This is a genomic window from Acetobacter sp. DmW_136, from assembly GCF_008690365.1.
Taxonomy (GTDB): domain Bacteria; phylum Pseudomonadota; class Alphaproteobacteria; order Acetobacterales; family Acetobacteraceae; genus Acetobacter; species Acetobacter oryzifermentans.
This window is the reverse complement of sequence record NZ_VHON01000005.1, coordinates 1-115,343: the sequence shown is the minus strand read 5'-3', so window position 1 is coordinate 115,343 and position 115,343 is coordinate 1. Positions and strand designations below refer to the sequence as shown.

Sequence of the window (115,343 nt, the reverse complement as noted above, 5' to 3'; positions counted from 1 at the left end):
TCAGCCTGAAAGTGTTGCCGGATGAAGAAGCACTGGCAGAACTGAACGCTGCCCTCAAGCGGGAAGAACTGGTGCTGATGCCACTGTTTCAGCCTTGCTTTCTGTTCCACATTGGCGGTTTCCGTATTCTGAACGATCCCAAAAATGCACTGGGGGGCGAACAGGACGCGCGCATTCTGATCCGTGCAGAAATCAAGGATGAAATGGAGCAAGATCTTCTGGACGAATTGGATGAGCTGATGCTCAGCGCCAAAATTATCAGCGCCATGGATTACGCCATGCGTGTTGAAGGCATGACAGCCGATGAAGCAGCAGAAGCCTGGCAGCGCGGCAAACTGCTGCCCCGCTAAGGAAAGGCCGCGCCAGCATGACAGATCAATCCCCCGCCGATACGCACGATTCCAGCCTAGCCGCCCAATATGAGGCGTATCCATACCCAGAAAGAAACCCGCAGGATGAGGCCAAGCGCCTTTTAATAGGCAGCCCCAGCCATTTGCGGGAAATTGACTACTGGGTTTTTGGTGCCAAACGGCCGCAAAGCCAGCCTTTGCGGGCATTGGTGGCAGGGTGCGGCACCGGGGATGGTGCCATTATGCTGGCAACACACCTGCAACGTGCCGGACGCCCCGGTGAGGTTGTATGTGTAGATCGCTCCCAAAAGGCGCTTTCCATTGCGCAAGCGCGGGCGCAAACGCGGGAGCTGGCAAATATCCGCTTCATTCAGGGCTCTCTGACAGAACTGGATGCGCTGGATCTGGGCCTTTTTGATTATATTGATTGCTGTGGCGTACTGCATCATCTCCCAGATCCTGATGCCGCATTAGCCATGTTAGAAAAACACCTCGCACCCGGTGGTGGCATGGGGCTGATGGTCTATGCACCTTATGGGCGCACAGGTGTTTACATGGTGCAGGATGCGCTGGAAAAAATTGCGCCTCATTCCGAATCTCCTCAAACACGGCTCGATATGGCACGCCGCGTGATGCGCACGCTGCCTGCCACTGCGTGGTTGCGGCAGAACGGCAACTTTGGAGATCACCTTTCTGGCGGTGATGCAGGCTTATACGATCTGCTGCTGAACCCAAGAGACCGCGCTTATACCGTTACAGAGTTTTTAGATTTTCTGGGCAAAGCAGGGCTGGAACCTTCCTGCTTAATGGAACCGGCACGGTATGATCCAACCCTGTTTTTGCCAGATCCACGCCTGCGCGCGCGCATAAGCAGCCTGCCGTGGCAACAGCAGGCTGCCATAGCGGAAGACCTTGCAGGTAATATGCCCACTCATGTTGCTTATGTTGTCCGCAAGGGCGCACGCATTACGCCGCCAGACCCCATGAATTTTTCTGCCGTGCCAATCATGCGTGAAATACCGGGGGTAGAATTGGCCAAGCAGATGCAGCCAGACCACACGCTGCCTTTTGCTTTTGGCACATTGGTTGTACCCATTCCCTTGCCACCACAAATGCGCGGCATCCTGCCCCTGATTGATGGTGAACGTACTGTTGGTGCTTTGGCAGAAGCCGTGGCACCTCGCGGTATTTCAGAAAACAAATTTCGCAAAGTGTGGGCAGAAGGTTTTACTACTTTGGAACGGCTGAACCGCGTGCTCTTACGTCCACCGGCTTAAAAACATTCTCTGCGGGAAAGAGATTTGAAATGTCAGCACTGCCCGTCATTATTTTTGGTGCAGCCCTCAACCCGGATGGCAGCCCGTCTGTTGCGCTGTTAAACAGAGTGCATTCTGCGCTTATGTTTGGCGCTGCGCATGAGCCTGTTATGTATATTCCTACAGGTGGCGTGCCACAAAATGGCCAGACGGAAGCAGACGTTATGGCCGCCTGCCTGTTAAAGGCTGGTATTGCTCCAAAATATATTCTGCCCGAGCCCACGGCAGGTACGTTTGATTCCGCTGTTGCTTGCACGCATCTGCTACGCCGGGCAGGGTATCTTACGGCTCAGCCCATAGCGGTTGTTTCCAGCCCTTTGCACCTGCCTCGCTGTGTTTTGCTCATGCGTCTTGCGGGGTGGAAAGTGCAGTCCGTGCCATTTTTACGTGCTCAGCCGCATGTTCCCAACATGCGCAAAAAACTCCTACGTATCGCGCATGAATGCCTTGCCCTGCCTTGGGATGCACTGCTTGTTCTGGGCTGGCGTATTGTGCGGCGTTAAACTGCGCCGTATTCTGCTCCCGATTTCCTGCCGGTCTGCGTTTTGCGTGGCTTCCTTTTTATGGGCCGCCATATTGCGCAAAGCATAGAAAGCAGCCCGTGCAGTTCATGATCTTGCCAAAGCAGGTGGCTTCCATCCGTTTGGCAAGGAAAAATTTGGAACAGTGAGTATCATGGCCGTTTACGCATTTGTTTTTCCCGGACAGGGCAGCCAGTCTGTTGGCATGGGGCAGGAGCTTGCAGAGGCTTTTCCTGCGGCGCGTTCTGTTTTTGAAGAAGTTGATGACGCCCTGGGCGAAAAACTCTCCAAAATCATTTTTGAAGGCCCGATAGAAAGCCTTACCAGCACAGAAAACGCTCAGCCTGCACTTATGGCTGTGTCCATGGCTGTTCTGCGGGTTCTGGAACAGGATGGCGGTTTGGATCTTGCTGGCAAAGTTACGTTGCTTGCTGGGCATTCTCTGGGGGAATATTCTGCTCTGGCCGCGGGGCGTGCCTTTGGTGTGGCAGAAGCCGCACGCCTGCTACGGCTGCGCGGGCAGGCCATGCAGAAAGCCGTTCCCGCTGGGGAAGGCGGCATGGCGGCCCTGATTGGCGTAACATTGGCACAGGCAGAAGATATCTGCACCAAAGCCTCTGCCAAAGGCGATGTAGAAATTGCCAATGATAACGGCAGCGGCCAGATTGTTATTTCCGGCAAGATTGCAGGTATTGATGAAGCCATTGCTATCGCCAAAGAATTGAAGATCAAGCGCGCACTCAAGCTGCCGGTTTCTGCACCATTCCATTCTTCGCTCATGAAGCCAGCAGAAGATGTGATGGCCGAAGCATTAGCCAAAGCTGACATTACCGCCCCGATTGTGCCCGTAATTGCCAACGTAACAGCCGAGCGCGAAACGGATACCGATACGATTCGGCAAAATCTGGTGCGTCAGGTTACTGGCCGTGTGCGCTGGCGGGAAAGTGTGGCCGCTATGGTCGGCATGGGTGTGGATACATTTGTAGAAATTGGTGCAGGCAAGGTGCTTTCTGGCTTGGTGCGGCGCATTGATTCCGAAGTATCTGGCCTTTCTGTGGGCACGCCAGCCGATATCGAATCTTTCCTGAAAACTTTGTAAAAACAGCGGGTAAACAAAAATTATGTTCAAACTGGACGGAAAAACCGCACTGGTTACAGGCGCAACAGGCGGTATTGGCAGCGCCATTGCGCGTTTGCTGCACGCACAGGGTGCAAAGGTTGTGCTGTCTGGCACGCGTGAAGCCGTGTTGCAGAAGCAGGCGGAAGAACTGGGGGAAGGGCGTGCATTTTACGTGGCTGCCAACCTTTCTGATCCAGCAGAAGCCGATGGCCTTATTGCCAAAGCGGAAGAAGCTGCTGGGGCGCCTGTTGATATTCTCGTCAACAACGCGGGCCTTACGCGCGATATGCTGGCCCTACGCATGAAAGATGAAGACTGGGATCAGGTTCTAAACGTTGATCTGTCCTCTCCTTTCCGGCTGTGCCGTGCCGCACTTAAGGGCATGCTGCGCCGCCGGGCAGGGCGTATTATCAATATTTCCTCTGTTATCGGTTCCACCGGCAATGCTGGGCAGGCCAACTATGCGGCTGCAAAAGCAGGCATTGTGGGCATGAGCAAATCCTTGGCGCAGGAAGCCGGTTCGCGTGGCGTTACGGTAAATGTTGTGGCCCCAGGCTTTATTGTTACCCCCATGACAGACGTTCTGCCCGATGCGCAAAAAGAAAAACTGCTGGGTGCGATTCCACTGGGCCGCCTGGGCCAGCCAGAAGATGTGGCTTCTGCCGTGCTCTATCTGGCATCAAACGAAGCCGCATGGATTACAGGCACCACGCTGCACGTAAACGGCGGCATGGCAATGGTTTAAGGGAGTTCTCCCTTAAATTTGGCCTCTAGAATGTCTGCGCAGAAGAGAGGGTGCAAAATACTTTCAGATGTGGCAGACAGACTATGCAAACACGCGCATAATCAAGGGGGCGGAAGAAAGACTTTTCCGGTTTGCCTTGGCTTGTGATGAAAAAACGTGCTAAGCGCCCGCAACCCCTGTTGCTGGGGAAGAATAACGGAAGCAGTGCTGTTTTCTATTCTTCCACCAATAGGGATTGTGGTAGAGCAGGCACCAGAACAACCTGCCCGCATGTAAAACCGGGCCTATGGGATACAAAGACAGATGAGCGAAATCGCTGATAAGGTTAAGAAAATCGTGGTCGAGCATCTCGGCGTCGAGGAAAGCAAGGTCACACCGGATGCATCGTTCATTGATGATCTGGGCGCTGACAGCCTTGATACCGTTGAGCTGGTGATGGCGTTTGAAGAAGCCTTCAATGTCGAAATCCCGGAAGATGCAGCGGAAAAAATCACCACCGTTAAAGATGCTATCGATTACATCGAAAAGCAAAAAGCTGCCTGATTTTCAGGTAATTTTGCGTTTAACGGAACTGTGGGTCCCTCTACTATTTGAGGGACCATATACGTGCAGAACAGGGAGCGGGCTGGTTTGTTGCAGTCGGCCGGAGTAAATTCTGGACGGAGACGGGTAGTCGTCACCGGAATGGGCATCGTCGGACCTCTGGGTCTGGGTGTTGAAAACGTATGGTCACGTCTGATTGCAGGCGAAAGCGGGATTGGTAGAATCACGCAGTTCGACCCAAGCGATCTGCCGGCCCATGTGGCTGGGGAAGTGCCGGAAGGGCCGACCGCAGAAGGAAAGCTCACACTTTCCGAGTGGATTTCCCCCAAAGACCAGCGCAAAATGGACCGCTTCATTCACATGGGGTTGGTGGCAGCAACGGAAGCGGTGGAGGATTCTGGTTGGAAACCCGAAACCGAAGAAGATAAATGCCGCACCGGTGTAATGATTGGCTCTGGCATTGGTGGTCTTCAAACCATCTATGATGCCTCCATTACCGTGCATGAAGGTCGGGCGCGGCGTCTTTCGCCGTTCTTTATCCCGTCCGCTCTCATCAACCTGGTTTCTGGCCATGTTTCCATCAAATATGGTTTTCAGGGGCCAAACCATTCAGTTGTTACGGCTTGCGCTACCGGCGTGCATGCCATTGGTGATGCCGCGCGCATTATCATGTTTGGTGATGCCGACGTAATGGTAGCTGGTGGTGCAGAAGCAACCGTTTGCCCGTTGGGCATTGCTGGCTTTTGCTCAGCCCGTGCGCTATCTACCGGCTTTAATGACACCCCCGGAAAAGCCTCCCGCCCATGGGATAAAGACCGTGATGGTTTTGTAATGGGTGAAGGTTCCGGCGTTGTGGTGCTGGAAGAATATGAACACGCCAAAGCCCGTGGCGCCAAAATTTATGGCGAAATTATCGGCTATGGCATGTCTGGTGATGCATACCACATTACCGCACCGGCAGAAGGCCATTACGGGGCATACCGTGCCATGCGCGCTGCACTGAAAAGTGCAGATCTTACCCCGGCAGACATCAACTATGTTAACGCCCACGGCACCTCCACCATGGCGGATGACCTTGAGCTGGAAGCTGTTGAACGCCTGTTTGGTGATGATGCCCGTAAGCTGGCCATGTCTTCCACCAAATCGGCCACAGGCCATTTGCTTGGCGCGGCTGGTGCAGTAGAAGCCATTTTCTCCATTCTGGCTATTCGGGACAACGTAGCGCCGCCTACGCTGAACTTGGATAACCCATCGCGTGAAAGCGTGATTGACCGCATTGCCCATACAGCGCAGCAGCGGGAAATCAACGTGGCTCTTTCTAACAGCTTTGGATTTGGCGGCACAAATGCCAGCCTGATCGTGCGTGGCGTCTAAACCAAAAAGAAAGCCTGCAAAACAGCCTGCCAAAAAAGGTCGTGCTGCCCTGAAATGGCTAGGGGGCCTGTTTCTTCTTTCTGCATTAGCAGGGGGAGGAACAGGTTTTTTTGCATGGTATAGCTATATAAAACCGGGGCTTTTGCCAGAAGCTACGGATGTTGTTGTGCCACACGGTGGTTACGCCAGCACCTTAAATGCACTGCAACACGCGCAGGTGCTGCCATCTGGCTGGTTCACAGATAAGCTGTTTGTCACGGCCATTTCTCTTACACGTAAAAGCGGCCAGCTACACGCAGCAGAACTGCATTTTCCGCAGCATGTTTCCATGCAGGATGTGCTGTTTATTCTGCGGCATGGTAAACCTGTTTTACATAAGCTGACCATTCCTGAAGGACTTTCTGCTCGTCAGATCCAAGCTGTTATTGCCTCTGCTCCTTTTTTAGAGGGCGAAACACCCTTGCCCACAGAAGGCAGCACATTACCGCAAACCTATAATTACCTGCGGAATAGCGAACGTGCGGATATTGTAAAACGTGCGCAAAACGCCATGCAAACGGCGCTAGATACTGTCTGGCAAAAGCATGATCCAGCCCTTGATGGCATGATACCATCCCCACAGCTTCTGCTTGTTCTGGCATCCCTGATAGAAAAAGAAACAGCCTTACCTGCAGAAAGGCCCATGGTTGCACGTGTTTTTCTAAACCGCTTGCAAAAAGGCATGAAATTGCAAACAGATCCAACCGTGATTTATGCCATAACACATGGTAACCCGCCGTTGGGCCGCGCACTTACGCGCACTGATCTTGCTACGCCAGACGCATATAATACATATGTTGTTACAGGGTTGCCTCCCGGGCCTATCTGCTCGCCCGGCATGTCCGCATTAGAAGCGGCAGCACATCCTGCCAGTGGAGATGCGCTTTTCTTTGTGGCCAATGGCAATGGTGGGCATAATTTTTCCACTACTCTGGCTGAACATAATCGGAATGTTTCTGCTTTTCGGCAGCATAATACGCATTAAGCGCCTTCCACCCCATAAGGGCAGAAAGCGCTTAATTTTTTAACCTAGAAAAAACTTATCTAGACGGGCTCAGGCTTTCCTGCTTGATGCCACCGCCACCAGATGCCCCAACGGTATCTGCGGCAAGAGCATCTGCATCGCTCTGAGAAACCGTGTTGCTGTTAGAGACACGTGAGGAAGAGGAAGACGCACCCGTGCTTTTTGCCATGGCGGCATAACGCATCAGCACACTCCTCAGGGGGTCTGCATCCGGGTTATTCACACGCATGCTTACAACAATATCTTCCGGGCCAATGCTTTGCTTGTAGTATTCCCGATTGGCATCACTGTTCACGGTCAGTTTGCTTCCCCCTAAGGAAGCACCAGCAAACACGCCCTGAGATTTCTGGGCAATCAGAATATCCGTGTTGCGTGCACCCGCATTCCCTTTAGCAACTGCCGTGCTCATGCTGGCAAAAGAGGCGCCTGCATTGGAAGAAAACTGGAACTGGCTATCCAGCAGAGCCTGCAAGCCGCGATCCGTCATGACAAAGAAAACTATCTCGGAACTCTGCACCCCAAATTGCAAACCGAACGATGCGGTGCTGAGGGTATAAAATGCCGGATCAGACCACGAGCCGCGCGCATCACGCGCCAGCAGCAGGCAGCCACCATGTGCGCCGCCAAATGCAATAGACATGCGGAACATATCTGGGCACACCATGACAGCACGCGCTTTAGCCAGATTGGTTACCATCGGACTTCGGCTGGTTGCGCCTACAAAAACATCCTGCACGCTCAGGGCTGCCTTATCAACCAGTGCCTGCGGCTTATCAGCCGCCTGAGCCGGCGCTGCAACACACAGAGAAAATGCTGCGGCCAAAGCCAAAGAAGCAGAAGAAAGATGAGTAACCAGACGCATGCCGGAATTCTCCACAATAAGCCGGTAAATATGATCTGCTAGAAAGCACGCTTTTGTGGCCGCAGAAAGGCCCTGCGTGCATGTTTTTCATTTATGCCAGCGGAATGGACACGGCCTCGGAAAGAGCCTGCGCAATATGCGGGTTTGCTGCCATAATTGTAGCTGGCCCTGTCAGCCCGCCTTCCTGCAGAAAAGGTGAAACTCGTGCGCCAGCTTCTGCCAGCAAGGGCAGGGCGGCAGCCACATCCCACAGGTTAATAACGATTTCAATATAGCCATCCAGCCGCCCGCTTGCCACGTCAGCCAGCGCTAGCGCACCACATCCGCCAGAACGCGGCATGGTGCCCATTGCCATAATGGCATCCATTTTTTCCATAAACACAGGTTTGGGCACTCTGTTGCTCCAGCCCATTTCAATCATGGAACTGGCAGGGTCCTTCACCGGAGAAGCCTGAATGCGCTTGCCATTCAAAAACGCGCCATATCCACGCAGGGCAGTATAGACCTCGCCCAAAGCGGGGGCATCAATCACACCCGCAACGGGTTCATCTCCATCCAGCAAGCCAAGAGAAATACACCACCGACAGCGACCGCGTGCATAGTTGGATGTACCATCAATAGGGTCCACCACCCAGCGCAGGCTGCCTGTGCGTGCCACGCCGCCTTCTTCCCCCTGGAAGCCATCATCGGGGAAAAGCGCTTTCATGCGGTTGGCAATAAAGGCTTCTACTGCACCGTCTGTTTCTGTCAGCCAGTCCTGCGCAGATTTTTGCGATGCCTGCGGCCCACCCGGTGGCGGACGCATAGCCATGGCCATCTGTGCGGCATCATGCACCACAGCCCGCGCGGCTTCCAAACGCGTGGCAAGGGCAGGGCTGGGTGAAGACATATTGCTGTAACTCCTGATAAAATAAGGCATTAAAGGCTGAGTACATCATACGCCTTTACAGGCAGCAAGACGAGCGCGCAGGCCTGCATTCGGCCTATGCCTTGCATGCACATGCCCAAAAAACTAGGCTTTGCGCTTATAAAGATCCTTGGGCCAACGCCGGTGTAACCACAGCCAGCTTTCTGGCTTGCGCCTTATCCATGTTTCAAGGCGATCATTAATCATCTGCGCTAATATGTGCAGATCCTGCTTGCGGTCTCCCGTATCTGGCAGGTCCAACGGTGGCTCAACCACAATACGCAACCGGGCTGGGCCAAGGCGCTCTACATAGCCGGGAATAACAGGGCAGCGATAACGTAGCGCCATAGCGGCAAGGGCAGGGGCTGTCATTGCGGGGTGGCCGAAGAATGAGACCTCAATGCCATCATTCATTTTCTGGTCAACCAGCATACCCAGCCTGCCACCCTTGGAAACGTAGGAAAGCGCCTCCCGCGCGCCTTTGGCACCTTTGGCAAATAGCGGCACAGGCGTGTTGCCCATGGCTTTATCACGCAACCGGCGGATCATGCCATCTATTAGCGGGTTGCCTGCTGCGCGGTAAAAAGAGGCAAAAGGCGTGCCATGCCGTGCAACACCGGGGGGCAGCATTTCCCAATTTCCGATATGGCCAGACACAAACAGAACAGATCCACCTTTGCGGGCCTGTTCTTCCAGATATTCTGCACCCTTAACCTCAAAACCGGGGCCAGAGCGCGTGTTTTCCTTCAAGGCCGCTATATGAGGCAGCTCTCCAACCGTGCGGCCGAGATTTTCCCACACACCATGCACAATCTGGCGCCGCTGTTGTGGGTTTAGCTCTGGCATAGCCAGTTCCAGATTGCGATATGCCACCCCAGAAACCGGCAGTTTAGGGCCAATAAAACGGCAGACACGCCCGGCAACATTGGAAGCGGCAGAAGGGCCTAGCCATGTAAGAAACTTTAGCAGACCACTTGCCAGAAGAGCTTCTGCCTGCATCAAAGTGGCTGTAAGGGCTTTGCTGCTCATCCTGCTGATCCATTCAGAAACTGGTTCAACAAGGCCTCAGGCGCGGCTGGGTTCTGCCACACCAGATCCACCCCTACGATAAGTACTTTCTGACGGAAATATTCAGGCAAACGCACGGCATCCTTGGGGTTTGTCACCAAACACGCCTGCAGAGAGACAGCCATATCTGCCAGACGCTTTAAATCTTTTTGTTTATAAAAATAATGATCAGGAAAGGCTACGGTCTGCGCTAATGTGATGTTGCTGTTTTTAAGCCCTTCAAAAAATTTTTCTGGCCGCCCCAGCCCCGCAAAAGCTACGCAACGTTGCCCTTGTAACGCGCTGACATTATCGGACTGTTGAAGTTCTGCCTGCATAACATGTGGCGCCACGTGCCCGAACCGCGCCAGAAATCCTGTTTTATCTGGCCCGATCAAAACTGTGGCCTGTGCACGCGCAAAAGCCTGCGCTGGCTGCTCTCTTAACGGGCCGGCGGGCAATACGTAACCATTGCCCAAGCCTACGCCACCATCCACCACCAGCAAGGACAGATTTTTGTAGAGGGATGGATTTTGAAACCCATCATCCATCAACAAGCAATCTGCGCCATGAGCCACAGCCATACGGGCGGAAGCCGCACGATCTGCGCCAACCCATACAGGGCAAAGCTGTGCCAGCAGCAAGGGTTCATCCCCCACATCCTGCGCGGTGTGCTGTGCCGGGTTTACTTGTGTTGTTGTGCGTAGGCGTCCGCCATATCCTCGCGTGAGAATGTGGGGCTTTTTACCACGACGGAGCAGGCGGGCAGCTAAATCCAATACAACTGTGGTTTTGCCTGCGCCACCTACAGAAATATTCCCGCAGCACAGCACGGGTACCGGAGCTGTCCAGCCCTGCTGGTGCTGCTTGCGTGCCGTTATTGCCGCTACAATGCCCGCAAATGGAGATAACAGGAGCGGCCTTATTGTTGCAGAAGGCTGGCTCCAAAACGCGGGAGCGCGCAGCTTTACCATATTTGCGCTAGAATATGCTTGGCCAGACGTTCCGGCAGATCTGCGTTGGCTGTCGCAATGTGCTGCACATTCTCACCCAGTTGTTGGCGCTTGGAAGGGTTTGCGAACATGTCCCGCGCCCATACCGCCAGCTCCTGCGCGTTGCTTACAATCGTAATGCCTGCCGCCATGTGCTGGAAGGCATCTGTAAAGTTCTGTACCAATGGGCCAGATGCAATGGCACACCCCAGCCGAGCGGGCTCGAACGGATTATGCCCGCCGCCGCCGCCCAGCACACCGGGCAGGCTGTTGCCAATAAACACACAGGGCGCCAAACGGAAAAACAGCCCTAACTCACCCAACGTATCGCACACCCAAAGCAGATCATCTTCTGTCGGAATCTGGCCAGCCCCACGGCGTGGCACATACCCCAGCATTACGCTTAAATCTGCCCCACGCTCTGGGTGGCGTGGAATAACCAGCACCAACACATCCGGGTAATCACGCCGGATAAGCTTGGCTGCCTGCGCAATCTGCTGCTCTTCACCCGGATGCGTGGAAACCGCAGCCAAAATTCTGCGCCCTGCCAAACGTTCTTTCAGGCCTGCCAGTTCGGCTTTATCTACTGGCAAGGGCGGGGCAGCTGTTTTTAGGTCTCCCGTTTCAAGCAGCTTGGAGGCACCAAGTTGTTGCAACCGCTGTGCATCTTCATCAGAACGGGCAGAAACCCACGCAAAACGCTCCAACATGCGCCGTGCCACTCCCCCCATACGCTGCCATCCTTTAAAGGAAGATGCAGATATGCGGCCATTAACCAGCATGACAGGAACATTACGCGTATGGCATAGCCCCAGCATGTTGGGCCACAATTCGCTTTCTGTAAAGACAGCGGCTTTTGGCCGCCAGTAATCTAAAAAGCGTCTGCCCCAACGCGGCACATCCAAGGGCATAAACTGGTGTACAACGCGCGGATTTACAACGCGCTGTGCCAATAAACGTGCAGCCGTTACCGTGCCTGTTGTGACCAATACCTGAAGATCAGTTTTTTGCGCCAAGCACGCGGCAACAAGCGGCAGGATGGAAACGGTTTCTCCCACACTGGCGGCATGGAACCAAACCAGATTTTCGCTGCACCGAGGCAGTGAAGGAAAACCCATTTTTTCCCGTACACGGGCTGGAATTTCTTTTCCTTTGGTTTGCCGCCATCTCAGGAAAAAGGGCAAAGCGGGAGAAAGGACAGAGGCTGCCACCTGCCACACGCGCGAAGGCATAAGAGAAATTGGGCTAAGGGCTACTTTTTCTTGCGAATAGCCCGCGGGAGAAGACATGCTGGAAGGCTGTTGCGCTAGGTGCATCATATTATCCAGCGCGTGTTCCAACTGTTGGGTAAAAGTTTCGCTGCTGCTGCTTTCTTCCTGATTATGCCGCCGCATATCTATGGGTGGAGCACATGCCATAGTGCCATGACCAAAAGGCAGCGGAAAAATCATCCGATCCCATGTTTTCAGCCGTATGCCGGTGCATGTTGCGCCCACCAGCACAATGGGTTTACCCGCCAGCTTGGCAAGAGCCAGTGTACCTTGCTGTGCCTGCCTGCGTGGGCCACGCGGCCCATCCGGCGTGATGGCAACAAGGGTGGCATTGCGCAAGCTTGCACGCATCCGCCTAAGCGCCGCAGCACCACCTTTGTTTTTTCCTTTGGAATCTGATGATCCGGGAATGGACCAGATACGCCACGGAGCCACCACATCTGCAATCATGCGGCCATCACGGTTGCGGCTTATCAGCACACGCAGGCGGATATGAGGGTTCTGAGGTTCGGCCCACCACCATAAAGCTGGCGTAAGGGGCAATATTTCGTGCCAGAAAGCCACGACTGCTGTTTGCCCATTCTGGCTGGTTAACAGCGGCCACGCCTGTTCGTTTACCCGAAACGTCCAGCGCGTGGTTTTGAGTGCAAATCCCAAGTACTGGCGTAAACTCCATACGCCAGCCTTGCGGGCCAATATTTTACAGTCTGTTTTCAGGGTGCGCAGCATAATCACGCAGCCTGATTAGGAGAGAAATCTCCTGAACGCAAAACCTTCCGGCTTTTCGGTCAACACAGAAGGCTGATAGGCGATGGTAAAGCGATGATGTGCTTTTTCCCACACATCAAGTTTGCTGCCTTCAGGAATAACCACCTGATCAACCCCACAACGCAGCAAAAACTCGTATTGATCGGGCAGGAAATGCCCAGTTACACGGATTTTGCCAGCATAGTGCAGGTGTTCACGCAGGGTACGTGCCTGCGTAAATGCCCGACCATCCCGGAAAATGGGGAATGTGAGGCACACAACATCAAGCCGGGGCAGGGCAGTTTTAAGGTTTTCCACCTGCTCATCCTGTTTGAGCAAAACGCCCAAACGTCCATTGCCATTACGGCCCAGCCCTTCAGCCAAACGCGCCAACGGCACTAGCACATCACCTTCCGGCAAAGGCTGACCATCCTGTGCAATCAGCCATGTGTCTTCAATAATCTGGCCGTTTTCAAACAGGGGCATAAGCTGCATCCTTGAAGGGGGCTGTGCCAAGGCGGCGGCACGTATCAATAAACCGTTCTCCGGCATCACGCTGGGCCAGATATGTATCTATGATGCGCGCCACGGCATCAACCGTTTCATCTTCAGAAAGTGCAGACCCCAGAATCTGCCCAACAGAGGCATCTTCCATCGCGCTGCCGCCCAGAGTAATCTGGAACGCTTCTTCACCCCGTTTATCAACACCCAGAATACCAATATGGCCTGCATGATGATGCCCACAGGCATTGATGCAGCCAGAGATATTCAGCCGTAGGCTACCAATTTCCTGCTGGAGTGTGGCATCGCCAAAGCGTTCGCTCAGCTTTTGCGCAATGGGAATGGAACGGGCATTAGCCAGCGCGCAATAATCCAGACCGGGGCAGGCAATAATGTCTGTCACCATCTCGATATTGGCCGTGCCTAGCCCATTTGCTTTAAGAATCTGCCACAGCTCATGCAGCGCATCCTGCCGCACATGCCCCAACACCACGTTTTGCAAATGCGTAATGCGCAGTTCGCCAAAGCTGTATTTATCCGCCAGATCAGCAAGCAGATCCATCTGGGCGGATGTAACATCCCCCGGAATACCGCCAACCGGCTTGCAGGATATAGTAACGCATGCATAGCCCGGTTGTTTGTGGGCATGCGTGTTGGTGCGTACCCATGTATCAAATGCCGCATCTGCTTTTTGTTGAGCAACCAGCGCATCAGCCGCGCCATTTTCTGACTGAAACTCCGGCGTGCCAAAGCGAGCCTGAATGGCTGCAACAATTTCTGGTGGCAGGCGATAGCGCGCCCGATCCATAGCTGCAAATTCTGCGTTCACCTTAGCCAGAAAAGCTTCTGCGCCCAAAGCCTGCACCAGTATTTTAATACGGGCTTTGTACATGTTATCGCGCCGCCCGTATTCATTATAAACACGCAGCACGGCTTCCAGATAGGCAATCAGATCTTCTTCTGGCAGGTCATCTCGTAGCTTTACACCCACAATAGGGGTACGGCCCAAGCCACCACCAACATACACCTCAAACACGGCACGGCCATTTTCACCCTTGCGGGCCAGCAGGCCGATATCATGAAAGCGCGCGGCAACACGATCTTGCTTGCTGCCGGAAATGGCAATCTTGAACTTACGTGGCAAAAACGTAAATTCCGGGTGCAGGGTGGACCACTGGCGCAGGATTTCAGCATGCACGCGCGGGTCCAGAACCTCATCCGCCGCAGCACCAGCAAACTGGTCTGATGTAACGTTACGAATGCAGTTACCACTTGTTTGAATGGCGTGCATTTCTGCATCGGCCAGCACGTTCAGAATATCTGGCGTATCTTCCAGCTTGATCCAGTTGAACTGGATATTCTGCCGCGTTGTAAAGTGCCCGTAATCCCGGTCATACGTTCTGGCGATATATGCCAAAGCGCGCATCTGGGAAGAACTGAGCGTGCCATACGGAATGGCCACACGCAGCATATAAGCATGCAACTGAAGGTACAGGCCGTTCATCAACCGCAGGGGTTTGAACTCTTCTTCGGTCAGCTCACCAGCGATACGGCGTTGAACCTGATCCCGAAACTGCTCAACACGCTGCTTAAGAAACGTACGATCAACATCATCATACGCGTAACGGCCAACCGAAAGGGCAGGCTGGGTGGAATAAGACATGGCTTTAACTGTGTCCGTCTTGCTCTGCTGGTATCAGGCGCTGGCGTGTTGCGCAGCCTGCCATGCAGGTGTGAACTCGGCATGAACGCTTGGCCCAAGGGCACGAATACGCTCCCGCGTGGTTATGGGCAGCAGGCCAGACGATGTTTGCGCAACCTGCACACCATACACCCCAACCACTTCATCCGCAGCCGCTTTTGCGTTCTGGCGGGCCAGAATCTGTTCCATTTCCGCATTGGGGAAAGGGTGCGCATGCTGGATAAAAAGCTGCCATTCTCCTTGCGCATCCAACCACACAATGCGCCCATCAAGCAGACGGTTGGCTGTTACAACGCTCAGCCCTTGTTCATCCCGCCGATTATTTCTCCGATCCAACGCTTAATCCCTTTCTGCCCCCGTGTGCAGGTTGAGAATTACACAACAGATGCGAGAATATCAATATACCACGAATTAATAACGTATCTTGAAGCATCCCCGGCACCTCAAAATACACATATGCTTTTAACAACCACCTGCAAGGGGAAATAAGGCGGGTATTTTACACCCGCCTTATCAAGCCAGAGCGCAATCAGGACTGCGCACGCGCACCCGCTTTGTTACGCACGGCGTCTTCCACAAAAGTCACCAGTGTTTTTGTGGCAGCCTCTACACTATCCTTACCTGTTATCAGGTGCAGGGCAGGCTTGGCAGGGGCTTCATACGGGGCATCAATGCCCGTAAAGCCACTGATTTTTCCTGCACGTGCTGCGGCATACAGCCCCTTGGGGTCACGCTGTTCACAGGTGCCCAGATCAGCATCTACAAACACTTCCTCAAACCCATCGCCAATAATCTGGCGGGCCAGATCACGATCGGAACGCAGAGGAGAGATCAAGGCCACGATAACAACCTGACCGGCATCACGCAGCAGGCGAGCCACTTCCGCAGCACGGCGTACGTTTTCGGTTCGGTCTGCTTCAGAGAAGCCCAAATCCTTGCACAGACCAGCGCGCAGTGTATCACCATCCAGCACTGTTACATCCACACCATCTGCAAACAGACGGGTTTCTGCCGCACGGGCCAGCGTGCTTTTGCCAGAGCCAGACAGACCAGTCAGCCAGAACACAGAGCCTTTATGGCCTTTAGCGCGTTCACGATCCTGCACGGTAACGGTGCTGGCGCTTGGATGAATAACCTTTTCACCATCTGCAATATTGGCTGGGCCAATAATGGGTGCCCCCCCCACAATACGCTGCTGGCGGTCAACCAACACACCACGGCCATCCGTTGTGCCGGGTGTGAACGGGTCAAACTGAATGTTTTCTGCCGCAGACAACACAATTTCCGCAAAGCCTTCGGGCGGAACTTCCGTGCCGGGGTGTTCTGTCAGATCATCCAGATCCACCACTTTATCAATGGCGGTAACGGTAACGGCGTGTTCTGCCGTAGCCAGACGCAGGCGGAAATGCTCACCCACACGTAGCGGCTCCTGACGCAACCAGAACAGACGCACCCGCACGCGGGAAGCTTCCATTGGACGTGCATCCGCATGATGCAGCAGATCCCCACGATCAGGAATCACGTCTGGTTCCAGCGTGACTGCGATGGACTGCCCAGCAGAAGCAGAAACATGCGGCGCTGTATGCCAGCTTTCAATCGATGCAATGCGGGCAGGGGTTTTCTGTGTGCCGATAATAACGGTATCGCCCACGCGCACCCGCCCACGCTCAACACGGCCTGCCACATAACGGGTGTTATCAAAACGGTACACGTCCTGCACGGGCAGACGAAGCGCCAGCTCGGAGCGGGAAGCGGGAGAGGGCACGCTGGCCAGAGCTTCTATTAGCGTGGGGCCTTTATACCACGGAGAGCGCTCTGAGCGGCTGGCAATGTTATCACCATCACGCGCAGAAGCCGGAACGAACAGGGCCGCTTCCAGCCCCAACTTGTTCAGCAGTTCCGTTACGGATTTTTCGACTGCCTCAACCTTAGCCTGATCGAAATCAAGCAGATCCACTTTGTTCAGCAGCACAATAACGTGGCGAATACCGATAAGGTGCAGCAGCATGGCGTGGCGGCGTGTCTGTTCACGCGCACCTTCCTGTGCATCCACCACCAGTACTGCGGCTTCTGCATCGGCGGCACCTGTAATCATGTTGCGTAGGAACTGGCGGTGTCCTGGCGCATCCACAATCACAAATTCGCGCTGCCCCAAGCGGAACGGAATACGTGTGGAATCAACAGTTACGCCCTGATCGCGTTCAATCTGAAGGGAGTCCAGCAGAAAGCTCCACTCAATCTTCAGGCCGCGCTTTTTGGACGATTCAATAATCTGGGCAACCTTGCCATCCTGAAGGCTGTCCGTATCGTGCAGCAAACGCCCGATAAGGGTGGATTTGCCGTGGTCAACATGCCCCACAATCACGATTGGCGTGGCGGCATCCTGAGATGAATAAATTTTTTCGCTCATGATATTTTATTTCCAGTCCACGCCGTAATCAGAGGTAACCCGCCACACGCAGGCGTTCAAAAGCATCTTCGGATTCATGATCCATTGCGCGGCCTGCGCGTTCAGATGTTTTGGTTGTTTCCAGCTCTTCAATCACTTCCGCCAAGGTGGAGGCATTGCTTTCTACCGGGAAGGTGATGTCTGAATCACCCAAGGAACGATAGCGCTTGCCATTTTTGGAGAAATACAGATCAACCAGCGGAATGCCTTCACGCTCAATATAACGCCAGATATCAATTTCACGCCAAGCCAGCAGCGGATGCACACGAATATGCATGCCTTCTTCGTGTGGGGTTGCGTACTGGTCCCAAAATTCGGGCGGCTGATTGCGGATATCCCACTTATGGCTGGCACCACGGGGGCTGAAAACACGTTCCTTGGCGCGCGTTCCCTGCTCATCACGGCGGATACCGGCAATAACACCCTGTAGCTTATGTTTTTCAATCATAGCGGCAAGGCCTGCTGTTTTACGCGCAGCAGAACGGGCGGCAGGCGGAAGGGAGGGGTCCATATCCTCTACCGGCGGGCACTCACCCAACAGCAGATTGAGATCCCACTTTTTAGCGTATTCATCCCGAAATTTGTACATTTCCGGGAACTTCTTGCCGGTATCAACATGCATGACAGGGAAGGGAACCCGGCCCAGAAACGCCTTTTTGGCCAGCCAGACCATAACATTGGAATCTTTACCCAAAGACCACAGCATGGCCAGAGGTTTGAGCTTTCTGTAGGCTTCTCTCAGAATAAAAACGCTCTGAGCTTCGAGTTGATCAAGATGATCCATGTTTCCGTTTCCGTAACCCTGTGTATGACACAATGTGGCTGAGGGTAAAATCAGCCAGAACCCGTTAGTGTTTAATGTGGATACCGCATTCGGTTTTGTTCAACCCGGCCCAACGCCCGGCCCGCGCATCCTGATCACCATTGACTGGTTGCGTGCATGGGGCGCAGCCGATGGAAAGATAGCCTTCCGCCACCAACGGATGAGGAGGCAGCCCCCGGCGCTGCATTTCCTGCGTGATGTCTTCCGCACTCCAAAATGCAAGAGGGTTCAGCCGCAGTTGCCCATCTTCTCGTAATTCCACAATTTCCAGCGTAGATCTTGTAGCAGCCTGCCCACGTTTACGCCCGGTAACCAGTGCCTCATAGGGTAGAGAAGCCACTTTTAGGGGCTCTACCTTACGCAAGGCGCAGCAGGCATCGGGATCAAACGCCCACAATTCTCCCGTAGGGTCTCGATTTTCCACCTGCTGGGGCTGTGGCGCAATGTCCTGAACGTTGGAAAGATGCAGAAAATCCGCCAAATTCCGCCGATATTCAAGGGTTTGTGGAAAGTGTTTCCCGGTATTCAGAAACAGCACTTTCATGGCCGGATCAGCCTCTGCCACCATTACCAGAAGCAATGCAGATTCCGCCCCAAAAGAGGAGAGGACAGCCAACCGATCACCCAAAAGCTCACTTGCCTTGCGCAGCAGAAGAACGGGGTTCTCCTGCATGGGCACAAGCTGCTTTGCTATGGTTACTGTATCATCAGAAAGAGCGGTCACTACACACAAACCCGTATGACAGAAAATGTAATTAACGACGTGATACAGATATAATAAGGAACTCACAACCCAAAGTTCAACGCTGCAAGGGTCGCATTCCTCAATTAACCATCATAATGAATAGTTATATACACGATCCCTCATGCATTCATGTTTTATAGTCAATTTTGTTGGCATAATATATCTTATACAATTTATGGCCGTTTGAAAAATATCCCGATCCATCAATCACATCAGCGCCACGTCCTTTCGCATGCTCATTCTGGCGCCCTAAAATTCTAAAATCGATCCACCCTACCGCCTAAAGCGCTCAAAATGCCCGATGCAAAGCCCCCTCACGGGTTAAAACGCCCTGCATCAGGCCAAAATTCATGTTCGATCGATCACATTACTTTTTGGGCATCGGATTATCCCTACGGAACAGTTCCCATTCTTCCATCACGCTGCCGTCTGGCAGATGGCAGTAGCTGATCTGCCCCTTGTCTGTGCTTTCGGTGCTCAGCGTGCCACCTTTTTTAATACAATAGACTGCGGCCGGATTAGGCATCCGCAACGGCCGCACAGCACGGTTGGCATTTTCTTCATGTTGATCATGGCAGCCCCCCAGAATACCGGTGATTGCTACAGCAAGGATCGCGCCGGAAACGCCTTTTTTTGCAGACATTTTGTTCTCCTTCATTCCAGCTGCATCGTGACAAGCTGAATTATAAACATTTAGTATGGCGTATAGCCCTGAATATGTCTTTAACAAGCAACGTGAAAACTGGCCTTGCGTCGATAAAAAGGCTATAAATCACTTTCCTTCTCTATAAATCTGGTTCGGTTTGCACTCCATGCCTGATGGTTCTTCCCCGCTTGCTCACTCTTCTGTCTCATCCTCTTCGGAAGTCCGCCATGATTGGACGGTCGCAGAAGTTCAGGCCTTGCTTGACCTGCCATTTCCTGAACTGATGTTCAGGGCGCAAACGCTGCATCGTGCTACGTTTGACCCCACGGAAATCCAGATTTCCACGCTGCTTTCCATTAAAACTGGCGGCTGCCCGGAAGATTGCGCCTACTGCCCCCAAAGCGCCAAGCATGAACAAGGCGTAAAGGCAGATAAGTTGATGGCCGTGGAAGCTGTATTAACCGAGGCAAAAAAAGCCAAGGCCGCTGGTGCCAGCCGTTTTTGCATGGGGGCTGCGTGGCGCTCTCCCAAGGAGCGCGATCTGGATACCGTGTGCGCCATGATTGAAGGCGTAAAGCAGCTTGGCATGGAAACCTGCGTAACACTAGGTATGCTGGATAACACACAAGCCCACAAACTGCATGATGCCGGGCTGGATTATTACAACCATAATCTGGATACTTCGCCAGAATATTATGGAGAAATCATCAGCACCCGCACCTATCAGGAACGGCTGGATACACTTTCTAACGTGCGAGACGCAGGCATTAATGTGTGCTGTGGCGGCATTGTGGGCTTGGGTGAAAATGAAACAGACCGTGCGGGCCTGATTACAGCACTTGCCACCCTGCCCGCACACCCTGAAAGCGTGCCGATCAATCTGTTGGTCAAAGTGGAAGGCACGCCGCTGGCCAAAGCGGATGAAGTAGAACCGCTTGATTTTGTGCGCATGATTGCCGCCGCCCGCATTACCATGCCCAAAAGCCGTGTACGCTTGGCCGCTGGCCGCGAAAACATGAGTGATGAAACACAAGCTCTCTGCTTTTTGGCCGGTGCCAACTCTATTTTCTATGGTGAACGTTTGTTGACCACCCCTAACCCACAAGCCACGCGTGACAGAGCTTTGCTGGATAAGCTTGGCATGCACACAACAGGCATTGGCCTGCCTTCTGCATAATTCATGACGTATTCGGTTAAAGAAATTTTCCTTACCCTTCAGGGTGAAGGCGGACAAGCGGGCCGCGCGGCGGTTTTCTGCCGCTTTACGGGCTGCAACCTATGGTCTGGGCGAGAGGAAGATCGGGCTACAGCCACCTGTCAGTTTTGCGATACCGATTTTATCGGCACGAATGGCATAAACGGCGGCAAGTTTGAAAACGCAGCAGATCTGGCGGCAACCATTGCCAGTTTTTGGCCACAGCCCACGCAGGATGTAAAAGCAACTGGCCAAAAACTAGTTGTTTTTACGGGGGGTGAACCCCTGCTCCAGCTTGATACCGCCCTGATAAATGCTATGCACGCTCAGGGCTTTACCATTGCGGTGGAAAGCAATGGCACAATAGCTGCCCCTAAAGGCATAGACTGGTTGTGCATTAGCCCAAAAGCCGGGGCTGAACTGGTGCAAAAAGCAGGAACCGAGCTAAAACTCGTATTCCCTCAGCCGGGCATTGACCCAGCCTCTGTGGAAAATCTTGATTTCCAACATTTCTGGCTTCAGCCTATGGATGGCCCGCAGCAGGCAGCCAACACGCAGGCTGCTATTGAATACTGTCTGGAACACCCTTTATGGGGGCTTTCGCTCCAGACCCACAAGTTTATCGGAATACCTTAATCATGCCCCTTCCCACCCGTGATAAACAGGAATCTGCCCTCGTTCTTTTCTCTGGTGGCCAAGATTCCGCAACCTGTCTGGCATGGGCGCTGGAACGCTATGGGCGCGTAGAAACGCTGGGTTTTGATTACGGCCAACGCCATGCGGTTGAACTGGAATGCCGTGCCAGTATTCGCCAAGGGCTTGCCAATCAGAATCCCACATGGGCAAGCCGCTTGGGGGATGACCACACCCTGCCCTTGCACGCACTGGGCGAGGTTTCCGAAACGTCCTTAACGCGAGATGCTGAAATCAGCATGGCGGAAAATGGTCTGCCTAATACGTTTGTACCAGGCCGAAACCTTATTTTTCTAACTTTTGCGGCTGCTTTAGCTGCACGGCGCGGCATTAAGCACATTGTTACAGGTGTGTGCGAAACAGATTACTCGGGATACCCGGATTGCCGGGATGATACCATCAAGGCTCTACAGGTTGCGCTCAACCTTGGTATGGAATCCCGCTACGTTCTGCACACACCTTTGATGTGGCTAGATAAGGCCGAAACATGGGAACTGGCAGAAGAACTTGGCGGACATCCGCTTGTTGAACTTATTAATAAAGAAAGCCACACCTGTTATTTAGGAGTGCGCGGCACATTGCATGCGTGGGGGCATGGATGCGGCACCTGCCCTGCTTGTCAGTTGCGTAAATCTGGGTGGGATGACTACGTAGCCCATAAAAAAGGCACACAGACTCATGCCTGATCTTGTTTTTACCCGCCGTTTTTCTATGGGGCATCGGCTCATTCATGGTGCGAGCGAAAGCTGCGCCCTGCCCCACGGCCATAATGAGTTTGTGACTGTACGCTTAAAACCCACATCTTTTGCGCCGCTGGATGGCAAAAGCAATATGCCGGTATCCTTCCAGAAAGCCAAAAGCACGTGGCATCGCTTTGTGGATGAAAAGCTGGATCATGCCTTGCAGCTTGCAGAAGATGATCCGCTGCTGGCGTGGTTTCAAACCAACGAGCCCGCCCGTGCGGCGCGCATTGTCATTACGCCGGGAGACCCCACCACAGAATTAATGGTTTGCCTACTTATGGCCAAGATCAACGCCTTTCTGGCGGCAGAAGGCGGCGTTTTGTGGTGTTCTGAACTGAGTATTCAGGAAACACCCACAAATACGGTCTCTTTTTCTGGCAATCCGGCGGAGTTTATCCCTACCCCACGCCCGCCAGAAAATTGTTGGTGGAACCGGGCGGATATGAGCATATCCGACACCGATAGCCCTGTTACCTTTATCTGATAAAACGCAACAAGAGCCTGCCTTATAACAAGCAGGCTCTCTGCGATATCAGGCTTCCTTCAGCCCCAGAACGCTGGTGGTTTTATCAAATAGCTGTGCACACAGTGCCGGATTATCCGCCAGTTTCTGGCCGTAAGATGGGATAATCTGCTTCAGCTTGTCTTCCCACTCTGGCAGCTTGCTGGCAAAGCACTTCTTCAGCACTGTCAGCATAATTGGGGCTGCGGTAGATGCTCCCGGAGAAGCCCCCAGAAGAGCGGCCACAGATCCATCTGCGCTGGAAATAACTTCCGTACCAAATTGCAGAACACCACCTTTTTTGGCGTCTTTCTTGATAATCTGCACACGCTGGCCGGCTACAACCAGTTCCCAGTCCTTGGCTTGGGCATCGGGAATAAAGTCACGCAGCGCCTTGATCCGATCATTGTGAGACTGCATGACCTGTTCGATCAGATACTTGGTGAGCGGCCAGTTATCACGAGCGACCGCCAGCATGGCGCTGATATTGCCCGTCCGGATGGAACGCGGCAGATCCATCAGAGAACCATTTTTCAGGAACCGGGTGGAAAAGCCCGCATATGGGCCAAACAGCAGTGCTGGTGTGCCGTCTATCATGCGTGTATCCAAATGCGGAACAGACATGGGCGGCGCGCCAACAGAAGCCTTGCCGTAAATTTTGGCATGGTGCTGGGCAATAATATCCGGGTTGGTACAACGCAGGAACTGGCCACTCACCGGAAAACCGCCAACACCGCGAGATTCTGGAATACCCGTTTTCTGCAACAGTGGCAGGGCTCCGCCACCCCCGCCAATAAAGACAAACCGCGCCTTAACCTCACGCTCGGTATTCAGGCGCGTGTCTTGCACCTTGATAACCCAGCGACCATCTGAACCCCGGCGAATATCATGCACATCATGCTTTGTATGCAGTGTGCAAGCCGGGGTGCTCACCAGATAGGTAAACAGTAAGCGCGTTAATGCACCAAAGTTTACATCCGTACCACGCAGGCTGCGGGTAACGGCCAAATTCTGCCCTGCGGGCCGATTACGCATAATGAGTGGTGCCCACTGCGCAATCTGCGCCTGATCCTGCGTAAACTCCATGCCGGAAAACAGCGGATGCGCACTCAGCGCCTTGTAACGCGCTTGCAGGAAGGACACGTTTTTATCCCCCCATACAAAGCTCATATGTGGCACGGGGGTTAGGAAATCTCGCGCAGAAGCCAGAATGTTCTGCTCAACCAGATATGTCCAGAACTGGCGAGAAACCTGAAACTGCTCGTTTACGTTAATGGCTTTGCTAATATCAACGCTGCCATCGGCCTGCTGTGGTGTGTAGTTTAGCTCACACAAGGCGGAATGGCCTGTGCCAGCATTATTCCAGGCGTTGGAGCTTTCTTCCGCCACGCTATCCAGGCGTTCAAAAATACTGATGCTCCAGTCCGGCTGAAGCTGCCGCAGCAGGGTTCCTAGCGTGGCGCTCATGACGCCCCCACCGATCAGGACGACATCAACAGAAGAAGCGGTATCGGTCGTGGTGGAACTCATCGTGGTCTCCGCATTGTCAGCCGTATTTGCCTTTTGCACCTTACATGCTGGCAGGGCTGGATCCATACCTGCACATGCCCCCAACTTCTTTTGCATGCAAGAAAGAAGTATGCGCGCGCGGCAGGCCTTTTAACTGGAAAGCATTATAGGCACATCGTTGCGCTCTCGCCTGCTCATCTCTGCGAGAGCATGGCAGCTTTTCCTGAACCATTCCCCCAGAAAGGCGTTTGGGCTGCTAACCGTTAGAATGGTTTTCTAGCATGCACACATAAATGGAAGGGTTTTTACATGAGCATAATCAAATACGGCACAGCCCATTGGGAAGGCGCTATTAAGGAAGGCAAAGGCACAATTTCTACCGAAAGCGGCGCCTTAAAAGATCAACCTTACGGCTTTAATACCCGGTTTGAAGGCAAACCCGGCTCCAACCCAGAAGAGCTTTTGGGCGCGGCCCATGCGGCCTGCTTTTCCATGGCTTTTTCGCTTATTTTGGGTGAAGCAGGGCTTACCGCCTCTGCCATTGATACACGGGCAGATGTCAGCCTGAACAAAAAGGATGGCGGGTTTGAAATAGATAAAGTTAACCTCACCCTTAAGGCGCGTATTCCGGGCGCCACGGCTGATCAGTTTGAAAAACTGGCCACAAAAGCTAAGGAAGGTTGCCCGGTTTCCAAACTGTTCAAAGGGGCCTCCATTACCTTGGAAGCCACTTTGCTGGACTAAAGGTGAGGTAGGCGTTTTAGCCCATCTGTGCCCGATGGCGCATAAGGTGGTCTGCCAACACGCAGGCCATCATGGCTTCCCCCACAGGCACGGCACGAATACCCACGCATGGATCATGCCGCCCTTTGGTGATCACTTCCGTTTCCTTGCCATCGGTGGTGATGGAAGGAACAGGCGTAAGCATAGAACTGGTGGGCTTAACAGCAAAACGCGCCACAATAGGCTGACCGCTGGAAATACCCCCCAAAATGCCGCCTGCATGGTTAGCACCAAAAGTCAGCTTGCCATCTCGGATATATAATGGGTCCGCATTTTCCTGCCCGGTGAGGGATGCCGAAGCAAATCCATCGCCAATTTCTACACCTTTTACGGCGTTGATGCTCATAAGAGCAGCAGCCAGATCTGAATCCAGCTTGCCATAAACAGGGGCCCCCAAACCGGCAGGCACGCCTTCGGCTACAACTTCAATTACGGCACCAATAGAAGAACCCGCCTTACGAATGCCCGCAAGATATTCTTCCCATTCCGCCACCACACCGGCATCGGGGCAGAAAAAAGGGTTACGGTTTACCTCTTCCCAATCCCACCGCGTGCGGTCGATATCATGTGGGCCAAGCTGCACCAAAGCCGCACGAATACGCACGCCTTCGCCAAGGATCTTACGCGCCACAGCACCAGCCGCCACACGGCAAGCCGTTTCACGCGCAGAGGAACGCCCGCCCCCTCGATAATCACGAATGCCGTATTTAAGATCATACGTCAGATCAGCATGGCCGGGGCGATATGTGCGGGCAATATCACCATAATCGCGCGAGCGCTGATCTGTATTTTCGATCATCAAAGAGATAGGCGTGCCTGTTGTCTGCCCTTCGAACACGCCAGACAGAATACGCACCTGATCCGGCTCTTTACGCTGTGTGGTAAAGGCGGATTGCCCCGGCTTGCGCTTATCCAAAAACGGCTGAATATCCGCTTCTGTTAACGCCAGACGTGGCGGGCACCCATCTACAACACAGCCAATGGCTGGGCCGTGGCTTTCACCCCATGTGGTCACACGAAAAAGCTGTCCGAAGGTATTGTAAGACACGGTGCGCCCTCAGTCCCCAGCTACAGAAATATCAGGGGCAGTTGGGTTTTTCATGCCCACAACATGGTAACCACAATCCACATGGTGCACTTCACCCGTTACGCCGGATGAAAGATCAGACACCATATACAGGCCAGCGCCCCCCACTTCTTCCAACGCCACATTGCGTTCCAGCGGAGAGTTGTACTGGTTCCACTTCAGAATGTAGCGGAAATCCCCAATGCCATTGGCAGCAAGGGTTTTGATCGGGCCAGCAGAAATGGCGTTCACACGGATACCATCACGCCCCAGATCTGTTGCCATATAACGCACCGAGGCTTCCAGCGCAGCTTTTGCAACACCCATAACATTATAATGCGGCATGACACGTTCTGCACCCAGATAGCTCAGGGTAAGCAAAGAACCGCCATTTTTCATCAGCTTGGAGGCGCGCTGCGCAACCGCCGTAAAGGAATAGCAGGAAATATCCAGCGCCTTCAAAAACGCTTCACGCGGGGTATCAACATACCGCCCACGCAGGAACTGCTTGTCTGCCCAGCCAATGGCGTGCACCACAAAGTCCAGTTCACCCCATTCTTTTTCAATGGTGGCAAAAGTAGCATCAATGGCGGCGTCATCTGTCACATCGCAGGGCAGAACCAGGCTGGAGCCTACGCTTTCTGCCAGAGGCTGCACGCGCTTGCCCAGAGCTTCGCCCTGATACGTAAATGCAAGCTCCCCACCCTGTGCCGCAACGGCGGAGGCAATGCCCCATGCAATGGAACGATCATTAGCGACACCCATTACCAGACCCTTCTTGCCCTTCATGAGCGTTCCCTGAGCAGGCAATGTGGCGTTGGGAGAAGACATGCGTGACCTCAACCTATTTCTGTTGTTCAAATATCCGAATGTTAGCTGGTTGGTCGCATACACACGCTATTGAAACAAGAGCAAAGCGACACGCATGCTTCAAACCCGGTGAACGTAGGAGTATGATAACAGGCACAAAGCTGCAATGCCGTAGCTTTACGTAAACGAACACGAATTGAGTCCGAGCATGACGGAAACCTCACCTTCTCCCGCGGCCCTCCCATTAGACAGTCAGCCTTTGATTGATCTGACAGCCAACCCGTTTACGCTGTTTGAGACATGGATGAAGGAGGCGGAAAAGACAGAGGTGAACGACCCCAACGCCATGGTGCTGGCCACCGCCACGCGAGATGGCAGACCATCGGCCCGCATTGTGCTGTTAAAAGGGGCAGACCATCGGGGGTTTGTTTTTTATACCAACATGCACAGCCGCAAAGGGCGTGAGCTGGAAGAAAACCCGCACGTCGCCCTGCTGTTCCATTGGAAAAGCCAGCGCCGCCAGATTCGGATTGAAGGGGCTGTTACCCCTGTAACACCGGAAGAAGCCGATGCATATTTTGCGAGTCGGAGCCGCGTTTCCCGCCTTGGCGCCGTGGCCTCGGATCAATCCCGCCCGCTGGCAAACCGTGCCATCTTTGAAGAACGCCTCAAGCAGGTGGAAGAAACATACCCGCAAGACCCAATCCCTCGTCCGGCTAACTGGTCTGGCTATCGGGTAAACCCAGAATATTTTGAATTCTGGCAGGAACGGCGCTTCCGCTTGCATGATCGCGCTGTATGGGCACGCAATGGAAACGATTGGGATGTCACGCGTTTATATCCGTAAGCGCACAGCCACTTGAAACACATTATTTTAAAAGACAGCGGAGAAAAATAAGAATGAAAGACGTTCGTAAAATTCTGCTGCCGCTTCCCAGCACATCTAATGCTGAAGCCGCACTTATCCGAGGCTACAACTTTGCCCGCCGCTTTGGCGCGCATCTGGCTGTACTGCACATTCGCCCAGATGGGCGGGAAATGGCGCCATTGGCTGGTGAAGGCCTTTCCGGCGCTATGGTGGAAGATCTGATGCGCTCTGCCGAGCATGAAGGCGCACGCCATGCGCATGAAGTGCATGCTCTGTTTGAACGCTTTGTGGCCGCGCATCCAGATATTCAGGTTGTGCCCCCACGCGGCCCCTTCCCTATGGATGCACCAACAATCAGCTTCAACATCATGCGTGGTGCGGAAAGTGAAATTGTGCCTGCGCAGGCTCGCTTGTCTGACTTTACACTCGTGCCGCACCCGGATTCCGGTGATGCTGTCTCATCTTCCGAAACCCTGCATGCCGTTCTGTTTGATAGCGGACGCCCAGTGGTAATTGCCCCACGCACACCGCCCAAAGGGCTTATTAAACGCGTTTGCATTGCCTGGAATGGCACGGCAGAAGCCTCATCCGCGCTACGCGGTGCTTTGGCATGGGCGCTTACGGCAGAGGCTGTGCGTGTGCTGCATTGTGGAGATTATCAGCGCCGTGGCCCCACTGCGCGGGACGTAGTGGATTATCTAGCCATCCACGGCATTACGGCTGATTGTGTGGAATTCCCGCCCGTGGACCGCGATGTAGGTAAAGGGCTGGAAGCCGCGTGTAAGGACTTTGATGCAGACATGCTGGCAATGGGCGCTTACTCCCACTCCCGTCTGCGCCAGCTTATTCTGGGCGGTGTAACCCGTTATACGCTGGAACATGCAGACATTACGGTACTGATGAGCCGCTAAGACCCAAACACAAAACAGAGGGGTTGCTTACACAGGCAAGCCCTCTGGTGCCTTTATTTCAGGGATCAGCCACTTCAAACACAGCGCCATCCCATGCGGGCTCTACGCCTGCGGGAAGATGATCCTGCATCCACTGCCAATCCATATCCGGGCCCATATGGGTGAGTATCATGCGGCGTGGGTTGAGAGCTTGCTGCCATTCCAACACCCGCTCCAACCAAGCATGTGCACTATGAGGCTGCCGTTGGAAGCAATCCACCATCCACGTATCCACCCCACGCAGAATGTCTAGAGACGCTTCGGGAAACTCCACAACATCCGTGCTGTAAACAAAACCGCCACAACGCACGCCTGTTGACCCAACACGCCCGTGTACCTGATTGAAAAAGGTAAACTCCGTGCCGCTTATGGTAATAGGTTGCCCCATTTCTACCGGGTGCGCCTGCACCACAGCACGGAAGAAGTTTGGAGGTGTCCACGGTTTGAACACATAATCAAACCGCCGCTGAATATCTTCTAGCGTTTCCGCTGCACCGTAAGCATGTAGCGGCTTTTGAATTACGCGATTAATGGCGCGCACTTCATCCAGCCCAGAAATATGGTCTGCATGGGCATGGGTAAAGATAATGGACTGAAAATCCTTAATGCCATTTACCAGAAGCTGGGCGCGCAAATCTGGCCCTGTATCCACCAATACGCCAGCACCGTTTTTTAACCGCAGTAAAATAGAAGAACGGGTGCGGGTATTCCGAGGCTCCTTCGGGTTACACGCGCCCCAGATTCCATGGCCATCGGCCCCGCCCACCATAGGCACACCGGCAGACCCACCACACCCCAGAACTGTAACTTTCATACCCGCTTACTCCGCTTTTTCTCGGCAACCATCACACGGCTTTGCGAAATAATCGGTAAAAATTTTCTGTAGTCATGCGGGTGAAATCAGGCAGTTCCATGCCGCGTTCCTGCGCAATCCGGGCTGCCGTGTGCGCCACAAAAGCAGGCTGATTACGCTTACCCCGCTTTGGCACGGGCGCGAGATAGGGAGAATCCGTTTCCACCACAATGCGGTCTGCCGGAATATCCCGCGCAACGGCCCGTATCTCATCACATTTCGGAAATGTGGCGATACCGGAAAAACTAACATATCCGCCCAGATTGACCACGCGCTGCGCCAGTTCTGGGCCTGAGGCAAAACAATGCAACAAAATGGGGAAAGCCCCTTTTGCATGTTCTTCCTCTAAGATACTGGCCACATCCTCATCTGCCTGACGGGCATGGATGATAACCGGCACATTCAGTTCCCGCGCAGCGCGAATATGCTGGCGAAAATACTCATGCTGGAGCGGGCGCACATCTTCCTTGCCGTGGAAGTAATCCAGCCCGGTTTCACCAATACCTATCACTTCGGGCACATCTGCAATGGCCACAATATCCGCAACAGTAGGAAGATGTTCTTCCTCCACATGATCCGGATGCGTGCCAACGGTGCACCATACGCGCATGTCTGGCGTATCCAGCTTGGCCAGCGCCTTTTGTTCTGGCGCACGGGCCAAGCGGGTACCAATAGTGACCATACCACCCAAGCCCGCATCCTTAGCGGCCTCAAGCAGTTCTGGCATTTCCTCGACTGAGAAATGATCAAGATGACAGTGAGAATCTATCAACCCTGCCAGCTTTGTACTGTCCTCTGTCATCATTATGCCTGTTCTGGCTCAACATAACGGGGGAAAATGCCCTGTGGTGCCGGAAGCTGACGCCCACCGGGCAACGGTGTTTCCAGCGCGGCAAAGCTGCGTTCTTCTGCCGTAACAGCAAGCTGATCCAACATGCGTTCCATGCTCTGCGGCATGAACGGCTGGAGCATGGTGGCAATACCGCGCAGGGCATCTACCAACACACGCAACACGTCCTTCATGCGTTCTGGGTCTGTCTTGCGCAACGCCCACGGGGCCTGATGGTCGATATACGCGTTGCAGGCGCGGATCACCTTCCACACATCTTCCAGCGCATCTGTAAGTGCACACCGCTCGATCTGAGATTTCAGCAGATCGGGCAGCACCATCACCTGCCCTAGCAGATGGGTATCTTCTTCCGTTAGCGTACGACGTTCTGGCAGAACACCACCGCAGTTACGCGCTACAAGGGAAAGCGTACGCTGGGCCAGATTGCCCAGATCATTCACCAATTCCACATTATTGCGCATAATCAGCGCCTTGCGGGAAAGATCACTATCTCCGCCAAAAGGCACTTCGCGCAGCAGGAAGAAGCGCACAGCATCTAGTCCGAATTCTTTAACCAGATCACGCGGGTCCACCACATTGCCCAGAGATTTGCTCATCTTCTGGCCTTCAATGGTCCACCAGCCGTTGGCAAACACCTTGCGTGGCAGCTCAATACCAGCAGCCATAAGGAAGGCAGGCCAGTAAACGGCATGGAAGCGTGCAATATCCTTGCCAACCAGATGCAGGTTGGCAGGCCAGAACGCCATGCGCGGGGCAGAGGTATCCGGATAGCCCAGAGCGCTCAGATAATTGGCGAGTGCATCAAACCACACATACATAACGTGCTTATCATCACCCGGAACAGGAATGCCCCACTTAAAACTGGTACGGCTGATGGAAAGATCGCGCAGGCCCTGCTTAACAAAGCTTACAATCTCATTCCGCGCACCATGAGGGCCCAGAAAATCCGGATTATTTTCATACAGCTCCAGCAACCGATCCTGATATTCAGACAGCTTGAAGAAGTAAGAGGGTTCCTTCACCCATTCTACCGGCGCGCCTGTGGGAGCAACTTTTTTGCCATCCGGGCCGGGCACCAGTTCATCTTCACCGTAGAAGCATTCATCACGCAGAGCATACCAGCCCTCATACGCGCCCAGGTAAATAGCCCCGTTATCCGCCACTTTTTGCCACAATGCCTGCGTGCTGGTAATATGGCGCGGCTCTGTCGTGCGGATGAAATCATCATACGAGATGTTCATGGCATCGGCCATATTGCGGAAATCGGCCGAAACCTTATCCGCAAAGCTTTTGGCATCTATGCCATTGGCCTGTGCAGCCTGCTCTACCTTCTGGCCGTGCTCATCCGTGCCTGTCAGAAAGAAGACCTCATCCCCTGCCAGACGATGAAAGCGGGCCATCACATCCGCAGCAATAGACGTGTAAGCGTGGCCAATATGGGGCGCTCCGTTCACGTAATAGATGGGCGTAGTTACATAGAAACGACGGGTCATTCTCGGCTCGCAATCGTCATAGCTTCAAGCAGGGCTTCCTGTTTATCCAGATTAAAGCGTTCCGTCTCGGTGTGCTTGCGCATGGTGGCTTCCCACGCATTGGCCAAGGCCACACATTGCGGGTTTCCCTGCCGCGCCGCCTGACGAGCTTGCATCTGGAGTGTGTCTGATAACAGGCTGAAAAACAGACTGAAACCATAATCCCTGCGTAAAATGGTTTCTGCAACCTCATAGCTGCGTAATGGCGTAATGCCCTGCACCACTTCGTGCACAAGGCTGGCAATTTCACCACCCTTATCTGCCAGCAACGCCAGAGCACGCCCCGGCGCACCATGGGCTTCTGCCATAACGCGCTGTATTTCTGTATCCGAAGCTTCTGGAGCCTGCGCATGCAGCACGGCAGACATATCTGCCGCACCCAGCGGTGCGAGTTCCAGTTTACGGCACCGGCTACGAATAGTGGGCAAAAGCCGCCCTGGAGCGGAACAGGTTAACAACAATACCGTAGCTGGCGGCGGTTCTTCCAGAATTTTCAGCACAGCATTGGCTGCACTACGGTTCATCCATTCCGCGCCATCTACAATGACAACACGCCACCCACCTTCTGCCGCCGTACGCCGCAAAAAGGAGTTAATAGGCCGCACATCATCCGCTACAATCTCGCTGCGGTATTTCTGGCGTTTTTCATCAAACCCGCGGGCAACAACCAGCAAATCTGCATGCGTGGCGGCAGAAACACGGCGCCCAGCGGGGCTTAGTTCATCCTCCCCGTCCAGCAATATACGCGCCAGCCGGAACGCAAATGTGGCCTTACCAATACCCGGTGGGCCTGTAATCAACCACGCATGGGGCAAGCGCCCACCCTGCATGGCCTGCCGAAATGACTGCAAAGCGGCCTGATGCCCACGCAACTGCAAAGATGCCAGACGTGGCTCCTGCACGTTCTCAGCCCTCGGCATGGGCCAGACGGGGCTGGATATCTTTCAGAATCTGAGCGTTTACCTGCTCTGCTGAATAAACGGAGGTATCCACCACTACCACCCGTTGCGGTTCTGCCTGAGCAATATGCGCAAACCCATCTGCCAAACGCGCATGAAAAGCCTCATCCGCCTGCTCATACCTGTCTGTTGGCGCACCACGCGCTGCCAAACGTTGGCGGGAAACGGCGCGCGGCGCTTGCAACAGAAAGGTTATATCTGGCTGCAAACCAAGCTGCTTTTGCAGTATTGCAATCAGGCTTAAAATAGCCGGGTCACCATTGGCGCTCCCGTATCCCTGATACGCCAAAGTGGAATCGGTAAAGCGATCACACAGCACAATCTGCCCAGCCTTAAGAGCGGGCAGAATAACCTGATCAACGTGATCATACCGTGCGGCAAAATGTGTCAGAATTTCCGCCCGGGCAGAAAGCGGATTTTTACCAAACAACAAAAGCTGGCGCAGATCTTCCGCACCGGCAGAACCGCCCGGTTCACGCGTGGCCAAAACCTTCTGGCCTTGCGCTTCCAGCTTTTCCTTCAAAAGCCGCAGCTGGGTGGATTTTCCCACCCCTTCTGCGCCTTCCAGCGTTATAAACATGCCACAAGCCATGAATCAGAGGTGCAGCCGACGTGCAGCCCGCCCCAAAAAGCTGAGTGCAGGCACGCTCTGCCCGGCTTGCACCGGAATACTGGCCTGCCGCCCACCGGGCAAAGACACTGTAAGTTGGCCTACAACCTGCCCGGCCTGCACTGGCGCAATAATCGGGCCATTGTAGTCCAGCGCCAGATGTGTGCCATTGCGCCAGCCATGTGGCAGCAAAATCTTGAAATCCTGCGCAGCCACCAGCGGCACTGTCTGGGTTACACCCATCCATACAGGAGCCTGTTCCAGCACATCGCCTTTGCTGACAATTTGCGCAGTTTCAAAATTGGCGAAAGCCCAGCCCATCAGACGTTCAGCTTCCCGCCCACGCGCTGCGGATGAAGGCAGCCCGTTCACAGCCAGCACAACACGCCGCCCTTCGCGCTCAGAAGAAGCGCATAGGCCAAACCCACCTGCATCTGTGTGGCCGGTTTTTAAGCCATCGGCCAAACCTTTAACCACCAGAGAGTTCCGGTTTTCCTGCCTGATTTTGTTAAACAGGAACTCTTTTTCCGAGAAGAAATGATAATATTCCGGAAAATCATGAATCAAACGCAGCGCCAGATAGGCCACATCCCGCGCAGACATGTAATGATTTTCTGCGGGCCACCCAGTTGCGTTCATGAAGTGCGAATTGGTGAGCCCCAGTTTGGTGGCTGTGTCGTTCATCAACGCAACAAACTGTTCTTCCGAGCCGGAAATGCCTTCTGCAATCACAATACAGGCATCGTTACCGGACTGGATAACCATGCCCTGAATAAGATCCTGCACGCTTACGCTTTGCCCCAAGGGCACAAACATGCGTGAACCCTGCATGCGCCATGCGCGTTCACTTACGGGCAGCATCTGATCCAGCTTCAGGCGGCCAGATTTGAGCATGCCAAATGTAACATACGCCGTCATCATCTTGGTCAGGGATGATGGGGGCATGCGCTCATCTGCATTTTTCTCAAGCAGTGTGGCACCGCTATTGTAATCCAGAATGCAGGCCCAGCGTGCCTGTGTATCCACCGGCCCCACGGGCGTAGTGGCGGGTGTATCCGCCCCCGGCACAGCAGGCTGGGCCGCCGCAGGTGTTGCACCTTTGGCCGCCGCGCCGTGGTGGCGAGGCCGTGCCATGGCATCAAGCGCATAGGCACCAGAGAAAAGGGCAGCGCCCCCTGCGAGTAAGAACCGTCGAGTCTGCAACATTTTTCCCTATTCGACGACGATATGAGATCCGGTTAAACCAGTAGCAAGTGCTCGCTTAAGGGCGGCATCTGCTTCGCTTATAGTCGTAAAAGGCCCATAGCGCACAGCCCACATTGTGCCATGCCCCAAAAACACAGGCCGAACGCTGGCACCTTGTGCCGCCGCCTGCCGCATGGCGGCCAAGCGAGATGTAAAATCCATGGTTTCCACCCACAGCATGCTGGACACAGGCGCGCCCTGCATAACAGTGGCTGGCAGATCTGCCAGCACTACCTTGCCCGGCGCAGGCATTTCCTGCGTGGTGTTATCTGCCAGAACTGTAAGGCCCTGCCTATCCACTGCCGCGTTACCTAATGCCGTTTGCTGCACTTTTTCCAGCGGGGCTGCACTAATCTGCAACATGGGGCCACCGGGCAGTACTTCGGCAAACTGCCTGCTGGCCATTTCATCTTCCACCACCTGCACACGCGCAGGCTCTTTGCCCACACCCAGCAAATCTGCGGCACGCGGGGAAAGACCGATCATACGCCCCGGATCATTCGGGCCACGATCATTCAAGCGGATCACAATTTGCCGCCCGTTATCCAGATTGGTCACCCGCACCACGGCGGGTAGTTGCAAGGTCTGATGGCTACCTGTCATGCTGGCGGCGCGCCAGACCTCACCATCTGCTGTCAGGTGGCCTTCTGCCTGTGGGGGCTCCCTTACAGCCAAGCCCGTGCCTTGCCACGCAAAGTCTTCCCGCGGGTAAAACCACTTGTTGCCTGCCTGCCATGCCGGCCCAACTGTATAATGCAGATCCTGCTGTGCCACAGGCTGCTGGCGCGAACAGGCCAGCACCGCCAGGCACCCTACAAGGGCGAGTTTTTTCACGTTATTGCATCACCAAGAAGCCCTACACCCAGCGCGTAGAAATCGGAGGGGTTGTAGCGGCGGATCACGTTGAAATTATGATAGACGATAAAGGCTTCGCCCCCCACCCCATCTGGGCGGATAATAGCGCCTTCCTGCACAGCACTTGAAAACTGCCCTGCACGTGGCCGCACGCCCTGCTGCGCCCACCATGAAATAGGGTGCACAACCGTACGGCCAATTTGTGCCTGCGTTATGGTGTCAGGCAGTAAGACTTCCTCTCCCCACGGCTGTCCGGGCAACCAATGGCACTTGGCCAAATAATTGGCGATAGAGGCAAAAACATCGGCTTCATTATGCCAGATATCGCGCCGCCCACCTTCCGGGTAGCTGGCTGCGTAACGCAGATAGGCGCTTGGCATAAACTGTGGCTGCCCCATAGCGCCTGCATAGCTGCCCAGCATACCTGCGGGCGTGATGTCCCCTTGGCCCAGAATGCTTAGCGCCTTCATCAATTCGGAGCGGAAAAAAGCCGAACGCCTGCCATCGTAAGCCAGAGTCGCTAAAGCATCGATCACATGGAATGTGCCCATGCGTGTGCCGTAAGCAGATTCCAGCCCCCAAATACCCGCAATAGCGCCTTTATTAACGCCATATGTGGAACTGATACGGTTGAGCAGCGCTGTACGTTGGCCAACAGCAGCAAGCCCATCGGAAATTTTCTTTTCCGTCAGAACCCGATCTTTATATTGCGCCCATGTCAGGGTGAATTCTGGCTGATGCCGGTCTGCCTTAAGCACTTTGGCATTTGGTTGGGTGGTAAGAGCCAGCGCCTGATCCACCACAGAAGCAGAAATACCCTGCCCTATGGCCTCTCGCCGCACGCCAGCCAGAAAGGTGGCATAACTGGAAGATGCAGCAGGGTGCGGAGTAGTAGCCGCAGTTGTGCGGGCCAATACAGGTGTGGCGAACAGAGCAGAAGCCCCACCAACAAGAAGTTTTCTTCGTAGCATTAAGGCTTCACGCTTCTGATCTGTGTAACATTCAATATCATAGAATATAGTGGAATAAGGCCTTTGTCAGGCCATCTTCTTTATTCCTTCTTTTTGGTTCCGAACACGCAGCTCCATACCTGTCTCCGCCCCTTGACAATACTGTCACAAAAGAGCCTGTTGGAGCCCTGCTCACACTCTTAAAACCTTCAAGACCGTGCTGTTCTGGCCGGAGAGAGATTACCTTCTTTGCTGGATCAGTTTCTGGAACTTACCGCCGCTTACCCTCTTGCGCAGGTTATTATTGTTATTCTGGCCACGTTTGTGCTGGAAGATGCCGCCACGGTTATTACGGCCATTCAGGTTAACCTTCACACTCTTTCCCCCATTACAGCACTTGTTGCGTTGTATATTGGCATTGTAACGGGCGATATCGGGCTTTACGGGTTGGGCTACCTGGCAGCACGCTGGAAACCTGCCCAAAGGTGGGTGAACACATCACAGATGGAAAACCAAAAAGTCTGGCTTTCCAAAAACCTGTTCTGGGTTGTATTTGTCAGCCGCTTTATTCCGGGCACCCGGTTGCCGCTTTACACGGCAAGCGGTTTTTTTAACGCGGGCTTGCCTATATTTACTGCCGCCACATTTCTGGCCACGCTTATCTGGACAACTGCGCTTTTTGCGCTTTCGCTCCATGTTGGTGGGTTTATTCTGGATCATCTTGGCGCTTGGCGCTGGGCTGGCTTGGCTGGATTTGTGCTGGTTATTTTCTTTATGGGCCGTTTGATTGCCCGAGCACAGAAACAGAAGACATGACGACACAGGCCGAAAAACAGCCTTCTCCTCTCTCCCTTTTTGAATTCTGGCCTGGTTGGGTTTTTTACACGCCCGTTGTGGCTTACTGGATTCTGCTTGGCATACGCTATGGGGATGTGACCCTACCCACAGCCGCCAACCCGCGTATTGAAACAGGTGGCCTGTGCGGTGAAAGCAAAAGCAGCATTCTGGATATGGCGGGCAATTATGCCAAACGCTGGATTGCACCTTACGTAACGCTACCAACCGGCACGCATGATCTTGCCCGTGCCCACGCTGCCATGCAGGCCAAAGGGCTCACGCTGCCCGTAGTGGTTAAGCCCGATATTGGATGTAATGGCACCGGTGTAAAACTGGTGCGCACGGAAGATGAGCTGAAAGCAGCCCTCGCCTCCTTCCCGCGCAAGATCCGGCTGGTGATACAAAAACTCATTACATGGAAGCACGAAGCCGGGCTGTTTTATATTCGTCATCCTGACAGCCCTATGGGGGAAATTTCATCCCTCACTTACAAGGATATTCCGGCCCTGCGCGGAAATGGGCGCGATACCGTGCTGCAACTGCTGCAAAAAGATAGCCGCACCAGCAAAGTGCTACACATCTACACGCCACGCCTAACACACTGCCTGCACGAAGTTTTGCCAGATGGGGATGAACTGGAACTGGTATTTGCAGGCAACCATTGCAAAGGGGCCATTTTCCGCAACGGCAAGGCAGACATTACGCCAGAACTCACCCGACAGATTGACGCCATCATGCAGGATATTCCCGATTTTCACTTCGGGCGTATTGATGTGAAATTCCGCTCTGCCGAAGCACTGCGTGAAGGCAAGGATTTTGAAATTATCGAAATCAATGGCGTAGGCTCAGAAGCTATACACATCTGGGATTCCCGCACAACGCTGCGCGAAGCCTATGCAGCCCAGTTCCACCATTACCGGGAAAGTTTCCGTATTGGCGCCAAAAAGAAGAAGGCTGGCTGGTCCCCCACCAATTTGTGGGAAGGTGTGCGCCTCTGGCAGCGCCAGAAGCGGCTTTTGGCATCCTATCCGTTGAACGACTGAATTATTTGGCTTTTTCGCGCTGTTCCCGCCCCAGGCGGGAATGGACGTGACCATAAAACCGATAGCTGGCCCACCCTATACCGGCATAAGTGAGCAGAAGCAGCAGAGGTATGGGGTCCCCTTTATACAGGGCCAACATCATATCTACACAAAGCGGCGCCACCATAACCGCGCAAAAGAAAATCCCTAAAAGCGGCACATAGCCCAGCCAGATACCGCGTACGGTAAAGCCGCCCCACGGCACACTGAAACGACGCGGAATTTCGGGGGCCTTATTGCGCACCCAGATAACGGTAAAACACACAATGCCAAACGCTACAGCCGTGCCAAGACTAACCAGATCACCAATAATATCAATCGGCAACGTGGCAGTTGCCAGCGCTACGCCAAGCCCCAGCACAATGCTGCCGATCCACGGTGTTTGAAAGCGCGGATGCAGCTTACTGAACATCGGCATTAGCAAGCCATCTTCCGCCATGGCAAAAAAGATGCGGCTTTGGGCATATAACAGCCCCATCAGCACGGAACACAGGCCGATAACGGCCCCTAGCTTTACAAACAAAGCCAGCCACGGCTGATGCATGGCGTTAACGGCTATTGCCAGCGGGTCTGCTACATCCAGCGTCTGCCACGGCACCACACCAATCAACACGGCAGCCACAATCATGTAAACAACCGTGCAGATAATGAGCGAAAGCACGATACCAACAGGCACATCCCGCCGAGGGTTTTGGGCCTCTCCCGCTGCGGTAGAAACAGCCTCAAACCCTACATATGCAAAAAAGATAACCGATGCTGCGCGGAAAATACCGGGGAAGCCAAAGCGGAAGCCTCCTTCATACTTCGGAATAAAGGGAGACCAGTAAGACGGATGCACCTCCCACACGCCCAGCGCCACAAAGAGCGCCAGAACGCCCACTTTGAGAAAAACAATGAGCGCATTGATTTTGAAGGATTCCCGCACGCCCAAAACCAGCAACAAAGAAACGGCCAGAATAGAGAAAGCGCCCACCGCATCTATCCGCCACCCCGCAGCAACATGGCGGGATGCCCCTTCAAACGCGACTTGCAGCGTAGTGGTGGACAGAGCCGATGGCACATGCACGCCAAAATCTTGCAAAAGACTGACCGCATAACCTGAAAAACCAGCAGCCACACCTGCGCAGGAAATGCCATATTCCAGCAAAAGCAGCCATCCAACAGCCCATGCCCAACGCTCCCCCATAGAAACATAGGCATACGTATAGGCAGAGCCTGAAACCGGCATGGAAGATGCCAGCTCACCATAAGAAAGAGCTGTAAAAAGGCAGGCAACCCCCGCCACAATAAAGGACAAAAGGATGGACGGCCCCGCATAGTTGGCGGCTGCCGTGCCTGTCATAACATAAATACCCGCGCCAATAGTGGAGCCCACGCCCAGCATGGTAAGCTGCAAAGGCCCCAGTGTTCTGCTTAGGCGTTGGGTGCTGTTTTCCTTTTCAATGCGCTGTAAAGACTTGCGCCGCGGCGAACCAGAAATATCTCCCATCAGACTATTTCTGGATCAGTACATAAAATGGAACAGAATGGTCGCAATACCGCCTACGCCCATGCAGTACCAAGCAAAGGGAGAAAGCGCCCATCTGTCGTGATCACGGAAATACCGCATCAGAAAAGCGGTGCTGAACAATGCCGTCAGGCCAGATACAAGAGCTGCCACCACGGCAATGCGCATCTGCCCCGGCTGTAGCTCCAGATGCCGCATTTTGAAGGCTTCACGCACCGTAGCGGCCAGAATAACGGGTTGCGCCATCAAAAAGGAAAAGCGTGCTGCCGTATCATGGTGCAGCCCCCGCAACAAACCACCACAAATGGTTGCACCAGAGCGAGAAAGCCCAGGAAAGAATGCAAGGCACTGGAACAGGCCAATAATGACCGCATCGCGCGATGTCATGCTGGCAACAGAATTAACGTTTTTCCGCACCACACTGCTGCGCAGCCGTTCTACCACCAGCAAAAGCAAACCATTTAAAAACAAGAAAATGGCAGCGGATGAGGCTGAGCCAAACAAATTGCGCAAGAAGTGCTCAAACAGGCCACCCACCACAACAGCGGGAATGGTGGCTACAATGAGCAGCCACAGAATATGCAGGCTTTCCATTTGCATGCGCTGGCCGCAACTGCCACTGGCCCCTTTGAATATGGCCAGCCAGTCTTTCCAGAAGAAAACTAGCAGCGCCACAGAAGTACCCAGATGCAGCATAACCAGAAACGGCAGAAATGCCGGGTCATGCAGATCGTACGACCAATGGAACAACGCCGGAAGGATAACAGCATGTCCAAGGCTACTTACGGGAAAGAGTTCTGTTGCTCCCTGAAGAAGAGCGATAATGATAGCCTGAAGAAACGACATATGCAGTTACAACCCACGCTGGCACAACTTTGCTGCCTGTCCTTGCACCATGCGCCACCATGCTGCAAGGATTCATGCTAATCTTATGCCACAACATTATTATTCGGGATGAAAACACACCTATGAGCAGGCAAAACCGTGCAGGCGCATGTCTTTTTAGCGGAGCAGTTCTGGCAGCCACGCTGGGTTTTGCTTTTTATGCACATGGCACTCAGAAATCTCCGGGCACAAATAACTACGCTCTCTCTGCCCGCTTTGTCTCGGCCAACGGGCTGGAACGTGGCGCAGATGTAGATATTGCCGGGGTAAAAGTGGGCCGCGTTTCATCCATCGTACTAGACCCAGCCACTCAGATGGCTTTTGTGCACTTTACACTGGATGGCGCACTGCACTTGCCACAGGACAGCACGCTCACAATCAGCAGTGCCACGCTTTCATCTGAAAACGCTTTGATGATTGAACCCGGCACATCCTCCACCATAGCACCACCCAATGGAATGCTGACACATACGCTGGAGCCCACAAGCCTTGAGCAACAGGTCAGCAATTACATTTTTGGCGCCGGAAATCTGGGGCAGTAAGCTCTTATATTCTCTTATCTGATTATTTTTATAACAAAATACGCCAAACCGGGTTGACGGCATCCCGGAGAATCAGGTAGATGAGCGCCATCACATGATGGCGGCGTAGCTCAGTGGTAGAGCAGGGGAATCATAATCCCTTGGTCGGAGGTTCAAATCCTTCCGCCGCTACCAATTCCCTGAAAAATCAACACACTAAACCCACCACATCAAGCCAAGAACTTGCTGTGTTATTTTTGTGTTGCGCGCGTTTTATGGCTGCCTAAAATACCTTACACGCAAACATAATTTATACCCTGCCCACCCCGCTCCAGATATCAGAAGCAGGGCAGCAAGGTGTCAGAAGTTTTTTAGCCTTCGGAAAGTTCAGGCTGAGGTTCAGATTCTTCCTGAATATCAGGCTGAGGGGCATTTTCCTGCCGGTCTTCGCCATCTTCATTGGTCTGCGCAACGGCACGCTGCTGGCGGGCGGCAAGGCGTTCGGCGCGCTCTTGCTGGCTTTGCTGCGCAGCCTGCGCCATGGCGTTCATGATACGGAAGTAATGTTCGGCATGCTGGAAGTAACCTTCTGCTGCCACGCGGTCTCCGCTGCCTGTGGAATCACGACCAAGCTGGAGATATTTTTCAAAAAGCTGCTGGGCTGTGCCACGTACGCGCACATCCGGGCCATGACTATCAAAAACATGATTCCTGTTCATCGGAATCTGTCCATTCAGTTGTCGGGAACTCCCATTGCTCCCGTTGGAACGATGGTGTCTTGTCCGCATCCGTTTTACGTTCATGGGTTTATCACAGCGCTTTCCTGTTCAGGGCACTTTGGCATAAAGAAACAGTCCTGTATTAAAAAGGTATGCTTCCTGAGTGAAGGCCGAATTGTTTTTTCGGAATGGGCTTTATGTAAGGCAACACATAACTTGTTGCCAAATGAAAGGCCCCCTTGCTGCTTTAATTTCTGATGCAGTGATTTTAGGTTTTTACATCTGCTACAGAAGCAAGCTTGAGTAGTGTAGCAACCCAAGCCTATAAAGCCAAGTTATTTTTCACGCCTGTTTTTCTAGCACCACAGCGCGGGCAATACCTGCCAGATCTGCTTTTACATCTACCACGCGCAAGGCATTGGTGGCTGCCAAGGCACGCAAAGCCTCTTCCTGCCCTATGCCAATTTCCAGCACAGCCAACCCGCCATCTGCCAATAAAAATGGCAGACGACCGCAAAGATAGCGGTACGCACTCAACCCATCATTCCCACCATCCAGTGCGCGCACAGGCTCATGCTCACGTACTTCCCGCATAAGGTCTGCCAGATCTGAAGTCGGAATATAGGGAGGGTTGCTCAGCACCACATCAAACCGCGCATTTGGAGCCAACGCGGCATCCCACTCCGCCGCTATACACAATGCGTGATCCTGCATGCCACAACGCTGGGCATTCGCATGCGCCAACATGGCGGCTTGTGGGTTGATATCCACCCCTACCCCACGCGCTTTAGGGTATTCCGCCAAAGCAGCCAGCAGCAAACAGCCCGTACCAGTACCTAAATCCAGAATATTCTGCACGGATGCCTGATCCGGTCGATATTCCAGAAGGCTTGTAATAAGTGTTTCTGTATCTCCGCGCGGCACCAAACTTGCTGGAGATACTGCCAAATCCAAGCTCCAAAACCCTTTACTGCCTGTAATATAGGCAAAAGGTTCATGTGCAGCGCGGCGTTTTACGTAAGAAAAAAAGGGCTCACTGGGCACATTCTCTGTTGGAGAGCGGGCTAGCAGTTGCTCTGGTGTAAGGGAAAGCGCATGAATAAGTAGTAATCGCGCTTCCCGCCGCGGGCCTTCAATACCGGCCTGTGCCAAAAGTTGTGTACCCTCACGCAACAGTTGCGCTATTGGCTGGCAGGGAATTGTTTTTTCTGCTGTACTCACACGCGCAACCTTGATGGATTGATCTGGTTAGACATCAATGCCCCAATTTTTCCGCCGTATCCAGAACACAACTTTTTGCCTGCTTGGCCTTATGGCCGCATTGCCCCTTTCTTGCGCCTATGCGGGCGAATTTACGGTAACAGACGGCAAGGCAGATACGGAAATTTCTGAAGTTTCACGCATCTATCTGGATGGCAAACTTGTAAGCGTGATCCGACTGGATGATAAAAATCAGGAAAAAACGGTTAAAGTCACCACCCCTATGGGCCGGTTAGACCACACCTATACCTTATGCGGTGAAATCACCATCCGCTCTCCCGAAGGACGGGTAGAAACTCATGAGGTAGATAGTGATGGCACGCTCCACAACCCCGATGGGCACCATTTTTACGCCTTGGGGTCTGATAACTTCACTGAATTCTTTCTAACTGATCCAAACGCGCCAGAAGCAGCGGAGCATCACCCCGGCCATTCTGGCGTGTGTGCAGCACCTATCAGTTAAAAACCTTCAGCCGCCAGCAGAGCCGCCTGTTCTTCCTGCGTAAGGGCATCTACAAACTCATCCAATTCCCCCAACATGACACGGTCAATTTTATAGAGTGTCAGGTTGATACGATGATCCGTGACACGCCCCTGCGGGAAGTTATAGGTGCGAATACGCTCTGATCTATCCCCCGTACCCACCTGAGAGCGCCTATCTGCCGCACGGTTGGCATGGGCCTGCGCTCTTTCACGCTCATACAAACGTGCACGCAGGATTTTCATGGCCTTGGCACGGTTTTTATGCTGGCTTTTTTCTTCCTGCATAGAAACCACAATGCCGCTGGGCATATGTGTAAGACGCACGGCACTTTCCGTCTTATTCACATGCTGCCCACCAGCGCCAGAGGCTCGAAACACATCTACCCTCAGGTCTGTTTCGTTAACCTCTACATCAACATCTTCGGCTTCTGGCAGCACAGCCACCGTAACTGTGGAGGTATGGATACGGCCCTGACTTTCCGTAGCGGGCACGCGTTGCACCCGATGCACACCGGATTCATACTTCAACCGCGCAAACACGCCTTTGCCGTTAATTTCGGCAATACCTTCGCGCAGGCCGCCTAGCTCGCTTTCGTCATAATCCATAACGGTAAAGCGCCAGCCGTTTAGGTCTGCATAACGGCGGTACATGTCAAACAGTTCGGCCGCGAACAGAGCGGCTTCATCGCCCCCAGCCGCAGGCCGCACTTCCAGAATAGCACTGCGGGCGTCTGCCACATCTTTTGGTAACAAAGACAGACGCACATCTTTTTGCAGATGTGGAAGTTGCTCACGCAGTTCAGCCAGCTCTGCTTCTGCCAGTTCCTTCATTTCTGGATCTGCTAAAAGCTGCTCAGCTTGCCGGATACCGTCTTCCACCCCGCGCAGGGCGTTGATACGCGCCACAACGGGTTCGATTTCAGCATATTCTCGTGATGCCTGCGTAAAGGCTTCACCATTTAGCCCGCTTGCTAGCTGCGCTTCCAACTCCAGAGCGCGGCTGACAATCTGGTCTAGCCGTTCGTCAAACTTCATGCTGCAAATACGTCTTGCGCTTTGGAAAGCAACGTATCACGAGAGACTTCCTGTTCGGCCCCTGTTTCCATATTTTTTACACGGAACAGACCCTTGGCCAGTTCATCTTCCCCAAGGAAAAGCACATGGCTGGCATTCTGCTTGCCTGCACGTTCCATACGCTTACGCAGTGAACCCTTGTAGCCAATTTCTGTTCTTACACCCTGCCCGCGCAAACCCTGCAAAATCTGCACAACTGCGCTTTCATCAGGCGCGCCAACAGGCACCAACACAACAGAGCGCGGCACCGCAGGCACTTGTTCTAGCAGCATAGACAGGCGCTCAATACCCGCAGCCCAGCCAATAGCGGGCACTTCTGGCCCACCCATCTGTTTTACCAAACCATCATACCGGCCACCAGCCAGCACTGTGCCCTGAGAACCCAGACGATTGGTGACGAACTCAAACGTGGTGTGGTTATAGTAGTCCAGCCCACGCACAATGCTGGGGTTTACAGTGTAGGCAATGCCGAACACATCCAGCTTATTGCGCAAATCATCCCAAAACGTACGGGCTTCTGGTGTTAGAAACTCTGCCATCATGGGCGCATCAGCCACCAGAACCTTATCGCCTGCATCCTTGCTATCCAGAATGCGCAGCGGGTTCTTTTCCAAACGGGTTAGACTGTCTTCAGACAATTTATCCTTATGGGCCGAAAAATACGCTACCAAAGCATCTCGCCATGCATCACGGCTGGCAGCATCACCCAGCGTATTCAGTTCCAGCGTCACGTAATCTGCAATGCCCAACGCCTTGAGCACTTCGTACCCCATGGCAATGGCTTCTGCATCTGCCAGAGGTTCGGCTGCCCCCAGAAGCTCTGCGCCAATTTGGTGAAACTGGCGATATCGCCCTTTCTGGGGCCGTTCATGCCGGAACATGGGGCCTGCATAAAATACTTTCTGCGGCAGGGACTGCGTAAGCGCATTGGTAACCAAGGCCCGGCAAATGGCTGCCGTACCTTCTGGCCGCAATGTTAGGCTTTCACCATCCCGATCACTAAAGGAATACATTTCTTTGGAAACAACATCGGACGTATCCCCCAAAGAGCGGGAGAAAACCCGTGTATCTTCAAAAATCGGGGTTGCCCATTCATCAAACCCGTAAACACCTGCAATCCGGCGCGCTGTGTCTACCACATGCGCATGGCGGCGCTGGTCTTCTCCAATAAGGTCGTGTGTTCCTCTTACGGGCTGAATGCTGCTCACGAATATATATTCCCACACCACGGCACCCGTCACCTTGGCTGGCGTGGTGTTTTTTGCTGTTTAAAATGGCACGTCTGCCCCTGCCCGCGCCTTTTGGCGCAAAGCAGAGGAAGAAAGTTGAATGCTTAGTTGGCAGATGCCATGTCTGGCAGTTCCTGCGCTTTACCTTCCTGCTTTTCCTTGGCTTCTTCTGCCTGAATAGCAGCAACGCGCTCTTCTACCAGTTCCACAACATGTTCGATCATGTCTGCCGCAGGCACGGTATGATCCTGCTTGCCACCGGCATACACCATGTGGCGACCAGAGCCACCGCCGGTTACGCCCAGATCGGTCAGCAGGGCTTCACCCGGGCCGTTCACCACACACCCGATGATGGACAGGGTAAGTGGGGTTTTAATATGTGCCAGCCGATCTTCCAGCGTCTGCACCGTTTCCACCACGTTAAAGCCCTGACGCGCGCAGGACGGGCAGGAAATAATCTTAACACCACGGTGGCGTAGGCCGAGGGACTTAAGAATATCCCAACCCACCAGCACTTCTTCTTCCGGCGCAGCGGAAAGAGAAACACGCATGGTATCACCCACACCGGCCCACAGCAGGTTGCCCAGACCAATAGAGGATTTTACGGTGCCAGCACGCTTGCTGCCTGCTTCTGTAATGCCAATGTGCAGCGGGTAATCGCAGGCATCTGCCAGTTGCTGATACGCGGCCACCGCCATGAACACATCTGATGCCTTCACGCTGATCTTGAATTCACGAAAATCATGATCTTCCAGAATTTTAGCGTGTTCCAGAGCGCTTTCCACCAGCGCATCTGGGTTAGGCTCACCATATTTTTCAAGCAGATGCTTTTCCAGTGATCCGGCGTTCACACCAATACGGATGGAACAGCCGTAATCCTTAGCGGCCTTAACCACTTCACGCACACGCTCGGCGCTGCCGATGTTGCCTGGGTTGATACGCAGGCAGGCAGCACCTGCCTTTGCAGCTTCAATAGCGCGTTTGTAGTGGAAGTGAATATCGGCCACGATAGGCACGTTCACTTCCTTTACAATTTCTTCCAGCGCCTTGGTGCTTTCCTCATCCGGGCAGGACACACGCACAATATCCACACCCGCCATTTCTGCACGACGAATCTGCTCGATTGTTGCCTGTGCATCAGTCGTGAGGGTGTTGGTCATGGTCTGGACGGAAATCGGCGCATCACCACCGACGGCTACCTTGCCGACATGGATCTGCCGAGATTTCCGACGCTCGATATGCTGGTAAGGCCGGTAGCCGCTCATTTTACATCCTTTTGTCGAAAACGACAGTTGAGGGAAGCTGCCGTGTTCGGCCACACGGCGTTCTCCATTGCGTTTGGTGTTTTCCTGCCAAAATCAGGGCCATTTGGCTACACATAATACGCGCGAGGGTGCCATTCTAGTGCGAACCCATGCCCTGAAGCTGGCGCGCATTCAAATCATCAGCGCTTGGTTCTGCTTGCACAGGCGCGGCCCGATGGCGTGTGCGAGGTGCAGTTTCCTTGGGCTTAAGCGCCTGTTCCGAGGCTGCCAGATCTGTCTGCGCATCTGTTGGTATCTCTGATACCGTATTGGGCGTAGGGGCTGCAACATCTGCATGCATCGGCGGTGTGGCAACGTTATTTTGCACGGCAGGTGCGGCCAATATACCATCACGCACACTTTGCGGTGTTAGCAGCATTTTGCGGCGTACAGCACCGTTGCGCCCTAAAGGCGCTGTCAGCACATCCCCCATACGCAAAACAATGCCACCCGCATTGCCTACGGTCAGGCTATAGGGGCCACCCTCCACCGGCACATTCCATTCCTCATCGGGTTGTAAAATGTGATCGTAAACAACCTTGCCGTTGGCATCCTTCACCTGCACCCAACTGGCGGCAAGCGCCTTCAACACGATCTGATTATCAGCAACCGCCTCAGAAGGAGCCGCTGGCGTTGCCGCAGGTAGCATTTGCGCGTTGGGCTGTTGGGGATTTTGTGCAGATGTTGCACCAATATCACCAACTGGCTGCGTTGCTTCCGATGCTACGGTACCTTCAGGCAAAGCATTCCCCGCACCTTGCGCGTTCGATGCCGGTTCAGAGCCTGATGACTTAGGCTGTGCAGAGGGGGGCAAAGGTGCTGGAACAGCACTTTTATCCGGCAAAATGGAAGCCACTTGCGGAGAAGGCGCATTATGGGTCTGCTCACCAGGCAGAAGGCTTGCCACTGGCGGCACACGCTCCGGAGCAGGTGGCGTGTGCCCTGTAAAGTAATACCACCCCACATAGCTGGCCAGAATAACAGCAAGCCCAAGAGAAATGGACACAGCCGGAGGAATACGCCGATCTGGCGGCGGATCTGGAAACACAAGTTCTGGCTGCCGAATAGCGTTACGCGCTTCCTGCCTGTAACGCTCCACCATAGGGTTTGGATCAAACCCCAAAGCCTGCGCATAGGCCCGTAAAAACCCAAGCGTATATACTTCCGCCGGAAGCACATCCGCTTTTCCGGTTTCCAGCGCATCCAGATATGCATCTCGGATGCGCAGATACGCGGCAACATCATCCAAGGACCAGCCAAGCTGTTCGCGGCGTTTGCGCAGCGCGCCCCCTACCCCGTATGTACCAATATCGGGGAGCGGAGGCAGAGCAGCCGGCTGCTCCTGTTCAGAACTTGGGGCGTTTTCAGCCATCAGCATCCATGCGGCGTTGTTGACGGATCAGCGCTATCACGGCCTGATCTATCAGGTCAGCAATAATCTGGGCCACCGGCTGCACAGATTTTACCATGCCAACAGATTGCCCGGCCATAACAGAGCCTTCTTCTACATCTCCATCAATAACCGCGCGCCGCAAGGCACCCGCCCAGAAATGTTCGATTTCCAGTTGCGCATCTTCACGCGTGAGATCACCCGCCTGAAAGCGGCGGATAACATCGGCCTGATGCGCTACAAATTTACGCCCGCCCTCATTGCTGATGGCCCGCACCGGAATAACCGGAAAGCGTTCATCAAGCTGAACCGAGGTCGTAGCATCACGCGCATTGGCCCGCACAAAAGCTTTTTTAAAGTTTTCGTGGGCAATGCTTTCCTCTGCCGCAGCAAAACGCGTACCAAACTGGCCACCAGCAGCGCCCTGCTCCAAATAGGAAACAAGCGCATCACCACGACCAAGGCCGCCAGCCACAAAAACCGGCACGTTCTGGATATGCGGCAGAATTTCCTGCGCCAGCACAGTCAGGGAAACGGGGCCGATATGACCACCTGCTTCTGCACCTTCAATGACCAGCGCATCCACACCCATCTTGATCAGCCGCTTGGCCAACACCAATGCAGGGGCAAAGCCAATAACCTTGGCGCCACCATCCTTGGCGGCCTTAATGGCGGCGCTGGGCGGGATACCACCTGCCAGCACAATATGGCCCACCTTGGCATCCAGACACACCTGCACCAGCTCATCCAACTGAGGGTGCATGGTAATCAGATTTACGCCAAAAGGGCGATCTGTCAGCGCACGGGTGGCGGCAATTTCCTCAGCCAAACGGGCTGGTTCCATAGCACCACAGGCAATCACACCAAACCCACCTGCATTGGAAATGGCGGATACAAGGTGGCGTTCACTCACCCAGGACATTGCCCCAGCCAAAATGGCGTAAGGCGTGCCCAGAAAATCCGCCCCCCTTTGCCACAACTTATCCAACCGCGTGCGGGCGCGCTGCCATTCTTCAGACGTTGGAGCGGGATTTAGGCTGCTTGCAATATCAGACATCATCAAGACCATAGGCCGTGTGCAGCGCACGCACTGCCAGTTCGGCATATTCTGCGGCTACCAGCACGGAAACCTTGATTTCGCTGGTGGAAATGGCCTGAATGTTGATGGAGCGTTCAGACAGCGTGCGGAACATGGTGCTGGCAACACCTGCATGGGAACGCATGCCACTGCCCACCACACTCACCTTTACGATATCCGGGTCTGTTTGCAGTTCTTCATACTGCACAGCGCCGCGCACGCTTTCCAGAATGCTGATAGCGCGTGGCAGATCGGTCTTGCTGGTGGTGAAGGTCATGTTTGTGGTGCCATCTGCGCCGGTGCTCTGCACAATCATGTCCACATTCACATTGGCTTCGCTCAATGGGCCAAAAATTGCCGCCGCAATGCCCGGACGGTCAGGAATGCGCCGAACCGACAGTTTGGCTTCATCACGGGAGTAGGCAATGCCGGTGACCAGTTTCTTTTCCACGATTTCGTCCTCATCCACCACCATAGAGCCGGGAAGGTGACCTTCCGTAACTGCGGGGCCATCTTCAAAGCTGGAAAGCACCTGCACACGCACACGCTCGCGCATGGCAAGGCCTACACTGCGTGTTTGCAGCACCTTGGCGCCAACAGATGCCAGCTCCAGCATTTCTTCGTACGTAATTTTGTCCAGCTTACGCGCCTTGGGCACGATTCTGGGGTCTGTGGTGTAAATACCGTCCACGTCCGTGTAGATATCGCACCGATCCGCCTTAATGGCAGCGGCAAGCGCCACGGCAGATGTATCTGAGCCACCGCGCCCCAACGTGGTTACGCGGCCATCCGGCCCAACACCCTGAAAGCCTGCCACAACCGGCACCATACCATCGGCCATGCTGCCCAGCAGACGCGCGCCATCTATCGAATCGAGGCTGGCCTTGCCGTGCAGGGAATCCGTAAGAATGGGCACCTGCCACCCGGCAAAGGAGCGCGAAGGCACGCCAAGCTTTTGCAAGGCAATAGCCAGCAAACCACTGGTTACCTGCTCACCCGTTGCCACAACGGCATCGTATTCGCGCGCATCATACAAAGGAGAAAGAGACTGACAGAACCCAACCAGCCGGTTGGTTTCTCCTGCCATGGCTGAAACAACCACCAGCACATCGCAGCCTGCGTCTTTCTGTTTTTTGACGCGCTCGGCCACGGCTCTGATACGGTCAAGATCCCCCACGGATGTCCCGCCGAATTTCATGACGATCCGGGGTGCGGAACCGGACATAGCTTTATTCTCCACCAAACAGGCCGTAAAACGCATTGCACCAGCCCTTCCCGCCACCTGCATAGCGGAAAAGACGCATGGGAACGGTTGCGCTGCTTCACAAGCCGCGTCACATACCTCTCCCGGCCCCCTTTCGTCCAGCGGGGAGACCAGCAGGAAAGGAATTTGTTGTATGCACGCCACCCGAGAGGAAGCGCCTTCCTCTGTTTCTTCCGAGGAAATTGCCCGCTTTAGTGCTCTGGCAGACAAGTGGTGGGATCCAACAGGCCCCATGCGCCCCCTGCATGCCATGAACGGCCTGCGGATTGAATGGGCCAGCCGCCACCTGCCCCTGCGTGGCCGCAAATCACGCAAGCCGCATGTGCTGGATATTGGCTGTGGCGCGGGGCTGGCTAGTGAAGCCCTGGCAAAAGCCGGATATAACGTATTGGGGCTGGATGCATCGGCCAATGGTATTGCCGCTGCACAGGCGCATCTGGAAGCCAACCCGCTTCCCGCCGGTTCTGGCACGCTCCATTATCGCCAAGGCAGCGCGGAAGAACTGGTGGCCGAACACGCCAAGTTTGATGCTGTGATGGCTTTGGAAATTATAGAGCATGTGACTGATCCTGAAGCATTTATGGTTATGCTGGCTCAGCTTGTAGATGCCAATGGCACAATCATTGTTTCTACCATGAACCGCACCCTGCGCTCCTTGGCTGTCGGCAAGATTGGGGCGGAATATTTGCTGCGCCTGCTACCTGTTGGCACACACGAATGGCGCAAGTTTATCCAGCCTTCCGAACTGGGGCGCTATGCCCGCGCCGCTGGCCTGCGGATGGTTGCCATTTCTGGCATGGCCCCCGGCATTGGCAGATGGAAAGAAACGCAGGACTTGGGCATTAACTACATCGCCGCCTTCAAAAAAGACTGATATAGAATTTACCTTTAATATCAGTGTGTTTCTGACGCTTTCTTACACAATATGTTAAGCAGGAAGCGTCAGAAACTCAAAGCAGGTTGGGCTGCCAATGGGTGTAAAATCCCACGTAAAGCCAATCTTGCCGGTGGTTTTATCTACCCGGAAAGATGTGATGGAATCACTCCGCTGGTTGGCCACGTATAAATAGCTGCCAGTAGGATCAAATTTGAGCGCCCGCCCGTAATCGGCATGTGTCCAGATTTCATCCACCAATGTTAGGCCACCATCCTGTGCCACCTGGAACACAGCTAGAGAATCGCCCAAGCGGTTAGAGACGTAAAGAAAATGCTCATCGGGTGAGAACAGAATGCCCGCAGCCAGCGTGCTCCCCCGGAAGTGTGCGGTTAAGCTACTTACGGCCTGTTGCGGTGCAATATCTCCTGTTTTGGCATCAAAATTTGCCACCACAACTTTGGAATCCTGTTCGCACAGAATGTACAGCCGTGCGCCGTCCGCAGAAAACTGAAAATGCCGCGGGGCGGAGCCCGATGTCATGGTGGTAAACGGCTTTTTGGCCGGGAACAGACGCCCCGTATCCAGATTGATCCCATACACATACATTCTATCCAACCCGGCATCTGCCACTGCCACAAAGCGGCCGGATGGGTCTGCATGGATCATATGTGGGTGAGAGCCTGAGTGGTCACTTATTGCAAAGTTACCCGGCGGATTATCCGAAGCCCGATCTGGCATACGTGGGCCAGTATTGTGGATGAGAGTTGTCATCGGCCCCAAGGAACCATCTTTTTGCACGCGCAACAGTGCAAAATTCCCACCCGTATAATTGGCCACCATAACGTATTTACCAGAGGGATGGACGCTCAGATGCGCCGGATCTGCCCCACCAGAAGAAACGGTATTCAACTTTGTTAACGCGCCCGTGCCATGATCTACCGAAAAAGCCGTGACGGCTCCGGTGTTTTTTCCTTCAAAATCATTGATTTCGTTAACGGCGTAAAGAAAACGCTTATCCGGAGAAAATGCGATAAAAGAAGGGCTGGCAACATCTGTAAATGTATTCAGATGGTTGAGAGAACCTGTTTTACGGTTCATTTCAAAAGCCGTAATGCCATCCCCATTGCCACCCGGCGGCCCGTGCTGCGTATAGCCGCCTACATAACATAAAATACGCTCTGGCGGTGGTGGCGTTGCGGCATCCTGTGTATCGGTTACAGGCGTGTTATCGTCTGCCCGCACATAGGTGCTTCCCAAAAAACCACACGCCAGACCACCCAGCCCGAAAGCACGACGCGAAAACGAGCCGCTCATAATCCTGTTTTTCTCCTTAATGCGCGTATGCTCAGGGCATCTTGCAGACAGGCCCCATTGGCGGGCCGGAATACCGTGTCCATGTCTGGGTTTCACCAAAAATGGGCAGGCCTAGATAACCGCGCAGTTTCAGCACACCAGACTGGGGAGACCAGATCCGAGCGTCATACTTATGGCCACTATCGGGGTCCAGAATATTCCCTTCCCACTTGTTTTTTTCATCTTTCAGCGGACGAAAATCCGTTAGCATCAAGAGGTTACACTCGGTTTTTCCATCATGCCCCTTGGGAACATCCGTGCCATCGTAGCGTAAGCCAATCAATCGGCCACAAACAGTTTCCCCACATTTTTCAATCTTAAAAACGCCGTCATGGTCTTGGCTTAGCCAGTAACCCATCAGGCTGCTTTCATCCCCCAAGGCAACAGAATCTGCCATGGCAGGCTGAGAGATTGCAGGAAGCAGCGCGGCAGATATGCCTAATACGGACGAAAGAAAAAAAGCCCTAATTCCGGTTCGAACGCCGCGCGCCATGAAGTTTTTCATGCTCTCTTTCTCCTTCGCCCAGCCCTGTTGCCAACATATAATTTTTACGTAACCGGCTGGTTTGCCCTGTTAATTTGGGCACCGTAACCCCTGCCTGCCACCCCCAACACTGTTCCGACAACCCCGAAAAATTAGCTGTCGGTCTTGCGTACCCACGGAAGCGGCAGCACATCAACCCCTTCATCTTCCAGCATTTCGCGCTCTGATGCCGTCATATCTCCATAGATACTGCGTTCTGGCGCTTCTCCATGATGAATACGCAGGGCTTCATCCGCAAAATTGGAACCCACGTTTTCGCAGTTTTCTTCCACCGCGGCTCTGATCTGGCGCAAAGCGCTTATCAGATTATCTGGCACTACGGGTTCTAACTGTTGCAGTGCAGGTGGCGCTTCGGGTTGTTGTGGCATTTCTTCGGGTTTGGAAGGTTCCATTTGTTTCGGATGTGAGCGGCCCTTTACAATAGCGGGTGCCATAAGGGCCTGCTCTACCTTAGCCGTGCCACAAATGGCGCAGCTCAACAGGTTTTCCTGCTTCAGGCGTGCAAAAGCGGTGCTATCCCGATACCAGCCTTCAAACGTATGCCCATTTGCACAACAGAGCTGATAACAGATCATCCGCTTTTACCTCCTACCTTTCAGTTTTCACCCAAGCCCAGAGCTGCATCCAGCTTGCCTTGGCGCTCTAGTGACATCAGATCATCACATCCGCCCAAGCACCGATCTCCTACAAAAACCTGCGGTACAGTTGTGCTGCCACCAGAGCGGCGGATGGCATCTTCACGTGCCTGCGTGCCACGAGGGGCGTTAATTTCCTTGAACGGCACCTTTTTGCGTTCCAGCAATGTAACGGCCCGCATGCAAAAAGGGCATCCCGGCTGCGTGTAAATTTCGATTTCAGGCATAAACATTTTCCTTCTGTATTTTGGTAAGTCCGGTTTTTACACCGCACATCTATTCTGGAAGGTTTATATCAACTTCTGGCCGCGCAGGCACCAGCCCCGCCACTAAAAGACTGACATCCAGCACCCCGGCCTGCCTTAATGCCTGCACACAGGCCGTAGCTGTAGCGCCTGTTGTGAGCATATCATCCACCAACACAACAGAACGTCCGTGCAGTTTTTGCTGCCATTTGGGCCTAAATGTAATGGCGCTTTGCATTTCCTGCTGCCGTTCCTTGCGGGAAAATCCAGCTAATTTTGTTGTGGCGCGCGTACGCATAAGGGCATCAGGCAGCACCTGTAAATGCTTTACGCGTGCCACTTCAGCCGCCAGCAGTGCCGCCTGATTGTAACGACGCCGGAGCAGCCGCCACCTATGCACAGGCACGGGCACCAGCAACACATCTGGCCGCAGAATATCTTGCCCTATCTGCATCATACGTTGCGCCAGAAAACGAGCGTTTTCTGTTCTATCTGCATATTTTAGCTGTAAAATGAGATCTCTGGCGGCCGCCGTATAAACAAAAGCCGCCCGCGCATGTTGCCATGCAGGATGATGCTGCTCACACGCAGCGCACAACCCCGTATGCCCCAAACTTTCCTGCGAGGGCTGAGGCGCTGCACAAGCATCACAAAATGGGCGGCTAATTGATTGTAGGCGACCAAAGCAGGAAACGCAGGCTGCCCCCTGCTGCGCCACGTCTGCCCCACATAATATGCAACTTGGCGGATACAAAATATCCATCAAAACCGCGCCCAGTTTGTGTATTTTCACTTGCATTTCATGGGTTCACACAAAATTTCCCGGCCTCTATCCTTGGCAAACCGCAGGGAAGCACGCACATGTTCTAAAATGGATGTGCCCGTAATTTTTGATCGCAAAGCTGTAAGGCTGCACCGTGAACGTGCAGCCCGCACCCAGCACGCCACTGCCCCCATATTGGAAGCGGCAGCAGATATTCTGCTGGATCGGCTGGATGATGTGATGCGTTCATTTTCCAGCGCACTGGATATTGGGGGCCGGGGCATTATCTGCCAAGGGCTGAAACGCAGAAATATTCCAACCATTACCTGCGATCTTTCAGAAGCACAGGCACGTTGCGCATCCACCCCAAGCCTTTGCGCTGATGAAGAACGCCTCCCCTTTGCCCCCGGCAGTTTTGATCTGGTGATTGCCAGCCTTTCCCTCCATTGGGTGAATGATCTGCCGGGCTTATTCCACCAAATCCGCTCTATTCTGCGGCCTGATGGGCTCTTTTTGGCCAGTATTCCCATTTTACCTACGTTGCGACCTTTGCGGCAGGCGTTGGAAATGGCTGAACTGGCATTAAGCGATGGTGTTTCACCCCGCGTATCACCCTTACCCACGCAACAAAGCTGTGTCTCGTTACTTCAGCGTGCTGGGTTTGCGTTGCCAGTGGTGGATACAGAAACGCTGGAACTGCGTTACCGCTCCTTACGGGCATTGATGGCAGATTTACGCGCTGCGGGAGAAACCAATGCGCTTGCCCTACGCTCTCGCATCATTCCGCCACGCTTACTGCTTCCTGCCGCTGCGCATGAACTAGAGGATGAAAAAGCAGAAAGCTTCTGCATGCCATTGCATATGGCAATACTTGCTGCGTGGTCTCCCTCTGGCAATCAGCCGCAACCGCTTACACCGGGGCAATTTACACATTCGTTGCATGATGTGCTGCAACAGCAGCCCCATCCTTTAACCAAACCATAAGCAAACAGGTTTCTACCCGCCCGTAACGCTCATATGCCGTTGGGGGCCAGAAACATCAGCTTCCGATGCGCCAAGCAGGAAATCATGCCCTTTAGGTTTACGGGCGATAGCATCCTGAATAGCTTTTTCCAGTGCAGCATTATTGGCGCCAGCCCGCATCAGACTGCGCAAATCTGCGCCATCCTCCTGCCCCAAGCAGGTATAAAGCCGACCTGTGCAGGACAACCGCACTCGGTTGCATGTTGCACAAAAATTATGGCTCATCGGGGTAATCAACCCCAACCGTCTGCCGGTTTCTCCCACCCGCAAGTAACGGGCCGGGCCGCCGGTAACATCCGGAATGGGCGTAAGCGTCCAACGCTTGGATAAATCAGCTTTTACATCCAGCAATGGCAGATAGCGAGATGTGCGATCTTCCCCCGTGTCTCCCATTGGCATGGTTTCAATCAGGCACAAATCTGCGCCTATTTCCCCACACCATGCCAGCAGCGTATCAAATTCATCATCATTCACACCGGCCATAGCAACGGTGTTGATACGCAACGCCAGCCCGACATCTCGCGCTGCACGTATGCCTTCTAATGTAGCCGCCAGTTTGCCCCGGCGGGTTATTTGCGCAAACCGGGCTTCATCCAATGTATCCAAACTTACATTCACACGCCGCACACCTGCATCAAACAAGGTTTGCGCATACTGGGCCAAGTGGCTGCCATTGGTTGTAAGAGTGAGCTCTTCCAACTGGCCCCGATTATCTGAATGCTTGAGCCATGTGCCCAGTTCCTGAAAAAACGGGCCAATATCACGGCGCACCAAAGGCTCTCCGCCTGTTATACGCAGGCGGCGCACACCGTGCTGCACAAACACACGGCATAGGCGCAACAGTTCATCGTAATCCAGAACATCTGAGCGCGGCAGAAATGTCATGCGTTCGGCCATGCAGTATGTGCACCGCATGTCGCACCGGTCTGTTACCGATACACGCAGGTAAGAAATCCGCCGCCCGGCAGGGTCCGTTAAAGAGGACAACATTGGTTCTCTATATCAGAAACCAACCCCACATAAAACGACAGTTTGAAGGTTGGTCACGGAAAAACACATTGCTTAGATAGCAAAGCGGGCAGCCCTGAAAGAACTGCCCGCTTTACATAACAACCTATACTAAAAACCTAGTGGCCAGAACTGTTGCCTGAAAAATCAGGGCGCGGCAGAGCAGAAAGTTCAAGTTGCTTCACCACAGCTTCCTTCAGGCGCTCCAGACACGCTTCTGTCCGGCCTTCTGCACGCGCAACCAGAACAGCCTGCGTATTGGAAGCTCGCAGCAGCCACCAGCCATCTGGAGTGTTTACGCGCACACCATCAATTTCGGAAATATCCGCACCTTGCTTACGCAGGCGTGCAGCGACTTCCTCCATCACCTTGAACTTGCGATGGTCATCACACTCAAAACGCACTTCCGGGGTGGATGTGGTTTTGGGCAGAAATTCACGGAACACAGAAAGTGGTTCATCCATACGGGCAACAATATCCAGCACGCGCACACCGGCGTACAGGGCATCATCAAAGCCGTACCATTTATCTGCAAAGAAAATATGGCCAGACATTTCACCTGCCAGAGGTGAGCCCGTTTCCGCCATTTTGGATTTGATAAGCGAATGGCCGGTACGCCACATCAATGGCTTGCCACCAGCGCTTGCCACTTCATCAAACAGCACCTGGCTGGCCTTAACATCGGCAATAATGGTGGCCCCTGAATGAGCCTTCAGCACATCACGCGCCAGCAGAATAAGCAGTTGATCACCCCACAGAATTCCGCCTGTGTTGTCCACCACGCCAATGCGGTCTGCATCACCATCAAATGCGATACCCAGATCAGCCTTATTTGCGCGCACAGTGGCAATAAGCTGTTCCAGATTTTTAACAACCGTTGGATCAGGATGATGCACGGGAAAAGTGCCGTCAATTTTAGCGTTTAGCACAATGTGCTCGCCCGGCAGCTTTTTTACCAACATTTCCAGAACTTCACCGGCGGAGCTATTGCCGTTATCCCAGACAACTTTCAGCTTGCGCGGGCCGCCAACATAATCTTTTACAAGGCGCTCTACATATTCTTCACGAATATCTACATCGCGCACGGTGCCTTTTTCTTCTGGCACCACATCACCTTTGGCCGACAGATCACCCAGTTCCCGTATCTGGGCACCGAAGAATGGCTTGCCAGCCAAAGTTATTTTAAAGCCGTTGTGATCAGGCGGATTATGACTGCCTGTTACCATAACGGCGCCATCGGCCTTAAGAATAACAGACCCATAATACAACATGGGTGTGGGGCCTCGCCCCACACGCACCACATCCAGCCCGCATGCTACGGCACCGTGCACCAGCGCTTCTTCCAATAAAGGAGAAGACAGGCGACCATCATAGCCCACAACCAATGTTTTGCCGCCACTGCGGCGCACAACACTGCCAAAAGTGCGGCCAATGGCAAACGCATCATCGGTTGAAAGGGTTTTACCGACAATTCCGCGAATATCGTATTCACGCAGGCTGGTAGCTTCAAACCCATGTGTAAAAGACATTAGGCTCTATCTGTATATTTTTTCAAAAATGCCTTTACGCCATCAGCGAGATCCGGCCGTTCCAGAGCAAAGGCAACCTGAGCTTCAAGGAAGCCAAGCTTATTGCCGCAATCAAAGCGAGTGCCTTCATACCGCAGGCCGTGGAAAGGCACCTGCCCAATTGTTTTTGCCATGGCATCTGTCAACTGCACTTCACCGCCAGCGCCTTTTTCCAGCTTGGCAAGATACGGCATAACTTCTGGGGTCAGCACATAGCGGCCAATGATGGACAAGTTGGAAGGCGCGTCTTCTGGCTTTGGTTTTTCAACCAAACCTTTTACTTCCACAAGGTGGCCATCATCCTTGCCGGTATCCAGAATACCGTAACGGTTTGTTTGTTCACGCGGTACTTCTGTAACCGCTACAACGCTACCGCCTGTTTCATTATACGCATCGGCCAACTGCTTCAGGCAGCCTTTGCCGGGTGCGGCCTGCACAACATCATCTGGCAGCAGGATAGCAAACGGGTCATCCCCAATAAAGGAGCGTGCACACCAGATAGCATGCCCAAGGCCCAGAGGTTCCTGCTGACGCACGGCAATAAGAGAACCTGCCTCAATAGAGCTGGGCTCCAATGCTTTCAGGCAGTCAAGCTTATGGCGCTCTCTCAGCGTATCTTCCAGCTCATAAGCAATATCGAAGTAATCAATAAGAGAGTCCTTACCCCGGCCTGTAATCAGGCAGAACTCTTCAATCCCGGCTTCACGCGCTTCATCAATCGCATACTGGATCAGCGGCCTGTCAACAACAGGCAGCATTTCCTTTGGCATGGCCTTGGTTGCGGGCAGAAAGCGCGTTCCCAATCCCGCAACAGGCAGGACTGCTTTACGTAAAGGCTTGGGTTTGGACACGAATACAACACCTTAAAAAACGGGTTAAACCTCAACCACTAGAACCACCCTGCCCGCAGGAACCCCCTGCCAACAACACGGCTCTGAAGAATGCAGAAAAACCCACCCAACGCGCAAAAACGCGTGTGCGTGTTTTAGGCCACACTCTACATGGCTTTTATTTTACACATCTAAAACCATGCGCCTATTCTAAAAACCGGAAAAGAGAGGCGTGAATATGACAATTCATGCACAAAAATGCAGAATTATACTCTGGCAGAACAGCTATGCACCCAACAGACAGAAAACTCTGCTGTATTTTATTGCTCTGATTTAATTTTGTTTTTGAAGAAATGTGGTGCGGCCGAGAAGACTCGAACTTCCACGGGGTATTCCCCCACAAGCACCTCAAGCTTGCGCGTCTACCATTCCGCCACGGCCGCACGTGACAATCGGCACCAGAAGAGCGATACCGTTGGTGAACAGCCCTATAGCCGAAGCAGGAACGTGCGGCAATGACAAAAGAACAGATTTTATGGGAAATCAGTAAAAAACTGGTTCCATACCCTCAGGCACTCAGCCGCATGGAAAGCATGGCCCGCAGCATACGTGCGGGAGAAACCACAGAACGCGTGTGGTTGTTGGAACATCCACCGCTTTACACTTCAGGCACATCCGCCAAAGCAGAAGACCTTTTTAACCCTGCAAACTACCCCACGTATCACGCAGGCCGCGGCGGGCAATGGACATATCATGGCCCCGGGCAAAGGACTGCTTATGTGATGCTGGACCTACAACACCCCCACGGCCCCGTGCCGGGGAGAGACCTGCGGGCTTATGTGCATGCGCTGGAATCGTGGGTAATTGGCGCATTGGCTCATTTTGGCATTCATGGTGAAGTGCGCGAAGGCCGCGTGGGCGTATGGGTAACAGACCCCAAAACCGGGAATGAGGAAAAAATTGCCGCTATTGGGGTTCGTGTTTCTCGCTGGGTAAGCTGGCATGGCGTTGCCATTAACCTAGCCCCCAACATGGCGGATTTTGAGGGCATTGTGCCCTGCGGGATCAGAGAATTTGGCGTAACCAGCTTTCGCAAGCTAGGACTTTCCACCACCATGCAGGAGCTGGATCACGCGCTGGCCCAATCCTGGGCCAACACATTTGGCAGCGTATCTTCCGCCTTGCAGGAAGTGGCCGTTACACAGGGTCCAGACTGATGGAAATAACATGCCTGCGTTCATCCACAATCTGGATGGAGGAGAGCGCAAGCCTGTTTGCCACATCATGAAAAACCAGCGTGACCAACCCCTGTGAAGGATTATCCGTGCGTGTGAGCGAAAGCTGCAACACGCCGGGTTGTTTTTGCACGTTGGTAACAGTCACCTCACCAGACAACACCACAGGGTTTCCCATAAGCAACCCCAGCGGGTTATGGGCCAGACCAATACGGGTTTGAGAGCCCTGCTGGGCATCGGTAAACACAGCATGATGGCCAGAAGCCCGAAGCTCCATTTCATGCGGTGCCGTATAGTGCATGTATAACGATCCGGGCTTATAGGTAATTAACCCACCCCCACGGCTGCCATTGGCCCATGTTTGAAGAAACGGGGTGTTTTCCAGATCCACAGTACGGAAATAATTTTCCACGCGTGCAACATCGGCATTTTTTACGCCAGATGTACCCTGCATGGCCTGCCCCGCGCAGGCTGCCAACGCCAGAGGGGCCAGCAAGGCAAATGCGCGTCGGTTTAATTTTAAGCCTTTGCGCATTATGCCACCTTCTCGGATTCCTGCGGTGTACGCAAGGTAAGAGCCAGCGCATGCAAACCGCTGGAAAATTCCGGGGCTAAAGCTTCATGCACCATGCGGGAGCGATTCACGCGGTTCACGCCTTCAAAAGCGGCAGAAACCATAAGCACCCGAAAATGCGTTTCCGTGGCGCCTGCCTCTGGACCGCGGACCATGGCTTTATGATGTGCGTGGCGGTGGCTTTCATCCTCAATTTCCAACACAATGGGGTTGAATGTTTTTTCCAGAACATTACGAACCCGCTGCATACGCACACCTTCTGCCTTGGAAAGAGCCGAAGAATCTGAAAGACTGGTCATATCCCTGTTTACCTCTTGCTACAGATGCTTTTGCACCGCACATAACGCTAAATGATTAAACGTAGGAACACCCGCCCCCGCGCGTTCGATCCTGATCCTGATGCACCAGCACGTTGCTGTGACATGCCGAGCTGCCAGGAACAGGCTGGTTACCGTGCCCCTCGCTCGCGCGATGCGCTGAACCAGTATTACTGGTTCTGCCTCAACCATGTTCGGGAATATAATGCGCGGTGGGATTATTATAAAGGCATGAGCCCTGGCCAGATTGAAGCGCATCTGCGCGCAGATATCGGGTGGGATCGGCCAACATGGGCTTTTGGCCAAAGCGCCAAAGGTGCAAAGCGCGCCACACCCAATGAAGAGGATATTCTAGACCCGCTGGATATTCTGGGCCAGAACCGCCGCTCCCGTGCGGAGCGCGCACGTGCGCAGGCTTATCAGGAGCGCACATCCGCCCCTGCTGCATTGCGGGAACCTTTGGCAATTCTGGGGCTTTCTTGGCCTGTCAGTATGGAAGAAGCCAAAAGCCATTACCGGGCATTGGCGCGCAAACACCATCCGGACACCAATAACGGAGACCGGAATGCCGAAGAACGGCTTAAAAAAATCAATGTTGCCTTCACGATTGTGAAGACCCATCTCTTAACCGAAAGCCTCGAAAAAGCGCTGTAATGATGTATGCTGCATTTTAAGGCATCATATATTTTCGGTTGCTTTGCCTTTTTTCTTTCCTGTCAGACAAAGAGCGCAGACATATAGCCATGACGGATATTTCCAGCCAGTCCAACGCTTCCGAACTCCCGCCCATTTCAGCCATTTCCGTACCAGATATGGAAGTAAGTGTGCGTGATGTGTTCGGCCTTGATTCTGACATGAAGGTGCCTGCCTTTTCCATTCGCACAGAACATGTGCCAGAAGTGGATAAAGCTTATCTGTTCGACCACGATACCACGCTGGCCATTCTGGCAGGCTTTGCCTTCAACCGCCGCGTGATGGTGCAGGGCTTCCATGGCACCGGCAAATCCTCCCACATTGAACAGATTGCCGCACGCCTGAACTGGCCGTGCATTCGCATCAATCTGGACAGCCACATTTCGCGCATTGATCTGATTGGCAAGGACGCCATTGTGGTGAAGGACGGCCAGCAGATTACCGAATTTCAGGAAGGTCTGCTGCCGTGGTGCCTTCAGCGCCCCTGCGCACTGGTGTTTGATGAATACGATGCAGGCCGCGCTGATGTGATGTTTGTGATCCAGCGCGTGCTGGAAGTAGAAGGCAAACTGACCCTTCTAGACCAAAACCGCGTGATCTCCCCCAACCCGTTCTTCCGCCTGTTTGCCACGGCCAACACCGTTGGGCTGGGTGATACAACCGGGCTGTATCACGGCACGCAGCAGATCAACCAAGCCCAGATGGATAGGTGGAATATTGTCACCTCCCTAAACTATCTGCCGCACCAGCAGGAAGTGGGCATTGTATGCGCGCGTCTGGGCATTGCAGAAGATGACAAAGCCACACGTGATAAAATTGATAACATGGTGGCGCTAGCAGCCCTTACCCGCTCCGGCTTTATGGCGGGAGACCTCTCCACCGTTATGTCTCCACGTGGGGTTATTGCCTGGGCGGAAAATGACCGCATCTTCAAAGATGTGGCCTTTGCCTTCCGAGTCACCTTCCTGAACAAGTGTGATGAAGCCGAACGCGGCATGGTAGCGGAGTATTATCAGCGCTGCTTCAATGCCAGCCCGCTGCCCGGCCGCACTGCCTGAATCGGATTTCTTCATGGCTGATCGCACCAAAGGCCCGTCTGCTCCCAACACACCGTCTCTCTCCCGGGAGCAGGCGGAAAAACGGGCGGATACTTTCAAACAGGCCACATCTGCCGCTTTACGCGCCATAGGCGGACAAAAAGAGGCAGATGTTTCCTTCCACAGTGGCAACATGCCGCTGGCCCCGATCAGCCTTGGGGAAAAGGTGCGGCTCCAATCTCCCTCTCTCAATCTGAGTGAGGAAGAAAGGCAGCGCATTCGTGGCGCAGCAGATGCACAGGCGCTGCGCCTGAAACACCATGACTTTGCCCTGCACGCTGCCCACCAACCTGCCGAAACGCAGGCGCGTGATGTGTATGATGCGCTGGAACAAGCTAGAATCGAATCTGTAGGCGCGCGCCACATGAAAGGCGTGGCGGCCAACCTGCGGCATCGGCTTGAACAAGATATACGTGCATCCGGGCTAGATCGGATGACAGAGGCCTCTCAGCTTTCCCCTGTGGTTGGGCTGGAACTGCTGGCGCGTGAAAAACTGACAGGCCAACCAGTTCCTGAACCTGCGCAGGCCATTTTAGAAAAATGGAAGCAGACGCTGCCACCCAACGCGTTAAGCGCCTTGGATGAAATGGCAAAGCACCAGACGGATCAGGCCGCATATGCACGCGCCAGCCGTCAACTTATGGCTGCCTGCGCCCTGACAGAAGATGACACGGCATCTGAAGACATGGATGCCAACAACGATTCTTCCCAAGCTGCCGATTCGCAAGATGATTCAAACCCACCACCTCCAGATCAGGAAGAAAATACATCTCCTCAACAGGAGGAGCAGGAAGAGGAAATCTCTCAACCTCAACTGATGGCAGGCAGCAGCGAATCTTCTTCAGAATTTGCAGAAGAAGAACGTGATGCCAGCATGGGGGAAGGTACGGGGGAAGCCGCAGGCCCCGGCCGCCAGCCGGAAAATGAACCCGGCCTGACAGCCAGAGGCTACCACCCCTACACCACCCAGTTTGATGAAGAAATTCGCGCAGAAGAACTGTGTGATCCAGAAGAACTCTCTCGCCTGCGGCACCAGCTTGATCTGCAATTAGCCACCCTGCATGGTGTGGTATCTCGGCTTGCCAACCGCCTCCAGCGCCGTTTGATGGCGCAGCAAACCCGCTCTTGGTCTTTCGATCTGGAAGAAGGCATTTTGGATGCAGGCCGCCTGTCCCGCATTGTGGTCAACCCCATGCTCTCCCTATCCTATAAGCAGGAAAAGGATACGGAATTCCGCGATACGGTTGTAACCCTGCTGATTGATAATTCCGGCTCCATGCGCGGACGGCCTATTTCTGTTGCCGCATCGTGCGGGGATATTCTGGCCCGCACGCTGGAACGCTGCGGCGTAAAAGTGGAAATTCTGGGCTTTACCACTCGCGCATGGAAAGGTGGCCAAAGCCGGGAACTCTGGTTGCAAAACGGCAAGCCGCCTGAACCGGGCCGCCTGAATGATTTGCGCCACATTATCTATAAATCAGCAGATATGCCGTGGCGGCGTGCGCGCACCAATCTGGGCCTGATGCTGCGTGAAGGCCTGCTAAAAGAAAACATAGATGGTGAAGCCCTGCTTTGGGCATGGAATCGCATTAAAAACCGGCAGGAAGCCCGTAAGATTTTGATGGTGATTTCAGATGGCGCACCTGTGGATGACAGCACACTTTCCGTCAATCCGGCGTCCTATTTGGAAGACCACCTGCGCGCTGTTATCGATATGATCGAAAACCGTAGCCCGGTGGAACTCACTGCCATTGGTATTGGGCACGATGTTACCCGCTATTACCAAAAAGCCGTTACCATTACAGATGCGGAGGAACTGGGGGGAACTATGCTCCAGTCCCTTTCCGCTCTGTTTGAAGAAAAACGCCGGCCGCGCAAACGCGCACGTTAAGGAAGAACGCGCCGCCTGCCCGGCTTTGGTTTAGGCCAGCGGGCGGCCCAAACGGGCTTGCGCCAGATCTACCAAGCCAGCCAGCATGATATCTGCATCTTCCTTGGTAGTGCGGTGGTTTACAATAGCCGCACGAATAGCCAACTTGCCGTAAATGCGCGTGGTAGATGGCGCGGCAATGCCACTTTCCTGAAGATCCTTCACCAGTTCCGCATTAAGCGTATCCAGATCATCCACATCAGGCACATCCACCCGAAAACACACAATATTCAGTGTTACCGGAGCCAGCAGCGTAAGGCCGGGCGTATCCGCCACGCGGGATGCCAGATACTGCGCCACCGTGCAGGATTGCGCCACCACATTGCCCAGCCCTTGGGTGCCAAACCCCGCCAGCGTGAACCATACCTTAAGCGCACGAAAGCCGCGTGAAAGATCTGGCCCCAAATCACAAAACCACGGGGCATCCGCCGCCAACCCACGATCCTCGCGCGAGAGATAGGCTAAGGACTGTGCAAAGGTTGCCGCTTGCCGCCCCTGTTCACGCACCAACACGCAGCCTGCATCGTAAGGTACCTGCGCCCATTTATGAAAATCGAAGGCAAGGCTATCGGCTCGCTCCAGCCCCTTGAGTAATGGCGCATAGTCTGGCGCCAACTGCGCCAACGCCCCAAATGCGCCATCTACATGAAACCAGAGCTTTTCGGCCTTTGCGTAATCTGCCAGATCGTCCAGCGGGTCCACACTCCCAGTATCTACAGTACCTGCCGTGCCGACAACCAGAAAAGGCTCGTATCCATCTGCCCTATCCTGCGCCACCATGCGGCGTAGCGCCTGCATATCCATACGAAATGCGGCATCTACTGGCACGCGACGCAGGGCCTTCATGCCCAATCCGGCCATATCAAATGCCCGGGCTACACAGCCATGTGCCGTTTGTGCGGCATATCCTACCAGCTTACGGCCTGCCACGCCTTGCTCGCGCAAATCCGTACCATCTGGCACTGCGCGGCTGGCCGTAAGAATGGCAATAAAATTGGCCATGGAAGAACCGGTTACCAACACACCGCTGGTAGTATCCGGAAAGCCGAACATTTCCGCTGCCCAGCGGATAACCATGCGTTCCACTTCTACTGGTGCATGGTTGCGCCCACCCAGATTGGCATTTAGGCCCGCAGCCAACATTTCTGCCAGCATGCCCTGCGCCGTGCCGCCGCCATGCACCCACCCCATAAAACGTGGGTGCCGATTACCGACAGCATAAGGCTGAACTGTATTGGCAAACTGCTCATACAGCCCTTCAAGCGCCTGTGCGCTTTGGGATAAAGAAGCCTGCTTAAAATTCTGCCGCAATGTATCTGGCATAGGCTGCCACACGGGGCCTTTTGCCACGTTTTTTATGGACTCAAGCATGTCGTCCAACATGCGGTGGCCTAGTGTGCGCAATTCTTCCCAGTTTTCTGGATCTAACCCGGCCACTTCTGTTTTCTCCAATATCCGTATTCAGGATGCGTGACGTATCTCTGGCTTTTGCTCATGCTGCTCTGCCTGCTGTGTCATACGGGCAAAACGGCGGGCCAGAACAGCGCACACAAAAAGCTGGATCTGGTGATACATCATAAGTGGGAGAACAATCATCCCCACCGATGCAGGCGGGAACAGTACGTTGGCCATAGGCACCCCGGATGCCAGCGTTTTTTTGGAGCCACAGAACACCACTGCAATTTCATCTTTAAGTGGCAGGCCAAAAGCACGACCGGCAAAAATGGTAATACCCAGCACAACAAACAGCAACACAGCATCCACCAGCGCAATCACGCCCATTTCTGTTACAGGTAGCTTGTGCCACAGCCCTTGCATAACGGCATCACTGAACGCTGCATACACCACCACCAGCACAGAGCCTCGGTCTGAAAAAGACAGAAGTTTTTTATTGCGGTGCGCCCACGGGCCAAGCCACGGTTGCAACACCTGCCCCAAAATAAACGGCAGCAAAAGCTGGTAAACAATATCCAGCGGGTTACCGGCCGCGCCCCCATGCTTGCTCAGAATCAGCCCCACCAAAACGGGCGTAATAAAAATACCCAGAACATTGGAGGCCGTGGCCGCACACACCGCCGCAGGCACATTGCCCCCGCCAATGGATGTAAAGGCAATGGAAGACTGTACCGTAGAAGGCAGGCAGCACAAAAACAGCACGCCCATCCAGATTTCAGGCTGCATCAGGTTGGGCAGCAGCGCATGGCCCAATAGCCCCAGCAAAGGGAACAACACAAAGGTGCAGCACAAAATAAGCAGGTGCAGCTTCCACGCAACCAAGCCATCCACCACAGCTTTGCGAGAAAGCCTTGCTCCTTGCAAAAAAAACATTAGGGCAATCAGGCTAATGGAAAGCCACCTAAAAACCGGTACAGCTACCCCATGACAGGGAAAGAACGTTGCCAGCAGCACAGCACTGACCAACCCCATTAAAAAAGGGTCCATTTTCAAAAACCGCACGCGCCTGCCCTTTCGTTTTTCTTTCTGGCTTCTTTCTGGTTGCCTGCCTGTTTTACTTACGGCACCCTTTGGTTGAAATGAAGCAGTATACTTTCCTGTCCCTCTCCGTTCTCGGTGCTGTGAGCATTTATGCCACAGTTACTGCGGCTCCGGCTTTTGCGGCCCCTCCTTCTGGCTGCGCGGTGGTTTCTCGCGCTTCTGGGCAGGAAACGGCGCAAGGCGTTACCTACCAGAATCTGGTGTTACGCACGCCAGACGGTGGCACAACCTTTAAGGCTGTCCACTTAACCCTGCATGGTTCTGGCGAAACGCCCGAAGCCACGCATGATCTGGCAGATGCGGCCTCTCTGCTCCTGATGTCCGCCATGACGGGGCATCACAATGCCGCGTGCACAGATTGGCTGAACACACAGGGCAAACGCGTGTTGGCAGGCCTGCAGGCCGGTAAAAGCTATGATCTAACATGGCAAAACGCCACGCTGGCGCACGGGGCTGCACAGGTAACTGTTAATACCGCGCGCTATCAGATGCAGGGCGGCAGTGCGACGGCTTCGGCATCATTGGGGATGGATGGAGTAAGCTTCCATAACGTTGCCAATCAGGATTTGCTGCCCACAGCAGCCCATGCCACGTTCTCGCTTCCTGCTGCGGAAGTGCCCGCCCTTATGAGCGCCATTGGTGGCCGCAGTGCCAGCGCTCCGGCTGTGCATGCCACCATTTCCAGCTTTGATGCCACGCAGGGTGAGGCTTCTTTGCACGGCAATGGTGTGGCAACGCTGACAGGCAATGTGAACAACACATCAGCCTCTGGGCATCTGGAAATTACCAATCTGGAAACACTTATTGATAAGGCCCGCACCGCCAAACAGATGAAGCTGGCCGCAGGCATGGTTGTGGCCCGTTTGGTCAGCCACAAACATGGTGAACAGAATACGTGGGATACAAAATGGGAAAGCGGCGTACTCACCGTAAATGGCTTCCCCATTCCGCTTAAATAAACAAAGCGCCGGAGGGGATGCTTTTAAACCCCTCCGGCTCTCTAGGTCTTGTTAGGCCATTTCCATTACTTTTTCGCACATACCAGCCAGGTCTTTCAAAACACGCCGGGCCAGATCTATGCGCTGCACGTTCGTCAGTTCGCGCACAACCGCCATTTTATGGTCTGGGCGTAGGCGGACTGTGCCATCCTTCCATTTCCCCATCCACTGCACCAACCCTGCCGGGTTGCGGAAGGTGTTGTTACGGAATTGCAGCACCATGCCTTTAGGGCCAGCCTCTACACGCTCTACCCCGGCCTGACGGCACAGGCGCTTAAGCTCTACAATATCCAGAAGGTTTTTTACCTCCGGCGGCAGAGAACCAAAGCGATCTATCAGCTCGGCTTCCATGGCTTCCAGCTCCGCATCGGATGCCAGCGCGCTGATACGGCGGTAGAGCCCAAGTCGGACGGGCAGATCGGTTACATATTCATCCGGGATCAATACGGGCAGACCCATGACAATGTTGGGCGTCCAATCCCGATCTTCTGCGGCACGACGATTTTTATCTGAGCGCAGGTCGGCCACAGCATCTTCCAGCATCTGCTGGTACAGTTCGATCCCCACTTCACGCACATGGCCGGATTGTTGATCGCCCAGCAAATTACCCGCGCCACGCAAATCCAGATCGTGCGAGGCCAGCGTAAAGCCAGCACCCAGCGTATCCAGCGTTTGCATTACTTCCAGCCGCTTTTCCGCAGAAGCTGAAAGCACATGTGTTTGAGGCCATGTGAGGTAAGCATAACCTCGTTGCTTGCCACGCCCCACACGCCCACGCAGCTGGTAAAGCTGCCCAAGGCCAAACATATCTGCCCTATGGATAATCAGCGTATTCACTGTGGGCATATCCAGCCCACTTTCCACAATATTGGTGGAGAGCAGAATATCGTATTTGCCGTCTGAAAACTCGGTCATCACCCGTTCCAGTTCGGTGGCGGAAAGGCGGCCATGTGCCTGTATCAGCCTGGCATCGGGCACAATGGCCGTAAGCCGTTCGGCCAGCCTGTCCAGATCCTCAATACGCGGGGCCACGCAGAAAATCTGCCCACCACGGAAGCGTTCGCGCTGGATGGCCTCCCTTATCACCACGCTATCAAACGGCATGATGAAAGTGCGCACCGCCAGCCTGTCTGTTGGTGGGGTAGCAATCAGGCTCATTTCCCTCACGCCGGAAAGCGAGAGTTGGAGCGTACGCGGCAAAGGTGTGGCGGAAAGAGTAAGCACATGCACATCTTCGCGCAGGGCTTTCAGCTTTTCCTTATGAGACACGCCAAAGTGCTGTTCTTCATCAATAATCAGCAGTTCGAGCGAGGCAAACTGAACCGTTTTGGCCAGCAGTGCATGCGTACCAATAACAATGTTCACGCTTCCATCTGCAATGCCCTTACGCACTGCTGTTGCTTCCTTACCCGTTACCATGCGGGAAAGTTGCGCCACCTTGATGGGAAAGCCCTCAAACCGTGCGGCAAAGGTGCGATAATGCTGCCGCGCCAACAAAGTGGTGGGCACCACAACAGCCACCTGCCCGCCAGACATGGCCGCCACAAACGCCGCGCGCAATGCTACCTCGGTTTTACCAAAGCCGACATCACCACACACCAGCCGATCCATTGGTCGGCCGGAGGACATATCTTCCAGCACATCAGCAATAGCGCGTGCCTGATCATCCGTTTCTACAAATGGGAAGCGGGCACAGAACTCATCCCACTGCCCCTCCGGCGGAACCAGTTCTGGTGCCTCCTTCAACGCCCGCATGGCGGCGGTTCTGATAAGCTCACCCGCCATATCGCGGATGCGCTTTTTCATTTGCGATTTACGGTTCTGCCATGCCGTGCCGCCCAGCTTATCCAGCGCAACACCAGCTTGATCTGATCCAAAGCGGCTAAGCAGTTCAATGTTCTCTACAGGCAGGTAGAGTTTTTGTCCGCCATCATACAGCAGGCGCAAGCAATCATGCGGGGCTACGCCTACACTTACTGTTTCCAGCCCATCATAACGGCCTATCCCGTAATCCTGATGCACCACCAGATCACCGGCTGAAAGTTCACTGGCTTCGGCAATCAGTTCATCAGCACGACGGCGACGGCGCGGTGGACGACCAATACGTTCACCCAACAGATCCTGTTCAGAAACAAACGCCAGATCATCCGCAACAAAGCCGCGTTCCAAACCAAGGGTCAGCAAACCAACCGGGCCGGGTTTGGCTTTGTGGGCTTGCTCCCATGTCTCATATGTTTGGGTGGGTACGCCGTGCTCTCGCAGTAATGTGGCAATGCGCTCGCGCGAGCCTTTGGTCCATGCGGCTACAAAAGCGCGGCGCTTAACCTGCGCCCATTCCTTTACCTGATCCCCCAAGAGCGTAAACACCTGCTCACGCTGGGCACCGGGTACAATTTTGGAAAACATCTTGCCCGGGCGGCCACCTACATCCACACCTCCGGCGCCCTCGGGTTGTGCATAGGGGCTAAATGCCACCACAGGCACACGAGCCAAGCTGGCATCCCACCCTTTTTCATCCAGATAGAGCAAATGCGGAGGCAGCGGCCGGTAAGGTATTTCCCCTTCCCGCACAGGTTGGCGGCGGGCCTGATAGTGATCTTCTATCATTTCCAACCGGGCTTTAAGCACATCCTCTGCCTGATGTTCGAGTGAAACAGCCACATCGGGTAGATAATCGAACAGCGTTTCTAAATGATCATGGAACAAAGGCAGCCAGTGCTCGATACCCGGATGCCTGCGCCCGTCTGAAATATGTTCATAAAGTGGGTCAGACGTTGCTGCGGGGCCAAAGGCATCACGCCAGCCAGTGCGGAAGCGTGAAATGCTTTCCTTATCCAATGAGAATTCGGAAACAGGGCAAAGTGTCAGCCCATCGCGCTTAGCGGTAGAACGCTGGGAACCGGGATCAAACGCCCGGATGTTCTCAACTTCATCGCCAAACAGATCAAGCCGCAGGGGTTCACCCGCCCCGGCCGGATACAAATCAAAAATACCGCCACGGGTTGCAAACTCCCCGGCTTCCATCACGGTATCCGTGCGGGTGTAACCATTGGCGATCAGCAACTCGATCAGAAAGCCCTGATCCAGACTTTCCCCCGTGCGGATAGAAAGGGATTGCCCCTCAAACGTTTTACGTGGGGCAACACGTTGCACCACGGCGTTCACCGTAGCCAGCACAAGCCGTGGGCGACCTTTTGCAGGTTCCAGCAAGCGCGTAAGGGTGGAAACACGCTCAGCCACAATGGCAGGGTTGGGAGAAACCCTGTCATACGGCAGGCAATCCCATGCGGGAAAACGCAGCACTTCCACATCAGGCGCTACAAAGGCCAGCATATCATTCAGGCGGGCCATAGCTGCATCATTACGCGCAATATGCAGCACGGGGCCTTTATGATCCCGCGCACGGCGGGCCAGCAAAAGGGCATCATACCCTTCTGGCACGCCCCATACGGTTGCTATCCGCTTTTGTGCGCCTGTTTGTGCTGTCATCCCGGTATCCGCCTGTTCTGCTTAAATACGCAAACCCCGCAAGCCGCCAGCATGCCTGTGCCGGAGCTTGAAGGGTTTATACTAACCGCCGCGCCTGATACGGCTATCTTCCACCATACGGCGTAACATGGGGGTGGCCTTCTCTTCCGGCAATGGCAGGCGGCCAAACAGCCAGTCTGTTAGTTCCGGATCTGGCATTTCCAGAATGTTTTCCATGTCCGTCAGTTCTTCTGCCGTCATGGTATCTGCATTGGCTTCTACAAAGCCGCCTATCAGAATATCTGTTTCAAACGTGCCCCGATGGTTGGCACGGAACTTCAGCCGCCGCCTGCGGGCAGCCAGATTATCTTCCGCCACGCCAGATGCGCTGGAGGAAGATGAGAGAGAAACTGTAAAATTGTCTTGCATGGCGCTGGTATCCTATACCGTTGCTAAACCTGTCTGTCAGCCTGCCAAACAGAGGCTTGTGTATCGCTTGTGTCCAGTCCCCTTTCCTTCACATCCTCTTCGGCTACAGGGCAAGATGGCAATTCTGCCCTAGCCCCATTACTGGCCCCGCTTGAAAGCCTACCCGGCATTAGCACCGCACGTGCCAAGCTGCTGGGCCGCATTGCGGGCGGGCGCAGGGTGATAGACCTGCTGTTCTGCCTGCCCGAAAGCATTACAGACCGCAGGCTGCGCCCCACATTGGCGCAACTCAGGCCCGATACAATCGCAACCGTTACAGGCGTGGTGCAGGATATTCGCAGCCCCGCCCCACGCACCCGCCAACCGTGGCGCGTGATGATTGATGATGCCACCAGTGTACTGGAAGTTGCCTTCTTTTCCCCCTGGCAGGCCAAGCAGGTTGTAAAGGGAGAAAGTATTGCCCTTTCTGGCAAGGTTGAACGTTTTGGTGATAAACTCACCATCACGTCCCCCGATTATCTGGTGCCTGCAAACCAGATAGAGCGCATTCCGCTGCTAGACCCCGTTTGGCCCCTTACGGCTGGATTGTTTACCGGGCAGGTGCGCATGGCTATGGCCGCCGCTCTGCGCCTTTTGCCGCCTACCCTGCCTGAATGGCACGATAAAGCGCTTATCAAGCAAAAAAACTGGCCCGATTTTGCCACAGCTCTAAGCTGGGTGCACTTTCCAGACACCATTCCCGATAGCGCACAAGGTGATGCATGGCACGGCAGCCGCACGCGTGCGCAGGCTCGCTTAGCGTGTGATGAACTGCTGGCAGACCAATTAGCCATGCGCATTGCCCAGCAGGCATCCCGCGCCCGGCCCGGCCGGAGCCTGAATGGTGATGGCACCTTACAAAAGCAGGCACTCGCCAGCTTTGGACATGAGCTTACTTACGGCCAAAAACACGTTCTGCGCGAGATTGAAACCGATATGGCTACTCCGCACTGTATGAGCCGCCTTTTGCAGGGTGATGTGGGTGCGGGCAAAACGCTTGTGGCTCTTATGGCGATGCTGCGTGCAGTAGAAGCTGGCACTCAAGCCGCCCTTATGGCCCCTACGGAAATTTTGGCCCGCCAGCATGCGGCTACGTTCCGGCGCCTCTCCCCCGTGCCGGTGGCGTTTTTATCCAGCTCTGTCAAAGGCAAGGCGCGCAAACAAACCTTGCAGGATATAGCAGATGGCACTGCCAAGCTGGTGGTCGGCACCCACGCGCTTGTGCAGGACGGTGTAAAATTTGCTGATCTGGGTCTGGCCGTTATTGATGAGCAGCACCGCTTTGGGGTCGATCAACGTCTGGCCTTGGTAGAAAAAGGCCATGAGACCGATATGCTGGTAATGACAGCAACCCCTATTCCCCGCACGCTGTTGCTTACCCGGTTTGGGAAAATGCAGATCAGCCGGTTGGAAGGCAAACCCGCAGGCCGCAAGCCTGTGCGCACATCCCTGCACAGCCTTGGTAATTTTGAAGATGTGCTGGCAGGCATTGGTCGCGCTCTAGATAAAGGCGCACAGATTTTTTGGGTATGCCCGCTGGTTTCTGAAAGTGAAGCCATGGATCTGGCCGCTGCCGAGGCCCGCCATGCAGCTTTGGTTGAACGGTTTGGAGATAAAATTGGGCTGGCACATGGGCAGCAAGATGCCAACGTGCGCGAAGAAGTGCTGCAAGCCTTTTCCAACGGTGAAACCCGCATGCTCGTGGCCACTACCGTCATTGAAGTCGGTGTGGATGTGCCTTCCGCCACCATTATGGTGATCGAACATGCAGAACGCTTTGGCTTGGCGCAGTTACACCAGCTCCGTGGCCGCGTGGGACGTGGGGTGGATGCTTCCTTCTGCCTTATGCTGCATGATGAAGGCTTGGGCCTTACGGCGCGCCGTCGGCTTTCCTGCCTGAAGGAAACGGAAGACGGCTTTCTTATTGCTGATGAGGATTTCCGCCTGCGCGGCGGAGGGGAGGCAACAGGCCGCCGCCAATCCGGCCTGCCTGATTACCGTATGGCACCGGAAATGCTGGTGGATATGCTGTTAGACACCGCACATGATGAAGCCACGGAGATTCTACCAGATGGACCACCCACCAGCACACCAGAAAAGAACTTGCGAGTAGCAGCCCGTATTTTGCTGGCGCTGTTTAATAAAACCGATGCCGCACGCATTTTTAGCGGCGGCTAAACGGGGGCTTCTTTAGCCCTCTACGGCAGCCAGCCACGCCTTAACCTGCCCTTCTGGGTCTGGCTGGCGAATAAAGGCCGATACGGCAGAAACGCTATCGGCCCCGGCTTCAATACACGCCCAAGCACGTTCCAGCGTAATACCACCTATGGCAACCAGTGGCAGGTTGCCAATCAGCTTTCGCCATTCTGTCAGCTTCAACGGGCCTTGGGGGCCGAATGCCATTTTTTTCAGCTTGGTTTCCCAAATAGGACCAAGGGCCACGTAATCCGGGTTACAACCCAGAGCGCGATCTAGCTCTTCGTGGCAATGGGTGCTGATGCCAAGGCGAATACCGCCTTTACGAATAGCGGCCAGATCTGCCGTATCCAGATCTTCCTGCCCCAGATGAATATAATCTATGCCTTCATCCAGCGCGATCTGCCAATAATCGTTCAGCACAAGGCAAACACCGTGCTGCTTGGCATACGCATGCCCTTGGCGAATTTCTGCCCTTAGCGCATCTTCATCCATGTCTTTCAGGCGAAGCTGAATAAAGCGTGCACCTGCACCCCCCAGCCTGTCCACCCATATGGCGCTATCAACAACGGGATAAATCTTTTGGGGCAGAGCTGTCATGCCAGCATGGCCTTTCCTGCAACGGGAGTAGAAGGAACAGCCATATCGCGCTCTTCCATCGGGTCTGCAATACGGGCCAGTTCCCCAGCCTCTACTGCCAGACGAAACGCACGAGCCATATAAACGGGATCTCCCGCCTTGGCCACGGCAGTATTTATCAGCACGGCATCATAACCAAGCTCCAGCGCCTGCGCAGCGTGTGAGGGTACGCCAATGCCAGCATCCACCACCAACGGTACGCCGGGAAAATGCGCCCGCATGGCCCGCAGGCCAAACACGTTGTTCAACCCCTTGCCAGAACCAATAGGAGCGCCCCACGGCATCAGCACCTCACACCCTACGGCCAGCAGCTTTTCCGCCACTACCAAATCTTCCGTGGTGTAGGGAAATACCTTGAAGCCATCTTCCGTAAGAATACGGGCGGCCTCTACAAGCCCGAACACATCTGGCTGGAGCGTATCCAGCTCGCCAATCACTTCCAGCTTGATCCAATCCGTGCCGAACACTTCCCGCGCCATATGCGCAGTGGTGACGGCTTCTTTAACCGTATGGCAGCCCGCCGTGTTTGGCAGCACAGGCACCTTGAGTTCCTGAATAAGAGACCAGAATGCCTGCCCAGCACGCTCCCCTGCAGATTCGCGGCGGAGAGAAACGGTCACAACGCCCGGCTGTGCCGCCAGCACGGCATCGCGCAAAATTTCAGGAGATGGATACTGCGCTGTACCCAGCATAAGTGGCGAGACAACATCCTGCCCGTAAAATGAAACAGCCATGCCCTTAGCCCCCTTGCATAGGGGCAACAATTTCAATTTGCGCACCCTCTTGTAGCTGTGTTTCCTCTCGCGTGGCCTTGGGCACAAACCGACCATTCAACGCCGTGGCAATGCGCGCGCCGCTATAGCCAAGCTCATCTATCAGGGCCGCCAGTGTTTTGGCGGATACTTCGTGCGCTGTATCGTTAACCACAACTTTCATCGGGCGTTGCTCCTTAGGCTTGTGCGCCAAATATCAAATCCGCCGCCTCCCGCGCCCGAGCGGGAGAAAGCAGAAACCCATGCCGGTACATACCGTTGATATAAATGCATTTTCCATCCTGCACCACGCGCGGCATGTTATCTGGGTAAGATGGCCGTAAGCCTGTACCCATTTCCAGAATTTCTGCCTCGGCAAATCCGGGATGGAGGGTCCATGCCGCGTTCAGCAGTTCCATCATGGAACGTACTGTCATGCTGCCTGCATTTTCGCTTTCAATCATGGTGGCACCTACCATGAACACATGGTCAGCCCTTGGCACAATGTAAACAGGTATACGGGGGTGCAACATGCGCACAGGGCGATGCAGCGTTACGTCCGGGCAACGCAACAGCAGCATTTCACCCCGCACACCTCGCAGGCCCTCCAGCTTGTTACGCGCAGCCAAGCCGGTGCAATCCACCACCCAGTCAAACGCAGCTTCATTCGGGCTTATTTCGCCAAACTCGGCACGGCCACTCAATTGCTCCAGCCGCGCCAGAAGGGCCTTTAAGGCTTTACGCGGATCTACATGCCCTTCATCGGGAAAAAACAGTCCTTTATGGAAACGGCCTGCCAGATCTGGCTCAAGCTGGGTAATTTCTACCGTGCCTACAGTCTGAAAATGTGATGTGCGGCGGCCAAAGCGGGCAATTTCACCCACATCTCGCGCAGGCGCCAACACAAGGCTGCCCTCACGCGTAACATCGGGCACGTGCTCCGCCCACCAATCTACCGAATCGATAGATTGAGCTGTTACTTCCTCTGGCGCAGATTCGGCCTCGCACCATGGGGCAAGCATACCGCCTGCCATCCATGAGGCCCCGGCCCCCACGCGGCCTCCGCTATCATACAGGGTAACATCTCCACCCCCTTCGGCCAGAGCTACGGCGGCTGTCATACCCGCCACACCGGCCCCTTTTACCAGAATGCGCGGTTTGCCGTTCATACTCTCTACCTTGCCTCCGTTACTGGCGATGTGCTGCTACAACCTAGCGTTATAACACGCCTCAAACCCTGCTTCTGCAAGGGGTTATGCCGTTTTAATGTTCAGAATGCGCGCACAAGCAGCACCATCAACAGGCAACATTCCGTTACCGCCGTGGCAATCCAGCGCATGCCCATGTAACCGGGCGGCAACCATCCACGTTGCCATGCCCCACGCTCTGCCAATGCCACCAGCGGGAAAAGCGCAGCCAAAATTATCACCCCGGCAAGCGGCACCCATGCATACGCCAGATAAGCAGCAATCCATCCGGCAAAGGCAGGCACAACCCCCAAGACCAAACGCAAATTATCTGCTCTGTCTGCCCCGCTGGTTAAAATGGCGCGATCAAGCTCCAGCGCCAGACCCCAATGCACGGCTCCAATAAAGGACAGACACACCGCCCCGTAAATGACCAACGCCATTAACAGATTGGGCACTGGCACGCCGGAATCGAAAAATACAATGCCGCATGTGCAAGCAACAAAGGGCAAAAGCCCTGCCACCATGAGCACGACAGCCAGAAATGGAAGTTTTTTCATGAACGTGCAGCAGGCCTTTACCTGATAATTTCATACCCAATGTGGTTGACAGAAAAGCCCAACAAGCGGCCACTAGCAACCGTAGGCAGATTTACCCTGCCCACCGTGTTCCGCCCGGAACCAAAAAAAAGAACACCGGCTTCTGCCCGCCAGAGGCCAGACAATAAAGGAACGGAAACACCAATGAGTGCCATTGTTGACATTATCGCACGTGAAATTCTGGACAGCCGCGGCAACCCAACGGTTGAAGTAGATGTGGAGCTGGCATCCGGCGCCAGAGGGCGTGCGGCTGTTCCTTCTGGTGCCTCAACCGGTGCGCATGAAGCCGTAGAACTGCGTGATGGTGACCCCAAGCGGTTTGGTGGCAAGGGTGTTCTCAAGGCTGTTGAGAACATTGAAAACGAAATCCTGCCCACGCTACAGGGTGCCGAATCGGCAGATCAGATTGATATCGACAACGCCATGATTGATCTGGATGGCACACCCAACAAAAGCCGTATGGGTGCGAACGCCATTCTGGGTGTATCTCTTGCCATTGCCAAAGCCACGGCAGCCGAACTGCATGTTCCGCTGTACCGCTACATTGGTGGCGTGTTTGCCCATGTTCTGCCCGTGCCGATGATGAACATTGTCAACGGTGGGGAGCATGCAGATAACCCCATTGATATTCAGGAATTCATGGTGCAGCCGGTGGGTGCGCCTACTGTGGCCGATGCCATCCGCTGGGGTTCGGAAATTTTTGCCCAGCTCAAAAAAGCCCTGAGCGCTGCTGGTTACAACACCAATGTTGGGGATGAAGGCGGCTTTGCGCCTGCCCTTAAATCTGCCGATGAAGCACTGGGCTTTATCACCCGCGCCGTAGAAGCCGCAGGCTACCGCCCCGGTGAGGACGTAACCTTTGCACTGGACTGCGCAAGCACCGAATTTTTTAAAAACGGCAAATACAACCTGAAAGGCGAAGGCAAGGAATTCGATTCCGCTGGTATGGTGTCCTACCTGTCTGACCTTGTAAGCCGTTACCCGATTGTTTCCATCGAAGACGGCATGGCAGAAGATGACTGGGAAGGCTGGGCCCTGCTCACGCAGGAACTGGGCAAAAAAGTCCAACTGGTTGGGGATGATCTGTTTGTAACCAACCCAGAACGCCTGCGCCGTGGCATTCAGGCTGGTGTTGCCAACTCCCTATTGGTGAAGGTTAACCAGATTGGTACGCTTACGGAAACGCTTGAAGCCGTGCAAATGGCCCAGCGCGCTGGTTACACTGCGGTTATGAGCCATCGTTCTGGTGAAACGGAAGATTCCACCATTGCGGATCTGGCTGTGGCTACAAATTGCGGACAGATCAAAACCGGCTCTCTTTCCCGTTCTGATCGGACAGCCAAATACAACCAGCTCATTCGTATTGAGCAGGAACTGGCAACTGCTGCACGCTATGCAGGCCGCACCATTTTGAAAAACGCATAAGCTACAGCGCTTTTGGCGCAACAGATTGCAAAAAAGCTGCCTCCCCACCCGGAGGTGGCTTTTTTCATGCCCTCATGCCTTGGCGCTGCCACACTTCATGGTTTAGACAGAAAGGAAGACCCAGAGGTGCAGGCTAAGCTGCACAGAACCAGAAAAAAGGCAGCGCCAGAGTGCAGATCGGTCGTTTCATTCGTCGCACAGTGCGGGCGGTTGTGCCCCCTTTGGTTTTTCTTGGCATTGCGGGCTATTTTGGCTGGAACGCAACGCAGGGCGATCATGGTATTCAGGCCTATAAGCAGCAATTAGGTCTGCTGGAACAAGCCAAGCAATCCAAACAGGATGCTATTGCTGAGCAAGCAGCATGGCACCGCCGCGTAAATGGCTTGCGTGAGCAATCTCTGGATACAGATATTCTGGATGAACGCGCCCGCGCCATGCTGAACATGGCAGATCGTAATGATATTGTTGTGCCTTACGATAGGCGAGACCCGCTGTTTTAAGCGTCTTCCCCTAAGATCTATGCTGGATATCGCATTTTTCTGGCACAATCAGGCATAAAAAAACGGCGCTCTCGGGCGCCGTTTTTCGTATCCACATTCCGAAGAACGCAGATTATTTGATTTTAGCTTCGCGGAACACGACGTGCTTACGCGCAACCGGATCGTACTTCTTGAGTTCCATTTTGCCGGTGTGTGCACGAGCATTTTTCTTGGTCACGTAGAAGTAACCGGTGTCCGCCGTGGAGACGAGACGGATCTTGATAACGTTGGTCTTGGCCATGACTTCCTCAGCAGAGCATGATGTACGGAGCCGCATAAACGGCACCGACGGTGTTCAAGTGCCGGCAAAATGCGCATACAAGTGCAAAAGGTCAAGTATTCTTGCATCAAAGCGGTGCAACAGGCCCAAAAAGGAGGAATTTTTATGCTGGATGTGGCTGTTGCGCGCGCCCGAATTCTTGAAAACCTAAAAACATGCGGGCAGGAAATTGTGCCGCTTTCACACGCCTGTGGCCGGGTGCTGGCCCAGCCGGTGCATGCCCGCACTGCCAACCCACCGGTTTCTGTTTCCGCAATGGATGGATACGCAGCCAAAGCGGAAGATGCGCTGGAAGGCGCAGTTTTGCGCATTGTGGACGAAGTGCCCGCTGGCCACCCATCCGCCGTTACCGTGCAGAAAGGAGAATGTGTGCGCTTATTTACCGGCGCGCAAATTCCCGCTGGCGCAGATACCGTTATCATTCAAGAAAACGTGCAGCGTGAAGGTGACCACGCCAAGCTGGCTGCTCCGGCGCGCCAAGGGCAGTATATTCGCCAGCAGGGGCAGGATTTTCAGAAAAATGATACGTTATTGCCAGCAGGGCGCAGACTCGGCCCGCGTGATATCGGGCTGGCGGCTGCGGGTGGACATGTCTGGCTTACGGTTTCACGCCGCCCGCGCGTGGGTATTTTGGCCACGGGTGATGAAATTATCCTGCCCGGAGACCCAGCCCCTGCGGATGGCATTTTTAATTCCGCCTCCTTCATGGTAGCAGCGCTTCTGCAACAACAGGGCGCAGAAACAATTATGCTCCCCATTGCACGAGACAACATGGAAAGCCTGACAACCCAGTTCCGCCAAGCGGCCACGCTGGACATGCTGGTAAGCATTGGTGGTGCAAGCGTGGGAGATTACGATCTTGTCCGCCCTGCGCTGGCTGAAATTGGGTTGCAGCAGGATTTCTGGAAAATTGCCATGCGCCCGGGCAAACCGTTGATGTTTGGCCAACTCGGCAACACACCCGTTATTGGTCTGCCCGGTAACCCAGTGGCTGCCATGGTGTGTTCCATCGTGTTTGTAACCCCTGCCCTGCACGCCCTTATGGGCCTACCCGTTGGCACCGAACTGCAAACAGAACCCGCCATTCTGGGCTGTGATGTAAAAGAAAACGATACCAGGCAGGATTTTTTACGCGCAACACTTGCGCCCTCCCCACAAGGCGCTGTACCTGTGGCCACACCTTTTTCCCGGCAGGATTCAGCCCAGCTGAATATTCTCAGGCAAAGCCAGGCTCTGGTCATTCGTGCTCCCTTTGCGCCAGCACAAAAAGCAGGCATGCCCTGCCAGATTATCCGCCTACCCTGATCTCTCCCTTGACATAAAAAGAGAACTTATATAGAACAAGGCCAAGATTTTATTTTCATTACGACAGCCGCTTTTGAGGTGCGATATGCTAACGCGCAAACAGCACAAACTTCTGCTTTTTATTGATTCGCACCTCAAACAGACAGGTTTTTCGCCTTCCTTTGATGAAATGCGTGAAGCCATGGGCCTGCGCTCCAAATCTGGTATTCATCGGCTGATTTCCGGGCTGGAAGAACGCGGTTTTTTGCGCCGTCACCACCATCGGGCACGGGCTTTGGAAGTTATTCAACTGCCAGAAATGCAAGAATTGCCACCCAATGTGGTGCGTGCCAGCTTTACCCGGCCTAAGGCTGAAACCGTAAGAATTCCGCTTTATGGGCGCATTGCAGCAGGCCTGCCCATAGAAGCCGTGCCAGATACCTCCCACGTTCTCACTGTTCCAACAGAAATGCTGGGTACGGGAGATTATTACGCGTTGGAAGTAGCTGGAGATTCCATGGTGGATGCTGGCATTCTGGATGGTGACAACGTGATTATCCGCCGCACGGATCAAGCTGAAAACGGGCAGATTGTGGTGGCGTTGATTGATGAGCATGAAGTGACGCTCAAACGTCTGCGCCGCAAGGGCAACATGATTGCGCTGGAACCTGCCAATTCCAGTTACGAAACCCGTATTGTTCCGGCTGAAAAACTGCGTATTCAGGGCTGCTTGGCTGGGCTGATCAGGCAGTATTAAGCAAAGTGCCTGCGTGGTAAAAAACTTCCCCCGTAGGCATCTGTTTTTCTATTCCGAGCAGATATCATCCCATTGCGGAAAAAGCTTTGCCAGTTCGGAAACCACAGCAGGCGTAATTTCCGCACAAAATGGTACTTCTGCCAAAATACGTACCTTGCCTTTTTGCTCTATGGTCTCACGGTTTTCTGCATTAAGCGGACCGCTTAACACTACACCGGCCACGGCAATCTGCCGTGTGCGTAAGGCTTCCAAACTCAACAAAGTATGATTGAGAGTGCCTAGCCCGCTACGCGCTACTAGCACGACGGGCAAGCCCCAACGCTGTGCCAGATCAATCATCATCAGCTCTGGCGTTGCAGGCACCATCAGGCCACCTGCGCCTTCTACAACCAATGGTTTGTCTGCTTCACCTTGGGGCAGCACCAGTTGGGCTGGATCAATCTGCACGCCTTCCGCACGTGCAGCAGCATCGGGGGAAAGTGATGCAAGAAAAGCCCCTGCGGGTTTGAAACAAGGCGCATCCCCCGCCAGATGCTTAACCGTAGGGGTATCCCCTTCTTCATCCGCCAAACCGCTTTGCAGGGGCTTCCAATAAGCACCCTGCCAGCGCCGCACCAAACAAGCAGACACAAGGGTTTTGCCTATGCCCGTATCCGTGCCCGTTACAAACACACCCTTACGTGGCGGTTTGCGAAAACAGGCATACCCAACCCGCCACGTAACGGCGCACCCTGCCTGCTGAAACCGCAAGGCAACACGGCGCAACTGAACTGCGGATAATGGTACGGCCCCTTCACGTGGGGTAGATGCACCTGTTGCTTTCAGATGCCTTACAAAATCCATCCCATCTGCAAAAGCCTGCACAATATCCTGTTCAGCCCAACCGCCAGAAAACGCGGCCGGTCGCCAACTTTGTGCATCGGCCAATTCTGGATAAACCGGGGTTGCCGCCTGCCGCCCTTCCTGCTGGCAAGCCTGCTGCCATTCAGCAAATGTACCGTCCAATAATGTTGAAACCGCAAACACACCATCCGGAGCCAAAAGCCCTGCAAGGTTGCGCAAAACCTTTGCTGGTTCAGGCAGCCATTGCATAATCAGGTTGCCACAAATCACATCAAACGGGCCAGAAACATCCGGTGCGGCTGCGTCCATCTGATGGTAGGAAACAGCTTCTCCTAGCCGCATTTTAGCCCGCGCCAGCATATTCGGGGCAAAATCTGTTGCCAGAATTTCTGCTTCTGGCCAGCAAGCATGCAGATGCTCTGTCAGCAATCCTGTGCCACAGCCAATTTCCAAAATACGCAGGGGACTTTTGCCCGCCATACTGGTTTGTATGCGCTGGAACAGTTCACGCGCCGCCACACGCTGAACCGTGGCAGCTTGATCATACTTTTCCGCAGCATCAAAACTTTTACAAATACGCGCGGCACGGGTGGGTGTTTTCATGGTTGTTGTTCCATCCTGTTGCGCAGCATTTCCAAAAACCGAGCACACTCAACCGGGTGCGTTTGAGGAAGCAAATGGCCACCATTTTCTACCCATTTTATATGGGCCAAAGCCCGAAAAGAAGCCTCGGTCATACTGGGGGAAGCAATTTCATCCTGCCGCCCCGCCAACACATCTAATGGGCCTAATGGTAAATCTGCCCGTACATCTTCCGTGCGCAGAATATCCAACCCATATGCCAGTGCTTCTGGCTGGCAGCGTGCCGCCAAAACGGAGGATGCCCCACAACGCTGGCGAAAGTCATTCACCACAGCAGCAGGTTCGCGCCCCAAGCCACGTATCATGCGTTGCACAATACGCGGTGCCACACCTTCAGGAAAATCTTCTCGGCTGGCAAAACAGGCAAACGTGTTGATACCTGCAAACCTGCTTTCGGCTGGCCAAACGCCCTGCCTGCGTTGCAACATCAGCCACATGAACCCAAGGGAATGGCCAATTCCCAATATGGGGGGCTGGCTTTGGCGCAGATCATCCAACGTAACCGTTTTTTCTGCGCCAGTGGTTTGTGGTTTCAAAAAACCCAGATCCAGCGTTACGGCATCTGGCCAATTCAGTTGCATAAGCACAGGTTGCCAGAATTCCGGCCCAAACCCCCAGCCATGCACAAACACGGGTAAAAGCCGCGCCATTACGCCATACCTTTGCTGGCGCGGATAAACGTATCAGCCAAAGCCTCCATTTGCGCCCATGTATGGTTGGCATGAAAAACCACCCGCAAACGGCAGCCCCCCGGTGGCACAGTAGGCGGGCGAATAGCCACAGCAAGAAAACCCGCCTCTGCCATTTTCTGGGCCAGAGTGCGTGCTTGTGCCTCCTGCCCTACCAGAATGGGCACAATCTGGGTGCTTGATGGCCCGGTATCCTGCCCCGCATCGTGCATTTTCTGGCGAAAGCTGGCGGCAAGTGCACCCACATGGGCGCGTTGGGTATCCATTTGCGGCAGCAGATCAAGCGCTGCATCAACGGCCCCCAACACCAAAGGAGATGGCGCGGTGGAATAAATAAAACCGGAAGCCGCGTTATCCAACCATCTGCATAGGCCCTCAGATGCTGCAATAAACGCGCCCATACTGCCTAAGGCCTTGCTAAATGTGCCAACCACCACATCTGCCAGCCCGTTTGCCAGCCCGGCACCTTCTGGCCCCAGTATGCCAGTTGCGTGGGCTTCATCTACGCACAGTAGCGCATCGTATCTTTGGGCCACCTCATGCAACGCGGCAATATCCGCCACATCACCATCCATGCTGAACACGCTTTCTGTCAGCACAATGCGTAGGCCTGCCCCTTCGATTTTCTGAAGTTGGCTTTCAAGGTGCGCCACATCATTATGGCGGAACCGAATCGGGCGGACACCTGCTGCTGCACAACCATGATACAGGCTGGCATGAATAAGCTTATCCGCCAGAATAACGGCAGGAGCACCACATACCTGCGCAGAAAGCCGCGCCAAAGCTGGCACCAGAGAGGCATTGGCCTGCCAGCCAGAAGAAAACAAACGTGCCGCCTGCATATGCTTTAGCCGCGCCACGCGCTTTTCCAGCGCACAAGCCTGGGAGGATGTGCCCGTTACCAACCGGGAAGCACCACTGCCGCTGCCTTCTGCCTGTGCCCAAGCGGATGCGCGCTCACGCAACAAAGGGTGCATGCGCAGGCCCAGATAATCGTTGGACGAAAAATCTATGACCACAACGCCATCTGAACGTTTGAGCAGCGCACCACCCGCATATTGCCATTGCTGACAGGTGCGCAAACGCCCCTGAGCAGACAGATCCGCCAGCCCCTTCTGGAAAAGATTATCAAACCGCGTCATGTAACATGTGGTGCCGCAGCCTGAAGGGCGGGTCAATCATCTATGGGGAAACATTCCATGACAGAAGCTTCCGGCTCATCTTTATATTCCATGCCGGAATGGTACACGCAGAGCCTGCCCCATATCTGGCTGCCTTATAGCCAGATGAAAACAGCCCCTGCGCCTCTTGCCGTCGCAAGCACGTATAACACGCGCATTACCCTGACAGATGGTCGGGAACTGGTGGATGGCGTGGCGGCATGGTGGACAGCCTGCCACGGCTATAATCACCCGCATATTCACCAAGCCGTCTGCCGGCAAATGGGAACCATGCCTCATGTAATGTTTGGCGGCATGGTGCATGAACCTGCCTTACGCTTGGCGAGCAGATTATGCGCCATGCTACCGGGAGACCTAGAGCGGGTGTTCTTTACGGATTCAGGTTCGGTTTCTGTAGAAGTCGCCATGAAAATGGCTATTCAGTACCGTTTGAACAAAGGGCAAACCAAACGCACCAAAATGCTGGCGTTCCGTGGCGGCTATCATGGAGACACACTGGCCACCATGTCTGTTTGCGATCCGGAAGAGGGCATGCACCATCTCTATGGCTCTGCCCTGATGGAGCACGTCATCTCCCCACTGCCAGTAGATGCGGCCAGCACGGCCGTTTTTCTGAATCTTTTGGCAAAACATGCGCACGAACTGGCCGCCATTATCACCGAGCCTTTGGTGCAAGGTGCTGGCGGTATGTTGTTTCATTCTCCACAAACATTGCGCACCTTACGCAAAGCTGCGGATGACCATGATGTTCTGCTGATTTTAGATGAAATCTTCACCGGCTTTGGCCGAACAGGCACCATGTTTGCCTGCGAACAGGCTGGTATTGTGCCCGATATTATTACGCTCTCAAAAGCGCTTACCGGGGGCACCATGGCCCTTGCCGCCACAGTAGCACGCCAACATGTGTTTGAGGCTTTCCTTTCTGATAACCCCGAACATGCGTTAATGCACGGCCCCACCTTTATGGCCAACCCACTGGCTTGCGCCTGTGCCAATGCCTCGCTTGATCTTTTTGAAACCGCGCCACGCCTTCAGCAAGTCCAAGCTATCAACGCGTTTCTCACTGAGGCGCTAGAACCCTGCCGCACGCTACCCGGCGTAAAGGATGTGCGCACACTTGGGGCTATTGGTGTTGTAGAACTAGAAAAAATTAGCAACCCGGATGCATTGCGCCAACGTTTTATTGCTGAAGGCGTGTGGATACGCCCTTTCCGCAATATTGTTTACCTAACACCTGCTTTTACCATTGAAAAACAGGATTTACGCAAACTTACCAATGCTATTTATAAAGTATTATCCTGAAAAACCGTAAGGTCAGGAAGATGAAGGTGCTGTGCGCGTCCATGCCGCCGCAGCATGTTCATCTTCTTCCCGCGCATCCACCCATGCGGTATGGCCATTGGCAAATTCTTCTTTTTTCCAAAACGGCGCGCCGGTTTTAAGCCGATCAATCAAGAACGATGTGGCCGAAAGCGCAGCACCCCGATGGGCCGCAGCCGCCCCAACCAGCACAATGGGTTCGCCCACTTCTAACCGGCCAACCCTGTGTATAAGGGTGCACCCAAGCAGGCTAAAGCGCTGCATGGCCTCCTGCGCAAGTTGGTTGAGAATGGTTTCAGTCATGCCCGGATAATGTTCCAGTGTCAGGCTCAGCAAGCCATCTCCACCACGCACCTGCCCTACAAACAGGCCCATACCGCCAATGTGTTCGGAAAGGTTGGAAAGGCGCAAGGTTTCAGCCCCTATGTCAAAAGCTGCCTGCTGCACCAGAACACGGACAGACATAAGTATCAGCCGCCCGTCATGGGGGGGAAAAACGCCAGCTCATCACCCGGCTGCACGCAGGTATCAAACCCGCCCAGCTTTTGGTTGATGGCCACACGGATGCGAGGCGTCGCTGCAAACACCTCATCCAGCTTAGCATCGTGCAGGCGCAGTTCCTGCACCAAAGCCGCTACAGGCACACTATTGGATGGCAGAGTAACCTGCTGGCCTTCGCGCCCCAGTTGCTCACGCAGGGCGGCAAAATAAAGAATATTTACTGAGCCTGTCATGGCCTGCCTACTGCGGTTTGAGTTTTCAGCCGTTTCATCTGCCACGCTTCAACCGCGTGGTGGTTAATGATGTACGGTAGAACGGTTATCTTTGATGGTGCTAACGGATCCATCTGGCTGGATCAAGGTAATGGTACCATCATCATTTGGGATTTCAATGGGGGCCCCATTACCACGATGCGCCCCGTATTTGCTGGAAACATCTGGTTCTGCATCTGGCAGTTTACCTGCCGTGCCTCCCCCAATAACACCGTGGCGAATATCTTCTTTTTCGCCAATACTCATTTCCTCGCCATCAGGAAGCTGCGGGCCTGCGGCAGAGTCTCCACCCAACACGGTGCCAGCACGGTCTTTTTCAACATCTTCCAGCGTAGGCAGCGGCGTTGGTGGGCCGGGCCACATATTACCGCCTTCTGGCAGGATGGGGACATCTACAGCAGACTGCCCCCTGATCCGCCGCATGTTTAAATCATCCCCAGTGGCTGCATTGGGGTTTTCACCCGGAAGCGTTGCTGTATCCGAGACAAACTTGTCAAAGCCTGCACATCCGCTCACGATCATACATAAACCTAGAAGAGCGGCTTTCCGCATGCCCTGACTCCGCAATCATCATCTTTCAACAGCAGGCGAATCATTCCCTGCCTGCGATTGCGGCCTTTTAGAACCGCACCTCATGCTAAATAACGGTTTATCCACCAGACACAAGGCGATGCAGCAAAATGAAGTTATTTTTCTGGAATAGATGCAACGTATTACTAAAATAGTAACAAAGTTTTTTACATTTCAACATGACGTAGGCCGGTTGTTAAATAATCCCAGCCGGTTATCAATGTAAGCACCGCAGAAATCCAAAGTAATACAGCACCAATAAGCGCAACTGGTAGCCACGGCATACCCAATAAAGCGCCTGTGCCATCCCCCGCCAGCAAAAAACCAATGGCTGTCATCTGGAAGCCGGTTTTCCACTTTGCCAAACGGGTTACAGGCAAGCGTGCGCGGCGTTCCGCCAGATATTCCCGCATGCCGGACACCAGAATTTCACGGCAAAGAATAATAATGGCAGGCCATAACCCCTGATAAGGCAGGCGCGCAAAACCAGCCAGAACCATTAAACAAGCCCCAACCAGAAGCTTATCTGCAATGGAATCAAACATACGCCCGAAATCTGACATCTGATGGCGTGAACGTGCCAGCTTGCCATCAAAATAATCGGTTATTCCCGCTAGAATAAACAGCAGACACGCCAAGGCATCTGTGCGCGGGCTCCCCCATGCAGCCAGAGTGACCACAATGGGTATGGCTACAATACGCGAGATTGTCAGGACATTCGGCAGATCTGTCAGCATTGCGGGATATAGTAACCTATTTCCTGCACTGCTGGAATGGCTTATGCCATCGCAAAGGTGTCAGATACCCAGAATTCTTCTGCAATGCTCATATGCCCATATTTATCCCGGTGTCCAATCCGGGTGAAAATGGCCGTAAATGGCACGCGCTGTTTCCCGGCTGATACCATGAGCGGCTTCCAGTTCTGCCAAACCAGCCTGCTTGATGGCGCGCGCTGAACCAAATGTGTTTAACAACAGCTTTTTACGTGCAGGCCCAATACCGGGCACATCATCCAGTTCGGACTTCACCAGTGTTTTGGATCTACCAGACCTATGGGTGGTAATGGCAAAACGGTGGGCCTCATCGCGCAGCCGTTGCAAATAGTACAGTACGGGGTCTCTCAGATCGAGCTGGAAGGGTTCCTTATCCTCCGTATAGAACCACTCCTTCCCGGCATCGCGGTCCGGCCCTTTGGCAATACCTACAAGTTTTACACCCGTTACGCCCAGATCATCCAGCACACTGCGCACGGCAGAATATTGCCCTGCCCCACCATCAATCAGCAGAACATCTGGCCAGTTAGAGGTATCGCCCTCTTCTGCCTCTTTCAAAGCGCGGCCAAAGCGGCGTTCCAGCACTTCGCGCATCATGCCAAAATCATCCCCCGGCGTAACGGGGCCTTTGATTTTGAACTTGCGATACGCCTTGCGGTTAAAGCCCTCCGGTCCGCCCACAATCATAACACCATAGGCGTGCGAGCCCTGAATATGGCTGTTATCGTACACTTCTATGCGTTCTGGCGGCGCATCCAGCCCCAGAACATCTGCCACGCCTTGTAGCAACTTGGCCTGCCCTGCGGTTTCCGCCAGCTTGCGGCTTAGTGCATCCCGCGCGTTGCTCACGGCATGGTCAAGCACCTGCTTTTTCTCGCCCCTTTGCGGCGCAAGAATTTCCACCTTCCGCCCCCGCCTAAGAGAGAGTGCCTCTGTCAGCAGCAAAGATTCCGGGAGTTCATAATTGACCAAAATCTGTGCTGGACAGGGTTTGTCATCGTAAAACTGCGCGATAAAGGCAGAAAGCACATCTGCGGGTAAGGCATCCTGCGTATGGGCGGGAAAGAATGAACGGCTGCCATTATTACGCCCACCGCGAATGAAAAAGACCTGAATACAGGCGTGTCCGGCCTCCTGCCACAGGGCCAGCACATCTGCATCCTGAAGAGATGCAGGGTTGATGACGCTGGATTCCTGCATTTGCGCCAACGCACGAATACGATCGCGCAATACAGCAGCACGCTCAAAATCCAGCGCTTCTGCTGCCACATTCATTTCCTGCCCCAAGGTTTCACGCAGCGCCGTATCCTTGCCAGAAAGGAACTCCCGCGCCTGTTCCACCAATTTGCCGTAAGCTTCCTGATCTATCCGATCCACACACGGGCCAGAGCAACGTTTGATTTGATAAAGCAGGCATGGCCGGGTGCGTGCGTTAAAAACCGCATCCGTGCAGGAGCGTAGCAGAAAAACGCGCTGGATCAGATTAAGGGTCTGATTAACCGCCCAAGCCGAAGCAAACGGCCCCCATAGGCTGGCCCCTTTAATGGCCTTGCCACGGTGTTTGGCAATTTGCGGAAACGCATGCGCATCTGTCAGCATCAGCCACGGATAGCTTTTGTCATCCCGCAGCAGAATGTTGAAGCGCGGCTTCATGCGCTTGATGTAGTTGGCCTCCAGCAACAGTGCTTCGGCTTCCGTATGGGTGGTAACAATTTCCATTGCTACCGTTTCGGAAACCATGCGCCGTAGCCGTTCAGGCAAGCGGTTAATGTGGGTGTAAGACGTTACCCGCTTTTTAAGCGCCAACGCCTTGCCAACGTACAACACTTCCCCCTTAGCGCCGAGCATACGATACACGCCGGGTGAAAGCGGCATGGTTTTAAGTGCATGCCGAATGGCCTCTACCCCCTTTACAGTAGGGGCTGCCTGTTCCTGCACCACAGGCAGGGTATCTGAAGGGGAAGAATCAGCTGTCATCATACGCTCTTGGTCGAAAGGGAAATTTCATCCACCGTTTTTGTGGATAACTCTGTGGAACAGCTGGGGCTGACTCATCATAAACCGCAGAAAGTCAGCCCTTTCAACAGATTGCACAGTTTTTGGTCATTCCCGCCAACTCACTGATTTCAAAAGATTTAATGTGTTGCGGTTTTTTGACACCCTATGATTTTTGAACTTTTTGTTGAAAATACGCGATGTCAAGACAGGAAGTGGACAATTTTTGCAGTTTTTTGTTCTCATACAATCCTGCTTTGTTCTGCCGCCTGTTCTGCCTTTTCCAACACGCGCAGGAAGTTTTCACCCCAGAAAGCCGCAATTTCACTTTTGTCATAACCTCGGCGCATCAACTCGGCAGTTATGTTCACGCCCTGCGTGGCGTTCTGCCAGTCTTCCAACGCGCCACCGCCATCGAAATCTGAGGAAATACCGACGTACTCTGGCCCAAGCCTGCGCACAACGTAATCAATATGATCCACCAGATCAGCCACAAAGCCTTGCCGTTTACCTTCCTCCGGCTTGGGCTTCAAAAACGCGGGCATGGCCGTAATCTGGATAACGCCACCACTTTCCTTGAGCGCATCCAACTGCTCATCATCCAGATTGCGCGGATGATCGCACAGCGTGCGCACGCAGGAATGACTTGCCACAATAGGCGTGGTTGAAACCTGCACCGCCTGAAGCATGGTTTGCTTGGAGGAATGAGAAACATCCACCACAATGCCAAGGCGGTTCATTTCTGCAATTGCTTCACGCCCAAGAGCAGAAAGGCCGTTGTGGCGCTGTGGTGCATCCCCAAGGCTGGGGCGATGAATAGCCGCATCTGCCAACGCGTTATGTCCGTTATGGGTGAGCGTAACATAACGCGCCCCCTTGGCCCGAAACTGCTTGAGCAATGCGGGATCATCCCCCATGCCGTAGCCATTTTCCACAGCCGGAACAACAACCAGCACACCTTCATCAAACGCGGCGCGCATATCTGCCACAGCGGAGCATACACGTGCGCTTATACCATTATGGGTGCCCTGCATGTGGCCTATGGCATCCAGCATAGCCAAGCACTGCGCTTGCGCCTGTGCGTGCCCTTCCCGGTCTATGGCGGCTTGGGCAATGTAAGCCACAAAGCATCCGGCAGACATGCCGCCCTTTTGCATTTTAGGCAGATCCACCCGTCTATCTGCCGTATTCTCAAACGCATCATTCCGATCGGGCCACGGAATATCAATATGGCTATCCAGAGTGAACAAGGCGCGATGCAGCGCAACTGCATCTGGAGAAACGGAAGAAGATTGGGTTGTCATAATCTAGAAAATGGCCCTGTTACATGAAATTACAAGGGAACAGCCGGGTTCCATCTGCCCCAGTTATGCGCCTGTTTTTGCTTGCCCTGCAAACTGCAATCCGTCATGCCACCGCACATGCGATTAGTAACATGGAACATCAATTCCCTCCGCCTGCGCCTGCCTCTGCTTGAAAAGCTGGTGCAGCACCTCGCCCCAGATGTTGTGTGCCTACAGGAAACCAAGGTGCCAGACCCTCTGTTTCCCGAAGACGGCGTGAAGGCTCTGGGGTTTGAGCACCTGCATTACCGGGGCATGAAAGGCTATAACGGCGTTGCCATTCTTTCTCGCCACCCGTTAAGGCCTGTCACGCAAACCCCAATATGGTACGGTAAGGAAGATTGCCGCCACGTGGCCGCAACCGTATGCACGCCAGAAGGCGAAGTGGAATTGCACGACTTTTACATTCCCGCAGGTGGGGATGAGCCAGACCCAGAAACCAACCCAAAATTCGCCCACAAACTGGCTTTTGTAGAAGAAGTGACAGAGTGGTTTCAGTCTCGCCCCCTTAACCGCACGGTATTGGTGGGAGACTTCAATATCGCGCCGCTTGAGCATGATGTATGGAGCCACAAGCAGCTTCTTAAAATTGTCAGCCACACCCCGCCGGAAACAGAACGCCTTAACCGCTGGCTACAAACCGGCTTTGTGGATGCCATGCGCCACTTTGTCCCGCCGGAAGAAAAACTTTATACGTGGTGGTCTTACCGTAACCGGGACTGGAAAAAATCTAACCGTGGCCGCCGTTTGGACCACGTATGGATGACGCCTGACCTCCTACCTAACCTGCATGGCATGACGGTTGTGCGTGAAGCACGAGATTGGGAAGGCCCTTCCGACCATGTGCCCGTTGTGGTGGATTTCAGCCTTTCGGACTAAAGCCTGATTTGAGGCGCTTGTGAGAAAAAGCGCCTCAAACATACGCCTGAATGCTTAGTAACGATACTGCCACAGCAGCCCAACACTACTGCCCGGATCGTTTTCCGGGGTGGTAAAGCCTGTTACGGTGCCACCTGTGCCCACGGTTGTGTTCAGCTTGAGATGTTTTGTCAGGTCAACCTGCACCTGTGCCTGTGTGCCAGAGCCAGAAGTGGCCTGCTTGGCACCTACGTAAACACCTTTCATCACATATTTACCGGCCTCAACACTGGTACCGCCATTCCCCACGCCAGAACCGCCGCCAATAGCCAAACGATCCAGATGCAAGGTTTTGCGAATAGTGCCCATTGGGTCAAACGGTGTAAGCCCAGTAAGGGTGGCAAGTGCCGTGCCCAATTCCACCATCTGCGTGGAGGAGAGAGAGTGCGCATCCGTGCCAAATAGCAGCATGGCCAATACCTGATCCTGCGGCAACGGCGGCATGGATTCAAACGTAATCTTGGGCGCGCTGGCATACCCGCCCACCTTCAGCATAGCCGTTTGGCCCTGCACGGCACGGTCGGCCTCAAAATCCAACGTGGGGTCCATTTTATGGCCAACGCCAGAGCCATTGAAAGCCACCCGCCCCTTGGTGAAGTTAAGTGAAATACCAGCCAGATCAAAGTTACCACGCTTGAGATCAAACCCTCCGCTAACCTGCGGAGCCTGCGTTGTGCCGCCAACTTTCAACTTGCCAGCCATTTCTGCATCCAAGCCATGCCCACGCACAAAGAACTTGCCCGGAGATGTCACGCTCAGGTTCAGCCCGATCACCGCGGCCTTGGTGCTTTCTACTTTGGCGGCTTCCGCCTGCTTTTGCTCATCACCAGGGCGCACAACATCAAGCCGCGCTACGGATGACGGCAAGGAATTGGGAATGTTAATTTCCACACGCCGCAAATCCACTGTGCCATCAACATCCATACGGGTTTGCACCTGCCCTTTTACGGCAATATCCGCGTTCATCACCGCTGTTAGCAGATCACTGGAAATGGGCCGGGCATCATGGGCCTGCAAACGAATATCCAGCGGCATGCCGGGGGAGCCAATGCCCACAAAGCCGGTGACGCCCAAATTGCCATCACCAGCCTTGGCCGTAAGGTTCTGAATAACGACCTTGTCGTTCTCGCCCACCACGCGGCCATTGATATTGGCCAGATGGAAGCCTTGGGCAAAATCCTGCACATCGGCATCGCGCAGATCCACCGTACCCGTTACACGGGGGGAGGACATGGAGCCCGCAACCAGCAGCGCCATTTGGGCTTGCCCCATGGCCTGCCGCGCCTGCGCGCCCAGAATGCCATTGGCAATGCTTAAATCCAGATTGCCATTTACGCGCAGGTTCATTGGCCCGGTTTTGTTCAGCGGGGCCGTGCCAGCCACATTCACGTTCAGCTTGGGCCCCGCACCTGCCGCCACCTGCACCTTGGCAGAACTACCAGCCAGATTGGCTGCGGCATCTAGATGCAATGGCGGAATGGAAGCCGCAGCAGAACTGCCAGCCATACGCAAATCACGCCCGGTAAGCTTAACCTGCCCTTGCGGTGCATTTAACGTACCCGCCACCTTGGCCTGAACGGAAACCGTGCCAGATGCCTTGAAATCTGGCGCAAACGGGTGTGCCAAGGCAGGCGTAAGATTACGAATATCCGCCGTAACAGCCAAAGAAGGCTTGATCTTGCCTGCAACATCAATGGTAGCAGGCTGGCTGCCTGCCGTTACCAACGTGGCCCGCAGCCGATCAACCCCCATAGTCTCCCCAAACGAGACCAATGCAGGCGCTAAAAGGCGCAATGTTTCCTGCTTGGCCGTGGCATTCAGGCGCTGCACTTTCACCTGTTTGGCAGGTAGGTTTAACAGGGCTGCGGTATCCAGTATCAATGGGCTGCCAGACCAGCTTGCTGGGCCCACCTGCGCAGTGAGCGCCATAGCGTTATCCGGCCCCTTGGCACTCAGACGCGCCTGCCCGGTTACGCCAGAAGCAGAAAGCCCCCCCAGTTTAAGCGTAAGATCAGCATTGGGATGAGCCGCCGGATCTTTTACCGTGCCGGCTAAAGCCAGAGAGCCAATTTTTACGCTGGGCATAGCCACGTTGCCATCCAGCTTAAGGGCAACCTGAGGTGTATCCGCCACCTGCGTAGTTTTAACAGAAGCTGCCAGCGCGCCAGAGATAGCCTGCCCAATAAGCGGACGAAAATCTGCCAAGCGCCCCACTTTCAGATCCAGCGTGCCCAGAGGCACCACCTCACCTGTAGGAAGAGAAAGCTGCCCCTGCCCGGCCACGCTGTTCCATGACAGTTTGCGAATATCAACCTGCCTGTCACCCTGTGCGCTTTGGGCCAAAGCCACATCCAACACCAATGGGGCGCGGTTAAGCGTGCCATTTGCCTGCACCGTGCCTTCTGGCGCAGTTGGCAAGTGCTGCACATTGGCATCCAGCGCTATGGGGCCGCGTGGCATGGTGGCAGTACCGGGGTCTCCCTTCGCATGCAGGGTGGCTGTAAAATCCTGCATCGGACCTTTGGCCTGCAAGGCCAGCGTGAGCGCCCCACGCAAGGAGGGTAACGCCCGCGCCAGATCTGTCAGCCCCAGATCAAACGCCAGATCCATATCGCGGCCCGTGTTTACCTGCCCGCCCCCTTTAAGATTAAGGGCACGGCCATCCACACTGAAGTTTTGCAGGTCAATCTGTTTAGCCGCTGGTAGCTTATCCTGCGCAGGCAAGGGCCGCATGGTGGCTGTAAGGGCAAACTTACCATCCGGCCCGATCAGCCCGGCTGCCTGAGGCTGCCCCCCTGTAATAGCCAGCGTGCCATCTGCTGTAAGGTGCGTATCTCCCTCCGGCTTTGCCGGAAGGTCAAACTGTGCGTTCATGCCCGCATGACCGCGCAAAGGCGTACCGGCCATTTCACCAAACGGTAGCAAATCGGGCAGCTTTAACGCTACCGTGCCACGCTGTGGCGCAGCAGACTGCACATTGCCAGAAAGATTCAGCAAAGGATGAGACAGCGTAAAAGCCAGCGGTTTGCCGGGCTTTTGTGGCTCTAACTGCGCATCAAGCTGCAACGGCGCAGATGCCAGCAATGTTGGCGCTTTGCCCGGCAGGCGCACACCATCTGCTGTTGCCACCACATGCAACAGATTGGCCATATCGGCACTGCCATTCTCACCTGAGAACTGAACTTTCAGCGTGCCCACACCTGCGCCAGATGCAGCAAGCTGATCAACCTGCACCTGTGCTGTGCCCAGCGGTGCTGCCATTTTACCATGCAACTGCGCCCCTAAATGGATGCCCCCCCACGCCAGATCGGGCGAGAGAGACATGGCGGGGGCATCTACTCCGGCATTCAGGTTACCAAGCTTTTCAGCCAGCAAATCCAGCACGCCATCTGCATGGGCTTTTATATCCCCAGCAGAAGCAGCAAAACCAAGCACAGCCACCGAAGGAGGGCCATTGATATCCAGCTTAAGCGCCAGAGGCACCAGTTGCGGCATTTTAAGGCGCGTGGCGGCAAAACCATCTGTGCCCTCGCTGGCATCCAGATGCAGGCCCAGCTTACCTTTGCTGGTGGTGGTTGCCAGATCAATCTGCCCGGCGGCATCCAGCCTTTTCAGATGCAGCGCAATATCCGCACCCGGCAAAGAAGGCAGACTTAACCCATTGATAACCGGATCAATATTGGATAACTGACCGCGCCCAGCCAAGGAAAAACTTGCCGGAGAACCCGCAAGCGCAGCCCCCACGTTAATACGCCCCACTGCAAGTTTGCGAATATCCACCCCCAGATGGAGCGCAGAAGGTGAGCTTTTGGAAGGCGTGGCTGGCTTGGCCGGATCAGACACAGGCAGGCGCGGAATATCCAGCTCATCTGCCGTAACGGCATAAATACGCGCTGTGCGCCCAATTATTGCCAGAGGTGACCAGTTAAGCGCCACGTTATGCAGCGTAAGCCAAGCACCCTGTTTATCGTGAATTTCCAGCGTATCCAGCCGGAAGTTATCGGGGAAACGCCCAGACATGCCCGAAAGCCCGATCATCCCGCCCGTAAGGGAGGATGTCTGGTGCATGAGCATTTTGCGGCCCGGCCCGGTATTGGCCCCCACCAGCAAAACAGCTACGGCAAGGCCCGTTATGCCAAGCAGAGAACCACCGGTTATAAGGGCAACACGCCCTACACGCCGCCACAGTGGGCGTGTAGGTTTATCTGGTGTGCGTGGCAAAATGGGTTCTGGCATATCGGCCATTAGAATGTCTCCCCAAGGCCGATATACAGATCCCACTTATCACCACGTGGGGCGCGGTTAAGAGGTACGGCAACATCCAGCCGGATGGGGCCAATAGGCGTATAATAACGTACACCCCCACCAGCACCCACGCGCAGCTTGCCCGTAAAGGGCAAACTGCTGCTGCCAACCTGACCGGCATCTATAAAACCGGCCATGCCTACGTTGCCTATAATTCTTTGGCGAAATTCTGCACTTCCTGCATCTAGCGAGGTTCCGCCAATAGCATAGCGCGTATTTTTATACTGCGGCCCCACCCCCTGCCAGCGGAAGCCTCTTACTGTAGAACTGCCCCCAGCATACAGGCGTTGATCTGGCGGAATATCCCACGTGCTGGCGCCCTGAATACTGCCAACCATGCCACGAAACGCCAGAACACTATTGCCGGGCTTGCTGATGCCCAGATGGTGCAGATCAAAGTATGTAGAGGCCGTGCCGTTCAGAATGGCAAAAAACGAGGTGCCGCTGCCCTTATTCCCCAAGGAAACGGATGGCGTAATGCTCATGCTGGCGCGTACGCCGTGTGTTGCGGGTTCGATAGGGTTTCCAACGCCTGTGTTATCAAACATGACGGAAAGTGGCGCAGAAATAATGGTGTAATCCCGCGTGACACCAAACTGCTCGATCTTTTCCTGCTCTGCCATCAACCCAAAGCTGCCGTTCCAGTTTTTAGCCAGCGGGCGTGTAATGCCGCCACGGATCAAAAATGCCGTTTGCCGGTAAGACCAGAACAACTGCCGCAGCCCTTCAATACGCGCACTTAGATTCTGATTGCGTTCCAGAAAATCGGGTTTGAAGAAATCTGCATACACATCATACCCCAAGCCTTGCTGGGCCGAGCCACCAAGCCCGGTAATAAGAGCTGTCAGCCGCAAACGCTCTGCATTGCCCAGCAGGTTATAATGTGTCCATGATCCGCCAGCACGCGCGCCCAAATCTGTGGAATATCCGCCCTCTGCCCCCACGGAATGCCGCTTGGCTTCCTTAAAGCTGAAATCCAGCGGCATGGTGCCATCTACCGCATAGGTGGAGGCATCCTGCACTGTTACGTTCGAAAACACCCCAACGGAGGCCAGATCCTGCCGTGCGTTTTCAATTTTAGAAGGCTGATAAAGCTGGCCTTCCTGCACTGTCATACGGCGGCGCACGAATTTTTCGTGCACCTGTTTCAGGCCGGTTGTGTCTATCTTACCAATATTTAGCACCGGGCCTGGCGTGACCGGATAGGTAATATTTAGCGTATGCGTAGTGGGTTCCAGAAAAGCCTTGGGCTTTTCCACTGTCGCCAGGGCGTGCCCATCTTCCCGCAGGGCGTCCATCAGGTTGCTGCCACCATCCAGCACGCTTTTGGCAACGGCTGGCTGGCCCGATGCAAGGCCAAAGGCTTTTTTCTGGGCATCTGTTAAAACAGGTGGTTTGCCAGTTTTACCATCCACCAGCGTAACGGTGCCCAGATGAAACAGCGGGCCTTTATCTACCTTCACCTCAGCCTGAATCTTTTCACCCGTCGGCACGGATTCGATCCATTGAGAAAGGGCGGGAGACATCCCGTCCATCTTCACGGCATCCTTGCCGCCATTCCGGCTGAGGGTGATATGCACTGTACCGGCGTAATAACCACAGCTTTCCAGCGCCGTGCGTAGCCGGTCATATTCATTCCGCACACGCCCGGCCAACGCAAATGGCCCCACCGCATGCGTGGACTGGAGAGACTGCAGATCAGATGAGCTTTTAATAGCCGTATCCAAATCTGCCTCTCCGGTCGGCACCAGTTTGGTGGTGTAAGGCTGTGGATCTGCCGCCCAAGACCAAGACAGGCAGGACGATGCCCCCCACAGGGCGGCACCAGCCAGAACACGATTCGCGGTGAGAGCAAGCCTGTTCAGCATGTTATTCTTGCGTGTCCTCACCAATAATCTGCCTGCCACCTATTTGCGGAAGTTCTGCTTACAAACCCTTTTATGCACATACCATGACAAAAATACGGTGCCGAAGCCGAAAACAGCTTCTGTTGCGCATAAATTGGGAGATGGATTGTCCCGCCAGCTAAAATCGCGGTAAGAGAGCGCATGCTTTTTCATTCCATCTGCGCCGCTGCCGGGCGCGTTTGTCCGACAGAGCTGTGTCTGGCAGAAATGAAACGATGACACCACGCCCGTCTGATCAAACCCATCCCCCCTATGCTTCCCCTAAAAAGAAGCCCAATGGCCTTTCCCCCTTACCTGCATGGGTGGAAGCTTATTTCCGCCGCACGGCAGATTTAAGGGCAGCCTTGCGCCTTGGTGCGCTGGTTGTCTGGGTGCCGCTATCTGTGGGTTTTGAAGCGTGCCTGCTGCTTGTGCCCGGCACGCCAAAAATCCGCTGGACGCGGGTTATCTGGGGCGTGCTGTGCCGTATTATCGGGTTGCAGATCCATGTTGTGGGGCAACGTGTGGGCACAGTGGGTGGCCTAAAAGCCCGCCAGCGGGGGGAACGCCCTGTTATCTATATTTGCAACCACATGTCTTGGTTGGATGTGCCTGTGCTGGGCACCATCCTTCCCTCCGTATTTGTGGCCAAGGGCGATATTGAAAAATGGCCCATCATGGGGTTGGTCTCACAAATCGGGCGCACCATTTTTGTCAGCCGCCAGCGCAGCACCACAGGCCGTGAGCGTGATGAAATGATCCGCCGCATGGTGGAGGGGGATAATCTGGTATTGTTCCCTGAAGGTACATCATCCGATGGCTCCCGCGTGTTGCCGTTTATGTCCGCCTTTTTTGCCATCGCAAAATTGCCACGCCTGAAGGAAGGCATGGATAAAAGCCTGCTGCCCATAACGTTTGAACCAGGCATGACGCCCCTTATCCAGCCCGTATCCCTTGTATATGACCGGCTGGAAGACCTGCCCATTTCCCGCCTCCGCCGCCCCGTGTTTTCATGGTACGGAGATATGGACCTTGGCCCCCATGTATGGGCCTTGCTGAAATGGAAGCGTTCCCGCGCAACTGTGTTGCTGCACGAACCGCTAGACCCAGATATGTTCCCCAGCCGCAAGGCTTTGGCACAGGCGGCATGGAAAGCCGTATCCATAGGGGCGGCAGAACTGCGCCAGAACCGCAAACCTACGGTTATCAAAGGCCGGTTTAACCCAGCCACTCTGCCTGCCAATTTTCTGCCGCCTTCTGTCAAGAAAGCCAAAAGGATACTTGACAGAACCGCCTGCTTTTTTGCTTCAATACGTATAAGACTTTAGGCAACAAACTAGGTGGCTGTTGCAAGCCACCAAACCCATAAGGAACATTCGGTCTGTTAACCGCCAGAATACTTTTTGGCCGTTCTTACCTTTCCACTATTCTCGCCTTGGTGAGAAAAGAGGCTTGACCTGCACGCGCTCTGGCCCGATTTCCTCCACCTGCCGCATGGAATGGGCCTGCGGCATAGCGGAGCGCCTGCCATCATGACCGGAACCCCAGCCAACACATCCCCTGCTCGTGGCCTGCACGTTATTACGTGGGGTTGCCAGATGAATGTGTATGATAGTGCACGTATGGGGGATGTTCTGCGGCCACTTGGCTATCAGCCTGTTGCCACGCCAGATGCAGCGGACATGATTATCCTGAACACCTGCCACATTAGAGATAGAGCGGCAGAAAAAGTGTTTTCAGAACTCGGTCGTCTGCGCAAGATCAAGGAAGCGCGGGAAACCGCCGGGCAGCAAACCATTATTGCCGTAGCCGGATGCGTAGCACAGGCAGAGGGGCAGGAAATTCTGGCCCGTGCGCCGTATGTGGATATTGTTCTGGGCCCGCAAACCTATCACCGCCTGCCAGAAATGGTGGCCCGTGCGGCCCGTGCAGGTGGCGCGGTTATTGAAACGGATTTTCCGGCAGAGCAGAAATTCGATTTTCTGCCAGAATCCGAAGCCCCACAGACCGCAGGAAATTACACGGCTTTCCTTACCATTCAGGAAGGGTGCGATAAATTCTGCTCCTTCTGTGTGGTACCTTACACACGCGGGGCAGAAAGCAGCCGCCCCGTGCTTTCCGTGCTGGCAGAAGCACGCCGTATGGTGGAAAGCGGTGTAAAGGATATCTGCCTGCTAGGGCAGAACGTAAATGCCTATCATGGTGAAGGCCCGGATGGCTCCACATGGGGCTTACCGCAACTGGCATATGAACTTGCCAAGCTGCCCGGCCTTTCCCGCATCCGTTACATGACATCCCACCCGCGGGACATGGATGATGCGCTGATAGCCGCCCACCGTGATCTGCCGGAGTTGATGCCGTTCCTGCATCTGCCGGTTCAGGCTGGGTCTGACCGTATTCTGCGTGCCATGAACCGTGGCCATACAGCAGATGAGTATCGGGATATCGTGCGCCGCCTGCGTGAAGCACGGCCCGACATGGCTCTTTCATCCGATTTCATTGTGGGCCACCCCGGTGAAACGGATGAGGATTTTGAAGCCACCATGCAGCTTGTGCGTGATGTGGGCTTTGCTTTGGCTTATTCCTTCAAATACTCCCCACGCCCCGGCACCCCTGCCGCAGGCGCTGGCATGCAGGTGCCAGAGGATGTGAAGGATGCCCGCTTGCAAGCTTTGCAGGCCCTGCTGCGTGAACAGCAGGATGCCTTTAATGCAACACTTGTGGGCAAAACCATTCCTGTTCTGTTTACCTCAGAAGGACGGAAACCGGGCCAGATAGCCGGGCGTTCTCCGTGGTTGCAGCCTGTGCATGTTTCTGGGCCCAAGCATCTGATTGGCAAGGAACTGCCCGTGCGTATTGTTGAACGCCTGACCAACTCCCTGTCCGGCGTTTTAGAAGAGGAGTGTGTGTCCGCTTGAGTAGCACGCGTATTTCCGCCTCACCCCGCATGGCAGCAGAAATGCCCCATGCCTCTGCTACCCTACAGTTTGAAGATAACACCCTTCTGGCGCGCCTTGTGGGAGACCACGATAAGCACTTACGCTGCTTGGAAGAAGGTTTGGAAGTGGAGGTTGCCCGGCGCGGCAACCGCATTTCCATTCAAGGTGAGCCTGAACAAACAGCCCGCACGCGTGCGGTGCTTGGCGTGCTGTACCAAAAACTGGCAGCAGGCGAAAACGTGGATATCAGCAGCATAGAGGCCGCCATACGCATGTCCCGCCCGCCCCAAAACACCACCAGCATTCTCCCCAACGCGCCACAGACCGCCCCGGAATTGGAAGGGGATCTCCCCCTTATCCGTATGCGGCATGGCAATATCGAACCCCGCTCCCCCGGTCAGGCCGCATATATGAAAGCCCTGGCCAAAAAGGAACTGGTGTTTGGCATTGGCCCAGCAGGCACGGGCAAAACCTATCTGGCCGTGGCGCAGGCGGTGGCCATGTTGCAGGCTGGCTCCATTGATCGGATTATTCTTTCCCGCCCGGCTGTGGAAGCGGGTGAGCGGCTGGGTTTTCTACCCGGAGATATGAAAGACAAAATCGACCCCTACCTGCGCCCACTGTACGACGCCCTTTACGATATGCTGCCAGGGGATCAGGTCGTGCGCCGTATGGCTTCGGGGGATATTGAGGTGGCTCCGCTGGCCTTTATGCGCGGGCGCACGCTTTCTCATGCCTTTGTTATTCTGGATGAAGCCCAGAACACCACCATTGCACAGATGAAGATGTTTCTTACCCGCCTTGGCCCCGGCTCTCGCATGGTGATTACGGGCGATCTTACGCAGATTGATCTGCCAGCAGGCACCACCTCCGGCCTACGTGATGCCGTAGAAACGCTTGAAAACGTAAAAGGAATTACTATTTCCCGCTTTGATTCAACAGATGTGGTGCGGCATAAGCTAGTCGCCCGCATTATTGAAGCCTATGATGCAAAGGCGACGGCTGTAAGGGATCCCTCCCATAGCAAGGGCCGTCAGGAGAAAAATGGAACCGCCAAGTAGCCCCGCCCATATCCCTATGCAGGATATGGATGCCCCAGAAAAAAGCCTGCCTTTTCAGGCTGTTTTTTCCGATGAGCAGAACGAAGGCCCTGAAATCCTTATCCGGGATAGGCGCTGGCGCTCTTATGTGCATAACCCGGAACAGTTGGTATGGCGCGCCTTGGCCGCTTGCTCAGAATATGGCGGCCTGCCCGATACTGTTGTTTTGGCAACAGATCGGGAGGTGCGAGAACTGAATGGCCGCCACCGTGGCAAGCAGCGCCCGACCAATGTGCTAACATTTGAACCTCCGCCCGGCATTAACGGCGGAGACATTATTCTGGCGCTGGAAACCGTGGTGCGTGAAGCCCGCAAAGCTGGCAAACCTGTTGCAGACCATCTTGCGCATTTGGTCATCCACGGCAGCCTTCATCTGGCTGGGTATGACCACCACCATCCTGGTGAAGCGCGCGAAATGGAAATGCTGGAATCCCGCCTGCTTTCGCGGCTCAGGGTTCCCAACCCTTGGAAACCCCGATCATGAGCGAACACGATTCCTCTTCAGACAAGCAGGAAGCCAATAGTCGCGGCCTGTTTTCCTTTTTCCACCGCAAAAAACATCAGACAGACCTGCGCAGCTCCATTGCCGCGCTTGTGCAGCAGGCTGCGGATGAACCAGAAGACTCTGCAACAGGTGAAAAACCGGAGCTAGACAGGCAAGAACGCGCACTTATTGCCAACGTACTGCGCCTGCGCAACATTTCCGCCGATGATGTGATGGTACCACGCGCCGATATTGTGGCCATGCCGGTTTCCATCAGTCTGGACGAAGCATTGGCCATGATGCGGCGGGAAAACCATTCCCGCATGCCAGTTTATCGGGATCAGTTGGATGATATTGTAGGCATGATCCATGTGAAGGATCTGATTGCCTATGTTGGCACCAGCGAGGCCTTTAATCTGGAAGTGCTTTTGCGCCAGCCGCTGATGATTGCCCCCCAAATTCCGGTGCTGGATCTGCTGTTACAGATGCGCCAGCGCCAGACCCACATGGCGCTTGTGATTGATGAATACGGCGGCATTGATGGTTTGGTAACCATTGAAGATCTGATTGAAACCATTGTGGGTGACATTTCAGATGAGCATGATGAGCCTGCCATTGTCATGATCACCCCACGGCCTGATGGGTCTTTCGATATAGATGCACGCTGCCCGATTGAAGAGTTTGAAAAAACCATCGGCCCCATTCTGACCGAGAGTGAAAGAGAGGCCGAAATTGAAACCATTGGCGGGCTTGTGTTCCGCATGGCAGGGCATGTCCCTACCCGTGGTGAAGTGCTGACGCATGAAAATGGCTATCTCTTCCGCGTGCTAGATGCAGATGCCCGGCACATCCGCCGTGTGCGCGTGCGCAAGCTAACCGAACAGTCTGCAACACCTACTCTGGCTGAAACATCTGCTACTACGGATAAATCTGTGGGTTGACGGCAGAGCAAATCTGCCGTCATGCCTTTAACCGCTTATGATTTGCACCCATTAAGGGAGACCGGATTTCCATGTCTTTCACCCGCCGTTCCATTTTAGCTGCCGGAAGTCTGGCCGTTGCCTCCACTGCCCTGCGCGGTATCTCTTTAGCGGCAGATGCCACAGATACACGCTTCACCCCGCGTGAACTGGGCAACCCGAACGCCAAAATTGTTGTGGAAGAATGGTTCTCCCTTACCTGCATTCATTGTGCGCATTTTGCAGAAAACACCTTTCCGCAGGTGCAGAAAGAACTGATCGATACCGGGAAAATCCGCTACGTTTTTCATGATTTCCCCACAGATCAGCTCGCAACAGTTGCCGCCATGGTCGCCCGCACCCTGCCACCAGAACGGTATGAGCCTTTCTGCTCCTCCCTGCTTTCCAGCCTAGACCGCTGGGCCTACACCAAGGAAGGCAACCCAAAGGATGAGCTCAAGAAAATGGCCGCCTTTGCTGGTATGCCGGGCGATACGTTTGAAAAAGCCATTGCTGATCAACAACTCATGCAGTTCATTCTAAACCAGCAGACCGAAGCGCAGGACAAATTCCATTTTGATTCCACCCCCACTTTCCGCTTCAACAATAAAGAGCAGGTGTCCAGCGCGCTAACTTACGATGACTTTGCCAAGTATTTGGCAAAAGCCAGCTAAGCTTACGCATGCTCTCCTAAGCCCGCGCACCTTACCTGCATGACAGTTCGTTTTGTTCGTCTGCGCATTGTCGGATTCAAAAGCTTTGCGGATCCGGTAACGGTAGAAATCCTACCCGGGCTGACAGGTATTGTCGGCCCCAATGGGTGTGGCAAATCCAATGTGGTGGAAGCCCTGCGCTGGGTTATGGGCGAATCTTCTGCCCGTTCCCTCCGTGGGGGGGAAATGGATGACCTTATTTTTGCAGGCACCACAGGCCGCCCCGCCCGATCTTTAGCCGAAGTAACTGTTACGCTGGAAGGCACCAAGGGTTTTGGCCCTGCCGCCTTTGCAGATATGGACGAACTGCAAATTACCCGCCGGGCAGAACGCGGGTCTGGCAGTGATTACCGCATAAATGGTCGGCCCGTACGTGCGCGAGATGTGCAAACCCTATTTGCCGATCTGGCATCTGGCGCACGTTCTTCCGCCATGGTGAGCCAAGGCCGCGTGGCCATGCTGGTAGGCGCTCGGCCAGAAGAACGCCGTACCATTTTGGAAGAAGCCGCAGGCATTACCGGCCTGCACGCCCGCAGGCATGAAGCAGAACTCAAGCTGCGTGCCACAGAATCCAACCTGACACGCGCAGAAGACCGCCGCCAGCAACTCTCAGACAGGCTGGATGGGCTAGCCGAACAATCGCGCGATGCCAGCCGCTACCGAGAGCTTTCTGCTGCGTTACGAGAAGCCGAAACAGAACTTCTGGCCGTATTACATGCACGTGCCCGATTGGCTGTAGAACGCGCGATTGATAACGCCGCACGCGCCCGCAAAGCCCTAACCGAACATGAAGAAGCCGCGGAAAGCGCGGTGGTTGCCGAGTTTGAAGCCAATAAGGTTTTGCCCGGAACCAGAGAAAAAGCTGATGCAGCCCGCACCGCGCTGGAACGGTGCCGTGTGCTGGCCGAAGGCGTTGCACGGGAAGAAGAACGCGCCGCCACACAGGCCAATGATGCAGCAGAACGCCTAAAACAGCATGAAGCAGACGCAGACGCGGCCAAAACCCGGCTGGATGATGCCACTGCAACACTTGAACGCCTACAAGCTGAAAAAGCAGAAACAGAAGCCAACATTATCTCACTCCCTGCCCGTACGGCAGAGACAGAGGCAAAGCAACAGGCTCTTACAAAAGAACTGGCAGAAACAGAGCAGAAGCTCACCCAGTTAACCGCAGACCTGAACACCGCACGCGCCGCCCATGAACGTGCAGCAGAAAATCTAACAACCGCACAAAATCACCATGCCCGTATTGCGGCTGCATACACCGCATTACAGGCAGAATTGACATTACTAGAGCAGCAACTGCCGGATTCTGAGGCCATTCAAGCAACACAAAAATCTGTCGAAGAAGCCCAAACCGCTTTTCAGAATGCCAAAACCACATTGGATGCGGCGGAGCGCACGCGATCTGAATGCAATGTGGCGCTTTCCGTTGCGCGCAATAATGCACAAGCAGCAGAACAAGCGCTCACCGAACTGCGGCGCACTCTGGAACAAGCACGCTCTCGGCTGGATTCTCTCAAGGCTGATCTCGCCCAAGCGGAAAAACGTCATGCCGATACGCTGGCCGCTTTGGTTGAAGAAAGCATCCGAACCCAGCTTAAGCAGGAAACCGAATCTGCCTTTCAAGCCGTGCACGCTGCCCGTGAAGCGCTGGAAAAAGCTGAAACAGAACGGCTAACCACCAATACAGCCCTAACTGATGCCAGCCGCGCCGCGCAGGAAGCTGAAGCCCAGCGCCGCAATGCAGAAAACAACCTGCGGGCTGCCGAATCCTCTTTCAAACGCGCAACGCAGGAAGCCCAAACCCTTACGCAAGCGCTGGAAAAGGCACAGGCAGACGCCCCGCCTGAAGATGCGCTCAAGCAAGCGCGGGAACAACGCGCCACACAAGAACAGGCCCTGCAAACAATTGTGCAGGCGCTTGAAACAACAGAGCACAACCTGCAACACCATCGGCAGGAACAAACACAAACTCAGCAACAGCTTACCACTCTGCAAGCCGAACTCACCCGCCTGCGTGCGCAAGCTGAAGGCTTGGCCGAAGCACTGGGGAATGAGAAAGAAGCCTCGGCTGAGCCCATATCCGCTCAGATCACCGTTCCCGAGGAATACGAAGTTGCGCTGGCTGTAGCGCTTACAGATGGGTTGGACGCCCCCGCGGCAGACAATGCCCCGCGCGGCTGGCATTTGCTAAAAGATGCCGCTACCGCACCTCTGCCCGGCAAAGCTGTTGCGCTTAAATCCGTTATTACGGCACCGCCAGAACTGAACAGAGTGCTGGCATATACTGGCGTTTTACCCGATGGCACAGATGGTACCAGCTTGCAGGCACAACTTTTGCCGGGGCAATGCTTGGTTTCTCGCGCCGGAGATTTATGGCGGTGGGATGGTTTTTACACCCGCGCGGGTGAACCCGATTCTTCTGCCCGCAGGCTGGCCCAACGCCGTATTCTGCGCGAAACCTCAGCCCGCATTGCGGAAATGGAACAGCATGTTCCGCAAACTGAGCAAAAAGCTGTAGCCGCCCGCGCCAATGTACAGGCCGGGGAAAAGCTAGCGCAGGAACAGCGCATAGAACGCAGCAAGCTAGAACAAAACCTGCAAAAAGCCCGTACGCAGGAATCTGATCTGGAACGCCAGCACACATCGTTCCGGGCACGGTTAGATGCGCTGCGTCCGCAGCAGGAACGCGCGCTTGCCGCCAAAACAGAAGCCGAATCTGCCTTGGCAACGGCCACAGCAGCACAACAGAATCTGCCCCCCGCTCAAAGCTTTCAACAAGCCCTCGCCACCGCGCGGGAACAACATGCAGCCGCACAAAAAGCGGAGCAGGACTGCCGCACAGCCCTTAAACTGGCAGAACAGACCTTCCAACGTGCGCAGCAAAAGCAGACCCAAACAGAAAACCAGCACACAGCCGCCACAACGCGGCTGGAAACACTGGCGCCAGAACGCCTCCGCCTCCGCCAGAATCTGGAAGCCGAAGAAGCCAACGTTCTTGAACTTGAGCAGCGGTTAACATCTGCCCAAACAGAAAACGCCACAGCGGTGGCCCTGAAAGACGCACAAAACAATCTGGAACAGGCGCAACAGGCCTTTCAAACAGCCACATCCACCTTTGCCCAAGCCGAAAAAGCTGCTCAAGACACCATCCAACAGCAGCAAAAAATACAGGAGCAGGCCCTTACGCTGCGCAGCCGAATTGCCGCCCTAACCCCTCGGCTAAAAGAATTGCAGCAAGAACAGCAGGACTCCCAAGATAAACTCACAGCCGCCACACAAACGGAAGCCCAAACAGCCGCAGATCTGCCACAGGATGCCGAGGAAACACTCGCCCAGTTGCACACACAACGCGCGGCTCTTACCAGTCAGCTAGAAGCAACGCGTGAACTGCGCGCCACCCTTCAGGCCGAATCCTCAACGCTGGAAACACGCCTGACATCTCTTGTGGCCGCAGCAGAAGAATGGGGCCAACGCGCCACCACAGCGCGCACAGAAGCCGAGAACGCAGCCCAACGCGTGAAGACAGCACGTAATGAGCACACCAAGGTTTCAGAACTTCCGGCCGAAGCGCAACGCCAGAAACAGCAAACCCTTTCAGCACTGGAAGAAGCCGAAGCAGCCTATGCACAGGCAGATAAAATACGCGCTGAAGCCGAAGCTGCATTAAACGCCGCCAATGAACAACGCCGCCGTACAGAATCTGAGCTGAACACTGCGCGTGAAAACCTGCTGAAAGCCGATGCTAAAAGTGAGCAGGCACAGGCTATTCTGGATCAACTTTTGGCCGATACCCCTGCCCCGCCGCGTCAACCCACGGGGGATCTGACAGAAGCGGCTGAAAGCTCCCTACGCCGCAAAATCTCTCGCCTCACGCGTGAACGCGAGGATATGGGGCCAGTCAACCTGCGTGCAGAAATTGAAGCCGAAGAGGCATCTACCCAAGCGCGCACACTGGCAGATGAGATTGCAGATCTAGAAGCCGCCATTAGCCGCTTGCGTGGTTCCATCGGCACACTAAATAAAGAAGGACGTGAACGGCTGATGGCCGTGTTTACGCAGGTGGATCACCACTTCCAGTCCTTGTTCACCCGCATGTTTGGCGGTGGGCGTGCGCATCTGGGGCTTGTGGGCAGTGATGATCCGCTGGAAGCAGGGCTGGAAATTTACGCCCAGCCACCGGGTAAAAAGCTTGCTACACTTTCCCTTCTCTCTGGGGGTGAACAAGCTTTAACCGCATTGTCATTGATTTTCGCGGTTTTCCGCTGTAACCCTGCACCAGTATGCGTTCTTGACGAAGTGGACGCACCGCTGGATGATGCCAATGTAGGCCGGTTTAGCGCCCTACTTGGTGATATGGTAACCGAAGCGGGAACCCGTTTTCTGGTGGTAACCCACCATCAGTTAACTATGGCCCATATGGATCACCTGTTTGGTGTCACCATGCAGGAGCGAGGCGTAAGCCGCGTGCTTTCAGTTGATCTGGCACGGGCTGCTTCCATGGCTGGCCAGAATGATAAGGAAGAACCGAATGTCGCATCCTGAAAAGGCGGCTGACATCTCTGTGCAACAGAGCAGCAAGTCTTCTCGTGGCTGCTTTAAAAAGATCGCTCTGGCTGTTGGGCTGTGCGTAGCCGTGGGCACAACACTGGTTGTGCAACACTCCAAGGCCTATGGCATTATGGCGCGCATCCATCATGGGCTGATTGTTTGCACACCGGGTACAGGGCTTGTAACCACCCCGGTTTCCACCTCCTCACCTCATAATGGCGTGCCCTCCATGCTACGGTTGGAACTTGCCAATGGGCCGGATGGCCGGATTATGGTGGAACCCGGCTCTAATGAGCTAGAAGGCGTGCTGGCCTCTGCCCACCACTCCAACACACTGCTGATGCTGGATATCAACAGCGCCAGTGCCGATAATGTGGTAAAGCTGGTACGCAAAACCCGGATGCGGGATAGGGTTATTCTGGTGCCTTCAGATCATAAGGACACAGAAACCGTTCTGCATGCCGATTCCAAAATTATGGTGGCCATTCCCGTGCATTCCGAGCGCGATGCCTATGCTGCCCACAAACTGGCAGGCCACCATCCTTATGCCGCCTACCTTTCGCCTTCTGCCGCACCATATTTGTTTGCCCTGACACACCGCGATGCCGAAGCTATTATTACGGATAATCCGGACACACCCAAAAGCTCCACCAGTGAGTTTCTGGCTGAACGCCCTGTGGATATCATGATTACTCAACAGCCCACACAAATGGCTGATACAACCACCAATAAAAGCTAAGCGTAAAAAAGGCTTCTTCCCACCTCTGTTAAAGATGCAGGAAGAAGCCAGAAAAAAGAGGTAGAAAACCTACCTCTTCTTCTTTTTACGCAGGCATCATGGTGCCTGTTTCAATAAACCGCTGATGCCAGGAAAGGGCTTCCGTCAGCAAGTGTGGTGTATGCTTGCCAAAGGAGTTCTTGAGCGCACGGTCAAAGTAATCCTGCAACATGGGCCGGTAATCTGGGTGTGCGCACTTAGAAATAATTTCACGCGCACGCTGCACGGGTGAAAGCCCACGCAAATCTGCCAGACCCTGCTCGGTTACAAAGATCTGCGCATCCTGCATGATGTGATCCACATGCGCAGCCATAGGCACAATGGCAGAAATCTTGCCACCTTTGGCCGTGGAGGGAGACAGGAAGATGGATAGATAGGAACTGCGGGCAAAATCTCCCGAACCCCCAATACCATTCATCATCTTGGAACCCATCACGCGGGTAGAATTTACGTTGCCGTAAATATCTGCCTCAATCATGCCGTTCATGGCAATACAGCCTAAACGGCGGATAATGCCGGGGCTGTTGCTCACATCCTGCTGGCGCAGAATGATCTTGCTCCGGAAGAAATCCATACGGTTATTGATTTCTTCCGCCGCTTCCGGGCTGAGTGAGAAAGATGTGGCAGAGGCAATACGCATACGGCCAGAATCCAGCATAGCCAACATGCCATCCTGAATGACCTCACTATACCCGACCAAATTTTCAAACGGGCCTTCCTTCAGCCCTTCCAGCACGGCATTGGCCACATTGCCCACGCCAGACTGAAGCGGCAGAAGTGATGGCGGCAGCCGGTTCTGTTTGACTTCATGCCCAAAGAAATCAAGCAGGTAGCCTGCAATAGCCTTGGCTGTTTCATCCGGCGCAGCAAATGGGGCGTTTCTGTCCCTATCATTCGTGCGCACAATGGCAGCAATTTTGTCTGGGTTTACACGTAAAACCGTACCACCCACGCGCTGGTCTGCCCGTACAATCGGCACAATATCACGCGTTGGCGCACCGCTTACGTTGCCATCCCAGATATCATGAATGCCTTCCAGCGCCGGATTCTGCCATTCATTCACTTCAATAATGACTTTGTCAGCCAGATTGAGGAATGTCTGGGAGTTGCCGACAGAAGATGTAGGCACAATACCGCCATCTTCCGTAATGGCTGTAGCTTCCACCAGAGCAATGTTGAACTTGCCGTAATTGCCCTGAATGGCGCGGCCAGCTACCTGCCCCAGATGGTTATCAAAATATTCTGTCTCACCCGAATTAATACGGTTGCGCATGGTGGCATCCGTATTGAATGGTGAGCGGAAATAAACCCCGTTGGCCTTTGCCAGTTCACCATCCAACTGTGGGCCGGTAGAGGCACCCGTAATCAGGCTGATCTGGTATTTCTCACCCCGATCATGCGCAGCCTCCATTCGGCGGGCCAGCGCCTTGGGTACTTCCTTGGGGTAGCCTGCACCAGTAAAGCCACTGGTGCCCACCACATCACCGTGTTTAATCAACTCGGATGCGGTTTCTGCCGGACATACTTTACTGCGCAGCGCGACGTTCCGAATGCGCTCTGTCATGAGAGGGCTTCCTGTTCTTTTTCAAGCTGTTCCGAATTCCCGAAAGCACAGACCACCAAGAAGGCGCGGCTGCAACTGTTTGAAGCCGTTCCAGCACATTCTTCTACCTGTGGCATGTTATCCTTCCGTTTCAGGCTGTTTTCAAAAACCCGATTGCCCGTATAACGTAAGCGCAAACAGATCGTGCTGGCGCGTCACATACTTGTGCACGATCTGGGGGCAAATGAAAAAAAACTTGCTGTTCCAGTTCCTGTTTGATCTCGAAAAGCCTACATGGAAGTAAGGAAATAACGGATTAAAACACCATGCTTGAACTGCTTCCCCCTGACGGAAACGTGAAAGATACAATGCGAAACGGACTCCGCATTGTGGGGGACGTGCATGGAGATCTGGACGCTTTCCGCCATGCTGTTGCCACAGACCGCTTTGTGATTCAGCTAGGTGATCTTGTAGATTACGGGCCAGACAGCGCAGGTGTATTGCGGCTGATGTTGCAGGTTATGCACGAAAAACGGGGGCTGTTTTTAATTGGCAACCATGATCGCAAACTTGGCCGCGCCCTTATGGGTAAGCGTTTGCGCTCTACCCCTCATTTAGAAGAAACACTGGCACAGCTTTATCAGCCAGAAAATACCGATGTCTTGCATGCCCTTTTGCCCGTGCTGGAAAACGCCCCGGCATGGCTGGTGATGGGCCAGACCGTTTTTGTGCACGGCGCGTTTGACCCACGCATGCTGATGGAACCACCTCCGCCGCCATTAGGCCGCGTTACCTATCTGCTTTCTCGCGCTTTGTTTGGAGAAACAACAAACCGCATGCAGCCAGATGGATACCCCGAACGCACACTAAATTGGGTAAACACCATTCCCGCAGGGTACACCATTTATTGCGGGCATGATCAGCGCTCCACCAATGGCTGCCCGCTGGCCATTCCGGGCCGTTCTGGCGGTCAGGCCATTTTTGTAGATACGGGCGCTGGCAAAGGGGGACATCTGGCATGGCTAGACCTGCCCCCACCTTTTGTGGAAAAAGCCTGAGCAGACTTTACCAACCACAGCGCATTTTACAGGCGCTGGTGCATATTCTGACAGAACCGGAACAGCATGACCGTGACAGACGACCAGTCCATCTCCCCCACTCAGGCCCTTCAGGACCTGCGCTGCAGCATAGACAACATCGATTCCGCCTTGGTTTCCATGCTGGCTGAACGCTTCCGTTGCACCAAGGCTGTGGGGGCACTTAAAGCACGCTACAACATGCCACCAGCAGACCCAGCGCGTGAGGCCCAGCAGATTGCCCGCCTGCGCAAACTGGCAGAAGATGCGCATCTGGATCCGGATTTTGCTGAAAAGTTCCTGAACTTCATTATCCATGAAGTTATCCGGCACCATGAGGCCATCGCACGGCAAACAGCCGAAGCCCCCAAGGCATAAGGCCTACGCATGCGCCGCCTTGTTCTGCTTCGCCATGCTGAATCAGCTTCCGCCCCGTTAGGAGATTTCAGCCCTGAAGCTGATATGAACCGTCCCCTTACACCTGCGGGGCAAGAGGCGGCACGGCGTTGCGGGCATTGGCTGGCAGCGCACAGCATTGTTCCTGATAGTATTATATGCAGCCCGGCCTTACGCACACGGCAGACATTGGCTGGGGCAGTTATGGCTCTCCCGCCCACTCTCCCTCCGCCGGATTATTGTGCGGATATTTACGAAGCCACGCCCGAGGCTTTGTTGGCACACATTCAGCAGGTGCCTGATACAGCCCTTACCGTGCTGATGGTGGGGCATAATCCGGGTATTTCCTTATTAGCCCACCACTTAGGCTCAGGACCTATTAATTTATTGAACTGAGCGAGACGTTGTGATTCACAGGCTTACCAATGGAGGTGAGGCTGTGAGTGAGTTGTT

109 protein-coding genes and 2 tRNA genes (1 of these 111 running past the window's edge) are annotated in these 115,343 nt (G+C 54.3%); 45 read left to right on the top strand and 66 right to left on the bottom strand.

Going from position 1 to position 115,343, the window contains the following annotated elements:
- From FKW31_RS01290 to mltG, 8 genes are all read left to right on the top strand, one after another.
- Positions 1–350: the final stretch of a glycine betaine ABC transporter substrate-binding protein gene (locus FKW31_RS01290; RefSeq protein WP_150177271.1), read on the top strand. The gene continues 400 nt to the left of window position 1, outside the view; the window shows 350 of its 750 coding nt (coding positions 401–750); the start codon falls outside the window, past its left edge; it ends in the stop codon at positions 348–350.
- Between the two features lie 17 nt (positions 351–367).
- Positions 368–1,627, top strand: a complete 1,260-nt coding sequence (locus FKW31_RS01285) for a bifunctional 2-polyprenyl-6-hydroxyphenol methylase/3-demethylubiquinol 3-O-methyltransferase UbiG (RefSeq protein WP_150177269.1) — start codon at positions 368–370, stop codon at positions 1,625–1,627.
- 29 nt (positions 1,628–1,656) lie between these two features.
- On the top strand, positions 1,657–2,169 hold the full coding sequence (locus FKW31_RS01280; RefSeq protein WP_150177267.1) for a YdcF family protein: 513 nt from the start codon (positions 1,657–1,659) through the stop codon (positions 2,167–2,169).
- Between the two features lie 172 nt (positions 2,170–2,341).
- A complete protein-coding gene (gene fabD, locus FKW31_RS01275; RefSeq protein WP_150177265.1) occupies positions 2,342–3,286 on the top strand; it encodes an ACP S-malonyltransferase in 945 nt (314 codons plus the stop codon).
- A 22-nt stretch (positions 3,287–3,308) separates the two neighbouring features.
- The gene (gene fabG, locus FKW31_RS01270; RefSeq protein WP_150177263.1) at positions 3,309–4,052 is read left to right on the top strand and encodes a 3-oxoacyl-[acyl-carrier-protein] reductase; all 744 of its coding nucleotides are present in this window, start codon (positions 3,309–3,311) and stop codon (positions 4,050–4,052) included.
- Between the two features lie 303 nt (positions 4,053–4,355).
- The gene (locus tag FKW31_RS01265; protein WP_003628807.1) at positions 4,356–4,595 is read left to right on the top strand and encodes an acyl carrier protein; all 240 of its coding nucleotides are present in this window, start codon (positions 4,356–4,358) and stop codon (positions 4,593–4,595) included.
- Between the two features lie 63 nt (positions 4,596–4,658).
- Positions 4,659–5,969: a beta-ketoacyl-ACP synthase II gene (fabF, locus tag FKW31_RS01260; protein WP_006115244.1), complete on the top strand. Its 1,311-nt coding sequence runs from the start codon at positions 4,659–4,661 to the stop codon at positions 5,967–5,969.
- Positions 5,959–6,993 (top strand): endolytic transglycosylase MltG, encoded by a 1,035-nt coding sequence (gene mltG / locus FKW31_RS01255; RefSeq protein WP_150177261.1) that lies wholly within the window; start codon positions 5,959–5,961, stop codon positions 6,991–6,993. The genes fabF and mltG overlap by 11 nt, the downstream gene beginning before the upstream one ends.
- A 55-nt stretch (positions 6,994–7,048) precedes the next feature.
- On the opposite strand, the gene FKW31_RS01250 is transcribed toward mltG, so the two are convergent.
- From FKW31_RS01250 to FKW31_RS01195, 12 genes are all read right to left on the bottom strand, one after another.
- Positions 7,049–7,894: a lipid-binding SYLF domain-containing protein gene (locus tag FKW31_RS01250; protein ID WP_150177259.1), complete on the bottom strand. Its 846-nt coding sequence runs from the start codon at positions 7,892–7,894 to the stop codon at positions 7,049–7,051.
- A gap of 91 nt (positions 7,895–7,985) precedes the next feature.
- Complete coding sequence (locus FKW31_RS01245; RefSeq protein WP_006115241.1) at positions 7,986–8,813, bottom strand: inositol monophosphatase family protein; 828 nt, start codon at positions 8,811–8,813, stop codon at positions 7,986–7,988.
- Between the two features lie 93 nt (positions 8,814–8,906).
- Positions 8,907–9,830 (bottom strand): lysophospholipid acyltransferase family protein, encoded by a 924-nt coding sequence (locus tag FKW31_RS01240; protein WP_063353981.1) that lies wholly within the window; start codon positions 9,828–9,830, stop codon positions 8,907–8,909.
- A complete protein-coding gene (gene lpxK, locus FKW31_RS01235) occupies positions 9,827–10,822 on the bottom strand; it encodes a tetraacyldisaccharide 4'-kinase (protein WP_150177257.1) in 996 nt (331 codons plus the stop codon). Before lpxK ends, FKW31_RS01240 begins: the two co-directional genes overlap by 4 nt.
- A complete protein-coding gene (locus FKW31_RS01230) occupies positions 10,816–12,840 on the bottom strand; it encodes a glycosyltransferase N-terminal domain-containing protein (RefSeq protein WP_193562019.1) in 2,025 nt (674 codons plus the stop codon). The genes lpxK and FKW31_RS01230 overlap by 7 nt, the downstream gene beginning before the upstream one ends.
- A 15-nt stretch (positions 12,841–12,855) precedes the next feature.
- Positions 12,856–13,344, bottom strand: a complete 489-nt coding sequence (locus FKW31_RS01225) for a DUF934 domain-containing protein (protein WP_035351716.1) — start codon at positions 13,342–13,344, stop codon at positions 12,856–12,858.
- A complete protein-coding gene (locus FKW31_RS01220; RefSeq protein ID WP_150177253.1) occupies positions 13,331–15,022 on the bottom strand; it encodes a nitrite/sulfite reductase in 1,692 nt (563 codons plus the stop codon). Before FKW31_RS01220 ends, FKW31_RS01225 begins: the two co-directional genes overlap by 14 nt.
- 33 nt (positions 15,023–15,055) lie before the next feature.
- On the bottom strand, positions 15,056–15,397 hold the full coding sequence (locus FKW31_RS01215; RefSeq protein WP_006115236.1) for a DUF2849 domain-containing protein: 342 nt from the start codon (positions 15,395–15,397) through the stop codon (positions 15,056–15,058).
- Between the two features lie 193 nt (positions 15,398–15,590).
- Complete coding sequence (gene cysC, locus FKW31_RS01210; protein WP_150177251.1) at positions 15,591–17,471, bottom strand: adenylyl-sulfate kinase; 1,881 nt, start codon at positions 17,469–17,471, stop codon at positions 15,591–15,593.
- A 28-nt stretch (positions 17,472–17,499) separates the two neighbouring features.
- On the bottom strand, positions 17,500–18,294 hold the full coding sequence (gene cysD / locus FKW31_RS01205; RefSeq protein WP_003628792.1) for a sulfate adenylyltransferase subunit CysD: 795 nt from the start codon (positions 18,292–18,294) through the stop codon (positions 17,500–17,502).
- 64 nt (positions 18,295–18,358) lie between these two features.
- Positions 18,359–19,123, bottom strand: a complete 765-nt coding sequence (locus tag FKW31_RS01200; protein WP_150177249.1) for a phosphoadenylyl-sulfate reductase — start codon at positions 19,121–19,123, stop codon at positions 18,359–18,361.
- A gap of 322 nt (positions 19,124–19,445) precedes the next feature.
- Positions 19,446–19,721 (bottom strand): DUF333 domain-containing protein, encoded by a 276-nt coding sequence (locus FKW31_RS01195; RefSeq protein WP_081461399.1) that lies wholly within the window; start codon positions 19,719–19,721, stop codon positions 19,446–19,448.
- A 169-nt stretch (positions 19,722–19,890) separates the two neighbouring features.
- Here FKW31_RS01195 and bioB point away from each other — a divergent pair, with 169 nt between their 5' ends.
- Genes bioB through FKW31_RS01175 form a run of 4 tightly spaced genes read left to right on the top strand, consistent with a single transcriptional unit; the run spans position 19,891 to position 22,839 of the window.
- Entirely contained in the window at positions 19,891–20,901 is a 1,011-nt protein-coding gene (gene bioB, locus FKW31_RS01190) for a biotin synthase BioB (RefSeq protein ID WP_035351428.1), read from the top strand.
- A gap of 3 nt (positions 20,902–20,904) precedes the next feature.
- Complete coding sequence (queE, locus tag FKW31_RS01185) at positions 20,905–21,555, top strand: 7-carboxy-7-deazaguanine synthase (protein ID WP_150177247.1); 651 nt, start codon at positions 20,905–20,907, stop codon at positions 21,553–21,555.
- A gap of 2 nt (positions 21,556–21,557) precedes the next feature.
- Complete coding sequence (gene queC / locus FKW31_RS01180) at positions 21,558–22,298, top strand: 7-cyano-7-deazaguanine synthase QueC (RefSeq protein ID WP_150177245.1); 741 nt, start codon at positions 21,558–21,560, stop codon at positions 22,296–22,298.
- Positions 22,291–22,839, top strand: a complete 549-nt coding sequence (locus tag FKW31_RS01175) for a 6-carboxytetrahydropterin synthase (protein ID WP_150177242.1) — start codon at positions 22,291–22,293, stop codon at positions 22,837–22,839. The genes queC and FKW31_RS01175 overlap by 8 nt, the downstream gene beginning before the upstream one ends.
- A gap of 48 nt (positions 22,840–22,887) precedes the next feature.
- On the opposite strand, the gene FKW31_RS01170 is transcribed toward FKW31_RS01175, so the two are convergent.
- Positions 22,888–24,387 carry a malate:quinone oxidoreductase gene (locus FKW31_RS01170; protein WP_150177240.1) on the bottom strand — a complete coding sequence of 500 codons (1,500 nt, stop codon included), beginning with the start codon at positions 24,385–24,387 and terminating at the stop codon, positions 22,888–22,890.
- A gap of 288 nt (positions 24,388–24,675) precedes the next feature.
- Here FKW31_RS01170 and FKW31_RS01165 point away from each other — a divergent pair, with 288 nt between their 5' ends.
- A complete protein-coding gene (locus tag FKW31_RS01165) occupies positions 24,676–25,110 on the top strand; it encodes an OsmC family protein (RefSeq protein WP_006115227.1) in 435 nt (144 codons plus the stop codon).
- A 16-nt stretch (positions 25,111–25,126) separates the two neighbouring features.
- Here the strand turns inward: FKW31_RS01165 and aroC are convergent, their stop codons facing one another.
- Both aroC and fabI read right to left on the bottom strand, forming a co-directional pair.
- Positions 25,127–26,197 (bottom strand): chorismate synthase, encoded by a 1,071-nt coding sequence (gene aroC, locus FKW31_RS01160; protein ID WP_006115226.1) that lies wholly within the window; start codon positions 26,195–26,197, stop codon positions 25,127–25,129.
- Between the two features lie 9 nt (positions 26,198–26,206).
- Positions 26,207–27,046, bottom strand: a complete 840-nt coding sequence (gene fabI, locus FKW31_RS01155) for an enoyl-ACP reductase FabI (protein WP_035351437.1) — start codon at positions 27,044–27,046, stop codon at positions 26,207–26,209.
- Positions 27,047–27,233: 187 nt separating this feature from the next.
- Between fabI and pdxH the strand changes: the two genes are divergently transcribed.
- The gene (gene pdxH, locus FKW31_RS01150) at positions 27,234–27,872 is read left to right on the top strand and encodes a pyridoxamine 5'-phosphate oxidase (protein ID WP_035351439.1); all 639 of its coding nucleotides are present in this window, start codon (positions 27,234–27,236) and stop codon (positions 27,870–27,872) included.
- 53 nt (positions 27,873–27,925) lie between these two features.
- Positions 27,926–28,804, top strand: coding sequence for a universal stress protein (locus tag FKW31_RS01145; protein WP_063353970.1), 879 nt, complete (start codon positions 27,926–27,928; stop codon positions 28,802–28,804).
- A gap of 58 nt (positions 28,805–28,862) precedes the next feature.
- On the opposite strand, the gene FKW31_RS01140 is transcribed toward FKW31_RS01145, so the two are convergent.
- The 8 genes from FKW31_RS01140 to FKW31_RS01105 are packed head-to-tail and all read right to left on the bottom strand — an operon-like array spanning position 28,863 to position 36,718.
- Positions 28,863–29,657, bottom strand: a complete 795-nt coding sequence (locus FKW31_RS01140) for an MBL fold metallo-hydrolase (RefSeq protein ID WP_150177238.1) — start codon at positions 29,655–29,657, stop codon at positions 28,863–28,865.
- A 31-nt stretch (positions 29,658–29,688) separates the two neighbouring features.
- Positions 29,689–30,501: a TatD family hydrolase gene (locus FKW31_RS01135; RefSeq protein ID WP_150177236.1), complete on the bottom strand. Its 813-nt coding sequence runs from the start codon at positions 30,499–30,501 to the stop codon at positions 29,689–29,691.
- On the bottom strand, positions 30,501–32,039 hold the full coding sequence (gene metG, locus FKW31_RS01130) for a methionine--tRNA ligase (protein ID WP_150177234.1): 1,539 nt from the start codon (positions 32,037–32,039) through the stop codon (positions 30,501–30,503). The genes FKW31_RS01135 and metG overlap by 1 nt, the downstream gene beginning before the upstream one ends.
- Complete coding sequence (locus FKW31_RS01125) at positions 32,036–32,980, bottom strand: DNA polymerase III subunit delta' (protein ID WP_150177232.1); 945 nt, start codon at positions 32,978–32,980, stop codon at positions 32,036–32,038. Before FKW31_RS01125 ends, metG begins: the two co-directional genes overlap by 4 nt.
- A gap of 4 nt (positions 32,981–32,984) precedes the next feature.
- Complete coding sequence (gene tmk, locus FKW31_RS01120; protein WP_150177230.1) at positions 32,985–33,629, bottom strand: dTMP kinase; 645 nt, start codon at positions 33,627–33,629, stop codon at positions 32,985–32,987.
- 3 nt (positions 33,630–33,632) lie between these two features.
- A complete protein-coding gene (locus tag FKW31_RS01115; RefSeq protein ID WP_006115218.1) occupies positions 33,633–34,853 on the bottom strand; it encodes a D-alanyl-D-alanine carboxypeptidase family protein in 1,221 nt (406 codons plus the stop codon).
- 6 nt (positions 34,854–34,859) lie between these two features.
- Entirely contained in the window at positions 34,860–35,726 is an 867-nt protein-coding gene (locus FKW31_RS01110) for a septal ring lytic transglycosylase RlpA family protein (protein WP_150177228.1), read from the bottom strand.
- Positions 35,723–36,718: a lytic transglycosylase domain-containing protein gene (locus FKW31_RS01105; protein WP_150177226.1), complete on the bottom strand. Its 996-nt coding sequence runs from the start codon at positions 36,716–36,718 to the stop codon at positions 35,723–35,725. The genes FKW31_RS01110 and FKW31_RS01105 overlap by 4 nt, the downstream gene beginning before the upstream one ends.
- Positions 36,719–36,946: 228 nt before the next feature.
- Between FKW31_RS01105 and FKW31_RS01100 the strand changes: the two genes are divergently transcribed.
- A complete protein-coding gene (locus tag FKW31_RS01100) occupies positions 36,947–37,513 on the top strand; it encodes a DedA family protein (RefSeq protein WP_063353962.1) in 567 nt (188 codons plus the stop codon).
- Positions 37,510–38,577: an ATP-grasp domain-containing protein gene (locus FKW31_RS01095; RefSeq protein WP_006115214.1), complete on the top strand. Its 1,068-nt coding sequence runs from the start codon at positions 37,510–37,512 to the stop codon at positions 38,575–38,577. Before FKW31_RS01100 ends, FKW31_RS01095 begins: the two co-directional genes overlap by 4 nt.
- Before the next feature lies 1 nt (position 38,578).
- Here the strand turns inward: FKW31_RS01095 and FKW31_RS01090 are convergent, their stop codons facing one another.
- On the bottom strand, positions 38,579–40,105 hold the full coding sequence (locus FKW31_RS01090) for an amino acid permease (RefSeq protein WP_150177224.1): 1,527 nt from the start codon (positions 40,103–40,105) through the stop codon (positions 38,579–38,581).
- A 15-nt stretch (positions 40,106–40,120) separates the two neighbouring features.
- The gene (locus FKW31_RS01085; protein WP_150177222.1) at positions 40,121–40,969 is read right to left on the bottom strand and encodes an undecaprenyl-diphosphate phosphatase; all 849 of its coding nucleotides are present in this window, start codon (positions 40,967–40,969) and stop codon (positions 40,121–40,123) included.
- Between the two features lie 59 nt (positions 40,970–41,028).
- Here FKW31_RS01085 and FKW31_RS01080 point away from each other — a divergent pair, with 59 nt between their 5' ends.
- Together FKW31_RS01080 and FKW31_RS01075 are read left to right on the top strand one after the other, a co-directional pair.
- A complete protein-coding gene (locus FKW31_RS01080) occupies positions 41,029–41,550 on the top strand; it encodes an MlaD family protein (protein ID WP_170315274.1) in 522 nt (173 codons plus the stop codon).
- 99 nt (positions 41,551–41,649) lie between these two features.
- Positions 41,650–41,724: transfer RNA gene (locus FKW31_RS01075), tRNA-Met, on the top strand.
- A 176-nt stretch (positions 41,725–41,900) separates the two neighbouring features.
- On the opposite strand, the gene FKW31_RS01070 is transcribed toward FKW31_RS01075, so the two are convergent.
- Both FKW31_RS01070 and prmC read right to left on the bottom strand, forming a co-directional pair.
- Positions 41,901–42,332, bottom strand: coding sequence for a DUF4167 domain-containing protein (locus FKW31_RS01070; RefSeq protein ID WP_006115210.1), 432 nt, complete (start codon positions 42,330–42,332; stop codon positions 41,901–41,903).
- Between the two features lie 258 nt (positions 42,333–42,590).
- The gene (prmC, locus tag FKW31_RS01060) at positions 42,591–43,469 is read right to left on the bottom strand and encodes a peptide chain release factor N(5)-glutamine methyltransferase (protein WP_150177218.1); all 879 of its coding nucleotides are present in this window, start codon (positions 43,467–43,469) and stop codon (positions 42,591–42,593) included.
- Between the two features lie 37 nt (positions 43,470–43,506).
- On the opposite strand from prmC, the gene FKW31_RS01055 reads away from it, so the two are divergent.
- Positions 43,507–43,971, top strand: coding sequence for a hypothetical protein (locus tag FKW31_RS01055; protein WP_150177217.1), 465 nt, complete (start codon positions 43,507–43,509; stop codon positions 43,969–43,971).
- On the opposite strand, the gene prfA is transcribed toward FKW31_RS01055, so the two are convergent.
- From prfA to FKW31_RS01025, 6 genes are all read right to left on the bottom strand, one after another.
- Complete coding sequence (gene prfA, locus FKW31_RS01050) at positions 43,968–45,026, bottom strand: peptide chain release factor 1 (protein WP_063353956.1); 1,059 nt, start codon at positions 45,024–45,026, stop codon at positions 43,968–43,970. The two genes, FKW31_RS01055 and prfA, sit on opposite strands and share 4 nt — an antisense overlap.
- The gene (hisS, locus tag FKW31_RS01045) at positions 45,023–46,273 is read right to left on the bottom strand and encodes a histidine--tRNA ligase (protein WP_166443361.1); all 1,251 of its coding nucleotides are present in this window, start codon (positions 46,271–46,273) and stop codon (positions 45,023–45,025) included. Before hisS ends, prfA begins: the two co-directional genes overlap by 4 nt.
- A 125-nt stretch (positions 46,274–46,398) precedes the next feature.
- Entirely contained in the window at positions 46,399–47,559 is a 1,161-nt protein-coding gene (gene ispG / locus FKW31_RS01040; protein WP_003623480.1) for a flavodoxin-dependent (E)-4-hydroxy-3-methylbut-2-enyl-diphosphate synthase, read from the bottom strand.
- A gap of 136 nt (positions 47,560–47,695) precedes the next feature.
- Positions 47,696–48,970 carry a RodZ domain-containing protein gene (locus tag FKW31_RS01035; protein WP_193562018.1) on the bottom strand — a complete coding sequence of 425 codons (1,275 nt, stop codon included), beginning with the start codon at positions 48,968–48,970 and terminating at the stop codon, positions 47,696–47,698.
- Positions 48,963–50,045 carry a nitronate monooxygenase family protein gene (locus tag FKW31_RS01030; RefSeq protein WP_193562022.1) on the bottom strand — a complete coding sequence of 361 codons (1,083 nt, stop codon included), beginning with the start codon at positions 50,043–50,045 and terminating at the stop codon, positions 48,963–48,965. Before FKW31_RS01030 ends, FKW31_RS01035 begins: the two co-directional genes overlap by 8 nt.
- Positions 50,038–51,291, bottom strand: a complete 1,254-nt coding sequence (locus FKW31_RS01025) for an aspartate kinase (protein WP_035351732.1) — start codon at positions 51,289–51,291, stop codon at positions 50,038–50,040. The genes FKW31_RS01030 and FKW31_RS01025 overlap by 8 nt, the downstream gene beginning before the upstream one ends.
- 172 nt (positions 51,292–51,463) lie before the next feature.
- On the opposite strand from FKW31_RS01025, the gene ubiG reads away from it, so the two are divergent.
- Entirely contained in the window at positions 51,464–52,204 is a 741-nt protein-coding gene (ubiG, locus tag FKW31_RS01020) for a bifunctional 2-polyprenyl-6-hydroxyphenol methylase/3-demethylubiquinol 3-O-methyltransferase UbiG (protein ID WP_150177210.1), read from the top strand.
- Positions 52,205–52,258: 54 nt separating this feature from the next.
- Here ubiG and FKW31_RS01015 read toward each other — a convergent pair whose 3' ends face one another.
- The 5 genes from FKW31_RS01015 to FKW31_RS00995 all read right to left on the bottom strand — a co-directional run bounded on the left by FKW31_RS01015 (position 52,259) and on the right by FKW31_RS00995 (position 55,783).
- Positions 52,259–53,521, bottom strand: coding sequence for a lactonase family protein (locus FKW31_RS01015; protein WP_150177208.1), 1,263 nt, complete (start codon positions 53,519–53,521; stop codon positions 52,259–52,261).
- A gap of 31 nt (positions 53,522–53,552) precedes the next feature.
- Entirely contained in the window at positions 53,553–54,065 is a 513-nt protein-coding gene (locus FKW31_RS01010) for a DUF2147 domain-containing protein (protein ID WP_150177206.1), read from the bottom strand.
- 131 nt (positions 54,066–54,196) lie between these two features.
- Complete coding sequence (locus tag FKW31_RS01005; protein WP_150177204.1) at positions 54,197–54,679, bottom strand: DUF1178 family protein; 483 nt, start codon at positions 54,677–54,679, stop codon at positions 54,197–54,199.
- Between the two features lie 20 nt (positions 54,680–54,699).
- Entirely contained in the window at positions 54,700–54,966 is a 267-nt protein-coding gene (grxC, locus tag FKW31_RS01000; RefSeq protein ID WP_035351735.1) for a glutaredoxin 3, read from the bottom strand.
- Between the two features lie 49 nt (positions 54,967–55,015).
- On the bottom strand, positions 55,016–55,783 hold the full coding sequence (locus tag FKW31_RS00995; RefSeq protein WP_150177202.1) for a ComF family protein: 768 nt from the start codon (positions 55,781–55,783) through the stop codon (positions 55,016–55,018).
- Between the two features lie 72 nt (positions 55,784–55,855).
- Here FKW31_RS00995 and FKW31_RS00990 point away from each other — a divergent pair, with 72 nt between their 5' ends.
- Positions 55,856–56,731 (top strand): methyltransferase domain-containing protein, encoded by an 876-nt coding sequence (locus tag FKW31_RS00990; RefSeq protein WP_150177372.1) that lies wholly within the window; start codon positions 55,856–55,858, stop codon positions 56,729–56,731.
- Positions 56,732–56,743: 12 nt separating this feature from the next.
- Here FKW31_RS00990 and moaA read toward each other — a convergent pair whose 3' ends face one another.
- From moaA to FKW31_RS00970, 4 genes are all read right to left on the bottom strand, one after another.
- On the bottom strand, positions 56,744–57,760 hold the full coding sequence (moaA, locus tag FKW31_RS00985) for a GTP 3',8-cyclase MoaA (RefSeq protein WP_150177200.1): 1,017 nt from the start codon (positions 57,758–57,760) through the stop codon (positions 56,744–56,746).
- A gap of 137 nt (positions 57,761–57,897) precedes the next feature.
- Positions 57,898–59,307 carry a phosphoglucomutase/phosphomannomutase PgmG gene (gene pgmG / locus FKW31_RS00980; RefSeq protein WP_150177198.1) on the bottom strand — a complete coding sequence of 470 codons (1,410 nt, stop codon included), beginning with the start codon at positions 59,305–59,307 and terminating at the stop codon, positions 57,898–57,900.
- The gene (gene galU, locus FKW31_RS00975) at positions 59,307–60,197 is read right to left on the bottom strand and encodes a UTP--glucose-1-phosphate uridylyltransferase GalU (RefSeq protein ID WP_006115192.1); all 891 of its coding nucleotides are present in this window, start codon (positions 60,195–60,197) and stop codon (positions 59,307–59,309) included. The genes pgmG and galU overlap by 1 nt, the downstream gene beginning before the upstream one ends.
- Positions 60,198–60,532: 335 nt before the next feature.
- Positions 60,533–60,619, bottom strand: a tRNA-Leu gene (locus FKW31_RS00970).
- Positions 60,620–60,691: 72 nt separating this feature from the next.
- On the opposite strand from FKW31_RS00970, the gene lipB reads away from it, so the two are divergent.
- Positions 60,692–61,393, top strand: a complete 702-nt coding sequence (lipB, locus tag FKW31_RS00965; protein WP_150177196.1) for a lipoyl(octanoyl) transferase LipB — start codon at positions 60,692–60,694, stop codon at positions 61,391–61,393.
- On the opposite strand, the gene FKW31_RS00960 is transcribed toward lipB, so the two are convergent.
- Positions 61,374–61,946, bottom strand: a complete 573-nt coding sequence (locus FKW31_RS00960; protein ID WP_063353946.1) for an outer-membrane lipoprotein carrier protein LolA — start codon at positions 61,944–61,946, stop codon at positions 61,374–61,376. The genes lipB and FKW31_RS00960 overlap by 20 nt on opposite strands.
- Positions 61,946–62,284 carry a BolA family transcriptional regulator gene (locus FKW31_RS00955; protein ID WP_006115189.1) on the bottom strand — a complete coding sequence of 113 codons (339 nt, stop codon included), beginning with the start codon at positions 62,282–62,284 and terminating at the stop codon, positions 61,946–61,948. The genes FKW31_RS00960 and FKW31_RS00955 overlap by 1 nt, the downstream gene beginning before the upstream one ends.
- Before the next feature lie 51 nt (positions 62,285–62,335).
- On the opposite strand from FKW31_RS00955, the gene FKW31_RS00950 reads away from it, so the two are divergent.
- The 3 genes from FKW31_RS00950 (at position 62,336) to cobT (ending at position 65,983) form a co-directional block, all read left to right on the top strand.
- Positions 62,336–62,956: a J domain-containing protein gene (locus FKW31_RS00950; protein WP_006115188.1), complete on the top strand. Its 621-nt coding sequence runs from the start codon at positions 62,336–62,338 to the stop codon at positions 62,954–62,956.
- An 89-nt stretch (positions 62,957–63,045) separates the two neighbouring features.
- The gene (cobS, locus tag FKW31_RS00945) at positions 63,046–64,053 is read left to right on the top strand and encodes a cobaltochelatase subunit CobS (protein WP_063353944.1); all 1,008 of its coding nucleotides are present in this window, start codon (positions 63,046–63,048) and stop codon (positions 64,051–64,053) included.
- Positions 64,054–64,066: 13 nt separating this feature from the next.
- A complete protein-coding gene (gene cobT, locus FKW31_RS00940) occupies positions 64,067–65,983 on the top strand; it encodes a cobaltochelatase subunit CobT (protein ID WP_150177194.1) in 1,917 nt (638 codons plus the stop codon).
- Positions 65,984–66,013: 30 nt separating this feature from the next.
- On the opposite strand, the gene FKW31_RS00935 is transcribed toward cobT, so the two are convergent.
- Entirely contained in the window at positions 66,014–67,459 is a 1,446-nt protein-coding gene (locus FKW31_RS00935; RefSeq protein WP_150177370.1) for a pyridoxal-dependent decarboxylase, read from the bottom strand.
- Positions 67,460–67,483: 24 nt separating this feature from the next.
- Positions 67,484–68,479, bottom strand: a complete 996-nt coding sequence (locus tag FKW31_RS00930) for a bile acid:sodium symporter family protein (protein ID WP_006115184.1) — start codon at positions 68,477–68,479, stop codon at positions 67,484–67,486.
- Between the two features lie 47 nt (positions 68,480–68,526).
- Between FKW31_RS00930 and FKW31_RS00925 the strand changes: the two genes are divergently transcribed.
- Positions 68,527–69,477 (top strand): DUF945 family protein, encoded by a 951-nt coding sequence (locus FKW31_RS00925; protein WP_150177192.1) that lies wholly within the window; start codon positions 68,527–68,529, stop codon positions 69,475–69,477.
- 51 nt (positions 69,478–69,528) lie between these two features.
- On the opposite strand, the gene mfd is transcribed toward FKW31_RS00925, so the two are convergent.
- Both mfd and FKW31_RS00915 read right to left on the bottom strand, forming a co-directional pair.
- Positions 69,529–73,005, bottom strand: coding sequence for a transcription-repair coupling factor (gene mfd, locus FKW31_RS00920; protein WP_150177190.1), 3,477 nt, complete (start codon positions 73,003–73,005; stop codon positions 69,529–69,531).
- Between the two features lie 81 nt (positions 73,006–73,086).
- Entirely contained in the window at positions 73,087–73,413 is a 327-nt protein-coding gene (locus tag FKW31_RS00915) for a succinate dehydrogenase assembly factor 2 (RefSeq protein ID WP_150177188.1), read from the bottom strand.
- A 69-nt stretch (positions 73,414–73,482) separates the two neighbouring features.
- Between FKW31_RS00915 and recG the strand changes: the two genes are divergently transcribed.
- Entirely contained in the window at positions 73,483–75,630 is a 2,148-nt protein-coding gene (gene recG, locus FKW31_RS00910; protein ID WP_150177186.1) for an ATP-dependent DNA helicase RecG, read from the top strand.
- Between the two features lie 12 nt (positions 75,631–75,642).
- Here recG and FKW31_RS00905 read toward each other — a convergent pair whose 3' ends face one another.
- From FKW31_RS00905 to FKW31_RS00885, 5 genes are all read right to left on the bottom strand, one after another.
- A complete protein-coding gene (locus tag FKW31_RS00905) occupies positions 75,643–76,248 on the bottom strand; it encodes a thiamine phosphate synthase (RefSeq protein WP_063353939.1) in 606 nt (201 codons plus the stop codon).
- On the bottom strand, positions 76,245–77,021 hold the full coding sequence (locus tag FKW31_RS00900) for a thiazole synthase (RefSeq protein WP_063353938.1): 777 nt from the start codon (positions 77,019–77,021) through the stop codon (positions 76,245–76,247). The genes FKW31_RS00905 and FKW31_RS00900 overlap by 4 nt, the downstream gene beginning before the upstream one ends.
- Before the next feature lie 4 nt (positions 77,022–77,025).
- The gene (thiS, locus tag FKW31_RS00895; protein WP_150177184.1) at positions 77,026–77,223 is read right to left on the bottom strand and encodes a sulfur carrier protein ThiS; all 198 of its coding nucleotides are present in this window, start codon (positions 77,221–77,223) and stop codon (positions 77,026–77,028) included.
- 13 nt (positions 77,224–77,236) lie between these two features.
- Positions 77,237–78,208, bottom strand: a complete 972-nt coding sequence (thiO, locus tag FKW31_RS00890; RefSeq protein ID WP_150177182.1) for a glycine oxidase ThiO — start codon at positions 78,206–78,208, stop codon at positions 77,237–77,239.
- Between the two features lie 101 nt (positions 78,209–78,309).
- Positions 78,310–78,786, bottom strand: a complete 477-nt coding sequence (locus tag FKW31_RS00885; protein ID WP_150177180.1) for a DUF3429 domain-containing protein — start codon at positions 78,784–78,786, stop codon at positions 78,310–78,312.
- A gap of 183 nt (positions 78,787–78,969) precedes the next feature.
- Here FKW31_RS00885 and eno point away from each other — a divergent pair, with 183 nt between their 5' ends.
- Together eno and FKW31_RS00875 are read left to right on the top strand one after the other, a co-directional pair.
- Positions 78,970–80,250: a phosphopyruvate hydratase gene (gene eno, locus FKW31_RS00880; protein ID WP_035351467.1), complete on the top strand. Its 1,281-nt coding sequence runs from the start codon at positions 78,970–78,972 to the stop codon at positions 80,248–80,250.
- Between the two features lie 170 nt (positions 80,251–80,420).
- Positions 80,421–80,750 carry a septum formation initiator family protein gene (locus FKW31_RS00875; RefSeq protein WP_006115173.1) on the top strand — a complete coding sequence of 110 codons (330 nt, stop codon included), beginning with the start codon at positions 80,421–80,423 and terminating at the stop codon, positions 80,748–80,750.
- A gap of 112 nt (positions 80,751–80,862) precedes the next feature.
- On the opposite strand, the gene rpmG is transcribed toward FKW31_RS00875, so the two are convergent.
- Positions 80,863–81,030: a 50S ribosomal protein L33 gene (rpmG, locus tag FKW31_RS00870; protein WP_003623017.1), complete on the bottom strand. Its 168-nt coding sequence runs from the start codon at positions 81,028–81,030 to the stop codon at positions 80,863–80,865.
- A gap of 69 nt (positions 81,031–81,099) precedes the next feature.
- Here rpmG and glp point away from each other — a divergent pair, with 69 nt between their 5' ends.
- Together glp and lexA are read left to right on the top strand one after the other, a co-directional pair.
- Complete coding sequence (gene glp, locus FKW31_RS00865; RefSeq protein ID WP_150177178.1) at positions 81,100–82,374, top strand: gephyrin-like molybdotransferase Glp; 1,275 nt, start codon at positions 81,100–81,102, stop codon at positions 82,372–82,374.
- Between the two features lie 85 nt (positions 82,375–82,459).
- Positions 82,460–83,110: a transcriptional repressor LexA gene (gene lexA, locus FKW31_RS00860; RefSeq protein WP_035351469.1), complete on the top strand. Its 651-nt coding sequence runs from the start codon at positions 82,460–82,462 to the stop codon at positions 83,108–83,110.
- Positions 83,111–83,158: 48 nt separating this feature from the next.
- On the opposite strand, the gene bioD is transcribed toward lexA, so the two are convergent.
- The 3 genes from bioD to FKW31_RS00845 are packed head-to-tail and all read right to left on the bottom strand — an operon-like array spanning position 83,159 to position 86,426.
- Positions 83,159–84,556, bottom strand: a complete 1,398-nt coding sequence (bioD, locus tag FKW31_RS00855) for a dethiobiotin synthase (RefSeq protein WP_150177175.1) — start codon at positions 84,554–84,556, stop codon at positions 83,159–83,161.
- Complete coding sequence (locus FKW31_RS00850; protein ID WP_150177173.1) at positions 84,553–85,245, bottom strand: alpha/beta fold hydrolase; 693 nt, start codon at positions 85,243–85,245, stop codon at positions 84,553–84,555. The genes bioD and FKW31_RS00850 overlap by 4 nt, the downstream gene beginning before the upstream one ends.
- Positions 85,245–86,426 (bottom strand): 8-amino-7-oxononanoate synthase, encoded by a 1,182-nt coding sequence (locus FKW31_RS00845; RefSeq protein WP_150177171.1) that lies wholly within the window; start codon positions 86,424–86,426, stop codon positions 85,245–85,247. The genes FKW31_RS00850 and FKW31_RS00845 overlap by 1 nt, the downstream gene beginning before the upstream one ends.
- Positions 86,427–86,468: 42 nt before the next feature.
- On the opposite strand from FKW31_RS00845, the gene FKW31_RS00840 reads away from it, so the two are divergent.
- A complete protein-coding gene (locus FKW31_RS00840) occupies positions 86,469–87,767 on the top strand; it encodes an adenosylmethionine--8-amino-7-oxononanoate transaminase (protein WP_150177169.1) in 1,299 nt (432 codons plus the stop codon).
- 12 nt (positions 87,768–87,779) lie between these two features.
- Here FKW31_RS00840 and FKW31_RS00835 read toward each other — a convergent pair whose 3' ends face one another.
- From FKW31_RS00835 to FKW31_RS00810, 6 genes are all read right to left on the bottom strand, one after another.
- Positions 87,780–88,250 (bottom strand): molybdenum cofactor biosynthesis protein MoaE, encoded by a 471-nt coding sequence (locus tag FKW31_RS00835; protein ID WP_006115167.1) that lies wholly within the window; start codon positions 88,248–88,250, stop codon positions 87,780–87,782.
- Positions 88,251–88,255: 5 nt separating this feature from the next.
- Positions 88,256–88,519 carry a molybdopterin converting factor subunit 1 gene (gene moaD / locus FKW31_RS00830; RefSeq protein ID WP_035351479.1) on the bottom strand — a complete coding sequence of 88 codons (264 nt, stop codon included), beginning with the start codon at positions 88,517–88,519 and terminating at the stop codon, positions 88,256–88,258.
- A gap of 63 nt (positions 88,520–88,582) precedes the next feature.
- On the bottom strand, positions 88,583–89,110 hold the full coding sequence (locus FKW31_RS00825; RefSeq protein ID WP_035351481.1) for a hypothetical protein: 528 nt from the start codon (positions 89,108–89,110) through the stop codon (positions 88,583–88,585).
- A gap of 185 nt (positions 89,111–89,295) precedes the next feature.
- Complete coding sequence (pgsA, locus tag FKW31_RS00820) at positions 89,296–89,865, bottom strand: CDP-diacylglycerol--glycerol-3-phosphate 3-phosphatidyltransferase (RefSeq protein ID WP_003623001.1); 570 nt, start codon at positions 89,863–89,865, stop codon at positions 89,296–89,298.
- Positions 89,866–89,967: 102 nt separating this feature from the next.
- The gene (gene uvrC / locus FKW31_RS00815) at positions 89,968–91,881 is read right to left on the bottom strand and encodes an excinuclease ABC subunit UvrC (RefSeq protein ID WP_150177167.1); all 1,914 of its coding nucleotides are present in this window, start codon (positions 91,879–91,881) and stop codon (positions 89,968–89,970) included.
- 257 nt (positions 91,882–92,138) lie between these two features.
- Positions 92,139–93,200, bottom strand: a complete 1,062-nt coding sequence (locus FKW31_RS00810; protein ID WP_150177165.1) for a dipeptidase — start codon at positions 93,198–93,200, stop codon at positions 92,139–92,141.
- Between the two features lie 105 nt (positions 93,201–93,305).
- Here FKW31_RS00810 and FKW31_RS00805 point away from each other — a divergent pair, with 105 nt between their 5' ends.
- Positions 93,306–94,118, top strand: a complete 813-nt coding sequence (locus FKW31_RS00805; RefSeq protein ID WP_063353928.1) for an exodeoxyribonuclease III — start codon at positions 93,306–93,308, stop codon at positions 94,116–94,118.
- Between the two features lie 54 nt (positions 94,119–94,172).
- Here FKW31_RS00805 and FKW31_RS00800 read toward each other — a convergent pair whose 3' ends face one another.
- Positions 94,173–98,402: a translocation/assembly module TamB domain-containing protein gene (locus FKW31_RS00800; protein ID WP_150177163.1), complete on the bottom strand. Its 4,230-nt coding sequence runs from the start codon at positions 98,400–98,402 to the stop codon at positions 94,173–94,175.
- The gene (locus tag FKW31_RS00795) at positions 98,402–100,330 is read right to left on the bottom strand and encodes an autotransporter assembly complex family protein (protein ID WP_035351488.1); all 1,929 of its coding nucleotides are present in this window, start codon (positions 100,328–100,330) and stop codon (positions 98,402–98,404) included. The genes FKW31_RS00800 and FKW31_RS00795 overlap by 1 nt, the downstream gene beginning before the upstream one ends.
- A 254-nt stretch (positions 100,331–100,584) precedes the next feature.
- Here FKW31_RS00795 and FKW31_RS00790 point away from each other — a divergent pair, with 254 nt between their 5' ends.
- The 8 genes from FKW31_RS00790 to FKW31_RS00755 all read left to right on the top strand — a co-directional run bounded on the left by FKW31_RS00790 (position 100,585) and on the right by FKW31_RS00755 (position 111,836).
- Positions 100,585–101,676: a 1-acyl-sn-glycerol-3-phosphate acyltransferase gene (locus FKW31_RS00790; RefSeq protein WP_035351490.1), complete on the top strand. Its 1,092-nt coding sequence runs from the start codon at positions 100,585–100,587 to the stop codon at positions 101,674–101,676.
- Positions 101,677–101,847: 171 nt separating this feature from the next.
- A complete protein-coding gene (miaB, locus tag FKW31_RS00785) occupies positions 101,848–103,266 on the top strand; it encodes a tRNA (N6-isopentenyl adenosine(37)-C2)-methylthiotransferase MiaB (protein ID WP_150177161.1) in 1,419 nt (472 codons plus the stop codon).
- Positions 103,251–104,348 carry a PhoH family protein gene (locus FKW31_RS00780; protein WP_193562017.1) on the top strand — a complete coding sequence of 366 codons (1,098 nt, stop codon included), beginning with the start codon at positions 103,251–103,253 and terminating at the stop codon, positions 104,346–104,348. The genes miaB and FKW31_RS00780 overlap by 16 nt, the downstream gene beginning before the upstream one ends.
- Positions 104,349–104,364: 16 nt before the next feature.
- Positions 104,365–104,871: an rRNA maturation RNase YbeY gene (ybeY, locus tag FKW31_RS00775; RefSeq protein ID WP_035351755.1), complete on the top strand. Its 507-nt coding sequence runs from the start codon at positions 104,365–104,367 to the stop codon at positions 104,869–104,871.
- Positions 104,868–105,812, top strand: coding sequence for a hemolysin family protein (locus FKW31_RS00770; RefSeq protein WP_035351492.1), 945 nt, complete (start codon positions 104,868–104,870; stop codon positions 105,810–105,812). Before ybeY ends, FKW31_RS00770 begins: the two co-directional genes overlap by 4 nt.
- A 71-nt stretch (positions 105,813–105,883) precedes the next feature.
- Positions 105,884–106,504: a thioredoxin domain-containing protein gene (locus FKW31_RS00765; RefSeq protein WP_006115154.1), complete on the top strand. Its 621-nt coding sequence runs from the start codon at positions 105,884–105,886 to the stop codon at positions 106,502–106,504.
- A 39-nt stretch (positions 106,505–106,543) separates the two neighbouring features.
- Positions 106,544–111,091: an AAA family ATPase gene (locus FKW31_RS00760; RefSeq protein WP_150177159.1), complete on the top strand. Its 4,548-nt coding sequence runs from the start codon at positions 106,544–106,546 to the stop codon at positions 111,089–111,091.
- Entirely contained in the window at positions 111,078–111,836 is a 759-nt protein-coding gene (locus FKW31_RS00755) for a hypothetical protein (RefSeq protein WP_035351494.1), read from the top strand. The genes FKW31_RS00760 and FKW31_RS00755 overlap by 14 nt, the downstream gene beginning before the upstream one ends.
- Before the next feature lie 85 nt (positions 111,837–111,921).
- Here the strand turns inward: FKW31_RS00755 and FKW31_RS00750 are convergent, their stop codons facing one another.
- Positions 111,922–113,439, bottom strand: a complete 1,518-nt coding sequence (locus tag FKW31_RS00750; protein WP_006115151.1) for an acetyl-CoA hydrolase/transferase family protein — start codon at positions 113,437–113,439, stop codon at positions 111,922–111,924.
- A 305-nt stretch (positions 113,440–113,744) separates the two neighbouring features.
- On the opposite strand from FKW31_RS00750, the gene FKW31_RS00745 reads away from it, so the two are divergent.
- The 3 genes from FKW31_RS00745 (at position 113,745) to FKW31_RS00735 (ending at position 115,286) form a co-directional block, all read left to right on the top strand.
- Complete coding sequence (locus tag FKW31_RS00745; protein WP_006115150.1) at positions 113,745–114,476, top strand: metallophosphoesterase; 732 nt, start codon at positions 113,745–113,747, stop codon at positions 114,474–114,476.
- 66 nt (positions 114,477–114,542) lie between these two features.
- Positions 114,543–114,872 carry a chorismate mutase gene (locus tag FKW31_RS00740; RefSeq protein WP_006115149.1) on the top strand — a complete coding sequence of 110 codons (330 nt, stop codon included), beginning with the start codon at positions 114,543–114,545 and terminating at the stop codon, positions 114,870–114,872.
- Positions 114,873–114,881: 9 nt separating this feature from the next.
- Entirely contained in the window at positions 114,882–115,286 is a 405-nt protein-coding gene (locus tag FKW31_RS00735; protein ID WP_238332708.1) for a histidine phosphatase family protein, read from the top strand.
- Positions 115,287–115,343 lie beyond the last annotated feature (57 nt).

Coding starts and splice junctions, on each gene's coding strand:
- FKW31_RS01195 (WP_081461399.1), bottom strand. CDS start 19,721: ATGTCTGCAAAAAAAGGCGTTTCCGGCGCGATCCTTGCTGTAGCAATC.
- FKW31_RS01170 (WP_150177240.1), bottom strand. CDS start 24,387: ATGAGTTCCACCACGACCGATACCGCTTCTTCTGTTGATGTCGTCCTG.
- FKW31_RS00805 (WP_063353928.1), top strand. CDS start 93,306: ATGCCACCGCACATGCGATTAGTAACATGGAACATCAATTCCCTCCGC.
- FKW31_RS00740 (WP_006115149.1), top strand. CDS start 114,543: ATGACCGTGACAGACGACCAGTCCATCTCCCCCACTCAGGCCCTTCAG.
- FKW31_RS01015 (WP_150177208.1), bottom strand. CDS start 53,521: ATGAGCGGCTCGTTTTCGCGTCGTGCTTTCGGGCTGGGTGGTCTGGCG.
- miaB (WP_150177161.1), top strand. CDS start 101,848: ATGGGCCTGCGGCATAGCGGAGCGCCTGCCATCATGACCGGAACCCCA.
- lipB (WP_150177196.1), top strand. CDS start 60,692: ATGACAAAAGAACAGATTTTATGGGAAATCAGTAAAAAACTGGTTCCA.
- glp (WP_150177178.1), top strand. CDS start 81,100: ATGCGCATACAAGTGCAAAAGGTCAAGTATTCTTGCATCAAAGCGGTG.
- FKW31_RS01105 (WP_150177226.1), bottom strand. CDS start 36,718: ATGCTACGAAGAAAACTTCTTGTTGGTGGGGCTTCTGCTCTGTTCGCC.
- FKW31_RS00845 (WP_150177171.1), bottom strand. CDS start 86,426: ATGACGCGGTTTGATAATCTTTTCCAGAAGGGGCTGGCGGATCTGTCT.
- FKW31_RS01010 (WP_150177206.1), bottom strand. CDS start 54,065: ATGAAAAACTTCATGGCGCGCGGCGTTCGAACCGGAATTAGGGCTTTT.
- FKW31_RS01240 (WP_063353981.1), bottom strand. CDS start 9,830: ATGAGCAGCAAAGCCCTTACAGCCACTTTGATGCAGGCAGAAGCTCTT.
- pgsA (WP_003623001.1), bottom strand. CDS start 89,865: ATGCTGACAGATCTGCCGAATGTCCTGACAATCTCGCGTATTGTAGCC.
- FKW31_RS01085 (WP_150177222.1), bottom strand. CDS start 40,969: ATGTCGTTTCTTCAGGCTATCATTATCGCTCTTCTTCAGGGAGCAACA.
- lpxK (WP_150177257.1), bottom strand. CDS start 10,822: ATGGTAAAGCTGCGCGCTCCCGCGTTTTGGAGCCAGCCTTCTGCAACA.
- FKW31_RS00810 (WP_150177165.1), bottom strand. CDS start 93,200: ATGACAACCCAATCTTCTTCCGTTTCTCCAGATGCAGTTGCGCTGCAT.
- moaA (WP_150177200.1), bottom strand. CDS start 57,760: ATGTTGTCCTCTTTAACGGACCCTGCCGGGCGGCGGATTTCTTACCTG.
- FKW31_RS01090 (WP_150177224.1), bottom strand. CDS start 40,105: ATGGGAGATATTTCTGGTTCGCCGCGGCGCAAGTCTTTACAGCGCATT.
- mfd (WP_150177190.1), bottom strand. CDS start 73,005: ATGACAGCACAAACAGGCGCACAAAAGCGGATAGCAACCGTATGGGGC.
- rpmG (WP_003623017.1), bottom strand. CDS start 81,030: ATGGCCAAGACCAACGTTATCAAGATCCGTCTCGTCTCCACGGCGGAC.
- FKW31_RS00885 (WP_150177180.1), bottom strand. CDS start 78,786: ATGAAAAAACTTCCATTTCTGGCTGTCGTGCTCATGGTGGCAGGGCTT.
- FKW31_RS00850 (WP_150177173.1), bottom strand. CDS start 85,245: ATGGCGCGGCTTTTACCCGTGTTTGTGCATGGCTGGGGGTTTGGGCCG.
- bioB (WP_035351428.1), top strand. CDS start 19,891: ATGCCTGATGGTTCTTCCCCGCTTGCTCACTCTTCTGTCTCATCCTCT.
- FKW31_RS01250 (WP_150177259.1), bottom strand. CDS start 7,894: ATGCGTCTGGTTACTCATCTTTCTTCTGCTTCTTTGGCTTTGGCCGCA.
- FKW31_RS00790 (WP_035351490.1), top strand. CDS start 100,585: ATGACACCACGCCCGTCTGATCAAACCCATCCCCCCTATGCTTCCCCT.
- FKW31_RS00840 (WP_150177169.1), top strand. CDS start 86,469: ATGGGGAAACATTCCATGACAGAAGCTTCCGGCTCATCTTTATATTCC.
- queC (WP_150177245.1), top strand. CDS start 21,558: ATGCCCCTTCCCACCCGTGATAAACAGGAATCTGCCCTCGTTCTTTTC.
- thiS (WP_150177184.1), bottom strand. CDS start 77,223: ATGAAAGTTGTGGTTAACGATACAGCGCACGAAGTATCCGCCAAAACA.
- FKW31_RS01135 (WP_150177236.1), bottom strand. CDS start 30,501: ATGATGACAGAGGACAGTACAAAGCTGGCAGGGTTGATAGATTCTCAC.
- uvrC (WP_150177167.1), bottom strand. CDS start 91,881: ATGATGACAGCTGATTCTTCCCCTTCAGATACCCTGCCTGTGGTGCAG.
- FKW31_RS00750 (WP_006115151.1), bottom strand. CDS start 113,439: ATGACAGAGCGCATTCGGAACGTCGCGCTGCGCAGTAAAGTATGTCCG.
- FKW31_RS01225 (WP_035351716.1), bottom strand. CDS start 13,344: ATGCCCCTGTTTGAAAACGGCCAGATTATTGAAGACACATGGCTGATT.
- prfA (WP_063353956.1), bottom strand. CDS start 45,026: ATGAAGTTTGACGAACGGCTAGACCAGATTGTCAGCCGCGCTCTGGAG.
- FKW31_RS01095 (WP_006115214.1), top strand. CDS start 37,510: ATGACGACACAGGCCGAAAAACAGCCTTCTCCTCTCTCCCTTTTTGAA.
- eno (WP_035351467.1), top strand. CDS start 78,970: ATGAGTGCCATTGTTGACATTATCGCACGTGAAATTCTGGACAGCCGC.
- FKW31_RS00760 (WP_150177159.1), top strand. CDS start 106,544: ATGACAGTTCGTTTTGTTCGTCTGCGCATTGTCGGATTCAAAAGCTTT.
- bioD (WP_150177175.1), bottom strand. CDS start 84,556: ATGAAAACACCCACCCGTGCCGCGCGTATTTGTAAAAGTTTTGATGCT.
- FKW31_RS00745 (WP_006115150.1), top strand. CDS start 113,745: ATGCTTGAACTGCTTCCCCCTGACGGAAACGTGAAAGATACAATGCGA.
- FKW31_RS00825 (WP_035351481.1), bottom strand. CDS start 89,110: ATGCGGAAAGCCGCTCTTCTAGGTTTATGTATGATCGTGAGCGGATGT.
- FKW31_RS00960 (WP_063353946.1), bottom strand. CDS start 61,946: ATGCGCAAAGGCTTAAAATTAAACCGACGCGCATTTGCCTTGCTGGCC.
- metG (WP_150177234.1), bottom strand. CDS start 32,039: ATGACCCGTCGTTTCTATGTAACTACGCCCATCTATTACGTGAACGGA.
- FKW31_RS00915 (WP_150177188.1), bottom strand. CDS start 73,413: ATGCAAGACAATTTTACAGTTTCTCTCTCATCTTCCTCCAGCGCATCT.
- lexA (WP_035351469.1), top strand. CDS start 82,460: ATGCTAACGCGCAAACAGCACAAACTTCTGCTTTTTATTGATTCGCAC.
- FKW31_RS01030 (WP_193562022.1), bottom strand. CDS start 50,045: ATGTCTGATATTGCAAGCAGCCTAAATCCCGCTCCAACGTCTGAAGAA.
- queE (WP_150177247.1), top strand. CDS start 20,905: ATGACGTATTCGGTTAAAGAAATTTTCCTTACCCTTCAGGGTGAAGGC.
- FKW31_RS01055 (WP_150177217.1), top strand. CDS start 43,507: ATGCCCCAATTTTTCCGCCGTATCCAGAACACAACTTTTTGCCTGCTT.
- FKW31_RS01005 (WP_150177204.1), bottom strand. CDS start 54,679: ATGATCTGTTATCAGCTCTGTTGTGCAAATGGGCATACGTTTGAAGGC.
- FKW31_RS00770 (WP_035351492.1), top strand. CDS start 104,868: ATGAGCGAACACGATTCCTCTTCAGACAAGCAGGAAGCCAATAGTCGC.
- ispG (WP_003623480.1), bottom strand. CDS start 47,559: ATGAGCGGCTACCGGCCTTACCAGCATATCGAGCGTCGGAAATCTCGG.
- FKW31_RS00800 (WP_150177163.1), bottom strand. CDS start 98,402: ATGGCCGATATGCCAGAACCCATTTTGCCACGCACACCAGATAAACCT.
- FKW31_RS00735 (WP_238332708.1), top strand. CDS start 114,882: ATGCGCCGCCTTGTTCTGCTTCGCCATGCTGAATCAGCTTCCGCCCCG.
- FKW31_RS01280 (WP_150177267.1), top strand. CDS start 1,657: ATGTCAGCACTGCCCGTCATTATTTTTGGTGCAGCCCTCAACCCGGAT.
- FKW31_RS00900 (WP_063353938.1), bottom strand. CDS start 77,021: ATGGCTGTTTCATTTTACGGGCAGGATGTTGTCTCGCCACTTATGCTG.
- FKW31_RS01145 (WP_063353970.1), top strand. CDS start 27,926: ATGAAAGACGTTCGTAAAATTCTGCTGCCGCTTCCCAGCACATCTAAT.
- FKW31_RS01080 (WP_170315274.1), top strand. CDS start 41,029: ATGCTGCAAGGATTCATGCTAATCTTATGCCACAACATTATTATTCGG.
- FKW31_RS01220 (WP_150177253.1), bottom strand. CDS start 15,022: ATGTCTTATTCCACCCAGCCTGCCCTTTCGGTTGGCCGTTACGCGTAT.
- FKW31_RS01140 (WP_150177238.1), bottom strand. CDS start 29,657: ATGAAAGTTACAGTTCTGGGGTGTGGTGGGTCTGCCGGTGTGCCTATG.
- FKW31_RS01285 (WP_150177269.1), top strand. CDS start 368: ATGACAGATCAATCCCCCGCCGATACGCACGATTCCAGCCTAGCCGCC.
- FKW31_RS01115 (WP_006115218.1), bottom strand. CDS start 34,853: ATGTTGCAGACTCGACGGTTCTTACTCGCAGGGGGCGCTGCCCTTTTC.
- fabD (WP_150177265.1), top strand. CDS start 2,342: ATGGCCGTTTACGCATTTGTTTTTCCCGGACAGGGCAGCCAGTCTGTT.
- tmk (WP_150177230.1), bottom strand. CDS start 33,629: ATGGCTTGTGGCATGTTTATAACGCTGGAAGGCGCAGAAGGGGTGGGA.
- FKW31_RS01035 (WP_193562018.1), bottom strand. CDS start 48,970: ATGGCTGAAAACGCCCCAAGTTCTGAACAGGAGCAGCCGGCTGCTCTG.
- ybeY (WP_035351755.1), top strand. CDS start 104,365: ATGCAGGATATGGATGCCCCAGAAAAAAGCCTGCCTTTTCAGGCTGTT.
- FKW31_RS00950 (WP_006115188.1), top strand. CDS start 62,336: ATGATTAAACGTAGGAACACCCGCCCCCGCGCGTTCGATCCTGATCCT.
- FKW31_RS01265 (WP_003628807.1), top strand. CDS start 4,356: ATGAGCGAAATCGCTGATAAGGTTAAGAAAATCGTGGTCGAGCATCTC.
- cobS (WP_063353944.1), top strand. CDS start 63,046: ATGACGGATATTTCCAGCCAGTCCAACGCTTCCGAACTCCCGCCCATT.
- FKW31_RS00755 (WP_035351494.1), top strand. CDS start 111,078: ATGTCGCATCCTGAAAAGGCGGCTGACATCTCTGTGCAACAGAGCAGC.
- FKW31_RS01230 (WP_193562019.1), bottom strand. CDS start 12,840: ATGCTGCGCACCCTGAAAACAGACTGTAAAATATTGGCCCGCAAGGCT.
- FKW31_RS01165 (WP_006115227.1), top strand. CDS start 24,676: ATGAGCATAATCAAATACGGCACAGCCCATTGGGAAGGCGCTATTAAG.
- ubiG (WP_150177210.1), top strand. CDS start 51,464: ATGCACGCCACCCGAGAGGAAGCGCCTTCCTCTGTTTCTTCCGAGGAA.
- FKW31_RS00765 (WP_006115154.1), top strand. CDS start 105,884: ATGTCTTTCACCCGCCGTTCCATTTTAGCTGCCGGAAGTCTGGCCGTT.
- FKW31_RS01175 (WP_150177242.1), top strand. CDS start 22,291: ATGCCTGATCTTGTTTTTACCCGCCGTTTTTCTATGGGGCATCGGCTC.
- FKW31_RS00905 (WP_063353939.1), bottom strand. CDS start 76,248: ATGACAGCTCTGCCCCAAAAGATTTATCCCGTTGTTGATAGCGCCATA.
- grxC (WP_035351735.1), bottom strand. CDS start 54,966: ATGCCTGAAATCGAAATTTACACGCAGCCGGGATGCCCTTTTTGCATG.
- fabG (WP_150177263.1), top strand. CDS start 3,309: ATGTTCAAACTGGACGGAAAAACCGCACTGGTTACAGGCGCAACAGGC.
- FKW31_RS00955 (WP_006115189.1), bottom strand. CDS start 62,284: ATGACCAGTCTTTCAGATTCTTCGGCTCTTTCCAAGGCAGAAGGTGTG.
- thiO (WP_150177182.1), bottom strand. CDS start 78,208: ATGAACGGCAAACCGCGCATTCTGGTAAAAGGGGCCGGTGTGGCGGGT.
- FKW31_RS01070 (WP_006115210.1), bottom strand. CDS start 42,332: ATGAACGTAAAACGGATGCGGACAAGACACCATCGTTCCAACGGGAGC.
- cysC (WP_150177251.1), bottom strand. CDS start 17,471: ATGAGCGAAAAAATTTATTCATCTCAGGATGCCGCCACGCCAATCGTG.
- FKW31_RS00835 (WP_006115167.1), bottom strand. CDS start 88,250: ATGTCTGTCCGTGTTCTGGTGCAGCAGGCAGCTTTTGACATAGGGGCT.
- cysD (WP_003628792.1), bottom strand. CDS start 18,294: ATGGATCATCTTGATCAACTCGAAGCTCAGAGCGTTTTTATTCTGAGA.
- fabI (WP_035351437.1), bottom strand. CDS start 27,046: ATGTCTTCTCCCAACGCCACATTGCCTGCTCAGGGAACGCTCATGAAG.
- FKW31_RS01245 (WP_006115241.1), bottom strand. CDS start 8,813: ATGCCTTATTTTATCAGGAGTTACAGCAATATGTCTTCACCCAGCCCT.
- pdxH (WP_035351439.1), top strand. CDS start 27,234: ATGACGGAAACCTCACCTTCTCCCGCGGCCCTCCCATTAGACAGTCAG.
- FKW31_RS00995 (WP_150177202.1), bottom strand. CDS start 55,783: ATGCAAGTGAAAATACACAAACTGGGCGCGGTTTTGATGGATATTTTG.
- pgmG (WP_150177198.1), bottom strand. CDS start 59,307: ATGTCTTTTACACATGGGTTTGAAGCTACCAGCCTGCGTGAATACGAT.
- FKW31_RS00795 (WP_035351488.1), bottom strand. CDS start 100,330: ATGCTGAACAGGCTTGCTCTCACCGCGAATCGTGTTCTGGCTGGTGCC.
- FKW31_RS00990 (WP_150177372.1), top strand. CDS start 55,856: ATGGATGTGCCCGTAATTTTTGATCGCAAAGCTGTAAGGCTGCACCGT.
- FKW31_RS01025 (WP_035351732.1), bottom strand. CDS start 51,291: ATGTCCGGTTCCGCACCCCGGATCGTCATGAAATTCGGCGGGACATCC.
- moaD (WP_035351479.1), bottom strand. CDS start 88,519: ATGACAGGCTCAGTAAATATTCTTTATTTTGCCGCCCTGCGTGAGCAA.
- cobT (WP_150177194.1), top strand. CDS start 64,067: ATGGCTGATCGCACCAAAGGCCCGTCTGCTCCCAACACACCGTCTCTC.